This is a genomic window from Shewanella maritima (assembly GCF_043643735.1).
GTDB lineage: Bacteria > Pseudomonadota > Gammaproteobacteria > Enterobacterales > Shewanellaceae > Shewanella > Shewanella maritima_A.
This window is the reverse complement of record NZ_JBHZSM010000004.1, coordinates 1-115,343: the sequence shown is the minus strand read 5'-3', so window position 1 is coordinate 115,343 and position 115,343 is coordinate 1. Positions and strand designations below refer to the sequence as shown.

General features: G+C 39.9%; 97 protein-coding genes (1 of these 97 running past the window's edge). 54 read left to right on the top strand and 43 right to left on the bottom strand.

Translation table 11 applies throughout. From position 1 onward, the window contains the following. From ACHUGF_RS06425 to ACHUGF_RS06405, 5 genes are all read left to right on the top strand, one after another. Positions 1 to 866, top strand: the 3' portion of a protein-coding gene (locus tag ACHUGF_RS06425; RefSeq protein WP_394129965.1) for a beta strand repeat-containing protein. It extends 802 nt beyond the left edge of the window; the window shows 866 of its 1,668 coding nt (coding positions 803-1,668); the start codon falls outside the window, past its left edge; it ends in the stop codon at positions 864 to 866. A gap of 145 nt (positions 867 to 1,011) precedes the next feature. Beyond that, entirely contained in the window at positions 1,012 to 1,644 is a 633-nt protein-coding gene (locus tag ACHUGF_RS06420; protein WP_394129964.1) for a LuxR C-terminal-related transcriptional regulator, read from the top strand. Next, positions 1,641 to 2,159, top strand: a complete 519-nt coding sequence (locus ACHUGF_RS06415; RefSeq protein ID WP_394129963.1) for a curli production assembly/transport protein CsgE — start codon at positions 1,641 to 1,643, stop codon at positions 2,157 to 2,159. Before ACHUGF_RS06420 ends, ACHUGF_RS06415 begins: the two co-directional genes overlap by 4 nt. A 14-nt stretch (positions 2,160 to 2,173) precedes the next feature. Beyond that, positions 2,174 to 2,575, top strand: a complete 402-nt coding sequence (locus ACHUGF_RS06410) for a curli assembly protein CsgF (RefSeq protein WP_394129962.1) — start codon at positions 2,174 to 2,176, stop codon at positions 2,573 to 2,575. 1 nt (position 2,576) lies between these two features. Beyond that, positions 2,577 to 3,434, top strand: coding sequence for a CsgG/HfaB family protein (locus ACHUGF_RS06405; RefSeq protein ID WP_394129961.1), 858 nt, complete (start codon positions 2,577 to 2,579; stop codon positions 3,432 to 3,434). A 119-nt stretch (positions 3,435 to 3,553) separates the two neighbouring features. On the opposite strand, the gene dacB is transcribed toward ACHUGF_RS06405, so the two are convergent. After that, positions 3,554 to 5,284, bottom strand: a complete 1,731-nt coding sequence (gene dacB, locus ACHUGF_RS06400) for a D-alanyl-D-alanine carboxypeptidase/D-alanyl-D-alanine endopeptidase (protein ID WP_394129960.1) — start codon at positions 5,282 to 5,284, stop codon at positions 3,554 to 3,556. 275 nt (positions 5,285 to 5,559) lie between these two features. On the opposite strand from dacB, the gene pssA reads away from it, so the two are divergent. From pssA to ACHUGF_RS06375, 5 genes are all read left to right on the top strand, one after another. Next, complete coding sequence (pssA, locus tag ACHUGF_RS06395) at positions 5,560 to 6,891, top strand: CDP-diacylglycerol--serine O-phosphatidyltransferase (RefSeq protein ID WP_394129959.1); 1,332 nt, start codon at positions 5,560 to 5,562, stop codon at positions 6,889 to 6,891. After that, on the top strand, positions 6,891 to 7,721 hold the full coding sequence (locus ACHUGF_RS06390) for a tRNA-uridine aminocarboxypropyltransferase (protein WP_394129958.1): 831 nt from the start codon (positions 6,891 to 6,893) through the stop codon (positions 7,719 to 7,721). The genes pssA and ACHUGF_RS06390 overlap by 1 nt, the downstream gene beginning before the upstream one ends. A 55-nt stretch (positions 7,722 to 7,776) precedes the next feature. Then, positions 7,777 to 8,094: a hypothetical protein gene (locus ACHUGF_RS06385; protein WP_394129957.1), complete on the top strand. Its 318-nt coding sequence runs from the start codon at positions 7,777 to 7,779 to the stop codon at positions 8,092 to 8,094. 111 nt (positions 8,095 to 8,205) lie between these two features. After that, complete coding sequence (locus ACHUGF_RS06380; protein WP_394129956.1) at positions 8,206 to 10,236, top strand: RecQ family ATP-dependent DNA helicase; 2,031 nt, start codon at positions 8,206 to 8,208, stop codon at positions 10,234 to 10,236. 9 nt (positions 10,237 to 10,245) lie between these two features. Further along, complete coding sequence (locus tag ACHUGF_RS06375) at positions 10,246 to 10,521, top strand: hypothetical protein (protein WP_394129955.1); 276 nt, start codon at positions 10,246 to 10,248, stop codon at positions 10,519 to 10,521. A 136-nt stretch (positions 10,522 to 10,657) separates the two neighbouring features. Here the strand turns inward: ACHUGF_RS06375 and eco are convergent, their stop codons facing one another. Continuing rightward, positions 10,658 to 11,245: a serine protease inhibitor ecotin gene (gene eco / locus ACHUGF_RS06370; RefSeq protein ID WP_394129954.1), complete on the bottom strand. Its 588-nt coding sequence runs from the start codon at positions 11,243 to 11,245 to the stop codon at positions 10,658 to 10,660. Between the two features lie 353 nt (positions 11,246 to 11,598). Between eco and ACHUGF_RS06365 the strand changes: the two genes are divergently transcribed. Next, entirely contained in the window at positions 11,599 to 12,621 is a 1,023-nt protein-coding gene (locus tag ACHUGF_RS06365; protein ID WP_394129953.1) for a GGDEF domain-containing protein, read from the top strand. Between the two features lie 138 nt (positions 12,622 to 12,759). Here ACHUGF_RS06365 and ACHUGF_RS06360 read toward each other — a convergent pair whose 3' ends face one another. Both ACHUGF_RS06360 and ACHUGF_RS06355 read right to left on the bottom strand, forming a co-directional pair. Continuing rightward, positions 12,760 to 15,459: a bifunctional acetate--CoA ligase family protein/GNAT family N-acetyltransferase gene (locus ACHUGF_RS06360; protein ID WP_394129952.1), complete on the bottom strand. Its 2,700-nt coding sequence runs from the start codon at positions 15,457 to 15,459 to the stop codon at positions 12,760 to 12,762. 30 nt (positions 15,460 to 15,489) lie between these two features. Then, on the bottom strand, positions 15,490 to 16,293 hold the full coding sequence (locus ACHUGF_RS06355; protein ID WP_394129951.1) for a LysR family transcriptional regulator: 804 nt from the start codon (positions 16,291 to 16,293) through the stop codon (positions 15,490 to 15,492). Positions 16,294 to 16,486: 193 nt separating this feature from the next. Here ACHUGF_RS06355 and ACHUGF_RS06350 point away from each other — a divergent pair, with 193 nt between their 5' ends. Both ACHUGF_RS06350 and ACHUGF_RS06345 read left to right on the top strand, forming a co-directional pair. Then, a complete protein-coding gene (locus ACHUGF_RS06350; RefSeq protein ID WP_394129950.1) occupies positions 16,487 to 16,969 on the top strand; it encodes a magnesium transporter in 483 nt (160 codons plus the stop codon). Continuing rightward, positions 16,966 to 18,039: an HlyD family secretion protein gene (locus ACHUGF_RS06345; protein WP_394129949.1), complete on the top strand. Its 1,074-nt coding sequence runs from the start codon at positions 16,966 to 16,968 to the stop codon at positions 18,037 to 18,039. Before ACHUGF_RS06350 ends, ACHUGF_RS06345 begins: the two co-directional genes overlap by 4 nt. Positions 18,040 to 18,108: 69 nt before the next feature. Here ACHUGF_RS06345 and ACHUGF_RS06340 read toward each other — a convergent pair whose 3' ends face one another. Together ACHUGF_RS06340 and ACHUGF_RS06335 are read right to left on the bottom strand one after the other, a co-directional pair. After that, positions 18,109 to 21,315 (bottom strand): efflux RND transporter permease subunit, encoded by a 3,207-nt coding sequence (locus tag ACHUGF_RS06340; protein WP_394129948.1) that lies wholly within the window; start codon positions 21,313 to 21,315, stop codon positions 18,109 to 18,111. 2 nt (positions 21,316 to 21,317) lie between these two features. Continuing rightward, positions 21,318 to 22,511 (bottom strand): efflux RND transporter periplasmic adaptor subunit, encoded by a 1,194-nt coding sequence (locus ACHUGF_RS06335; RefSeq protein WP_394129947.1) that lies wholly within the window; start codon positions 22,509 to 22,511, stop codon positions 21,318 to 21,320. A gap of 400 nt (positions 22,512 to 22,911) precedes the next feature. On the opposite strand from ACHUGF_RS06335, the gene ACHUGF_RS06330 reads away from it, so the two are divergent. The 8 genes from ACHUGF_RS06330 to ACHUGF_RS06290 all read left to right on the top strand — a co-directional run bounded on the left by ACHUGF_RS06330 (position 22,912) and on the right by ACHUGF_RS06290 (position 30,023). Then, complete coding sequence (locus tag ACHUGF_RS06330; RefSeq protein ID WP_394129946.1) at positions 22,912 to 24,681, top strand: DUF885 domain-containing protein; 1,770 nt, start codon at positions 22,912 to 22,914, stop codon at positions 24,679 to 24,681. Between the two features lie 188 nt (positions 24,682 to 24,869). After that, positions 24,870 to 25,550, top strand: a complete 681-nt coding sequence (locus ACHUGF_RS06325; RefSeq protein ID WP_394129945.1) for a winged helix-turn-helix transcriptional regulator — start codon at positions 24,870 to 24,872, stop codon at positions 25,548 to 25,550. A gap of 80 nt (positions 25,551 to 25,630) precedes the next feature. Beyond that, the gene (locus ACHUGF_RS06320) at positions 25,631 to 26,755 is read left to right on the top strand and encodes a M14 family metallopeptidase (protein ID WP_463602278.1); all 1,125 of its coding nucleotides are present in this window, start codon (positions 25,631 to 25,633) and stop codon (positions 26,753 to 26,755) included. 9 nt (positions 26,756 to 26,764) lie between these two features. Then, entirely contained in the window at positions 26,765 to 27,082 is a 318-nt protein-coding gene (locus ACHUGF_RS06310; protein ID WP_394129944.1) for a zinc ribbon domain-containing protein, read from the top strand. Then, complete coding sequence (locus ACHUGF_RS06305) at positions 27,079 to 27,360, top strand: YeaC family protein (RefSeq protein WP_394129943.1); 282 nt, start codon at positions 27,079 to 27,081, stop codon at positions 27,358 to 27,360. The genes ACHUGF_RS06310 and ACHUGF_RS06305 overlap by 4 nt, the downstream gene beginning before the upstream one ends. Positions 27,361 to 27,859: 499 nt before the next feature. Further along, positions 27,860 to 28,735, top strand: coding sequence for a prohibitin family protein (locus ACHUGF_RS06300; protein WP_394129942.1), 876 nt, complete (start codon positions 27,860 to 27,862; stop codon positions 28,733 to 28,735). Between the two features lie 175 nt (positions 28,736 to 28,910). After that, positions 28,911 to 29,450 (top strand): DUF924 family protein, encoded by a 540-nt coding sequence (locus tag ACHUGF_RS06295; protein ID WP_394129941.1) that lies wholly within the window; start codon positions 28,911 to 28,913, stop codon positions 29,448 to 29,450. Between the two features lie 237 nt (positions 29,451 to 29,687). Beyond that, on the top strand, positions 29,688 to 30,023 hold the full coding sequence (locus tag ACHUGF_RS06290) for a zinc ribbon domain-containing protein YjdM (protein ID WP_394129940.1): 336 nt from the start codon (positions 29,688 to 29,690) through the stop codon (positions 30,021 to 30,023). Positions 30,024 to 30,116: 93 nt separating this feature from the next. Here the strand turns inward: ACHUGF_RS06290 and ansA are convergent, their stop codons facing one another. Together ansA and sppA are read right to left on the bottom strand one after the other, a co-directional pair. Continuing rightward, positions 30,117 to 31,130, bottom strand: coding sequence for an asparaginase (gene ansA / locus ACHUGF_RS06285; RefSeq protein WP_394129939.1), 1,014 nt, complete (start codon positions 31,128 to 31,130; stop codon positions 30,117 to 30,119). Positions 31,131 to 31,272: 142 nt separating this feature from the next. Continuing rightward, positions 31,273 to 33,117, bottom strand: coding sequence for a signal peptide peptidase SppA (sppA, locus tag ACHUGF_RS06280; protein WP_394129938.1), 1,845 nt, complete (start codon positions 33,115 to 33,117; stop codon positions 31,273 to 31,275). A gap of 163 nt (positions 33,118 to 33,280) precedes the next feature. Between sppA and ACHUGF_RS06275 the strand changes: the two genes are divergently transcribed. Then, complete coding sequence (locus ACHUGF_RS06275) at positions 33,281 to 35,296, top strand: oxidoreductase (RefSeq protein WP_394129937.1); 2,016 nt, start codon at positions 33,281 to 33,283, stop codon at positions 35,294 to 35,296. A 156-nt stretch (positions 35,297 to 35,452) separates the two neighbouring features. On the opposite strand, the gene ACHUGF_RS06270 is transcribed toward ACHUGF_RS06275, so the two are convergent. The 15 genes from ACHUGF_RS06270 to ACHUGF_RS06200 all read right to left on the bottom strand — a co-directional run bounded on the left by ACHUGF_RS06270 (position 35,453) and on the right by ACHUGF_RS06200 (position 51,631). Then, on the bottom strand, positions 35,453 to 36,421 hold the full coding sequence (locus ACHUGF_RS06270) for an AgmX/PglI C-terminal domain-containing protein (RefSeq protein ID WP_394129936.1): 969 nt from the start codon (positions 36,419 to 36,421) through the stop codon (positions 35,453 to 35,455). Between the two features lies 1 nt (position 36,422). Continuing rightward, on the bottom strand, positions 36,423 to 36,962 hold the full coding sequence (locus ACHUGF_RS06265) for an ExbD/TolR family protein (protein ID WP_394129935.1): 540 nt from the start codon (positions 36,960 to 36,962) through the stop codon (positions 36,423 to 36,425). Continuing rightward, positions 36,959 to 37,495, bottom strand: coding sequence for a biopolymer transporter ExbD (locus tag ACHUGF_RS06260; RefSeq protein WP_394129934.1), 537 nt, complete (start codon positions 37,493 to 37,495; stop codon positions 36,959 to 36,961). The genes ACHUGF_RS06265 and ACHUGF_RS06260 overlap by 4 nt, the downstream gene beginning before the upstream one ends. 5 nt (positions 37,496 to 37,500) lie before the next feature. Further along, positions 37,501 to 38,151, bottom strand: a complete 651-nt coding sequence (locus tag ACHUGF_RS06255) for a MotA/TolQ/ExbB proton channel family protein (protein ID WP_394129933.1) — start codon at positions 38,149 to 38,151, stop codon at positions 37,501 to 37,503. Between the two features lie 123 nt (positions 38,152 to 38,274). Next, positions 38,275 to 38,655, bottom strand: a complete 381-nt coding sequence (locus ACHUGF_RS06250; protein ID WP_394129932.1) for a hypothetical protein — start codon at positions 38,653 to 38,655, stop codon at positions 38,275 to 38,277. A gap of 1 nt (position 38,656) precedes the next feature. Continuing rightward, a complete protein-coding gene (locus ACHUGF_RS06245; RefSeq protein WP_394129931.1) occupies positions 38,657 to 39,517 on the bottom strand; it encodes a tetratricopeptide repeat protein in 861 nt (286 codons plus the stop codon). Further along, positions 39,492 to 42,779: a tetratricopeptide repeat protein gene (locus ACHUGF_RS06240; RefSeq protein WP_394129930.1), complete on the bottom strand. Its 3,288-nt coding sequence runs from the start codon at positions 42,777 to 42,779 to the stop codon at positions 39,492 to 39,494. Before ACHUGF_RS06240 ends, ACHUGF_RS06245 begins: the two co-directional genes overlap by 26 nt. Further along, complete coding sequence (locus tag ACHUGF_RS06235; protein ID WP_394129929.1) at positions 42,776 to 44,932, bottom strand: tetratricopeptide repeat protein; 2,157 nt, start codon at positions 44,930 to 44,932, stop codon at positions 42,776 to 42,778. The genes ACHUGF_RS06240 and ACHUGF_RS06235 overlap by 4 nt, the downstream gene beginning before the upstream one ends. A 2-nt stretch (positions 44,933 to 44,934) precedes the next feature. Continuing rightward, positions 44,935 to 45,516: an AraC family transcriptional regulator gene (locus tag ACHUGF_RS06230; RefSeq protein WP_394129928.1), complete on the bottom strand. Its 582-nt coding sequence runs from the start codon at positions 45,514 to 45,516 to the stop codon at positions 44,935 to 44,937. Between the two features lie 29 nt (positions 45,517 to 45,545). Beyond that, entirely contained in the window at positions 45,546 to 46,679 is a 1,134-nt protein-coding gene (locus ACHUGF_RS06225; protein ID WP_394129927.1) for a DUF3570 domain-containing protein, read from the bottom strand. A gap of 13 nt (positions 46,680 to 46,692) precedes the next feature. Beyond that, complete coding sequence (locus ACHUGF_RS06220) at positions 46,693 to 46,944, bottom strand: DUF4266 domain-containing protein (protein WP_394129926.1); 252 nt, start codon at positions 46,942 to 46,944, stop codon at positions 46,693 to 46,695. 16 nt (positions 46,945 to 46,960) lie between these two features. Next, positions 46,961 to 47,461: a TlpA family protein disulfide reductase gene (locus tag ACHUGF_RS06215; protein WP_394129925.1), complete on the bottom strand. Its 501-nt coding sequence runs from the start codon at positions 47,459 to 47,461 to the stop codon at positions 46,961 to 46,963. Positions 47,462 to 47,522: 61 nt separating this feature from the next. After that, positions 47,523 to 48,167 carry an outer membrane beta-barrel domain-containing protein gene (locus ACHUGF_RS06210; RefSeq protein WP_394129924.1) on the bottom strand — a complete coding sequence of 215 codons (645 nt, stop codon included), beginning with the start codon at positions 48,165 to 48,167 and terminating at the stop codon, positions 47,523 to 47,525. Continuing rightward, the gene (locus ACHUGF_RS06205; protein WP_394129923.1) at positions 48,137 to 48,871 is read right to left on the bottom strand and encodes an SH3 domain-containing protein; all 735 of its coding nucleotides are present in this window, start codon (positions 48,869 to 48,871) and stop codon (positions 48,137 to 48,139) included. The genes ACHUGF_RS06210 and ACHUGF_RS06205 overlap by 31 nt, the downstream gene beginning before the upstream one ends. A gap of 57 nt (positions 48,872 to 48,928) precedes the next feature. After that, positions 48,929 to 51,631, bottom strand: coding sequence for an HzsA-related protein (locus tag ACHUGF_RS06200; protein ID WP_394129922.1), 2,703 nt, complete (start codon positions 51,629 to 51,631; stop codon positions 48,929 to 48,931). A gap of 242 nt (positions 51,632 to 51,873) precedes the next feature. On the opposite strand from ACHUGF_RS06200, the gene ACHUGF_RS06195 reads away from it, so the two are divergent. From ACHUGF_RS06195 to ACHUGF_RS06185, 3 genes are read left to right on the top strand one after another with little or no spacing between them, the layout of a single operon-like run. Then, positions 51,874 to 53,148 (top strand): hypothetical protein, encoded by a 1,275-nt coding sequence (locus ACHUGF_RS06195; protein WP_394129921.1) that lies wholly within the window; start codon positions 51,874 to 51,876, stop codon positions 53,146 to 53,148. Positions 53,149 to 53,150: 2 nt separating this feature from the next. Continuing rightward, entirely contained in the window at positions 53,151 to 55,589 is a 2,439-nt protein-coding gene (locus ACHUGF_RS06190; protein WP_394129920.1) for a LamG domain-containing protein, read from the top strand. A gap of 51 nt (positions 55,590 to 55,640) precedes the next feature. Next, entirely contained in the window at positions 55,641 to 57,218 is a 1,578-nt protein-coding gene (locus ACHUGF_RS06185; protein ID WP_394129919.1) for a hypothetical protein, read from the top strand. Positions 57,219 to 57,349: 131 nt separating this feature from the next. Here ACHUGF_RS06185 and ACHUGF_RS06180 read toward each other — a convergent pair whose 3' ends face one another. Together ACHUGF_RS06180 and ACHUGF_RS06175 are read right to left on the bottom strand one after the other, a co-directional pair. Next, positions 57,350 to 58,333, bottom strand: coding sequence for an FAD:protein FMN transferase (locus tag ACHUGF_RS06180; RefSeq protein WP_394129918.1), 984 nt, complete (start codon positions 58,331 to 58,333; stop codon positions 57,350 to 57,352). Positions 58,334 to 58,515: 182 nt separating this feature from the next. Then, positions 58,516 to 59,427, bottom strand: coding sequence for a polysaccharide lyase family 7 protein (locus ACHUGF_RS06175; protein ID WP_394129917.1), 912 nt, complete (start codon positions 59,425 to 59,427; stop codon positions 58,516 to 58,518). A 237-nt stretch (positions 59,428 to 59,664) separates the two neighbouring features. On the opposite strand from ACHUGF_RS06175, the gene ACHUGF_RS06170 reads away from it, so the two are divergent. From ACHUGF_RS06170 to ACHUGF_RS06155, 4 genes are all read left to right on the top strand, one after another. Continuing rightward, on the top strand, positions 59,665 to 60,327 hold the full coding sequence (locus ACHUGF_RS06170; RefSeq protein ID WP_394129916.1) for an SDR family oxidoreductase: 663 nt from the start codon (positions 59,665 to 59,667) through the stop codon (positions 60,325 to 60,327). A 224-nt stretch (positions 60,328 to 60,551) separates the two neighbouring features. After that, on the top strand, positions 60,552 to 62,105 hold the full coding sequence (locus ACHUGF_RS06165; RefSeq protein ID WP_394129915.1) for an AbgT family transporter: 1,554 nt from the start codon (positions 60,552 to 60,554) through the stop codon (positions 62,103 to 62,105). Positions 62,106 to 62,310: 205 nt separating this feature from the next. Beyond that, the gene (locus ACHUGF_RS06160) at positions 62,311 to 63,573 is read left to right on the top strand and encodes a sensor domain-containing diguanylate cyclase (protein ID WP_394129914.1); all 1,263 of its coding nucleotides are present in this window, start codon (positions 62,311 to 62,313) and stop codon (positions 63,571 to 63,573) included. Between the two features lie 84 nt (positions 63,574 to 63,657). Then, a complete protein-coding gene (locus tag ACHUGF_RS06155; protein ID WP_394129913.1) occupies positions 63,658 to 64,131 on the top strand; it encodes a YciI family protein in 474 nt (157 codons plus the stop codon). Between the two features lie 17 nt (positions 64,132 to 64,148). Here ACHUGF_RS06155 and ACHUGF_RS06150 read toward each other — a convergent pair whose 3' ends face one another. Next, positions 64,149 to 64,721 (bottom strand): MATE family efflux transporter, encoded by a 573-nt coding sequence (locus ACHUGF_RS06150; RefSeq protein ID WP_394129912.1) that lies wholly within the window; start codon positions 64,719 to 64,721, stop codon positions 64,149 to 64,151. 9 nt (positions 64,722 to 64,730) lie between these two features. Here ACHUGF_RS06150 and ACHUGF_RS06145 point away from each other — a divergent pair, with 9 nt between their 5' ends. Beyond that, entirely contained in the window at positions 64,731 to 65,246 is a 516-nt protein-coding gene (locus ACHUGF_RS06145; protein WP_394130129.1) for a LysR family transcriptional regulator substrate-binding protein, read from the top strand. A gap of 18 nt (positions 65,247 to 65,264) precedes the next feature. Here ACHUGF_RS06145 and yfaE read toward each other — a convergent pair whose 3' ends face one another. The 5 genes from yfaE to ubiG all read right to left on the bottom strand — a co-directional run bounded on the left by yfaE (position 65,265) and on the right by ubiG (position 71,037). Continuing rightward, the gene (yfaE, locus tag ACHUGF_RS06140; protein ID WP_394129911.1) at positions 65,265 to 65,618 is read right to left on the bottom strand and encodes a class I ribonucleotide reductase maintenance protein YfaE; all 354 of its coding nucleotides are present in this window, start codon (positions 65,616 to 65,618) and stop codon (positions 65,265 to 65,267) included. Continuing rightward, positions 65,593 to 66,723 carry a class Ia ribonucleoside-diphosphate reductase subunit beta gene (gene nrdB, locus ACHUGF_RS06135; RefSeq protein WP_394129910.1) on the bottom strand — a complete coding sequence of 377 codons (1,131 nt, stop codon included), beginning with the start codon at positions 66,721 to 66,723 and terminating at the stop codon, positions 65,593 to 65,595. The genes yfaE and nrdB overlap by 26 nt, the downstream gene beginning before the upstream one ends. A 51-nt stretch (positions 66,724 to 66,774) precedes the next feature. Next, positions 66,775 to 69,063 (bottom strand): class 1a ribonucleoside-diphosphate reductase subunit alpha, encoded by a 2,289-nt coding sequence (nrdA, locus tag ACHUGF_RS06130; protein ID WP_394129909.1) that lies wholly within the window; start codon positions 69,061 to 69,063, stop codon positions 66,775 to 66,777. Positions 69,064 to 69,535: 472 nt separating this feature from the next. Beyond that, positions 69,536 to 70,258, bottom strand: coding sequence for an HAD family hydrolase (locus ACHUGF_RS06125; protein WP_394129908.1), 723 nt, complete (start codon positions 70,256 to 70,258; stop codon positions 69,536 to 69,538). Positions 70,259 to 70,314: 56 nt separating this feature from the next. Continuing rightward, the gene (gene ubiG, locus ACHUGF_RS06120) at positions 70,315 to 71,037 is read right to left on the bottom strand and encodes a bifunctional 2-polyprenyl-6-hydroxyphenol methylase/3-demethylubiquinol 3-O-methyltransferase UbiG (protein WP_394129907.1); all 723 of its coding nucleotides are present in this window, start codon (positions 71,035 to 71,037) and stop codon (positions 70,315 to 70,317) included. 431 nt (positions 71,038 to 71,468) lie between these two features. Here ubiG and gyrA point away from each other — a divergent pair, with 431 nt between their 5' ends. Further along, positions 71,469 to 74,147: a DNA gyrase subunit A gene (gyrA, locus tag ACHUGF_RS06115; RefSeq protein ID WP_394129906.1), complete on the top strand. Its 2,679-nt coding sequence runs from the start codon at positions 71,469 to 71,471 to the stop codon at positions 74,145 to 74,147. A 189-nt stretch (positions 74,148 to 74,336) separates the two neighbouring features. After that, positions 74,337 to 75,392 carry a 3-phosphoserine/phosphohydroxythreonine transaminase gene (gene serC, locus ACHUGF_RS06110; protein WP_394130128.1) on the top strand — a complete coding sequence of 352 codons (1,056 nt, stop codon included), beginning with the start codon at positions 74,337 to 74,339 and terminating at the stop codon, positions 75,390 to 75,392. Between the two features lie 106 nt (positions 75,393 to 75,498). On the opposite strand, the gene ACHUGF_RS06105 is transcribed toward serC, so the two are convergent. Further along, entirely contained in the window at positions 75,499 to 76,692 is a 1,194-nt protein-coding gene (locus tag ACHUGF_RS06105; RefSeq protein WP_394129905.1) for an amino acid aminotransferase, read from the bottom strand. 387 nt (positions 76,693 to 77,079) lie between these two features. Here ACHUGF_RS06105 and aroA point away from each other — a divergent pair, with 387 nt between their 5' ends. From aroA to ACHUGF_RS06060, 9 genes are all read left to right on the top strand, one after another. Beyond that, positions 77,080 to 78,360, top strand: a complete 1,281-nt coding sequence (aroA, locus tag ACHUGF_RS06100; RefSeq protein ID WP_394129904.1) for a 3-phosphoshikimate 1-carboxyvinyltransferase — start codon at positions 77,080 to 77,082, stop codon at positions 78,358 to 78,360. 169 nt (positions 78,361 to 78,529) lie between these two features. Continuing rightward, complete coding sequence (gene cmk, locus ACHUGF_RS06095) at positions 78,530 to 79,219, top strand: (d)CMP kinase (RefSeq protein ID WP_394129903.1); 690 nt, start codon at positions 78,530 to 78,532, stop codon at positions 79,217 to 79,219. A 98-nt stretch (positions 79,220 to 79,317) separates the two neighbouring features. Then, positions 79,318 to 80,985 carry a 30S ribosomal protein S1 gene (gene rpsA, locus ACHUGF_RS06090; protein ID WP_394129902.1) on the top strand — a complete coding sequence of 556 codons (1,668 nt, stop codon included), beginning with the start codon at positions 79,318 to 79,320 and terminating at the stop codon, positions 80,983 to 80,985. Between the two features lie 78 nt (positions 80,986 to 81,063). Then, positions 81,064 to 81,351, top strand: a complete 288-nt coding sequence (gene ihfB / locus ACHUGF_RS06085) for an integration host factor subunit beta (RefSeq protein ID WP_394129901.1) — start codon at positions 81,064 to 81,066, stop codon at positions 81,349 to 81,351. A gap of 123 nt (positions 81,352 to 81,474) precedes the next feature. Further along, a complete protein-coding gene (locus ACHUGF_RS06080; protein WP_394129900.1) occupies positions 81,475 to 81,762 on the top strand; it encodes a LapA family protein in 288 nt (95 codons plus the stop codon). 1 nt (position 81,763) lies between these two features. Beyond that, positions 81,764 to 82,924 carry a lipopolysaccharide assembly protein LapB gene (gene lapB / locus ACHUGF_RS06075; protein ID WP_394129899.1) on the top strand — a complete coding sequence of 387 codons (1,161 nt, stop codon included), beginning with the start codon at positions 81,764 to 81,766 and terminating at the stop codon, positions 82,922 to 82,924. A 22-nt stretch (positions 82,925 to 82,946) separates the two neighbouring features. Continuing rightward, positions 82,947 to 83,645 carry an orotidine-5'-phosphate decarboxylase gene (pyrF, locus tag ACHUGF_RS06070; protein WP_394129898.1) on the top strand — a complete coding sequence of 233 codons (699 nt, stop codon included), beginning with the start codon at positions 82,947 to 82,949 and terminating at the stop codon, positions 83,643 to 83,645. 22 nt (positions 83,646 to 83,667) lie between these two features. After that, a complete protein-coding gene (locus ACHUGF_RS06065) occupies positions 83,668 to 84,480 on the top strand; it encodes an SDR family oxidoreductase (protein ID WP_394129897.1) in 813 nt (270 codons plus the stop codon). Between the two features lie 16 nt (positions 84,481 to 84,496). Next, positions 84,497 to 85,048 carry a DUF2058 domain-containing protein gene (locus ACHUGF_RS06060; protein ID WP_394129896.1) on the top strand — a complete coding sequence of 184 codons (552 nt, stop codon included), beginning with the start codon at positions 84,497 to 84,499 and terminating at the stop codon, positions 85,046 to 85,048. Positions 85,049 to 85,137: 89 nt separating this feature from the next. On the opposite strand, the gene ACHUGF_RS06055 is transcribed toward ACHUGF_RS06060, so the two are convergent. Next, a complete protein-coding gene (locus ACHUGF_RS06055) occupies positions 85,138 to 86,535 on the bottom strand; it encodes an endonuclease/exonuclease/phosphatase family protein (RefSeq protein ID WP_394129895.1) in 1,398 nt (465 codons plus the stop codon). A 351-nt stretch (positions 86,536 to 86,886) separates the two neighbouring features. Between ACHUGF_RS06055 and ACHUGF_RS06050 the strand changes: the two genes are divergently transcribed. From ACHUGF_RS06050 to ACHUGF_RS06025, 6 genes are all read left to right on the top strand, one after another. Further along, positions 86,887 to 87,543 carry a GntR family transcriptional regulator gene (locus tag ACHUGF_RS06050; protein WP_394129894.1) on the top strand — a complete coding sequence of 219 codons (657 nt, stop codon included), beginning with the start codon at positions 86,887 to 86,889 and terminating at the stop codon, positions 87,541 to 87,543. Between the two features lie 124 nt (positions 87,544 to 87,667). Beyond that, the gene (gene prpB / locus ACHUGF_RS06045) at positions 87,668 to 88,546 is read left to right on the top strand and encodes a methylisocitrate lyase (protein ID WP_394129893.1); all 879 of its coding nucleotides are present in this window, start codon (positions 87,668 to 87,670) and stop codon (positions 88,544 to 88,546) included. A 60-nt stretch (positions 88,547 to 88,606) separates the two neighbouring features. After that, the gene (prpC, locus tag ACHUGF_RS06040; RefSeq protein WP_394129892.1) at positions 88,607 to 89,731 is read left to right on the top strand and encodes a bifunctional 2-methylcitrate synthase/citrate synthase; all 1,125 of its coding nucleotides are present in this window, start codon (positions 88,607 to 88,609) and stop codon (positions 89,729 to 89,731) included. Positions 89,732 to 89,865: 134 nt separating this feature from the next. Next, complete coding sequence (acnD, locus tag ACHUGF_RS06035; RefSeq protein WP_394129891.1) at positions 89,866 to 92,463, top strand: Fe/S-dependent 2-methylisocitrate dehydratase AcnD; 2,598 nt, start codon at positions 89,866 to 89,868, stop codon at positions 92,461 to 92,463. A 60-nt stretch (positions 92,464 to 92,523) separates the two neighbouring features. Continuing rightward, complete coding sequence (gene prpF / locus ACHUGF_RS06030; protein ID WP_394129890.1) at positions 92,524 to 93,693, top strand: 2-methylaconitate cis-trans isomerase PrpF; 1,170 nt, start codon at positions 92,524 to 92,526, stop codon at positions 93,691 to 93,693. A 418-nt stretch (positions 93,694 to 94,111) separates the two neighbouring features. Next, positions 94,112 to 96,202 carry a cation:proton antiporter domain-containing protein gene (locus ACHUGF_RS06025; protein WP_394129889.1) on the top strand — a complete coding sequence of 697 codons (2,091 nt, stop codon included), beginning with the start codon at positions 94,112 to 94,114 and terminating at the stop codon, positions 96,200 to 96,202. A gap of 61 nt (positions 96,203 to 96,263) precedes the next feature. Here the strand turns inward: ACHUGF_RS06025 and bcp are convergent, their stop codons facing one another. Together bcp and ACHUGF_RS06015 are read right to left on the bottom strand one after the other, a co-directional pair. Continuing rightward, positions 96,264 to 96,731: a thioredoxin-dependent thiol peroxidase gene (bcp, locus tag ACHUGF_RS06020; RefSeq protein WP_394129888.1), complete on the bottom strand. Its 468-nt coding sequence runs from the start codon at positions 96,729 to 96,731 to the stop codon at positions 96,264 to 96,266. A 28-nt stretch (positions 96,732 to 96,759) separates the two neighbouring features. Beyond that, a complete protein-coding gene (locus ACHUGF_RS06015) occupies positions 96,760 to 97,296 on the bottom strand; it encodes a glycine cleavage system transcriptional repressor (RefSeq protein ID WP_394129887.1) in 537 nt (178 codons plus the stop codon). 317 nt (positions 97,297 to 97,613) lie between these two features. Between ACHUGF_RS06015 and dapA the strand changes: the two genes are divergently transcribed. From dapA to ACHUGF_RS05995, 4 genes are all read left to right on the top strand, one after another. Beyond that, complete coding sequence (gene dapA / locus ACHUGF_RS06010; protein WP_394129886.1) at positions 97,614 to 98,498, top strand: 4-hydroxy-tetrahydrodipicolinate synthase; 885 nt, start codon at positions 97,614 to 97,616, stop codon at positions 98,496 to 98,498. Between the two features lie 3 nt (positions 98,499 to 98,501). Continuing rightward, positions 98,502 to 99,602 (top strand): outer membrane protein assembly factor BamC, encoded by a 1,101-nt coding sequence (gene bamC, locus ACHUGF_RS06005; RefSeq protein ID WP_394129885.1) that lies wholly within the window; start codon positions 98,502 to 98,504, stop codon positions 99,600 to 99,602. Positions 99,603 to 99,847: 245 nt separating this feature from the next. Next, the gene (locus tag ACHUGF_RS06000; RefSeq protein WP_394129884.1) at positions 99,848 to 100,933 is read left to right on the top strand and encodes an efflux RND transporter periplasmic adaptor subunit; all 1,086 of its coding nucleotides are present in this window, start codon (positions 99,848 to 99,850) and stop codon (positions 100,931 to 100,933) included. Continuing rightward, positions 100,930 to 104,022, top strand: a complete 3,093-nt coding sequence (locus ACHUGF_RS05995; RefSeq protein ID WP_394129883.1) for an efflux RND transporter permease subunit — start codon at positions 100,930 to 100,932, stop codon at positions 104,020 to 104,022. The genes ACHUGF_RS06000 and ACHUGF_RS05995 overlap by 4 nt, the downstream gene beginning before the upstream one ends. A gap of 104 nt (positions 104,023 to 104,126) precedes the next feature. Here the strand turns inward: ACHUGF_RS05995 and ACHUGF_RS05990 are convergent, their stop codons facing one another. Next, entirely contained in the window at positions 104,127 to 104,558 is a 432-nt protein-coding gene (locus ACHUGF_RS05990) for a PaaI family thioesterase (RefSeq protein WP_394129882.1), read from the bottom strand. A 65-nt stretch (positions 104,559 to 104,623) separates the two neighbouring features. Further along, positions 104,624 to 107,071 carry an acyl-CoA dehydrogenase FadE gene (fadE, locus tag ACHUGF_RS05985; RefSeq protein WP_394129881.1) on the bottom strand — a complete coding sequence of 816 codons (2,448 nt, stop codon included), beginning with the start codon at positions 107,069 to 107,071 and terminating at the stop codon, positions 104,624 to 104,626. Between the two features lie 232 nt (positions 107,072 to 107,303). Here fadE and ACHUGF_RS05980 point away from each other — a divergent pair, with 232 nt between their 5' ends. Continuing rightward, positions 107,304 to 108,083: a class II glutamine amidotransferase gene (locus tag ACHUGF_RS05980; protein WP_394129880.1), complete on the top strand. Its 780-nt coding sequence runs from the start codon at positions 107,304 to 107,306 to the stop codon at positions 108,081 to 108,083. Here the strand turns inward: ACHUGF_RS05980 and ACHUGF_RS05975 are convergent. The 3 genes from ACHUGF_RS05975 to trhA all read right to left on the bottom strand — a co-directional run bounded on the left by ACHUGF_RS05975 (position 108,066) and on the right by trhA (position 110,225). Then, positions 108,066 to 108,983, bottom strand: coding sequence for a DUF3108 domain-containing protein (locus ACHUGF_RS05975; protein ID WP_394129879.1), 918 nt, complete (start codon positions 108,981 to 108,983; stop codon positions 108,066 to 108,068). The two genes, ACHUGF_RS05980 and ACHUGF_RS05975, sit on opposite strands and share 18 nt — an antisense overlap. Before the next feature lie 140 nt (positions 108,984 to 109,123). Continuing rightward, positions 109,124 to 109,459, bottom strand: coding sequence for an MGMT family protein (locus ACHUGF_RS05970; protein ID WP_394129878.1), 336 nt, complete (start codon positions 109,457 to 109,459; stop codon positions 109,124 to 109,126). A gap of 91 nt (positions 109,460 to 109,550) precedes the next feature. After that, positions 109,551 to 110,225, bottom strand: a complete 675-nt coding sequence (gene trhA, locus ACHUGF_RS05965; RefSeq protein ID WP_394129877.1) for a PAQR family membrane homeostasis protein TrhA — start codon at positions 110,223 to 110,225, stop codon at positions 109,551 to 109,553. 219 nt (positions 110,226 to 110,444) lie between these two features. Here trhA and ACHUGF_RS05960 point away from each other — a divergent pair, with 219 nt between their 5' ends. Continuing rightward, positions 110,445 to 111,590 (top strand): hypothetical protein, encoded by a 1,146-nt coding sequence (locus tag ACHUGF_RS05960; RefSeq protein ID WP_394129876.1) that lies wholly within the window; start codon positions 110,445 to 110,447, stop codon positions 111,588 to 111,590. Positions 111,591 to 111,598: 8 nt separating this feature from the next. Here ACHUGF_RS05960 and rrtA read toward each other — a convergent pair whose 3' ends face one another. Beyond that, complete coding sequence (gene rrtA, locus ACHUGF_RS05955; RefSeq protein ID WP_394129875.1) at positions 111,599 to 112,222, bottom strand: rhombosortase; 624 nt, start codon at positions 112,220 to 112,222, stop codon at positions 111,599 to 111,601. Positions 112,223 to 112,287: 65 nt separating this feature from the next. Continuing rightward, positions 112,288 to 112,974 (bottom strand): 7-cyano-7-deazaguanine synthase QueC, encoded by a 687-nt coding sequence (queC, locus tag ACHUGF_RS05950; RefSeq protein WP_394129874.1) that lies wholly within the window; start codon positions 112,972 to 112,974, stop codon positions 112,288 to 112,290. A 176-nt stretch (positions 112,975 to 113,150) separates the two neighbouring features. Between queC and queE the strand changes: the two genes are divergently transcribed. Then, entirely contained in the window at positions 113,151 to 113,819 is a 669-nt protein-coding gene (queE, locus tag ACHUGF_RS05945; RefSeq protein WP_394129873.1) for a 7-carboxy-7-deazaguanine synthase QueE, read from the top strand. Between the two features lie 68 nt (positions 113,820 to 113,887). Here queE and ACHUGF_RS05940 read toward each other — a convergent pair whose 3' ends face one another. Then, positions 113,888 to 114,952 carry a PLP-dependent cysteine synthase family protein gene (locus tag ACHUGF_RS05940; protein WP_394129872.1) on the bottom strand — a complete coding sequence of 355 codons (1,065 nt, stop codon included), beginning with the start codon at positions 114,950 to 114,952 and terminating at the stop codon, positions 113,888 to 113,890. Positions 114,953 to 115,343: the final 391 nt, after the last annotated feature.

Sequence of the window (115,343 nt, the reverse complement as noted above, 5' to 3'; positions counted from 1 at the left end):
CTGATGTGGATCAAGATGGCAGTAGTAACATTGTTAGTGTGACTCAAAATGGCACATTAGGTATGGCAGCTGTGACTCAAACGCTAAGCTCAGGCTCATCTGCAACTGTTTTACAAGAAGGTGACTCAAACGAAACTGATGTTGATCAAACTGGTACTGGTCAAACAGCAAGTGTCACTCAGTACGACTTCGATAACATGGCTACGGTTAATCAATCAAACATTGGTAATACTGCAACAGTTATGCAAAGCGGTTCAACTGCATTAGCTATGGGTAACGCAGCGACAATTAACCAAGCTGGTGACAGTGATACAGCTTCTGTTACTCAATCAGGTGACTTAAACGTTGCACTTGTAGAGCAAAATTCAGGTAGTTTTGGTAATGAAATTACTGTTAATCAATTAGGTAATGAAAACTATGCTGGCGCAGCTTCGCAACTTGGCGATATGAGCTCAATTGTTATTAATCAAGATGGTGACCGTAACACAGTTGGTGGTGGTGCCGCATTCGCAAGTGGTCAAGGCTGGTATGGTGCAGGCATTGGTGCCGGTACTTATGGTTCTGAAAACCTATTAACTGTTGACCAAACGGGTAATGATAACAGTGCTTATGCAGATTCAGCTGACGTATCTTCGGTTGTTGATATTGACCAAACGGGTGATATGAACGTTGCTGCAGCCGAGTCTTGGTTGGGTACTGATAATGAAATCATGGTATCACAAAATGGTACAGGCCACTTTGCAGATGTATATGTTGAAGGTGGATCATTGAATATGGTTTCTGTTACACAAACTGATATGAACAATACAGCTAATGTAACGTCACTAGGTTCAAACAACTCAGTGACAATCATTCAAGGTATGTAGTAGTACTTTAGTCTATAAAAGGGTGCGTAAGCACCCTTTTGACTAATTGTAGTCGGTCAATTCAGTTGTTAATCTTTCATTAGCTACTCGTACTAACTATGTACTCAAAGTACTTTTTTCTATCGGATCACATGGAGTGTTAGAGATGTTTAAAGTCGTAAATTGGATGATAGTGTCCCGTTCACAAATGCTAATTGACTTATTGGACTGTCGTTGGCCACAAGAGTTTCTTGTTAATTTATCAAAAGCAACCCCAGGCGAAATGGGGCAGAAGTTATCTCAAACCCCAGTCGCTATGGTAATTTTTGATTTATCGACAATTGATTTACAGCAAGCCTATCAATTACAACGCTTGTTAGAACGTGAGTATGGCAATATCCATACCGTGTTTATTAACTTTCCAAAACAAGTGGATGCAAAATTTTTAATTCACCCAAGCACAACCTTAGGTGCTTTTTATGCAGACACAAGCCTGTTAGAGATCAGTGCAGGTTTTAATGAACTGCTCAAAGGTCGAAGTGTATTTCCGCAAGAGTTACAGCAATCTATTACCAGTAATGATATTGAAGATGACAGTGAGCAATTGACAATAAGAGAACGTGAAGTCTTACAAGCACTGTTATCTGGCAGCACAAATTTAGATATCGCTAATCAACTGTTTGTTAGTGAATCGACAATTAAAACCCATTTATATCGCGCTTTTAGAAAGATTGGTGTTTCAAGTCGTGGTCAGGCCATTGCATGGGCCCAAACGCATATGCACGAGGTGAGGGTATGAAACCCTCAGTGAAAATACTCATTCTATTAAGCCTAATAAGTGCTAATACATGGGCTGGACCAATTAACCTGGAACAGCCAAAAGAACCTGAAGAAACAGGCCAGGCAGATGACAAACATTTGCCGCAAAATAAAGCGCCTTCGTTCAGCATTGATGATAAACCTCCAAGAAAAGAAACTGACCTTATTGATGGTCTGATACTCAATCGTGCAATGACACGTTTTGGTCATCTGTTCTACCGAGAGTTTGTAAGTGCTTATCGAGATATTAATGGTTACAGCAAGCACAATGGCTTATCTGTACATGAACAAGCAACAGCAAGAAGTGGCAGTAAAATTACGGTACTCCACAACCGTAAACCGGTGTTCGTCACCTTTGTTTCACCCGCTTCACGTAATGTTGATAAGCAAGCACTAGCAGCTGCGCAAAGAATTAATACTGTCTTACAGCAGCAACAGCAACAAACGTTATTTGGTGCGTTTTCAGATCCCGATCTAGCGCCCGACGAAATATAAGCAGGGAAAGCATTATGAACAAATTAATCTTCGCGATGAGCATCATGACACTCTCAAGCTCTGTCGCAGCAACTCAATTAGTGTATGAGCCTGTCAATCCAGCATTTGGTGGGCACTATCTCAATGGTTCATATCTACTCGCCAATGCACAAGCGCAGAACGATCATAGCGGTGGTTCAGGATATACACCGCCTACAGCACTAGAAAGGTTGGCGAGCTCATTACAGTCACGTTTAATGAGTCAGTTATTTAACGATGCTGCAAATGGCGGCGAAGGTTATTTAAAAACTGACGACTTCGAAATCAATGTGGTTAATGAAGATGGTTCACTCATTGTCCATATCACTGACTTATTAACTGGTGAAACCACTATCATCGAAGTCGGTGGTATTGTTGGTGAAGCAACAGGGGGATAACATGAAAAAGTTAATTACCATGTCTCTGTTGATTGCATTAATGGGTTGCTCTTCAGTTGACAGCGAGTTTGAAGGAATTGAAGCTTCAAGTAGTTTAATGCCGAAAGGGGAAACCTATTATGACTTGACCAGTTTACCCATGCCACAAGGGGTAATGGTTGCTGCGGTTTATGATTTTCGCGATCAAACAGGGCAATATAAGGCGATACCTTCAAGTAACTTCTCTACAGCAGTTCCACAAAGTGGCACAGCATTTTTAGCACAGGCATTAAATGACTCATCATGGTTTTTACCTGTTGAGCGTGAAGGCCTTCAAAATTTGCTAACAGAACGAAAAATTGTACGTGCTGGTTTAAAAGGCAAAGCAAATGGATTGCCGCAATTAAATAGTGCTCAAATATTAATGGAAGGTGGCATAGTCGCTTATGATACTAATGTTAGAACTGGCGGTGCTGGGGCAAGATATCTTGGCATAGGTGCTTCTGGGCAATATCGTGTTGATACAGTGACAATCAATCTTAGAGCTGTAGATATACGCAGCGGACGTTTGCTTAGTAGCGTGACAACTACAAAATCGGTGTTATCAAAAGAAATAACGGCGGGCGTATTTAAGTTCCTTGATGCGCAAGATTTATTAGAAGCTGAAGCAGGCTTTACGGCAAATGAACCTGTTAGTTTATGTGTCGCAGCAGCGATAGAAAGCGCTGTCGTACATTTGATTGCCGATGGTATCTGGAAAGGGGCTTGGAGTTTATTGGATGAAAAGTCCGGTTTACAAAATTCAACACTACAAAAGTACTGGTTAGAAGCACATTCAGAGGCAAAAGTGAGCCAGAGAATACGCCAAACAAATACCTGATAAGTTGTTAATTCTCTAAATAAGCCGAGATGTTGCTCGGCTTTTTTGTATCAGGCATTAAAGAGATAAATAGTTAAACTGGGTAAAAATCATCACTATTTTATACCTTTACCAAAACTTTAATCTGTCAATTTTGGTGAAGTGACTAGAAGCTCAAGCATGATCGTAGGTAAATCCATAGCCTCAGTTGTATTGTTTTGAAAATGAGGGGATAGGCCATTTTCAAAAATGACAAATAATAATTCGCCATTATGCTGTGTAGTGACTTTTCCAGCCAAATTACTGACCCCAAGCATACTTCCCGTTTTAGCTTGAACCATTCCTTTCAAAGGAGGCCGTTGCATTGTCGCTTTATATCGCAATGTACCTGATACACCAGAAACCGGCATTTGAGAGATAATGTTGCTTAAATCTGTCTGTTGTTGGATATATTTCAAAACAGCCAATACATAGTTTGGGCTGAGAAGGTTATAACGTGAAAGGCCTGAACCGTCTTCAACATGCATCAGCTCGTCCTGCAAGTCTAATTGAGATAAAGACGTCTTTAAAAAGTCTGATGCATGGTTAAAGCGACTTTCGGAATCGGAACTTACCATGCTAGTGTTTGTTGCTGTCTTTAAAAGACTATCAGCTATCAAATTATCTGAATCTAACAATAGCTCATCAAGTAATTTTTTAATCTCAACGGAATCATGCCTATGTAAAGTGTGTATGAGTGACTTTGAGTTGCGCATGCTGGTGTGTGGTATTGTTATATTTTGATAGCTGACACCCATCAAGCTCAGGATGCTATCAATATAATTCAAGGCAAGTTTGTCAGGTTGTTGGATAGCAAACGATAGAGGTAAAGACAATCGATTTGGGTAGCACCCCGATAATTTATAATGGTTATTATCATTAGTGTGTAGCGATAACCGACAGTGTTTAGCATGACGTTTACTCGATTTTTCGAAGTGCACATCAGTATCTAGTTTGAGAAGATTGCTAAAACTCTGGCTTAACTGCTCCTCATTATATTGCGAAGTCTGTTTTAGCCAAGACTCTAATGGACCAGATGATTGGTTATATATTGCAGGCTGTCCATATTGCTTTGCACTGACCCTGCCTTTGATACAGTTTTTATCTATCGCGAAACCAGTAGATGGTGCGCCATAACAAATACCAAGGTCATCCCATACCCAACCAGGTGGATAAGCATCACTAGGTATAGTGGTTTCTACGTATATATTTCCAAGTATTTTTTGGATGCCAGCTTGTTGTATCGGTAAAAGCAGTTGATATAAATCTTTACTTGTGAGACTTGGATCGCCGCTAAATTGAACGAGTAAATCACCATCATAGATGCCATTTTTAACTGTTAAGTGATTGTCATCGACTAAAGGTTTACTACCCAGTAACGAAGTGGTGTAACGAAAATCTTTCCCAAGTGTTTCTTGTGTCACTAATGCGGTAAGGATTTTTTGTACACTTGCGGGTTGAAAAAACTGATGACTTTGATGTTGGTATATGATGGTTTGAAGGTCGAGAGACCAGATTGCAACACCAACGTTAGAACGGTTGTGTTGCTTTACGCGGCTGACTATATGTTCGAGCTTCGAGGTGAGTTCATTTTGTGAAAACTTAGGGGGTAAAGTTTGTTTATCGGTGTGTTGGTGTGCTTGTTTTACACCCGCTTGTAAAACAATAGCCTTTGTAGCGGCGTATGTTTGGTTTATACCGATACTGAATAGAGAAAAGAGGCCAAGCGTTTGAAATATGATTGCATAGACATAATCACGATTAAGCAACAAAAGTGTGTTTTTCATTATTCCCCTGTACAAAGAAGCACCTGCATAATGCGAACAAAACAAAAATATAGCATGGTTAAGTACAACTTATATTGCTATGTCAAAATAGTGTTTTAATTAATACTAAAACCGTTAAATTCTGGATAAAAAGTCACCATTCCACGTGTTTTTAAGCTTATCCTTTCGAAAAAACTTGTTGTCGCCTTGCTATGTGAGTAGTTTGTAACACAAAATTAGATAATTACATGGTTTGACATTGCAGCACACTGACATTCAACGTTAGTTGTATTGCATTTACAGAGATATGCCTCACTCCAAAATGGATTGAAGCCTCTGTTATGTTTAAGGAGGATTCCTTGCTGGACAAGCTTGGTGGCATTGCAGTTAATTCCGGCGCGATAAGCTGGCTATTAACCCCTAAAAATTTTAAAGCAACGTTGCTTGAAAAAATTAACTCGGCGACTTCGTCAATTTATATCTCAGCATTGTATGTTGAAGATGACGAAGCGGGTAGAGAAATCTTGCACGCTTTAATCGCGGCAAAACAAAAGAACCCACAACTTGATATTAATGTGCTCGTTGATTTTCATCGTGCAAGACGTGGACTTATTGGCCATAAAGGCGACAGTGGTAATTACATTCTTTATCGAAAATTAAATGCCGCTGTTGAACACCCGATTAATATTGTTGGGATCCCCGTCAAATCCCGTGAATTTATGGGGGTTTTACACCTTAAAGGATTTGTGGTTGATGATTGCGTAATTTTTAGTGGTGCAAGCTTAAACAACATTTATTTACACGAGCAAGATAAATATCGTTTTGACCGTTACCATGTGATTGAGTCGCCAGAATTAGCGCACTCAATGATCCAAATGATCAAAGATTACATACTTAATGACAAAGCATGCAGCTCGCTGACTCAACAAGCAAATAGTGAAGTATTGCCTGAAAAACAAGATATCCGCACTTTCAAAAATCGTTTAAGTAAAGCGAGATATCAGTTCAATGGCACACGCATCGGAAATCGCATCACCCCGATTGTTGGCTTAGGGCGCAAGAAGAACAAATTAAATGATGTTGTTATTAGCTTAGTTAACGAATCTAAGGATCATTTGTTCATCTGTACGCCTTATTTTAACCCGCCAAGAGCCCTTAACCGTGCATTGTCTAAGTATTTACGTGATGGCAAGAAAATAGATATTGTTGTGGGTGACAAAACGGCTAATGATTTTTACATTCCACCAGAAAAACCTTTTTCAACCATTGGTGCATTACCTTATTTGTATGAGCAAACTTTAAGAAAGTTTGCTAAGCGTCAGCAATGGGCCATTGAAAATGGTCAACTGAGCATTCATTTATGGAAACACGATATTAATAGTTTCCATTTAAAAGGGATCAGTGCAGATAACAATAAACATTTGATAACTGGCTCTAATTTAAACCCAAGAGCATGGGCGTTAGATTTAGAAAATGGCTTGCTTGTCCATGATGAATCAGGTTGTTGGGCGTCATCATTTGAAGAAGAACAAGCACATATCTTGTCGCATACAGAGCGTTTATTTCATTATAGCCAGATAGACACATTACAGAGTTATCCAGCACCTGTGAAAAAGGTGATGAATCGTATTCGCCGAATCAAGGCTGATTTTCTTTTGCGTCGAATTTTATAATGCGTCGTCAACCAGAGCTAACTCAACTACAAGAGTGTGAGTACTTAGAAGGCCAATCACCTGTGCATGCTGTGCACAGGTTATATGCCTATAGGAAAAGCCTTTCTACCAAAGCTTTTGCTGCTAGAGGCAAAAAATTGATCCGCTGTCCGCTATGTTTATTAGGTGTTCAGTTTTGTACATGTGAGCACCGTAAACAGCTGCAGACTGATATTAGTTTTATGCTAATTATGTATGATGATGAAGTACTTAAGCCAACTAATAGTGGAAGGTTAATTGCCGATCTTATACCGGATACCTCAGCTTATCTTTGGTCAAGAACTGAACCTAATCAACAAATGCTTGAGCAACTCGCTGACCCTCAATATCAGCCTTTCTTGATATTTCCAGAACAATATAAACAACCTGACCAGCAGGTTGTGAGTCAAATTGCAAAATCGGGCTTAATACAGGACAGAAAGCCTTTATTTGTAGTGCTTGATGGCAGTTGGCGTCAAGCGATTAAGATGTTTCGTAAAAGTGATTATCTTCATCAGTTACCTGTGCTATCCATATCACCCGATGCATTAGCAACATACGCATTGAGACAAGGTAGCCATGATTTTCAATTGGGTACGGCAGAAGTTGCAGCCTTATGTTTAGCTGCCATTGAAGAGCCTGAAAATGGCATTGCACTGCAGCGATGGTTTGAACTCTTTATTGAGTCATCACTGCTTGGACGTAACCGTCGATTGAAATCAAGTATTAAACCTATTGATCATTATATTGAAAACTTTAATACTGCTTATCAAGCAGCATTATCGATGTCTAAACCAACGGTTGAGCGATAGTATTTTCTTCGCCTTGGTTTAATGCATCATTTATACAATTAAGGATGATCCGCTGATGGAAAAGCGCTTAACAATTATTTATCGTCTTGAACCAGGTTGTTTAGGCCCTGATGGTGTGGATCATATTTTACCTTTTTGTCAGCTTATCAATACCGCACTGCGTAAAAAAGAGCACCCCTACGTGTGTTGGCAGGTTGTTGCTCGTCACGACAAATCACTACCGGAAACACAGTACTTCGTTGCTGGCAAACTATTATCACAGCCACAAGCACAGGTTTATCTTGCTAAAGCTGAACAATCGCTTGGTGATACCGTAGAGCAATTTGAAGAAATGTTGACTCAATTTATTAATCACTACATTGCACGCAAGTAATCATTGCACAAAATTAATATCATCAGCAAAACGCCACCAGCATAACCACGATAACGACTAGCTATTAAAACAATAAGCATTTAGATAATAAGCCAATCAAGGTAATTAACCATGGCAGAACCGTATCACGAACCGATAAATCAGCCTTTTCAAGCTAAATTAAAGCAATGGTTTGGTTTTGATTCTTTTAACACTGGGCAACAACAAGTTATTGAGCATGTGACTTCAGGTCACAGTGCCATGGCTATATTCCCAACAGGCTCTGGTAAATCACTGTGTTATCAATTTAGCGCTTTGTCTTTGCCTAATGTCACCTTAGTGGTGTCGCCATTATTGGCGCTTATTCAAGACCAATTAGATTTTCTTCACAGTAAAGGCATTGCCGCAGCCAGTATTACCTCAAGCCAAACACCGCAACAAATAGCCCAAGTGATGCAAGGTGTTAAACATAATGAAATAAAAATTTTGATGGTATCGGTGGAGCGTTTCAAAAATGAACGTTTTAGGCAGTTTTTAAATGATATTGATATTTCACTGTTAGTGGTTGATGAAGCTCACTGTATATCTGAATGGGGGCATAACTTCCGACCAGATTATCTGAAGATCCCACAATACCGACAGGACTTTGACATACCTCAAGTCCTATTGTTAACCGCTACTGCAACTTTGCCAGTAAAACGTGACATGGCTACTCGGTTTGATATTGATGTTAGCTGTATTGTACAAACCGGATTTGAGCGCAAAAATTTAAGCATTCACATATTGCCAGTGGATCAGAAAAATAAACAATCAGCATTAATCGAACAGGTTGGTTTATTAAGTAATAGTGAAATAGACACTAATAATACCAATGCGCCAGATACTACGACTGGATATCAACAAGCAATAAATAATCCTTGTGGGATTGTGTACGTGACACTACAACAAACCAGTGAGCAACTTGCGCAGTTACTGACTCGTCAAGGCTTTAATGTAAAGGCATATCATGCCGGGCTTGGCAGTGAACAACGCCAACAAATACAACAAGACTTTATGAATGGCAGTGTCGATATTGTTGTTGCGACAATTGCATTTGGTATGGGAATAGATAAAGCCAATATCCGCTTTGTACTGCACTATGACTTACCCAAATCTATTGAAAACTTCAGTCAAGAAATCGGTAGAGCAGGGCGGGACGGTGTAGCAGCTACCTGCGTGACGCTCGCCAACCTTGATAATATCAATACCGTAGAAAATTTCGTGTACGGTGATACACCACAGCGTAGTGATATAGCATCGCTTTTAAACTTGATTGTTGAACAACATGAAAGTGGCCGTTGGGAGATGCAAGAAACATCAGTCAGCACCCATACTAATATTCGTTTATTACCCTTAAAAACTTTATTAGTGCAACTGGAGTTGGCAGGTGCTGTACAACCGACCTATGTGTATTTTGCTGACTTTAAATACAAGTTTATTGAAGATAAACAAGCTATATTGATGCGCTTTAACAAAGATAGACAAACTTTTTTAAACCAAGTGTTTACACATACCCAATTTAAAAAAATTTGGGGACAGTTAAACTTTGATTCACTGCATCAAGCTTATGGTCATCAACGTCAACGAGTTGTCGCAGCGCTTGACTATTTAGCACAGCAAGACTTGATTGAATTAGAAACTAAAAAGATGACACAGGTTTTCCAAGTTGATATCAATACACTGCAAACATCGGCATTACTAGACAATATGGTGGCTTATTTTGAACAAAATGAATGTAAAGAAATAAAGCGCATTCAAAAGCTGGTTGACTTATTTCAAACTCAAACATGCATCAGTTACGGGCTGGCATGTTATTTTGATGATAAAGATGCAACTCAGCAATGTGGTCAATGTAGCGTTTGCCTAGGGGAACCTGCAATACTGACTTCAACACCATTAGCTGTAATTGATTCTGAACAACTACAACCCTTATTGACTGAGTTTAAGCTGTTCTGTGTTGATAAAGGCTTACCTAAACCTAGTGAGATTATGCAGACAAAATTTTTAAGCGGCATGGCCATGCCGATATTTAGTCGAAGTAAAATAAAACAATTACAAGGGTTTGGCTATTATCAACATTACAAATTTACTGATATACAACAAGCAATCATGCAAGTTAGTTAATGGTGCTTTATGAAACAACAACCAGAAGAATTACTTAAGAAACATCAACAATTAACCCACACCGAAGGTTTAACCGTTGAGTCGCATACTCAGCGTGAGCAAGGTGATTGGTTTATACATACATTAATGATGCAAGGCCATTCAGTGCCTTTTAAATACAAACGTCCAAAGAAATATAAAAGTCTGATAGGGCAGAAAGTCAGTGTGGTGTATTATCCCGCAAGTGAGTCTGTCGCTGGCTTTGAAGTAGAAATCATGCAGGTAGTGCGGATCAGGCGTTATTGATTATAAGCTGTGTAATGAGGAGTAATATCAGTTTGCCAACCATTAAATGGTGTTGCTTCGTTATCATATTTAAACGCAGTACTGTGACTTAGTGGTACTGCGTTTGCTATTTTTGAAACTATTAACACTTAATTGATTATTTAGTAGTACTGAATGCCTCAGGGGCTTGCCAAACACGGAACTGCAATTCAACATCTTCAGGTAAGTAAATTACCTTTGGTAAACGACTGTTGTAACGTATTTGGGTCGGCTCTCCAATTGGTATGAAACGCTCAGTACTTGGCTCATTACACATCATCATGGTTGTTGGACCTTGCATGTAACGGGTCATTTCAAAATATTGATAACCCCAACCCTGTAAACTTTCTGCTTTTAGTTTACCACTCATCATTCTTACATTGCAGTCAGCATTCATCGTGATACCGGGCTGAAGCTCAATCATAAAGTTTGTTTCATTAGCTTGCTCAGGCATAACAATAATGTGTTGGCGCATATTGTTAGCTGGAGCAGGAAACATTTTGACACTTTCAATTGGCTGGTGGTTATTTGGCTGATAAACGTGGGTAATAAGTGATGTATTAACTGTCATGTTTTTAGTTTGAGTGTTGTTGTCAGCATCTGTCATTGCACAACCTGTCATCGCTCCCGTAATTGCAATGGTCGCGATAATAGCGGAAAGAGTCTTAGACATTTTAGCGAAAGGCTTTGTTGAAAATTGAGTCATAAATATTACCTTATAAACGTTAACAAGCTGAACGGGTTAGTGTTTTAGTGTAGACCAACAAGATTAGTTGAACCTTGAAATCTACGATTGTTATAAGGTTAAACGTAGCGTTTCACGAAAAGGGTTTATTTTTTTAAATATATTTTGAGTAGTTTGAAAACCCAGTTTAAACATCTGAATATTGGTAGCTTATGAACATTCGTTAATTTGATTTATATCTTGAATTAATCTTGTGAACATGTGGTTATTGACTCACATCAAAGCTAATATTGTATTTGTTATTTCATGCGTAATATGACATAACTAAGTTTATATACGGCACAAAAATGCCAATGAATTCTGGTGAAAGCTAAATGAGCCCACAAAACAATTTAGAGCAAACTGCTCAGATTTTACGCCTTGCAGTCCCGCAAATGTCTTCTTTGCAAATTCCAGTGACGCCAGAGAATTACGCTGTTTGGTATGAATACTTCGCTGAAACCAATCTGAATCTAAAACGCGCAATTGATGGTCTTATTGCAAATAATGTTGTGTTTACACCAGAGGTTAACCAAGGGCTATATAACCGTTTTATTGAAGAGCGCTCACCAGAAGTCATAGAAAATGTACAAATTGAGACGCAAATCCTGATTAATAGTTTGTTCAGTAAAATTGAGCAACTATCAGAAGGAACAGAGGTTTTCTCTGATACATTGGTTAATTTTGGTGATGAATTACAGCAAAACCCTTCACCTGACTCACTAAATCAAATGATCATTGGCTTAGCTGCAGATGTGGAGAAAGTGATTGCTAATAACCAAGAAATGAAACAAAGCATTCATTCTCTTGGTCAAGAACTGACGACGCTTAAAAGTGAAATGGATAACTTAAGTAAGGTTGCCATGACTGACGAGCTAACGTCGTTAAATAATCGCCGCTCCTATGAGATGTTTGCCCAAGAACAAGTGGTTCTTTTTAATGAGAAGCATGTGACTTGTTGCTTGCTGGTAATTGATATTGATCATTTTAAACAGTTCAATGATACCTATGGCCATTTAGTGGGTGATAAGGTATTGGCCTATGTAGCGCTAGCATTAAAGCAGGCTGTAAAAGGGGAGGACTTTGTTGCCCGTTATGGCGGCGAAGAGTTTGTGATTATTTTGCCTGATACACGTTTAGAAGATGCAGTTAATCTAGCCGAGAAAATCCGCCTTAGAATTGCTCAGAAACAATTGACTATTGGTAAAGAAAACAAACAACAATTGGGTAATATTACCGTTTCAATCGGTGTGACAAGTATTCAAACTGGCGATGATGAAGATACGCTATTAGCAAGAGCCGATGAACAGTTATATAACGCAAAAGGTTCGGGTAGAAACTGCGTAAAATATCAATAAATTGAGTTTTTGAGAATATTGCTCGCTGATTACACATTAGTTCCAGTACGCCGAGATAACCTGTCACTTTACTCTTGCTACCTTGTTAAGGTTGAATAAAGTGACAGTTTAGTGACACTCCCTTATATATTTCCTTAGTTAGTCTGCCTTTTTTAATGGCATTTCCATTTTAATCAATTGCTCTTCCATATCAAATGACACAGTGAATCCCAGAGATTTAGCTAAGTTTGCCATACTGCGGTTTTCAAACATGGTAAAGCCTGTTAATACCTCGGTGTCATTATTTTTATAATAACGAATAAGTTTTTCCAGCAGCACACGACCTAAACCGACGCCTTGATAGTTACTGCGAACAGCCATTGCAAATTCGGCTTCTGTGTTATCTGGGTCGATAGACGCTCTAACAGCTCCTAAGGTCACTTCCTGGCCATCTTCAGACTCCATAGTGGCAATGAATGCCATTTCGCGAGAGTAATCAATCTGAGTTAGTACAGCCATTTCTTCATGGGTCATTTTCGCTCTAACACCAAAATAGCGTTTATATCTGTCTTCATCAGACAATGAATTATCGAAGTCAATGTGCTTAGGTTCATCTTCAGGCAGAATAGGCCTAAGCATCACTTGTAAACCATTTTTCAGTGTTACTTGTTGCTCCAGTTCTTTAGGATAAGGTTGAATAGCAAGTCGGTTATTATCGGTAATACCAGCAGGGTTTAAGCGCATATTGACATCTAACAGCGTGATGGTTTTGCCGGCGGCTAATACGGGATTAATATCAATTTCGGCAATTTCAGGACAGTCAATGATCAGGTGTGAAATTTGCGTCAGCATGACACATAACGCATGCATATCTAGCCCAAGTGGTAATTGTCTGTCTCGCAATTTATGGCTTTTTAATGCTTGAATAACCATATAACGTGCCAAAGCCATATTTAACGGAGGTAAAGCAACTGCTGCATCTCGTGTGGGATCCCAATCTGATCCGCCTTCACCTAAGCAAATCGCTAAACCAAATACGGGATCATTAATCACGGAGACTCGTAACTCTTGTGCGCCAGCTGTCAGTGCCATTTTCTGTACAATTAACCCATCCACAGCGGCATTGGGATTATTGGTTTGCACACGGTCAATGATAGACTCCGCTGCTGTTCTCACTTCATCTGCTGAGTTTAAGTTTAATACTACACCATGAACATCAGACTTGTACATCAGATCGGCTGATTGTACTTTCAGGGCAACAGGAAAACCAATTTCAGTGGCTATGCAAGCTGCTTGTTCTGGATCATCAGTAAATTTAGTTTGAATGGTAGTTAAACCATAGCAGGCTAAAATGGGCGCGGCACTGTGGGTTTCTACCACTAATTTGTTTTGCTGTTGAGCCTGTTGCAATAGTTTTGCTGCTGTCTCACTATCAGTTGGAATATTTTCTGGTATTGATTGCGGGATCTCTTGCAGTAATTTTTGATTACGGCGATATTCCACCATATGCATGAAAGCTCTTACTGCACCTTCTGGTGTTCGATAAGTTGGGACACTAGCATGATTAAACTGTTTTCTCGCGGCATAAGCTGAGTCTTCACCGCTCCAGTTGGTCAGAATATTTAACTTGTTACGTTTAGGGTGGTGTTTAATGACATCGATGAGTTTGTCTGCTATCTCGTCACTTTCACCCAGAATAGAAGGAGAATGAAGTATTAAAATGGCATCGGTTTGATCATCATTCATCAAAATATCAAGCGCTTTCTTATATCGCTGGCTGTCGGCATCACCAATGAGGTCCACAGGGTTTTGTTTAGACCAAGTTGAAGGTAAAACTTCATTAAGCTGTTGTATGGTTGAGTCACTTAATTTTGCTAACTTTCCACCTTTTAAAATTAATTCATCAGCAGCAAGCACCGCAGGGCCGCCACCATTACTAATAATGGTTAATCGCTCGCCCTTAAGTGGGGTAGAGTGGGCTAAGCTTTCGACAGCTGCAAACATATCAATTAAATCATGAACTCGTAGCATCCCCGCTCGACGAAAAGCAGCTTCATATACAGCATCATTGCCGCCTATACCGCCAGTATGTAGCATCGCAGCTTGAACACCTTCGTGGCTTCTTCCGGACTTAATCACAAAAATTGGCTTATTATGGGCTGCAGCTCGGGCAGCAGATAAAAAGTGGCGTCTTTCATTAATTGAATCGATATACAACATGATCGCAGAAGTTTGGCTGTCTCTGCCGAGATAATCGAGTAGTTCATCAAAATCGATATCACTTGCGTCACCCAACGAGATAAATGACGAAAACCCTATGCCTTTGTTATTGGCCCAATCTAACACTGTGGTACAAATTGCAGCAGACTGTGAAACAAATGCAATTTTCCCACGTGCAGCACTTGTGTGTGCAAGACTCGCATTAAGACCAATAGGCGGTAATATCATGCCAAGACTATTTGGTCCTAAGATACGCATACCTGATTGTTTACTGCGTTGATTGACTAAAGACAATAAAGAGTCGCCTTGCTCATCAAATTCATCAGCCATGCCTGATGCCATAATGATTGCGACTTTACAGCCAAAGTTTGCTAAATCATCAATAATGGCAGGTATCTTTGAAGCTCTGGTACATATTACGGCTAAATCTGGGACGATGGGGAGCGCTGCGATATTGGGATAGGCCAATACCCCTAGTACAGCCTCGTATTTGGGCGTTACCGGCATGATAGGGCCTGAAAAACCACTACTTAACAGGTTTCGCATTAAGCCTTTACCAGCGCGCTTAGGGGAGTTAGATGCACCTATAACCGCTACTGATTTTGGTTTAAATAGATGATGAATACTGCGCTGACTCATGGCTATTCCTTATCAATCTACTGCCAATACTTACTCGTTATTTGATACCTGATCAAACACTGTTTTACACAAACTATTTAACCAAACTTGTTTGGCATCATGACGCTTTGAAGCATCGCAAATGGTGCCAATATTTAAATTAGTATCAATGCAATTGTTGTCAGGTTTTAATTGTACTCTGAATGTATAATTGTCTTTAATGAGCTCGTTCAACAAGGCATAGTTATCAATAATGATTGTTGGGTCCTCAAGATCGAGACCATAATTTTTATATAGATGAATATGTTCATTAAAGTCATCAACAATTAGCTTAAAAAATTCACCTTCCGGATTGCCTGTCTGTTTAACGTATAAATGACCCACTTTGCTTTGGTAAAATTGTTGTGGCCGGTCTTTTATAATATGAATGCCTACATCAACACTGCCATCTATTAGCATGTTACGGCTTTCTCTACCCCAACGACGAATATCAATAATGGCGCTGGTTTCAGCACGTATTGCATTAATCAGCTGCTTACCTAATGTAACCAGTAAAGGCTCTGCGATATGTATCGATATTTTTTGTAGCCTATCTGGGTCAAAAATTTCAGGTTCCAGTGCAATCGATAATTGCTCAATGGTGTTTTGAATTTTAGGCGCTATACGGTTTGCATAGCTTGTTGGATGTAATCCAGAACTGGTTCTGACAAACAAGGGATCATCTAAATCTTCCCGTAAATTTGCTAATACTTTTGACACATAGGACTGAGAACGTCCTAATTTCAACGCCGCTTTTTGGGTAGAACTGGTTTGGTATAGAACTACAAACACCTGAAGTGCATTTAAGTCGATCATTATACTCCATCGCTTTTGAGGTAATGATGATTACAAGATGTAAAACAACGCATTGATATAAAGATAACACAGCCTAGCGCCAATACAATCCGTGCGCATTGATGCTTGTCAAAGATTGGAATAAGCGTTATTCCAAAAAAAAATCTTAGTTTCATTAGGATATACGTAATTACCTAACGGAGACTGTAATTTGATGAAACAAGAATCAACAGAAATGGTGACCACCAACTCACCACCAAAATGGCGACTAATCGTCAATAAACTGATCAAAATTAGTGTCAATATGTCGCTAGTGATTGGAGCCATCTATTTATTTGGCATGATGAGTACCATCCACGGTAAAGAGTTACCTGAAGAATACTTTATAAACGGTTACCCAAGCATTATAGGCCTAGTAGATTCAGAAATTTTCATGGGTGTCATTTTTGTTATTACACTATCGATTTTCGTATATGCACTCTATTTATTTTGGCAATTACACGAAGTCGCGGTACATAAATCTCAACAAATGAGTAGTGCACATACGCAGATAGTGTTTGCTCTGTCTCTATGTGGTTTGTTCATTGATAAAACTTGGTGGGTATTAGCCATTATCATTGCCTTCGCTCGTTGGGATGTAATAGGCAATGCGATTTCTTCAATCATTAACAATGGCGTTAGAGGTAACAAGCAATGAAAGAGATAATGCTTCCTTATGTATTGATTTGTTGGTTATTGATTAAACTTGGTGTTATTCAGTGGAATCTAAAAAACGCTGTGCGCATGGTAGGTTTAGGTTTCTTCATCGCATTTTTGTTATTTACCAGCCACCGCTTTTGGTCACCAGCTGACTTAACAGACAGTACAACTGTAAAAGCACCACACGCTGTATTAAGTCCATTATTTGGCCAAGAAATTGATCAAATTTACGTGACACACAACCAGAAGGTGAAGCAGGGGGATTTGATCTATACCTTGGTGTCTGTTGACAGTACTGAACAGATCAATGGTCTTAAAGCGCAACAAAAGGCCTTAGTTGCTCAGCAAGCGGCTGAGTCAGAAAAAATGCGTGCGTTACAGGTCAGTATTGAAAATGATCGCCGCAATCTAGAGAGGCTAGAAACATTAGATGACTTCGCCAGTCAACAAGAACGTGATGATTTAAGTGCGCAAATCGAAGCTAATGTTGCACAAATCTCGGCTTATGAAGCCATGATTAAATCTCAGACTGCACAGATCACCAGTATGCAGGCTGAAATAGATACTGCTAAATGGCAGGATAGTCGACGTGAGATCCGTGCGCAATATGATGGTCAATTAGCCATCACCAATGTGACTGAAGGCTCACGTTTAGGTAGCATGCACTTATACGACACAAATCGTAAATTTGTTGAAATGCGTATAGCTGATCAGTCCTATCGCTACATTAAACCAGGGCAATTTGCTGAGTTTTATGTGAATGCTTATCCTGGCGAGATTTTCAGAGGCCGCGTACACAGTTTAACGTCTGGTACAGGTGAATCTATGGTATCGCCATTAGCAACACCACAAAGTGTTCGTCAACATGTGGGTAATAACCAATCAAACCATGGCCGTACAGTTGTTATCGAGTTTGAAGAGCCTGAAGGATACGATATCCCGATTGGCGCGACAGGTTCAGCTTGGATTTCAGCAGAAAAGCCACATAAAGGTTTAGGCTTTATGGATATCATTGGTGCAGCAACAATCAGATTGAAAGCATTGAAAGCTTATTTCTATGCAATTTAGTCAATGTCTCCGGTAATTAAAAAGGTCACGCATTTGCGTGACCTTTTGCTTTTTAAAATTTTTGTTATATTACCGTATTGCAGCTTGTTCTGGGCTAGCAGATTGTGAGCCATCAGTTTGCGATTTTTGCGGTATATATATCGCAACCAACTTGCCCATTAAGGTTTTCATGTCTTCTATTGCCATGTACAAACATGGGATAAGACATAAAGTCACCACTGTCGCAAATAACACACCGAAAGCCAATGAAACTGCCATTGGAATAACCATCTGTGCCTGCATACTGGTTTCCGTCATAATCGGCACTAGACCAATAAATGTCGTCAGTGAGGTTAATAAAATAGCCCTAAAACGTCGACAACCAGCATCTAGCACTGCTTGACGCATTTCTATTCCACGCTCTCTAGATTTATTGATGTAATCAACCATCACCAATGAGTCGTTAATCACAACACCTGAAGCAGCAATAATACCAAACACAGACAAGGCACTAAGGTCGATGCCAAGGATAATGTGCCCTAACATAGAACCAATTACACCAAATGGGATCACTGACATAATCATGAATGGTTGTACATAAGAACGAAGAGGGATAGCCAATAAGCTATAAATCACCAACATTGAAATGACAAAGTCACGTAACTGAGTATCAGCACTCTCCAATTGCTCCTGAATGCTACCTGATACTTCACTCTTAACAGTCGGGAACTTAGCTAACAACTCAGGGATAAAGTTATCACGGATATCTTTCGCTAACTTAAATGGCTCCGCTTGTTCGGCATCAACGGATGCCCAAACATTGATAGTACGGTTACCGTTTTCACGGCGAATACTATTCACACCTGGCACAACGGCAATCTCAGCAACTTCAGATAGTGGCAATTCTGCACCTTGCGATGTTTTAATCAGTACTTCCTGTACTAATGCAATAGAGTTACGTTGCTCTTCAGGGTAGCGAAGCATCACTTTAACTTCTTCACCATTTCTGATGATCCGCTGTGCTTCTAGGCCATAAAAGCTATTACCTACTTGGCCAGCAATATTGGCTAAGGTTAAGCCTAAAGAATGTGCTAGCGGTTTGAGCTGAAACTGTACTTCTTTGGCACTAGACTGACGACTATCATTGACATCACTCACACCCTTAAGACTGTTCAATTTCGTTTTTAACGCCAATGCTGCAGCAACTAACTGCGTTTCATTTTTTCCTTCCAAACGGAAGCTAATATCGCCATCGTCACGGCCACCACCGAATAAACTATCTTGAATTTTGAAAGATTTCACTCCAGGAATTTGTGGCATTGCTTGACGCCATAATTCGGCTACTTCAAAGGTATTTAACGGGCGAATTTCTGGATCAACCAACTTTGCCATTACTTCAGCGCGTGTACGACCACGAAGGTCAACTTGCATTTGCGCTATCATGCCTTGACCATATTGCTCAACCAAATCTTTATCAACTTGGTATAACGCGGCTTCAATTGCCAGAGCTGCGTCTAATGTTGCTTTTTCAGACGCATCGACATTCATCTCAACAGTGACACGAGGAAAATCATGTGGGATCTTTGGCTGGCCAATAAAACGAACTAATCCGCCGACATACAGCGCAGCACAAATAAGAATGAAGCTCACAAATAACATGATGATGGAGTAACGGTATTTTACTGCAACAGTGAGGCTAGGGCGGTACACATTGGCAATAAACCATTTAAGACCAGCATCAATACGACTCTGAATGAAATTAACGACGTTACGTAACCAATCAAGCGGATTTTTAGAACCCGGCTGAACCACTTTAGGTTTATTCATGTGAGCCAAATGAGACGGCAAAATCAATTTTGATTCGACCAATGAAAATAACAGACATAAGATCACTACAAAACCAATCGCTTGACCAAATGCTGAGGATGGACCGTCATCTAAAGTAATAGGTAAAAATGCTGCGATGGTAGTCAGAACCCCAAAGGTTGCTGGCATGGCTACACGTTTTACACCACGAATGACACTGTCTATGTTCTGGCCATTTTCTTGACATTCAGTATGGGCACTTTCACCCATCACAATTGCATCATCAACCACGATACCCAGAACCAAAATAAAGGCGAACAAGCTAATAACGTTAACCGTTACATCTATAAATGCCATTGGCATGAATAAAAGCGTACCTAAGAAACAGACTGGTAACCCCATCATTACCCAGAAAGCTAAACGAACCCTTAAAAATAGGGCTAGCATAAGAAACACTAAAACGGCACCAGACTTCATACTGTCTAGCATTAATTCCAAACGGCCATCGAGGTAGTAGGTCATGTCTACCCAAGGTTCTAATTTGACACCTTCTGGTAGAGATTGCTGCTTATTTTCAACATAGCGGCGCATGACTTCGGCAACATCGGTAATACTTTGATTGCGCGATGCACCAATAAAAAAGGTGACTGAATTCATTCCATTGAATTTGGAATATTGAATACCTTCTTCAAAGCCGTCATTCACTTGTGCAACATCACCTAAAAGTAAAGTGGTACCGTCATCAAGTGTGAGTAAGGGTAAATCTTCAAATTCATAACCAACATATGCTTGGTTCTGCACACGTAAATTAATGTAACCGTTTTCAGCCTTAATTTGACCTGCAGACATGTTTCTTGAATAGCCACGAACTGCATTCGCCACGTCGTTAAATGTTAAGCCAAATTCGCGTAACCTATCTTTACTAACCTCAACACTGATTTCATAGCCTAAGCCACTGTAATATTCAGAGATATTAACACTAGGCAGTTGCATGATTTCATTATGGATGGTTTCACCCAAATCTTTCAGTTGGCGCTCGGTTAAATCCCCATACAAACTCAAATACATCACTTCCTGACGTATCTTAATGCGCTCGACTTTAGGGCTTTCCATACCAGCAGGAAAGCTGGATATAGAATCAATTTCTGATTTAACTTCATCTAATACCACTTGAGGATCGTAAGAATCCTCAATTTGGAAATAGCCATTAGCACGGTTACGGTTAGAGTAGGTGATCACACGTTTCAAACCTTGAACACTTTCTAAGGCTTGTTCAATTTTAATGGTGATCCCTTCTTCTACTTCTTGCGGTGCAGTTCCAGGATACTGCGCGCTGAATTCAATCCAGTTAATTTCTACTGCTGGAAAGAACTGTTTCCTGATGGTATTAGCCGTTAATAAGCCTCCTAACAGAATGATAATCATTAGTAAGTTGGCTGCCACACTGTTGCGAGCAAACCAAGCAATCAGACCCTTATGTGTATCTTCCATGATTACTCCTTAGTGCCCATGGCTAGGTCAGTTTTTACAGGCACTTGCTCTGCATCTTGTTGCAATATTTTATCTTCAGGTAATGCGACGGCCATGCCTTCAATTGGGTAATCCAATGCTGATGTAATAACTTGCATGCCATTTTCTAAACCAGACATGACCACAACGTTTGAACCTTCTTGACGAATAATATTGACTGGTTTGTAACGCAGCTTCTTGTCGTTATCCATAATCGCCACTTGACCATTAACTACTAAATAGCGAGGAATAATGGCAACTTCACCGGCATGAGCACCTTCAATTTCGGCAGTCACATACGTGCCATAACGTAATTCACGCTTATCAGAACTTAATCCGTATGGGTCTTTAATTTGAGCAACTAAATAAGTCATGCGGCTTTTGCTATCCACCACACCCTCACTACGAACAATCTTACCTTGCCATTCATGCTTATTGCCTGCAAAGTTACCAATCAAGCTAACCTCAGCATTGACGCCTTTGCTTTCAAGATATTGAATTTCTTTATCAGCAAGCGGTAATCGAACTTCAGCGACTTCAGTCCCCAGCATTAAACCAATTGAGTTGCCACGGCTAACATAGGCGCCTAAACCTATATCACGAGTGGCAATCAGTGAATCATAAGGGGCTTTTATTAATGTACGTTCTAAGTCTCGTTCAGCTCGGTGTAAACTTGCTTCAGCACTTTTCAATTTGGCAATAGCTTGTGCTAATTGTGGTTTACGTAAACTTAAGTCAGTTGGTTTGCCTTCTGTAATACGCGACCATTCTTTTTCAGCGACAACTGCATTTGCTTCTTCTTGTACTAATGTTGCTTTGGCTGTGGCGATTTGAGCCTGTGCATCTAATAAATTTGACTCATAGTCACTCGGGTCAATCTTGGCAAGGACTTCTCCTTTTTTAACAAACCCACCTTTGACGAATTTATCAGACACATAAACGATTTCACCGTTAACTTGTGAGATAAGTTGAGTTTCATACTTCGCATTGACAACGCCATAGGAACTGACTGAAAAAGTCATTGGCTGGAATTCAACATTTTGCACCGACACCAGTGGTGTATTGTCAACTGGTGGTTTTTCTTCTGGTGGTTTTTTAAGTGATGCAATGCCAATAAAAGCTGCCACGCCCATACTGATCACGACAAAAGGTAATATGATTTGTTTTTTGGTAGCCACGCGACTCATCCTCATTCTAGTAGCTTAGTCATGACACTGGTATACGGCATAAAAGACTACGGGTGTCATTTTGAAAATTCCTGAACATATAGTAAATGAAATGTAGCTGGTTTGTGTTTCGAATGTGTAAATGACTGTTTCAGAAATAGAAAAATACAGAAATCTGTTAAGTAACTGTTTTTGATTATTTAAAATTCATATATTAATGTGCGTACTGTATAAATAGTGACTTTTTGTCTGATATTTACACAAGGCTGACGGCGAACTTGTGTCAAAAGATGTCTAAGTGGGTTTGTTTGATGCAAAATGTGACGCATCGTGATTTACTAAATATCAATGAATGACGACTTATTCATAGCAAATATAAATGAAAACAATAAAAAATATGAAGGGAGATATCATGAAAAAGGCCTTATTACCTTTGGCTATTTCACTGTGTTTAGCATCAGTCGCAGGTTGTCAACAAACGGCACCAACTGAACAAACCGCTGTAGTAGCTGATAAACAAGTAGATGCAGCATTTGATCAATATGCATTAATGTTTATTGACGATTTATGGCAATTGTCGCCTACTTGGGCACTCTACAATGGCAAACACGTCAATGATGGATATTTAGAAGTGCCAGATCAGGGCAGTAGACAAAAGACTTTGGTTTTCATTGATAAGCACTTACAAGGCTTAAGCCAATTTAAAACATCGAGTCTGTCGGCTAATCAAATGATCGACCATGCATTAATTGAAAATCTATTGAAGAAGATGCAATGGGAAATCAAAGTATTTAAGTCATGGCAATGGCAGCCTTCAAAATACAATGTTGCTGGTGGATTTGCTCAAATCATAAATGAAGACTTTGCCCCATTAGATCAGCGTCTTGCATCAGTTATAGAGCGTTTGCAAAATGTTCCAGCTTATTATCAGGCTGCACGAACCAATATTGAGAATCCAACGCTTGAACACACGCAGCTTGCTATTATGCAAAACAAAGGTGCATTTTCAGTATTATCTGAAGATTTAAAGCAGCAAGTGTCACAATCTGGTTTATCAGATGAGCTAAAGAAAACCTTTAACAGCAGATTTGATTTAGCCATTAAAGCCATTGAGCAGCATATTGTATGGCTAACTAACCTTGAAGAGTCACTACAAGAAAATGGTGCAAAAAGCTTTCGTATAGGTGAAGAGTTTTACGAACAAAAATTCGCTTTTGACATTCAAGCAGGTATGTCAGGTAAGGCGTTATATGACAAAGCCATTGCTGATAAAAACCAAATACAATTAGAGATGGCAAAAATCACGCGCGATATTTGGTCTAAATACATAGATACGCCTATCCCAAATGACGACAAAGTGGCCATCAAGCAATTAATTGATGTACTGAGTGCTAAGCATGTTAAACGCGAAAACTTTGTAGAAGAGGTCAGAGCACAAATTCCTGAGCTAGTGAAATTTGTCAATGACAAGGACCTAATCACTCTCGATCCAAATAAGCCATTAATTGTACGTGAAACACCAGAATATATGCGCGGCTTTGCTGGTGCATCTATCAGCGCACCCGGCCCTTATGATAAAGGCGGCAATACATACTATAACGTGTCCCCCCTTGATGGTATGTCTGATGAATCAGCAGAAAGTTATTTACGCGAATATAACCACTGGATTTTACAGATCCTCAATATTCATGAAGCGATCCCAGGTCACTATACACAGCTAGTTTACTCCAATGAATCACCAAGCCTAGTGAAAAGCTTATTTGGTAATGGTGCGATGGTTGAAGGCTGGGCAGTGTATACCGAACGTATGATGCTAGAGCAGGGCTATGGTAATTTTGAACCTGAAATGTGGTTGATGTACTACAAGTGGAATCTCCGCGTTATCTGTAACACTATTCTTGATTACAGTATTCAGGTTAAAGGCATGCAAGAGCAACAAGCACTTGATTTAATGATGAATGAAGCTTTTCAGCAACAAGCTGAAGCTCAAGGTAAATGGAGAAGAGCGACACTCAGTCAGGTTCAGTTAACCAGTTATTATTCTGGCTACCGAGAAATATATGATTTGCGAGAAGAATTAAAACAAGCACAAGGTGATGATTTTGACTTGAAATTATTTCATGAGAATTTTTTGAGCTATGGTAGTGCACCTGTGAAATATATTAAGCAGCTTATGCAGTAATTAATTCACTAAGGTTAAAATTATTCATACCTGATCTAGTACTACAAAATAGACGTAAACTTTAAAACCTGTGCTTGCCGTACGCTTGCACAGGTTTTTGTTATCTGTGTCTCACTTTAATCATAAACAATTTCACCAATACAAAATCCTATGCTAATGTAAATAAAAACCGTTATCATTATCATTATATGAAAGCCATACTGTACATCGCTAAGCACTCGTTTGCACATACCAATTTTAGCCAGGAATTAGCATCATCTGAATATGATGTTACTCTGGTTAATAATATTTTTGATGGTTTATTGAAGTTATCATGTCATCAGTATCAGGTTATTTTATTCGATTATTCATTATCATGTCGTGATTTACAGCTATTGGTCATGGGCTGTAAAAGAGCACAAACCATCGTCGCAATAGCACATGAAAATACAGAGTTAGAGCATCTTGCTGCAATTGAAGCAGGGGCTGATCAATATCTTAAAGCACCTTTTCAGATATCAAACCTACGTCAAATGTGTTTAGGTGAAATGCAAAGTAAGCCACTGAAAGAACTGATTTATGAACGTGTATTAGAATTCGACGAAAGCCTATTCACAATTCACTTTGATGGTAGAGAACTAAAGCTCACCCGCACAGAATTTCGTATTTTACATTACTTGTATTTACACCGAGGTAAGGTCGTTTCTAAAGACGAATTACAACTGCAAATCTTGCATAAAAAGCATGGCCAATTTGATCGAAATTTAGATATGCATGTAAGTAATACAAGGCGTAAAATCAGTCAGTTGAACTTACCAAGGGAACTCATTAATACCGTAAGGGGAAGAGGTTATTGCTTCAGTTTTCCCCAAGCTGATATGTCATTCTAAGATATGATTTGATAAGCTTGGCGTCATCATTTCACAGCGTAGGCTGTGAACCAAGCGACTATAATTATAAAGGATGACTTATGCGTATTAGCGCGAATTTTGATGGCGGCAACATTAAGGTTATCAATCTAGATAAACAAGATGACATTCAATTAGAAATTGTCCCTGATGTAGGTAATGAATTCTATCAATGGTTTAACTTTCGCCTAGAAGGTGAAGTCGGTGGTCAGTACTCGTTAAACATTCTTAATGCAGGTAGTGCATCATACCCGAAAGGTTGGGAAGATTATCAAGCAGTAGCCAGTTATGACAGACAGCACTGGTTCCGCCTACCAACAAGCTATGTTGATGGTAAACTAACCATCAATGTCGACCTTGACTGCGAAGCCATTCAAATTGCTTACTTTGCGCCTTACAGCTATGAACGTCACCTAGATTTAATCAGCGAAGCTCAATTACACCCTTCGGTTAGCCTAGAGCATTTAGGGTTAACGCTAGATGGCCGCGATATGACCTTGCTAAAGGTTGGCGACGGAGACGAAGCTAAGAAAAATATTTGGATCACTGCCCGTCAGCACCCCGGCGAAACCATGGCTGAGTGGTTGATTGAAGGCTTATTAAATCAATTACTTGATAGTGATAACCCAACTGCTAAATCTTTACTTGATAAAGCTAACTTCTATATCGTGCCAAACATGAATCCTGATGGTAGTGCACGTGGTCATTTACGTACAAATGCCGTGGGTACCAACCTTAATCGTGAATGGCAGTCACCAAGTTTAGATAAAAGCCCAGAAGTGTTTTATGTTGTGAATAAAATGCATGAAACAGGCGTTGATTTATTTTACGACGTACACGGTGATGAAGGCTTACCTTATGTTTTCTTGGCTGGTTGTGAAGGCGTACCAGTATATAATGACAAAATGGCCGCATTGCAAACCAAATTTGTTGATGCATTATTATTGGCGAGCGCTGATTTCCAAACAGAGTTTGGTTATGACAAAGATGAACCTGGAAAAGCTAACTTAACAGTGGGTTCAAATTGGGTCGCAAACACTTTCCAATGCCTTTCAAATACTTTAGAGATGCCATTTAAGGACAATGCTAACCTGATTGATCCTATGTCTGGTTGGTCTCCTGAGCGTTGTGTATATCTTGGTGAAGCATCATTAATTGCAATGCTTGCTGTAGTGGATGATTTATAAGGATAAATTATGGCACTTATCGACTGTCCAAGCTGTCAAAAGCGAATTTCTAGCCAAGCTAAACAATGTAGTCATTGTAAAGCCAACTTGGATGGAAATTCTGAATCATTAGTAAAAATCAGTCATATCCAGAAATCGAATAGCTTAATGACCCACAGCATTGTGTTTTTGACTTTACTGATTGCTGGCGCTGCAATGTGGATTTGGAAAGGGGAAGTGGCACAAGGCTGGCAAGCTATCATGGCGATTGTCAGTTTTTCAGTAGGCGTGATTGGCTATATGATCACTCGTATTCGCATTGTGATACATAAACGGAAGTCTGTATGAAGGATCTCAATAAAGTCATTGATGAAATGCCAGAAGATGTTTATCAAAAGCTGCTTAGTGCAACTGAGCTGGGGAAGTGGGAAGATGGTAGTGTGTTAAGCGAAGAGCAACGTGAGCATACTATGCAAGTGGTTATGCTCTATCAAGCTCGACGTTTACAACAAACGGATCATTTCACTATCGCCCATGGTGGTGGCATCAATGAGCTGTCTAAGTCAGAGCTCAAAAAGCAATTTAAAGGCGAGTCTATTGCCGAATTTAAAGAGCAAGATATCTAATACTAATTATTTTATACCTACTGACTATTAGATATAAGATAACGTCTGCTCAAACGAGTAAACTAGAATAAAAGAGTAATGGTTTTCCATTGCTCTTTTTTTATTTTCAGCCCTAAACCACCAACTTCAGTAGGTGGTTATCATCAATTAGGGTTTGCCTGTATCTTTGTTTGTATGGCATGCCAGCTTGAGGTTGATTCAGCTATGCAATGATATTTAAAGCACGCAGCAAGCACATCCCTGTGGGCTCGACGAAAACATCCATGTTTTCAACGGCTTTAAATATCATTACTCATAGATGCTACTGAGGCTACAAAATAACTGAAACGCCCCCTTTTAGGGGGCTGAATGAAAGCCACCTTCTTCAGAAGGTGGATTCTTTACCAGCGTTTAATTTTTAGACAAAAAACTCAATCGAATGATACATTTGGTAACTTTTGCTTGAATCATGTTTTTCATTTGCTAGTGTGTGTGCTTTATTTTAAAGCATGGAGCTGTAATGATCATCAAGGAAAAGCTAAAAGGGCTTAATTTTCTCAAGTCTATACCTTTTATCGTAGCAATTTTTGCTGTAATCAATTCATATTTTATCGTGGTTGAAGGGCATGTTGGGGTCGTGAAACGCTTTGGTGAAGCGAAAGCACAAGAAAACCCAGGGTTACACTTTAAAATTCCATTTATTGAAACTGTGGAAATGATTGAAGTCAGAACTCGCAAAAATGCTGAGAAAATGGCTTCAAGTACCAAAGAACAAATGCCAGTAACAGTTGAAGTATCAGTTAACTGGACAGTGAATAAAGAAGCCGCGCTTGATTTATTTAAAAAATATGGTGGTTTAACCCAGTTCGAGCAACGCATTCTTGATCCTCGTTTCCGCTCTGCTACTAAAGACACGATTCCTCAGTTTGAAGCTGAACAATTAATCCAAGATCGTGCCAGTGCTATTCAAGGAATCGAACATCGTTTGGCAGAAGAGATGGAAGGTTTTCCTGTCATCGTTGACAATATCCAAATTGAAAACATTATTTTGCCTCAGAAGTACATCAATTCCATTGAAATAAAACAAACGGAAAAAAACCTGGCTGCAGCAGAAGAGCATAAACTAGAACGTCAACGTCTAGAGGCGCTTAGAGCTGTTAATACTGCAGATGCCAAAGCAAAAGGTATTCTAAAAGTTGCAGAAGCTGAAGCGCAATCAATTTTATTGAAAGGTAAAGCAGAAGCGCAAGCTATTGAAGCAAAGGCCAAGGCGTTAAAAGATAACCCTTTAATTGTGAAATTAACCGAGGCTCAAGCTTGGGACGGTAAATTACCCACGACCATGATGGGAGAGGGGGCATTGCCAATAATGGATTTACGTGAACCAAAGCAATAAACACGCTTAGGTAATCCATTTTCACTAATAACAGTTTAAATCCGGCTTTGTGGCCGGATTTTTCTATCTTGCTTCAAACACGATTAGCATGTGAGGTGATGTGTTGAATGTCAGAATCATTCATGACAGCATGAGCTGTTGATTCATTTTAATGTTTTATGAAAAAGGATTTGTCATGACTGCAGAAGATGTACTTAATTTTTGGTTCAAAGAGTTACAACCCCAACAGTGGTGGGTCAAGGATCAACAACTCGATGAGACAATCAAAAGTCGTTTTAGTGTACTTCACCAACAAGCATGTGCTGGAGAGCTGTATACATGGCGTGAGTCAGCGAAAGCTAGCCTAGCTGAAATTATTATCCTCGATCAATTTTCAAGAAACATCTATAGGGATACTCCTGCATCATTTACCAGTGACCCACTGGCTTTATCGTTAGCACAAACGGCCATTGCAAAAGGATTTGATAAAACACTGCCGCTAACAGAACGTGGCTTTATGTACTTGCCATTTATGCACAGTGAATCGCAACATATTCATGAGGTGGCGGTTGAATTATTCACATCCCTTGGTAAGCCAGAACAGCTAGATTTTGAATATCAGCATAAACGTATTATTGACCGATTTGGTCGTTACCCACATCGTAATAGTATTTTGGGTCGTGCATCAAGTGCACAAGAGTTAGATTTTTTAACACAAGAAAATTCAAGCTTTTAGTCTTACTATTCACCCCTTTTGTAAGTTTTTTATTAGCGATTAGCCATTAACGATTTTGTTTTGGCTCAACTAGGTATTATTACTTGGTTGGTCTTCTGTTATTGGGAGTATAGGGGATGACGCATTAGCTTTTTATCCATTTATACCTATATATATCGCATAAATAACAATGATTATGTATGATCTTAGCTTTCAATCATATCTCATTTTCATTTCTTAAAAAATATACGTTAAATTATGAAGTTACCGCCTTGTCCTGTTTGTCAGTCAGAATTTGTTTATCAAGATCAGCGCCAACTTATTTGCCCTGAATGTGCTCATGAATGGGATCCCGTTGAGCAAGCACAGCTTGAAATGGTATGCGTTAAAGATGCCAATGGCACCTTGCTCAGCGAAGGTGACAAAGTGACCATTGCTAAAGATTTAAGAGTAAAGGGTAGCTCGCAAGGTATAAAAATAGGCACAAAGGCAGTAGTAAGAAGAATATTTGATAGCAAAGATCATCAACTCGATTGTAAAGTGGATGGTGCAGGGGAAATGATGATCACTGCTAAGTTCGTTAAGAAAGCCTAACGCGGCTTAACTACAAATGATTAAGATGTAGCAATAAAAAACCAACCGCGCGGTTGGTTTTCAGAATAAAGCATTGAGTATTTCACTAGAGTCTTAATCAGTAGTGAGTTCACCAAACATATTTTGCTGCATCTGTGCTTTGATTTGTTCAGGCGTTAAGCTTATCGATAATAAAAAGTGTAACTTAGCCAAGGCTGCCTCAACAGTCATATCGCCGCCTGATATCACACCTGCTTGTGCCAGAGCATTACCCGTAGCATAGCCACCCATATTCACTTTTCCTTGAAAACATTGGGTTAAATTAACTATCACAATACCTTGTTCATCGGCTTGTTGTAAGGTATCTAACAAGGCTTTATTTTGCGGCGCATTTCCCACACCATAAGTTTGTAAAATAAGTGCTTTTACTGGCTGTTGTAGAATGTTCTTAAAGATATCAACAGCCATGCCTGGATATAGGGTCACAACACCGATTGGCTGCTGAGTGATAGTGACGACATCTAAGGTTTGCTCAGTTGGTTGGCTAATCGTGCCAGCCTTTAATCGTATTTTGATCCCAGCTTCTAACAAAATAGGGAAATTTGGCGACGCAAATGCATCAAAACCGTCGGCATGAGCTTTAGTTGAGCGGTTACCACGAAATAACTTGTTATTGAAAAACAAACAGACTTCAGCAACAGGGTAATTAGCCGCAATATACAAAGAATTGAGCAAATTTGTTTGTCCGTCAGAACGTAATTGTGCCAACGGTATTTGTGAACCTGTCACGATAACGGGTTTAGATAAGCCATGAAGCATGAATGATAACGCTGATGCGGTATAAGCCATGGTGTCAGTGCCATGCAAAATCACAAAGCCGTCATATTTGTTGTAATTTGCCTTAATGTCATTGGCAATAAGCTGCCAATCAGTCGGCGCCATGTTAGATGAATCAATCAAGGGAGAGTATTCATGTATAACAAATTCTGGCATTTCCTCATGATAAAACTCTGGCATAGATTGCACACAATCCGTGAGAAAACCAGCTGCTGGGGCAAAGCCATTTGCTGTTTTTTGCATACCGATTGTACCGCCAGTATAGGCGACATAGATTGATTTTTTACTCATTGGCATTACTGATGTATTTACATGTATTAAGTGCGATTAGATGCGGCACAGTATACGGCTATTTTAGACAAGACCCAATAAAAAAGCCTGCATGGCAGGCTTTTATGTTTTATAGATAAAAGGTGATGATAATTAAAACACCTTAAAAATTACATTGCTCACAGTATAGATATACATTATTTGGATCATCAAACTTTGCAAATTGCTCTAGCGCTGTACCAAAGTAATTAAGAAGTTGATGTGCAAAGTTTGTTTCACTGAAACGAGGTGGAATATACGACGCAGAAGCATTGAGTAACTGCTGCATGAATATTTGTTCAGTAGTGAGTGGCTCTTCGACTAATTTCGTATCAAATACGTCCATCTCAGCAAGAGCAGCAGCCTTTGCGATAGCTTGGTCAATATCACCAACACCGTCAACTAAGCCTAATTCAAGTGCGCGTTTACCTGTCCATACACGACCTTGAGCAATACTATCAACATCTGATACCGACATACCGCGTTCTTTAGCTACAAGTGAAATGAAATTCAGGTATCCCTTTTCAATATGACGTTGGATGACCGCTTTAACTGGTTCTTCCAACGGACGTGCTGTTGAAAAACCTGCCCATTGAGAAGTAGCCACACCATCTGAGCTAATACCTAAATGATCAAGCGCTTCTTCAAATGTTGGCACCATACCGAAAATACCAATAGAGCCCGTAAGGGTGGTTTCAGTTGCATAAATATAATCTGCACTAGCAGATATCCAGTACCCACCGGATGCTGCATAAGTCCCCATGCTCACCACAACAGGTTTACCAGCGTCTTTAAGCGCAATGACTTCTTGGCGAATTTGTTCCGAAGCAAAGGCACTGCCACCAGGACTATCAACACGTAATACAACGGCTTTAACCTTTTCATCAAAGCGTGCTTGGCGTAATAGTGCAGAAGTACTGTCACCGCCAATTTGTCCAGCAGGTTGTGTGCCATTGAGTATGTTACCCTTGGCAACGACAATTCCTACTGAGTCAGTTTCAACCAATGGTGGTATCGGCGCGGTTAACTTAAGGTAATCATTAAAACTGACTTGGTTGTAGGTTTTTCCACTTGTAGAAACACCGGCTCGCTCTACCATGGCTAATCTAAATGATTCCGCAGTTGATAATTCATCCACCCAATTAAGATTCAACGCTAACTGGGCATTTTCGCCATCAGCTTCATCTAACGCGACTAGGTATGCGTCAGGCTCTAAGACAAGATCGTCGGCGTTAACGCCTCTATTGTTGGCGACAATTGAGCTATAGCTTTGCCATAAATCCCCAAGCAATTGCTTACTAGCAGCTTTATCTTCTTCAGACATATCATCTCTGATAAAAGGCTCGACAGCAGACTTATAGGTACCCACCCTGAATACATGCATATTGATCTTAAGCTTTTCTAAGGCTGACTTATAATACAGGCGGTAGCGGCTTAACCCTTCAAGTGAAACAGCACCCTGAGAGTTTAGGTAAATCGTGTCAGCGTAACTTGCTAAAAAGTACTGCTGCTGGTTATATGTATTACCAGTTGCAACCACTTCTTTTCCTACTTCTTTAAAAGTATTTAATGCCTCACCAATTGCGGTCATTTTGCTGATCCCTGCAGAACGAAGCTGAGAGAGATCTAAAACAATAGAATTAATACGTGCGTCATGTGTGGCATTGTTTATCACATATAGGATGTCAGACAATAAAATCTCGCCATCAGGGTTATTTTTATTGCTTTGACTAAAGATAGCTTCAAACGGGTCTACATAACGTTTTTGATCAACGATGTGACCTGAAAGATCTAACACTAATGCACTGTTATTCTGAAGTTGTACTTCATCTTCACCCATCATTAATGCCACAGCAATAATGCCAAGAAGGGTGAAAAAGATAATATTTAAAACCAACTTACGAAAGCCATTGATCACTTTCCAAATGGTTTTAAACACACGCGTTAAAAATGAGGGTTTGGTGGACATTTACCACTCCTTTATCAGACTTATGCCCTAATGCTAACTGAATTTACATTAAATTGGGGAATTGAATTGTAAAGGATTTTAACAAACAAAGCTGTGAGGGATTGAGCTTAGACCAGTGAAAAGGTATGCTGGTTTTAATCACTTGTTTAAAAAGGATGTTTGAATGTCGTTTCCACACTTATTAGAACCTTTAGATCTAGGCTTCACACAACTTAAAAATCGTGTACTGATGGGCTCTATGCACACAGGTCTAGAAGAAGAAAAAGGCGGATTTGAGAAACTTGCAGCATTTTATAAGGAACGTGCAGTGGGTGGCGTGGGGTTAATTGTCACTGGTGGTATATCCCCTAACTTCCGAGGTCGTCTCGCGCCACACGCTTGCCAACTGAGCTTCCCTTGGCAGGTTAACAAGCACAAGATTGTTACCGATGCTGTACATGAAGGCGGTGGTAAAATTTGTATGCAGATTTTGCATGCTGGGCGCTACGGCTATCATCCTTTTAGCCAATCAGCCAGTAAAATTAAATCACCAATCACTCCATTTAAGCCTTCTGCAATGTCAGCAAGACAGGTTAAAGGCACAATTAAAGACTATGCCACCAGCGCATCGCTAGCTAAAAAAGCGGGTTACGATGGTGTTGAAGTCATGGGCTCAGAAGGCTACCTAATTAACCAGTTTATTTGTTCACGCACCAATAAACGTAAAGACCAATGGGGAGGCAGTTTTGAAAATCGTGCTCAATTCCCATTAGAAATTGTTAAAGCAATACGCAACAAGGTTGGCAAAGATTTCATTATTGTTTTTCGTTTATCTATGTTGGATCTGGTTGATAATGGTTCAACCTGGGATGAAGTTGTCGCATTAGGTAAGTGGCTTGAGCAAGCAGGTGTATCTATTATCAATACAGGCATTGGTTGGCATGAAGCGCGTGTTCCAACAATTGCAACGAGTGTCCCTCGAGGAGCCTTTGCTTGGGTAACCGAGCGTTTGAAATCTGAAGTGAGTGTACCGCTTATTGCAACAAACCGTATTAATACGCCAGAGATTGGTGAGCAGATTATCGCGTCAGGCCAAGCTGATATGGTGTCAATGGCACGACCGTTTTTAGCAGATGCAGAGTTTGTGAATAAGGCGGCAGCTGATCAAAGTGAGTTGATAAATACCTGTATTGGCTGTAATCAGGCGTGTTTAGATCATACCTTTTCAATGAAGCGTGCTACTTGCCTTGTAAATCCAAGAGCGTGCTATGAAACTGAAATTAACTTTACCCCAACAACCAATAAGAAACGTATAGCTGTCATGGGCGCTGGTCCAGCAGGGATGGCATTTTCTGTTTATGCTGCAACTCGTGGTCATGACGTGGTGCTGTTTGAAGCCAAATCTGAGGTAGGTGGACAATTTAATTTAGCCCGTATGATCCCAGGGAAAGAAGAGTTTAATGAAACTATCCGTTACTTCTTAAACCAAATTAACTTACATAAAGTCGATTTACGTCTAAACACAAAATTAGATGCCAGTGTGCTTGAAACTGAGCAGTTTGATGAAATTGTAGTTTCATCTGGTGTTGTACCACGAGCATTGAATCTGCCTGGTTTCGATGACCCTAGAGTCGTAAATTATCAGCAAGTGCTGAATGGTGAAGTTGAAATTGGACAAAAGGTCGCATTGATAGGCGCCGGCGGAATTGGGTTTGATATGGCACATTTCCTTTGTGAAGATGAGTCATCAACCTTGCAATTAGATAAATGGTTAAAGCAATGGGGCATTGATCAAAACTATACTGATGCAGGTGGTCTAACCGATGCTGTTGAACATAAACCGAGCCGTGAAGTTCATTTATTGCAGCGTAAGACTAGCAAAATGGGTAAGGGTTTAGGAAAAACAACCGGTTGGATCCATCGTAGCGTGTTAAAACAGCATCAAGTTAATATGCTAACGGGTGTGAGTTATGACAAATTTGATGATCAGGGCTTGCACATCAAAGTGGGCGAAGATGCGCAAGTATTGGCTGTAGACAACGTAGTATTGTGTGCGGGTCAAGAATCAAATCGCACTATGGTTGATCAAATGCGTGCCACAGGCTTACCGGTACACTTAATTGGTGGTGTGGATGTAGCAGCTGAACTCGATGCAAAACGTGCTATCCGTCAGGGGGCGGAACTTGCTATGAGCATTTAGTTGTTATAACAGTTTCTGGTTTGTATAGCTGATAAATTGTAAAGCTTAACGAGTTGAGAAATACGCTGATATACCAATAAAAAAAACCAGCTCTTAGCTGGGCTTTTTTATGACTGGATACTTTAGTTAACTGATAACAGTCCATTGAATGAACAGTTAACTCGGTAGGAAGTCAATTGACCATATTGTGGTAATCGCTGCTACATCTTCAGCGCTAAATTCAATCGATCTTAATACCACGGTAAGTTGTCGTTCCAATTTACTGTTATTAAGTTCACTTGATTTAATATTGACTCGACTTATTTTACCACTAGGTTGAATATCAATTTCAAACATCACTTTACCTTTCAAGAAAGGATCTTTGCGTAACGCACGGTTATATAGCGCATAGAGACGAGATTTATTCGCCTCAAGCGTTCGCCGTATTGCAGCCTCTGAACGTTGATTAGCTTTTGACGCTAAACTTTGTTCTTCTGCAATCGCGCCTGCGCTTGCTAGTACCTCTTCTTCAGCTAAGCGAATTTGTTGAGTATTTTTAGTACTTAACTCACCTGAACTCACGGTTTGTGTCACAGATGATTTAGCCAAAACTTGGCTTTGCGCATCCGCTTGAGCTGCAAGCATTTTACGCTCAACCTTAACCGCTTCAGCTTCACTGGCTTGCATTGTTGTTGTCGGCTCAATGACCACAGCATCACGCATAGTAAACAATTCATCCTTCATTGCAGCAAGACCTGCATTTTGCGCTTTTTCTTTGGCTACCTCTCGGGTCGACTTTACCGGTATAACTGGCTCATCAATAACCTTCGGTTTCTCCTCAGGCTTAACATCCTCCGGTTCTGGCTCTGGTTCAGGCTTGGGTTGCTCCTTTGGCTTTTCTGGTGGTGGCAGTTGCTTTTCTTGTAGCATTATCTTGGCAAGTTGCGGTGGTACTTGCTCTTTGACTTCACGTGGTATTTCAACCTGTTCAAGCATTGGGATCACAATAGCGAAGATAAGATAAACTACCAGTGCAATTATCAGGATTTGTTTAAAGCGTTTATCTTGTTGACTGGGCTTAAATAAATCACCTAAATCAGTAAATTGATTACCTTGACCCGTTTGCGATAGAGATAAAGTGCTCATATTATCCCTCCGCAACCGTTTTTGCTTGTTGCTCGACAGCTAGTGACATATTTCTATAGCCCGTTTGCGCACATGCAGCCATAATCTGTTTAAGCAACACATAAGGGATGCTGGCGTCACCAATAATGGTTACAGCACGTCCTTTTTGCTGCTCAATTTCGGTTAATTCAGGTCTCCGACTGGCCTGGTATTCAAGCTCAGTAGTGATCGCCGTCACCATGTCTGGATTTTCTTGTAATAAAGAAGGATCAAAGCCTGCTTTAACCTCTGACTCAACTACCCAGACAGCGCGTTCTTGTACCAATATTGTGTTATCAATGACAGCAATCATTAGATTTTCAACAGGTAACTCTTCTGCAACAGAAACGGGTAACTTCACTTTCTCAATACTTTGTAATACCCGTACTTCAGATTGGTTTACAATCAAGAAAAATACCAAAATGGTAAAAATATCCATTAAGGCAACCAGATTCAGCTTATTACCGCCTTTTAATCGTCGATGATGCTTTGCCAAACGCTTAGCCTTTAATGATTGCTTCATAATTGTGACACCTCCGCACTTGGTTGAGTGATAGTAGTATCCACTGGTGCATCACCTAATGAGATCATTGGAAATAACTCTGCATCCACTAAATTAGCAGCAACAACGGCTTTATAAGATTTAACCGTGTCCATTGCTGTGACAATTGTTTGATATTCGATGTCAGGCTCTAATAGCAACACAATGTCATTCTTCTCAATGCCTTGCTGTTGAAAGGTTAACTTTAAATCTTGTAAGTAAGTAGACAAGAGCGAAAAGTCGTAACCTTTATCAGTTGAAGCAAATTGTTTTAATAAAATTCCAGCAGGGTAATTTAAAGTTAATTGGCCCTCTGCAATCACTAATTCAAGTACCTTGGGTTCTTCTTGTTGCGGATCGGATTCTGCTAACACTGGCAATTGCAGGTTTAAAATCCGAACTTGTGAGAACACCAAGCTAAGAAGCAATACGGGGACTAACACAATCATCAAATTCATAAATGAAGTGATATCGAGTTCCGCGTCTTCTTTCTTTAAACGACGGTGGCGTCTCATAACAGTTAGCCTCGGTTTTGATCCTGTTGTGTAAATGACAATGAATTAAGCAATTTGATGCCAGCCATTTCAATGGAATCTACTATCGTTGCTGTTTTAGTTTGTAAGCTTGAGTGGAACAAAATTAATGGGATTGCTGTAATCAAACCGAATGCAGTCGTGTTCATCGCAACTGAGATACTCGATGACAATAAGTTCGCTTTCTCTGCAGGATCAGCACTTGCGACAGCAGAGAATGCAGCGATAAGACCCATAATTGTACCCAATAGACCTAATAAGGTGGCAATATTGGCAAGCGTGGCAATGAAAGGGGTACGCTTTTCAAGACGCAGCATGTACTCCATCACCGTCTCTTCCATTGCATATTCAATATCTTCTCGACGAGAAGCTTGGGGCAGGCGGGCAATACCCGATTTTAATACATCAAATACTGGTGCTTTGTTGGTTTGTGCATGTTTTGAAATGGTCTCAACATCGCCTGTTTTTAATGCGTTTGCAATTAACGAGAATGCTTTTTGATTTGTTCTGTGTGCTGAACTTAAATAGATCCAACGCTCAATGGTGATTGCCAGACCGACAATCAGTACTAATGCGATAGGGTAAATAAATGGTCCGCCATTTTGTAAAAATGCAATGATATGGTCGGTAAAACTCATGATAGCTTCCTTTTTATTGAGTTATGTGAGTACTTTGCTCACAGTTTGTTTAAGTTAAATCTATTTATGTTTGTCTGTTTAAATCATTTTCTGAGAAACACGATACCTATAGGTATAGGCTCGTTACTTACTCTTATTCGTTTGATGAAACTGTTCTACTTGCTGTTTAAATTGTTTTGGGTTGATGGGTTGGTAAGCAGGTAATTTAATGTCAAATTGCCCAGCATTAACATCTACAGCTTGATTAATTCCTTGCCATGGCATGACATAAATGACTTTAGGTTGTTCAGTCGACCCCGTTACGCGGCTATTGATAGTCACGGACTGGCTTGGCGTAGCATTAGTCTTTGTCTTAGCTGCACTAATATTTTGCTGTGCTTGGCTTTTGTTGGTTTGTTGTTCAGACTGCTTTTGCTTTTTTATTGGATCTTTTGCCAGAACGGGATGACTAATAGAGCAAACAATAACGGCGGTGAAAAGCAAAGTAGTGATTGAAAGTCGCATATCAGCTTCCCTCCTGTTGAGCACTGGTATCTGCCGGCTTATCTTCTATTTCTGTTTGCATATCATGGGGCTGCACGTTAGACGAGTCGATAGATGTTTCAGGGATCGTTAGGCCTGCTCGCTGAATTTTTATCTCTACTGCCGCTAGATAACGTTGGACTTGTTGATCTTGTTTATCAAGGTTTAAATAAGCTAAGTAATATTCTCTTGCTTGTAGCAGTTCTCCTTGATACATCTCAAGTAAAATAGCTAAATTCACAAGAGCTTGAGGGTAATCAGGCCATATATTTAACGCACGTAAATATTGCTGTTTAGCCTGCTTAAACTCGCCTTTTTCAGTTAATAATAATGCGAATACTTGCCTGGCATACGGGTTGTTAGGAGCAAGTTGTAATGCCTTCTCAATATGCTGGAGTGCAATATCAGGTTGACCGAGTTCGATAGCAATTAAAGACAGGTTCACCCACGGGCCAGAAAGAGTAGGGTTCTGACTAATGACTGCATCAAATTGTTGTTGTGCAACAGTCCACTGCTGTTGTTTCATGGCTTCAATGCCTTGCTGAAATTGCTGCTGAGTGTCATTTGATATTGAATTAATATTATTGGTATTTAAGTATGAATTATCACGATTTGTACGATGTAAAATAGCAACATTAGAGCTAACTTCTGTGTTGCTGATGCCTTCCGTTTGATTTGATGTTGTATTTTGTTGGATATTCACCATACCGACCAGCGCCACATCAGATTGTGTTGACTCGGTATCAGGCGATGTACTGCAACCTTGAATGGCAATGGTGCAAGTCATTAAGCTGACTATAAAACCTAGGCGTGATTGCTTAATATATGGTTTCAACAGCATCATGCGTTTGCTCCTGCTTTAAATAGAGTGCCGGTGACATTTCAGCTAATGCAGTGAAACTGTTGGCTATCCATTGATCAAAGTTGTTTTGCCATGCACGTTGACTATTACTGATATGAATTTCAATGGCTTTTTCTTCAAGTGGATAAGCTAACTCTTCGAGTAAAATCTCATATTCTTCGAGCGCTAATTCATCAAGGTCAGTTGGCCGCTGTGATTCCATAATATCTGTCGCTAGGATGCGATACATTTGCGCTAATTGGTAAGTAGCATTTGGTACATATTCAGCAATATTCAAATCTAATACTTGTTGAAAATAGCCAATAGCCAGTTTCATTTCAGATTGTTTACGCTTTAAGTTCTTCTGTAGTGGCAATGTCAATTTAATAGCTGTAAAGCTTGCTTGGTGTGCTTTACCTAAATTAAATGCAGCGGTTGAAGCAAGGAAAAGGCCACGAGCATTAACGTTGGCCACTTTCATTTGTTGTTGGTGTGCGCTTAATATTTTACGGTACCAAAAATATTCCTTATTGGGCTCATTAGACTCTTGGTAGAACTTGCTCATTTGTAATCGCACTTCTTGTGCTACATCAAATGGTTGAGGGTAAGTATGAACATAGGTTCTAAAGCTAGACAAAGCTTTATCGCGCTTGCCAGCCTTCAGGAAATATTCAGCTGCCGTATAAAGTGCTTCACGCTTTAAGCTGATATTTGCATCACGACTATCATCTGTTGCAGCAATAATAACCATTAACTGATCGCCAGCTAATTCCCATTGTTCCAGAGCTTCATAAGCCTGAGCGAGTTTAGCTGGTATTGTTTGGCTAAAATGATGTTTTGGGTACTGTTTAGTGAAAGTTAGCAATACATCAATCGCAGCTTGATACTCTTGGTTAGCCAATAATATATTTGCAGCTTCATACTCAGCATTGATTCTATGACTAGACTCAGGCACTACCTTTGCGATCCTTAAAAGCTGCTCAACAGCGGCAAGCGGTTGATGCTGTTTCATGCTTTGCGCTTGAAAGTAAATGCTTGATGCTAACAAGCCTCGCATGTCTGTAGTGACTGTTTGTTCTGATGTGACAAATTTAAGTGCTAAATTGTAGGCTTGTTCAGCTGCTTGATAGTGCTCTTGTTGATAAACCGTATTCGCGTAATGCTGTGTAATGATCTGTACTTGCTGTTTTGCTGTTGAAGATAAATTAGCATAATTTTCAATGCCAGTTTCATGTAACGGAGTCAGTTTAAATTCAGCACAAAACGGTTTAAGTTGTGTCGCAGCAAGTGGTGCTTGGTTGTTACTAGTTTCTACGGTCGTTATTGGTTTTACATCAACCTGATTGCTATCAATATTCTCAGACGAAATGTAATTATTTTTATTTGGTGATAGGGCTGTTACTGGGTCGACTGCCAAAATTTGATGGCTAGCCAGTACAAATAAACTGTATCTAAGCTGTGATTCAAATAACTGTTTATCTTTGAATTGCTCGACACCATATGTTGCGAGTTCTAGTGCGCGATCTGTTACGGGGTAATGCCAAATATATTGCTCATCAATGCCAGTCTGTACTGACTGCCACTGTAGTGGTTGTTTATCAGACAGCATAATTTCACGTACAGCTACGGTTGTTGCTAAGGCTGCTTGTTGTTTTAACTCCGCTGTTTCAGTTGCAATATCAGCTAGGTGGGTATGATTTAATTCTGCCCGTGAGGCTATTTGCTCAACTGCATAGTAATGTGCGTGATGAAAATCATGCTGAGTAATCGCTGTATTGCTTGGTGCATATGCAATATGGTGGTAGCTATTTAGGGCATCATTGAATTGTTTCGCTTCAAATTGTGCCTCTGCTAACAGATATTGGTCATGCATAATCTTTTTATCTGCTAATGCTTCAGTAATATCTTGATTTGAAACATAAACCGAATGCTTAGCTTCAAATGCAAGTGCTAAGTTTTGTTGGATTGCCTGTGCAGCTTTATTGAATGCAATCTCACGTGTTTTACCTTGTGGTTGAATTTGCGCATCTGCATATAATTGACGACTTTGTTGCTCGCTAAAATGAAGAAGATGAGGTAAAAGCTCTGCTTTGTATTCATCAGTTGCGCTATGCCAAAAACGACTTTGTAAGCCAAATTGCTGTAAATAGCTCAATTTGACTGCATTAATCGAAGCAAATTTAGCTTGTGATTGGTATAGCTTTAATAGATCGATTGAAAACCGAGCCGCCCAAATCGAACTGGGGGACATATCTATATACGCTTGGTAGGTAAGTTCTGCATCGTGTTTTAGCTCTTTATCTAACAGAAATTGGGCTAAATTTTGAAATAGCACATGTTGATAGTTAGCTAATAACCCGCTGTGCTGGTTATCGTTAACTAAGCTAACTAGCGAGGCTGATTGCCCCTGTTGGCTAAGTGAAATACTCAACACTCGTTGGGTATCTATGGCTAAACTTTGATATTGGCTTGGTAATGTATCAAAGTGGAAGTCTGAATTGATATTGCCTGCTTTGTTAGCAAGTTGCTCGAGCACCTGAATAAAGCGTTGATCGGCTAAAACAAAGTGATTCAACTTAAAGAGAGACCAACCAGACATGTACAAACTATTGAGTCGATACTTTTGGTCATGACTATCAATGACCTGTTTGTAAGCGTTAATGGCAGCTTGGTATTGCTGTAAATTGTAATAAATCTCACCACGTCTGAAGTTAACTTCTGCAAAATAATGGGTATTAGGGTAGTCGGCTAGTAGATGTTCTATTTCACGTAAACTTGCCTGTTGTTTGCCCTGTAAATCGTATGCTTTGGCTAGTTGATAGCGTATATGTTCATTTTCCGCTTTATTTGGGTATTGAATCAGCAACAGCTGATAGTTATCTATTAATGCTTGTAACTCATGACTACTGTTACTCAGCGCTTGTTCAGATAGCTCATCAACATGCTCTAGTTGTTCAAAAAAGTTAGTCTCATACATTTCTGTATTAATTTGAGCCAAGCGATATTGCATGGCCGTTCTCACTTGCTGATTCGGCTCTAAATCCAATAGTTGTTGATAAATTCGAGATAATTTCTTCTGACGCTGTTTTTCAGTCAACTCTGGGCCATCTATTTCTAAAGCAGATTGGTTGTTTGCAAGTTGCCCTAATGTACTTCGTGTTGGCTGATTATCACTTGGGCTGTGACTACAAGCAGTTAATCCAAGACTTATTGCTAATGCCAGAATTGAACGTGGGGCAGACAAACGCACATTTATGCTATTCATAGCGCCTCCTGCTGAACTGAAATAACTGACTGAGCTTCAAGAATTTGAGCCATATGATGACGCGTTGAAAGTAAATGTTGTTGTAAAACATCGCGTTTTTCACCAATAAAGGTAGTGACTAAAGCACGTACACTGGCAGTGAGTTGTTTATCAAGTTTTAACAGACGATCAACTTGTTGTTGATGGGCTTGGCGGCTGAGTACTAGCTGTTGAGAATAGACGGATAAATTGCCACCTTGTTGTGCCTGCTCAGCGAATTGTTGCTGCTGTGCTTTTAGCTGTTCTAAGGCAAGTGTTAATTGCTTATGCTGCTTTTTATGTTGCCACAAACGTTGAGGGTAAGACTGACTTAACTCCCAAGACATGACACCTTTAACACGTTCAAGCCTCGCTTTAAGTTGAGTAGTATTGCGATGAGAAGCAATTGATTCAATCAGCGATTCGCTTCGTTTGATCCGCATAAGCCATTGCATTTGTTGTTCATCAGCAAATACCTGTGCACTTTGGTGATGCTCTGCATCATTTAGTGCCTTGCCAAGGCGATCAATTTCTACCGCTAATTCCTCAATTAATTGAGAGTAGGGTGTTTGCTGCTGTTTAACTAATACATCTTGCTGACGAACGTTATTTAATTCGATTGCATGCTCTATCCAATCAACCTGCTGTAATTGAACCGCAATGGCTTGTGATAATTGCTGTACTTGCTGCAACTGAGCATATTGAGCTTTTAATTTCGGTTCTGTTAATGCTATTTGCAACCAAGGAGATTGGCTTTGATACGGTGCTAAACGCTGCAAATCTATTGGATGTTGGCTTAAAAAATGTTGATTGTGTTTTGAAGTCTGGTTGTCAATTGAAATAGCGTTATTGTGAGCCTCAGGCATAAAATCTAGCAGAGTTTGAGATTGTTGATACTGGTTTTCAAAAAGAGATAGTTCGGTGAGTTTCTGTTGATAAAAGGTTTCAGCCACCTCGAGGCGAGTGAAAGCTTGAGACAATTTATTTTGCTGAACCAATTGACTGGCAAGCAAGTTATTTGATTGCCATGCCAATTCAGAGTAGGGATAGCCTTGTTGAATTAATGCATAAAGATTTGCAGCCTGTGCATGGTTGCCAATTTTTTGATTTGCGTAGGCAAATAGAAATAGCGCTGATTCTGTATAAGGACTGTGCTCAGGAAAGTTCGATAAAATGTCGAACGCATCAGTATAGGCGTTTTTTTCTATATAAAGTTGTGCCAATAGTAATTGGGCATAATCCACAATAGCTTGCAGTTGATCGTTCATTGGTGTGGCAGTATTGCTTGACTCAGATGTTGCTTCGAATAAGTTCTGCCAAAATGAGGGGGGCTGTTGTAACCATTGCTGTTGGTTTATCGATATCAAAATTGGTTCGGCATCACTAAATTGCTGGTTAGCCATGAACGCCAGAGCTTGGTTTATTTTAATGTAAGCAACATCGAGCGTCATCGTATGCTGACTATCATCTACATTGTGTTGTTCAACCGATGCATTTGCTGCCAGCATAGGAGACGGCCTGCTTGGCCAATGTGATAATTGCTGAAGGATCTGATACTGATGAGAGTACTGATTAGGTAAATTACTAATTTTTGATAATGTTTGTTGCGCTAAATGTGTATTACCTTGGTTTATCTGGTGTTCAGATAATTGTAATAGTGCAACGACCATTAATTCTCTTGGTGAGGTAGCACTTCTTTCATCTTGGTGTTCAGTTGAAGAGTGAGTTTGTCCTTCAGTATTAACAAGTTGAGTTAATGTCTCACTCGCTTGATTATGTAGCCCTAAATTGACTTGTAAACCTGCTTCAAATAATTGGCTTTTTTGAGGGTAACTCTGCTTTTGCTGTTTATTAAGGGCAATTTGTCTTAAAGCAGACGCATTATCCCCAGCAAAATAATAAAATAATGCTTGGCGGTAGTGTTTATCATCAAGGTGATTGTTAGCAATGGCAGTTGTTTCAATGGTTGTGTTTTGGGGGATCTGATGAGTATCTTCTGCATTGACATCAAGTGACAGCAGTAAACCGCAAAAACTAATATGGATCAAAGAGAAGTTTTTGACAGTAACATGGCTATTCAAAGCGTGTTTGTGTGCTTTTTGTAGAAAGTGATCGAATAAATTAATCCATTTCACGATCACAATTCCCACTGCTCAACAACAATATCTGCGCGCATTGATGATTCAGTGTCAGTGAGTTGTAGCTCCAACATCACAGCTTCATCATCCTTATCAAACATGTGGGTTACCGCACGTTGAACATCGCGCCCTTCATAATCCCTGCCTGTAAAAATGGCGGTGAGTTGATGCTGACCCGTTTTTAAATTACCTAAATATACTCGTTGAATGCCACCGCGTTCTAGTGCGATTCGTTGACGTTCTGTATATAAAAAACCTGCTACATTCTCATCATTGAGTTTAAGCTCGACGCTATCGAGTTTAAAAAACTTACCGATATCGACAGAAACAAACACACCCACTTGTGTACTAGCAGGGAACAGTAAATCTTCCTCAAGGATAAACAAATCTCGGTTGAGTTTGAGAACCTGCGCTTTAATGTCTTCTAATTCATTTGCTAACGTTTGTGCTTTTTCATCATTAGCATAAGCCGGTGATCCGAATATCATGCTCAACATTGCTGTCATGATGGCAAAACGTTTAAAAGGTGCCATAGGTATATTCATACGAATTGCCTGTAAAGAGTGATAAATGCGATGCATGGTTAATCCTTTAAATGCATGAAATAAGATTAAAAATAAACACTATAAAAAGCGCGAACAACATTGGCTGAGAATTGATAAAAAGGCTCATTACCGACACCTCCTTCAGCAGTAGGATCGCGAAAGTTATTATATTTAAAATCAATATAATCCCATTGTAATGAAGCTTCTGAAGGCCAATCGCTAATAGATAAATAACTCGGTAGTGTGTAAGTAATACCTATGCCATAGGTCATATCATTAAAGTCACTGAGTTCTTTATCACGGGCTAGGTAATTTTGTGCATCTTTGTAAGGAAACAAGTCACTGTAAAATTCTGCTTGTGTTTGCTGGTAATATCTAACCTTAAATTCCAACTCAAGTGACTCACCAATTGGATGGCGATAGCCGAGCTCTATGTCGCTTGCATCAATTTCCCAACTATCTGTGAAGTAACGATAGTGTAGAAACAATGCCGCACGATAGGGCAAGAAGTAACTGGTTGAAAGCTTAGTTGCGAATGAGTTGCGGGTTTCTGGGTAGACTTCCGGTTGATAGCCAACTCCAGATGGAAGATTATTATCAATATAACGCACAGTTCTGTATGGATTATTCAAATATCCTTTATCAGAAATTGCTTCAAAATTTAATGCTGCGGTCATATTGCGGGTAATGATTTGGCTTACACCTGCGCGTATACGATATTGCTCACTGGTTTCTAGAAAATTGTCATCACCATTTCGTTTAATTTCATTATCACCGTAAGAAAAACCTAAGCTTAAATTGGTGAGGTCGCCAAAAGTATCTTGTGAAACCCCGACACTAAATGATTTAGCAAGGTAATCATCTTCGCTACTTTGACGCAGATTAAGTGTCATCATTGTCTTGTTGTGTAAGTATTCAAGACCAAGCTGTCCTTCATGGCGTGTCTCAGTGTAAGGACTTGCAGTACTTATTACATCTACAGATGCTGATGAGATAGAATCTAAATAGTAATAACCCGTTACAGCAACAGATTCTGAGGTTTTTTTTCTGACTAAAACGGATGGGCCATCAATGGTCATTCCACCACCTTGATAGCTATGGTAAAGCACATCAGCACGATCTGGATCTAACACTGCGCTAATAGCGGGTAAATGGCATAACACTGTTGCCATTGCTATGAGGTTAATTGATTTGTGCATGTACTTTTTTAGCTTAGTTACAACCACAACCACCTCCGCCAGTGCCTTCTGCACCTCTTGCTGATTCTCGACCTTCTAACACGTGAGCAATATGCATATTAGCGATAGGGTGACGACCCATTTTCATAATAGGGTCAGCTAAGTTTTGTCTTTCATAAGGCTTCACCCAAGGTTCTAACGATAAACTTGAGCAACCAGAGAGTAAAAAGCAGCTGACAAGAGCAGAGAATAATAGGGCTGATTTGGTACGCTTATATTTGTTCATAATAGAAGCTCTCATGTCATTCTCGGATAAGTTGTTTAATGGCTTTGGCATACTTTTTCTCATATCCATCTTGGTAGCCATAGTAAACATGACGGACATTGCCATCGCGATCGACAATCACGGTCGTTGGCATCGCTTTAACATCATAGGTTTCTGACAGGGTGTTGCTTGCATCAAATAGGATAGGGAAACTTAAATCTAATCCTTTTAAGAAATTACGCCCAGCTTCATTATCTTGCTCAACATTGATACCCCATACTTGAACGCCAAGATCTTGATATTTATCTTGCAGCTTTTGCAACACGGGCATTTCTTTACGACATGGTCCACACCATGAAGCCCAAAAATTAATAATGATAATCTCGCCGCGTTGCTCAGCAAGGTTAAGGTTTTGCCCTTGCATGCTTTTTAATGTGAAATCGGGTGCAACTTGACCAGGAGACAATGCAAACGAAAAAGAACTGACCAATAATGATGCTGCACTCATTGCAATTGCGATAGTTTTTGACTGAAACATAAACATCCTTTTAAACGAAAATATCATTACTAGTTTGTCTTAGAAGTAAAATTTGTTTGTCTTAGAAATAAAAAGCAACACCCGTTGCAAAAGTAAGGTTATGTGTGGTTTTTGAAGAACCAGTGACCTCTGTATTAAACAAATAATCACTCATGCTGATGTCCCACGCTATCCAATCTGTAAAGAACACTCGGTAGTTGGCTGTGATATCGACAGTAAATTGATCATCACCAGCAAAATCAGTGCTACCTCCACCTAATTCAATTGAAAATACACTGTTATAAACGGTGTTCTTGCTGAAAAAGATCTCACCAGGGAAAAAGTTATAACCAAGGTTAAGACCGTAATAACTCAGTTCACGCTCTTTATCTGTGAGTAGTGGCGCTGTATTGGTCAATTTTTCAAAACTTGTCTCGCCAGCTTTTGCTTGAGCATACCTTGCTTTCACATAAAAACTGTCGGTGATGTGATAACCCAAATGTGCGCTTACCCATAAACTAGATTCGAAGTCTTCAATGGACATCAAACCTGCTTTAATGCCTACTTCCCAATTTTCAGTATCTAATACATCATCAAATACTTGACGTCGTTCAACATCTGCTTTGACATTGACATCATCATTTGCAAATGAAGCAAAACTGCTCCCTGCTAATAAAATAGGGGCACATATAGCGCTTAAAAGAATACGCTGAAACCGATTTTCCATGTTTCTATCTCTTCGTTTTCGTCTCTGTCAGTCAGGGCGAGTGATAATTGATATTCGGCACGGACAATAAAGTTACGTGCCAGATGGTATTTCAAACCTGCAGCAGCGCTCATCAGTGTATGTTGTCGTGATTGTGAGTCAGCGATAACACTATGAGGGTTAATTTTAATCATGCCGCCACCAACGCCGATATAAGGAATAACAGTCCAATCTGGTCTTGGTTGGGCATAGAACATGCCTTGATATACATCGCTATCTGAAATTTTCCCGAACGCTTTTGCCGTAGAAATTTCTACGCTAAAGACATCGGTGAAAGCATAATCACCATAAAGACTGTAATAATTAGCGCCTTCAAGATCGCCATAAAAAACACCGAATTCATAGTCTCGTTCGGGGTAGTGGTATTTATTGGTTTGTTCATCAACAACGGTTTCACCAGCAAGCGAAAAGCCTGTTAACTTATCTTCATGAAACCAGCCTTCAACACCGCGTTTATCTCTTACTTTTAACCATGATGTACGCTTGAGTAAAACAGTTACTTGTTCATTCTTTTCAATGACATGTACAATAGGGTAGCCAGCACTTGGGCCGGAATGCAATTCAATGTAAGGTGCACTAATCGTGATATCGATTGTTTCAGCGCATGCCGTTTGACTACATATCATCAAAAAGCTGATGAATATGATTCGTTTAATGGCTGTCATGTTGTCCTGTTATTATTAGTTAGTCCGTTAATAGGCTAATTTGCAAAATTAGCCTTGTTACTCTTCAACATAAAATGGTGTGTTGTAATACTGCGCACCAATATCAAGCCACTCAGAGATTAAGCGCTGTTCATGGTTGTTCAAAATACCCAAGTGAGTGTCGTTTTGCATGACATTGAAAAATGCACTGCTTGCACGCGCGCCATTAACTCGAAGAATTGAATTGACTGGTACTGTGACCATTACTGGAATAGGTTGACCGTTTTCGTCCAGAATTAACTCGCCATCGCTATCAACTTGATAAACGATATTGCCATCGGCATCGAGCAACACGATTAATCGATCAACTAATATGCCTTCAACTTCTTCTAACTCAATATCGTTAAAAAACAATTCTCGATAACTTGTATAGTGTGCAGGCTCATCTGTTGAAGGTGTTGCCACTAACTCCAATTGTCCAGCTGGCACTTGTGCAACACCATCAGCATCTGCGCGACTATGACAAGTGGAGCAAGTGTTATCGACTAATAACTCACCCGTTATTTCATCAAAAGTTTGCCGCTGAACATCCCAGATAGGTTGGATGTGTTCTTGATAATTAATTTGAATACGACAATAGGCATTCCATTGCGTATAACAGTCACTGCCGTTGGGGGCTGCAGATAATAGCGCTGAATAACGATGTGCTAAATCAGGATTAAGCGTGGAAGACGCAGGTGTCCATTTATCTGTATAAACTAAATCACTGGATAACTCTGCAATGCCTTCTAAAGAAGCAAGCGCTTGTGCCATAGTCTGACCAATATCTGGCACAATAATATCGCGCGTGTTTGGAAATGGTGCTGCTGAAGTTGCGCCGATATTGATTGGTTCGGCCTGTGCATCAACTCTGCCGTGAGGAAGGGTACTATTGGCTGTGTGACAACCAATACACTGCAGCGTTTCCCCCGGCCTGACTGAAAACCATTGTTGATGTCGGCCTCCAATACGATGGCCATTGATATCTAATATACTGATGGCGACAGGGACATTAGCCGGAATTTTAACTTGCACTGAACCATCTGGTTGAATCGGTGTATAACCGACAATTTCGCGCATCAACTGATTATTACTACGACCAAAATCCGTATTGGGTATATCGCGGACGTCATCATCTGGCATAGGTACGCCACGAATAACCCGTAAGAAGCGAGCGGGTCGTTCTTGTGCGCGGGTTTGTAATGGGTCCATTAATTGTTGGAACCCACCTGGATTATCTGCAGAAATTGAAGCATCTTGGCCGTCAAAATCATAAACGCTGCGTATATGAATTGCTCCAGCAAGTTGATCGACCATTTGCGCATCCAAGCCATCCCCGACGACTTTATCGGCGATAAAAGCTTTAGGATATAAAGTTGGCTGCATAACGATGGATTCAGTTAAAACATTATTTTCTTCAGGGGTTGTCACTAATTGCTGAGTATTTTCTTGGTCATCATACAGCCATAATTCGAAATTAGCCTGGGCCTGAATAAGATTCTCGTCAGCTAATTGCTCAGCAGATAATTGACCACAACTGCGGACTTGTTCCTCTACTATGACTTTACATAAATCCCAGCTAAGTAAATAGCGTTGGCTATTATCTGGCAGTGGAAATAAATGGGTAATCCGGCCTTGTGAAGATAACTCAGGAGAAAAGTTAAAATCATAACTTTCAAACGCTATATCGTTTATTGCATTACCATCTACATTACTTTGTAAACTCGGTTGTTCATTATCAATAAAGTCAGTGATGTTGATGGTGACAGGGCGTTTTTGATAAGCAGTATCATCATCGCCAGTTAATAGCATGAATACATCACCATTAGGAAGTTGCTGAGTGCCAACATAATCTAGCGCCGAAGTTTGACCATCAAATGCAACTTGATGTGAATGCCAGCCAAACACTAATTGGCTATTAGTACCATCAGGATTCATGATGTATAAATTAATGCCATGATCGCCACCCATTGCATCGAGACGGCTATAAAGGATTTTGCCGTTTTGAAGAACCAGCGGAGAAAAATCATGACTGAGATTGAAACTGAGTTGTTCGATGTTTGAACCGTCTTCATCCATTACATGAATATTGAAGGTATATTGGTCCCGTTGTTCATCAAGGGCGGTATATTGCGGTTTACCTTCATCAAGTAAAATAGCACGAGATAGCTTTTGTCTGGTCGATGCAAATAGAATTCGACCATCAGGTAAAAAGCTAGCCATCAAATCTTGCCCTTGTGCAGCGACATTATCTGATGTGATCACTCTGTTTAATTGATCAGTGGCAAGATCGTACCGCCATATATTCCAAGTAGGCTGTTCTGATTCTTCAGCATCTTCTATTTCGGGTGCGCGAATCGACACTAAAAATGACATGCCATCATCCGATACACTGAGATCGCGGATATCTATTGCAGGCTCAGCGGTTTCTTCATCTGAAACTTGAACTTCAGAAAATAGGCCGGTTGTTAGGTTACGTTCTATGGCATCGGCAAATGCATTCTGTTTTATATGTAAACTTGCACCGGGATTAAATCTGGCGGGATTACGCAGCTCAAACTGAGGTGGGATTAATTCTGACATTGATTGGTCAGTATTTAAGCTACGTTGAATGTAAACGACTGGGTACTCAACTAAAACGGGATCGGGTTGTTGATCTCGGATCGCTGTTTCAGTATCGCAAGCTGAAAGTAAAGCAATATTTAACAATAACAGTGCTTTATCCGCTTTAGACCGCGTCATTAATCATCCTTAATTCGTTATTATAATTGTTAATATGACATGTCTGAAATGTAATATTTCTTGACATTATTGCCATGTAGACGCAGTGTTTCAATACTTTTTTTATAAAAATGTTTCTTCGTAAGTCAAACGAAGGAGCAGATAATTACAATAAGAACTCGTCAACACCTTGAGTGAATTATTATGCTAAATAACAGATTCAATCAGGTTGTGTATTAGAGATGAGATGACAAGGAGACAGTATGAAGCGCGTTCTTTATACGGTGCAAAGTCTGACAATGAATCCAAACAGAAAGGTTTTTAAATCTCGCGCTAATAAGATCGCGTCATATATCTTATTAGCCAGTTCATTCGCTGCATTAAGTTTTCAAGTAAATGCAGGCTATCTAGAGCAAGCTAAGCAGTTACACGATAGGTTAGCGGGTGTTCCAGCAAGTGAACAGATATTGCAAGACATGTCTGTATTACTCCAGCAAAATAAACCAATAGAAGCTGCTTACATAGCAATGGAGTCGCCAGCGTTTTACTCAACAACCTTAAAGTTATTTGCCAGCCCTTGGACAAATATCGATCAAGATGTGTTTGAACCGTTGAATGATTATTCAGCAACTGTTATTGGCATGGTTCGAGATGATGTCGATTTTCGCCAAATTCTGCAATCTGATACCGTTTACGTTGGTAATGCATCACTAAACCTGCCCGCATACAACAGAAATAACAATGATCACTACCAAGCACTGGAAGACAGATTTGTTGATTTAAAAGCTCACCTTGAACCTACCAGTCAATCCAGTGTTTCGGGATTGCCCGCAGATGCTACTGCAGGCGTTTTAACCAGTCGCGCTGCTGCAAAAGCTTTCTTTTACCTTGGCACAAATAGAGCCATGCTACGGTTCACGTTAATGAATCATTTGTGTACCGATTTAGAACCGTTAAAAGATACCAGTTTGCCCTCAGATAGAATTAGGCAAGACGTGAGTCGAAGCCCTGGTGGAGATAGTCGTTTGTTTTTAAATAACTGTATCGGTTGCCATACCGGTATGGACCCATTGGCTCAAGCATTTGCATATTATGAATACCAATTTGACCGCGATGCCGATCCTCAAGGTGATTCTGGAGCAATCAGCTATAACCAAAGTGGCCAGATAGATCCTGTTACCGGCACACGTGTACAAGCTAAGTATCATTTGAATGCAACCACTTTTCCCTATGGTTATGTCACTAAAGACGATAATTGGAGCAATTACTGGCGTGAAGGTGATAACCAGCGTCTTGGGTGGGATCAATCATTAGCAGGTGAAGGCCAAGGGGCTAAGTCACTTGGTCAAGAGTTGGCAAATAGCGACGCCTTTGCACAATGTCAGGTGAAGAAAGTGTTTAAGAGTATTTGTTTCAGAGATGCAGAATCCAATGAAGATCTGGGACAAATAGCACAATCAACTGCGCAATTTAAACAAAGTGGTTATCAACTGAAACGTGTATTTGCTGAAGTCGGCAACTACTGTATGGGAGAATAATCATGAAAACATATTCTTCAAAAATTTGGTTGTTAAGTATACTCATTACTGGTTTGACAGCTTGTGGCGGTGGTGATGTAGAACAAAACCCGCCGCCACCGATAGATCCTGGTACAAATGAATACACCGGGCCTGCACCTACCACCGAAGATATCCAAAAATACAAAGTGTCGCTTTGGGATAATATGTCCACCCAAGATAAATGTGGCGCCTGCCACACTGAAGGGGTTCAAGCACCTTATTTTGCTAGTCGAAATGACGTAAATGATGCTTATGCGGCGACCATGCCATTGGTTGATTTGTCAGATCCAAGTGCATCACGTTTAGTAGAGAAGGTTGCTGGTGGGCATAATTGTTGGCTTGCTAGTGACATTGCATGTGGCGAAACCATGGCGCAGTGGATCAAGCTTTGGGCTGATGATCGTGTTAGTACAGCCAATACGATTGAGTTAGTCGCGCCAGTGATACGTGAACCGGGTGCTAGTAAGAACTTCCCATCTGATAGTAGTTTATTTAGCCAACACGTATACCCTATAGTGAGCCAATATTGTTCTCAATGTCATAGTGAAAGTGCTGATTTTGCACAGTCCCCTTTCTTTGCTAGTGCTGATATTACCCAAGCTTATGAATCAGCTAAAAAAGTGATAAATCTCGATGAACCTGCACAGTCAAGGCTGGTCGTTCGTTTAGGCAGTGAATTCCATAACTGTTGGAGTAATTGTCAGCAAAATAGCCAAGAAATGCTAGCGGGTGTAAATGCTTTAAGTGATGGCATTGAACTGGATGAGATATCACCAGAAATGGTGGTTTCCCGCTCTCTAAGACTGACTGATGGTATAACTGCGTCTAGTGGTGGGCGTTTTGAAACGGATATGATTGCTTTGTATCAATTTAAGGCTGGCACAGGTAGTACAGCCTATGATACTTCAGGAATATCTCCTGCGGCTAACTTGGCTTTAACAGGAGATTATGAATGGCTGGGTAGTTGGGGGTTAACCTTTAACAATGCTAAAGCACAGGCGAGTACAGCCAGCAGCAAAAAGCTTTATGATCTTATTACTGCAACAAATGAATTTAGTGTTGAAGCTTGGGTTACACCCAATAACGTTGTGCAAGAAGGGCCTGCAAGAATAGTGACATATTCAGCTGGAGATACTGAGCGTAACTTTACCTTGGGTCAAACCTTATATAACTATGATTTTATGTTACGTACTAGTACGTCCTCCAATAATGGTGATCCAGCATTAAGCTCGCCTGATGCAGATGAAGTGCTTCAGGCAACGCTGCAGCATGTAGTGCTGACCTATAATGCGCAAACTGGTCGGAAAATGTATGTTAATGGTCAACTTATCGATGTTGTTGATGAAGATGTCGCACCATTAACAAATTGGGACGATACCTTTGCACTTATTTTAGGTAGGGAAGCGTCCAATCAAAATGTGTGGCAGGGTGACGTACGATTATTAGCTATATTTAATCGTGAGTTAGCGCCAGAACAAATCCAACAAAATTATGATGTGGGTGTTGGAGAAAAGTTCTTCCTATTATTCTCTATCAGCCATTTAATTGACTTACCTGAAACATATGTGATGTTCGAAGTCAGCCAGTTTGATAACTATAGCTATCTATTCAGTGGCGCTTCGTTAGTCAACATCAATGGTAGTGCTGTGGCTGAAAACTTTATTATGCAAGGCCTAAGGCTTGGCATGAATGGTAAAGAAAGTGTTCAAGGCCAATCTTATGCCAATGTTGATATGACGGTTATGTCAGGTCAGGCATTACAGCAACCATATTTATTTTCTGATTTAGGTACCATCATTGGTTTAGAAAAAGGTGCCAATCAAGATGAATTTTTCTTAACGTTTGAGCAATTAGGGCAACACACTAATGTGCGTATTCCTGGTGAGGTTGTGACACCTGCTCCAGTAGCGGCATCAACTGAAACATCGCATATCGGTATACGTAATTTTGCTGAAATAAACCACAGTATGAGTGTATTGACCGGTGTTAATCAGCAAACAACAAAAGTATTTGATACTTATCAATTGGTAAAGCGACAATTGCCGAGCATTGAAAATATTGACACTTTCATCTCTGCACATCAAATGGGGGTGACGCAATTAGCCATCGCTTATTGTGATAGTGCAATTGAAGATAACGTTATTCGTACTACTTGGTTACCAGATGTTGATTTTAGTCAAACACCTGCGGTGGCACTTTCAACTACAGAACGTGGAAATTTACTCAATCCATTAATCGATCAAATGATGCCGCTTGATTTGGTTACGCAACCTGTGAAGTCTGAGGTATATAGCGAGTTAGATAGTTTAGTTGGTAAGTTATCTCAATGCGGTACAAATTGCGATGCTGAGCGAACTGCAACAATCGCTAAATCAAGCTGTGCAGCCGTATTAGCCAGTGCAGTCATGATGGTGCAGTAATGATGAACTTGAAAACGATTAAAAATATAAAATGTATGCAAGGAAGCCACTATGACTAAGCGTAAATCACTACATCTAGATGCGCCTTTGTTATTTTCTGATCACAGAAAACCGTTAACTCGACGTGAATTTATCGCCAGTGGATTATGTAAGGGCGGGCAGGTCGTAGCAGGTGCTTCATTATTCAGTTTGTTTGCTAATCCAACTGATGCGCAAGCTTCATTATCACCAGACTTAGAAGCACTACGGGATAGCTGTGGCATTAATGTACAAGGTGCAGGCAAAATTCCATTTATCAGTTTTGATTTAGCCGGCGGTGCTAACATTGCGGGGTCAAATGTATTGGTCGGTGGTGCAGGTGGTCAGCAAGACTTTCTATCCACGGCAGGATATAACAAACTTGGTTTGCCTGGTGATATGGCACCATCAATTGCCAATCCTACCGTGGGCATGTCAGACTTTATTAATACCGATCTCGGTTTAGCCTTTCATTCTGACTCTCAGTTTTTAAGAGGGATACTTGAAAAAGTTTCCCCTGAAACAGCAACACGCATTAATGGTGCAGTGATCCCTTCACGTTCAGACAATGATACTGGTAATAATCCACACAATCCTATGTATGCTATTGCAGCTACGGGTGCTGATGGATCTTTAATGCCATTGATTGGATCGCGCAATACAGATTCCGGTGGTAACTCAATGGCTGCCAGCAATTTTATGGACTTATCTAAAAGACCAACCAAAATTGATAGACCATCAGACGTCACTGGTTTAGTCGATGTAGGTGACTTATTTAGCCTATTATCTCAATCTGATGCAGTGACTGTAATGGAAAGTATTCAGCGCATTAGTGCGCAGAAAATGGCTGCAGTTAATACACAAGTAACCCGTGATGATGTCATTAAAGATTTAGTTAATTGTGGTTACGTTAAAAGTGCAGATTTAGCAGATAGATTTGGCGATCCATCGACACTGAACCCGCTACTTGACCCTGACATTGTCGGTCCTGGTGGCATTTTCACCATAAACGAGTTTGATAGTGAGTCAGAGTTTCAGAAAACGGCCTCTATTATGAAACTCGTCGTTAATGGCTATGCTGGTGCGGGCACTGTGACAATGGGCGGGTTTGATTATCACACTGGTGAGCGCGGTACAGGTGAGTTACGTGATTTGAGAGCTGGTCGTTGCATGGGTGCGTGTTTAGAGTACGCAGCTAGACGCAATATGCCTCTAATGATGTATGTTTTCAGTGATGGTTCTGTGGCCAGTAATGGCCGTATTGATGATTCAGAAGATGGTCGTGGCAAAGGTGAATGGACTGGTGATAATTCATCAACAGGTGCGTCATTCTTCTTAGTGTACAACCCAAGTGGCCGTCCACAATTAATGGGTGCGGACGCTGAGCAAATGGCTCGACACCAGCAAATTGGCTTTATGCGCAGTGATGCTTCAGTGGATACTGCTTCTGCGCCATCGGCGAATAATGTGAATTTATTAGTTGATACGGTATTGCTTAATTATATGGCTTTACATGGTGAGCAAGGTCAGTTTGCTAGCGTTGCCCCTAGGCAAGGCCTAGGCAGCGGTGCAATGTTAGATACCTTAACGGCATTCCAACCGATTGTTTAGCATTTAAACACTAATTAAAACACGCCAAATTCATAAACGCCAAAGTGATACTGTTCATGAGTTTCACCTTGGCGTTTCTATTTCTAGTAATTAAGCGTGGGTACAGTTAGGAAATTGAGGGGGGCAAAACACTAATTCTGTTGTAACCCTGTCGACATATGCATGGTTCGTGCATTATCAATAATAATGGCTTCATAATCAGCAAGATTATTGATTAGGGACATACCTTCATTTAACCCTTTAATAAATACAGCTGTTGAGAGTGCATCCACATAAGTGGCATTTTTGCCCATAATACTGACACTAATGACTTCCCTTGCTGAGTCTCCGGTTTTCGGGTTAATAATATGATGGTAACGAATGCCGTCTTCAATAAAATATCGTTCATAATCTCCTGAAGTCGAAATAGATTCATTTTCAAGGGGAATTGTCACAGCGGTTTTATCGGGTGATCTTGGGTGCTTCACACCGACATACCAAGGTCTACCTCTTCTATCACCAAGCATACTGGTATCGCCACCGGCGCTTACTAATGCATGTTCAATACCTTGTTGCTTCAACAGCGCAATGGCTTGTTTAACAGCATGCCCTTTAGCGATACCCCCTAAATCAATTTTTATATCAGGATGCGTAAAGTGAATACTATGATCAGCACCTTTCAGTAAGATTGATTGGTAATTTATTGCTTCAAGACTTTTAGCTATAGCTTGTGCATTGGGTTTGATGCTCTCACGATAGTTATATTGATAACCAACAGATGCATAGGTGATGTCAAACGCGCCGTGGGTTAACTGAGCAATATGCTGTGCATCTTTAATTAATAAATATAGCTCCAGTTTTATTGGAACAGGCTGTTGTGCTGCCAGCAAGTTAACTTGTGATAATTGGCTAGTTTCAATATATGGGCTCATTAATTGATTAATACGATCCATTTCAGCAACCACAATTGCCACTAATGCTTGAGCCTCATCAGATTGAAGTGCACTAGGGTGCCAGAATTCAACATGTGCTTGTGTGCCCATGACAGTAAATGTGTGTTGATGCCAATTGGCATTAGCATTTTTACATACGCATGATAATAGGAATAAGCAGATAATTTTGTAAGTGTTAGACATGCTCAGACTCAGATTGGTATTGCAATAAAGATACGGTATTAAGCGAGTGCTGCTCTATACAGCATATGACTCATACAAGCTCAAGCTAAAATATCATTGTTATCAGCGCGATAAAAGAATAAACCACCGATAAGGTGGCTTATTCTGGTTATGAGGCTAACCGTATATATTATCTCGTACTTTTACTTAGCTGGTGCAACAAGATATGGCGATTGTGCAGTTTCTTTTGCGTATTCAAGGCTGTAAAAGTGCGCTTCACTGGTACCATTTTCAAATTGGTTATAAACACCAGCTTTGAAATAGCTCAAAAAGTCTTGCCAGTAGTCAATGTTATGGTCCACTCGAGTGACACCATCTACTTTAACAATCAGACGTTTATCACCGACTAAGATATCGAAGCGAGTAGGGTGATCAGGATCGTATTTGCCGAGATTGACTCTAATATATGCATTTTTACAGTCGGCCGTGTCTCTGTTACCGCTTTTGGTACTACAGTTGATGTTGTTGTTTTTGATGACGGCCCAGTAATGGTCTGAAAAATCACGTCGCTCAGCTTCATATACAATGCGCATCAATGGGTGCGGTATATAACCTACGCCATGCTTACCGTCATCAAATGTGCCTTTGTTGTGTACTTGTAAGATGGTAAAGGCATCATTCTTACTTGGGCTATCTTTCATTGATTCACGCGGGTTAATTGGCATAACATCAGCTGACAGTCGATAGAAGGCATTGGCATCATCTGTTTTAAAATTATTTTGAACACGAAATTCATTTCGTAATTTATAGCCAGTCATTTTCATAACCAAGGCTTCAGCATTTGTGTCCACATAAAAATATTCGTTGAGCACATCACTAAAATCACCATCTTTAGCTAATTCATATTTACTGCCTGGCTTAGCATTTGGTTCAGAAATTTGTAGCTTTGATACCTTTGCAATTGAGTCGAACTTACTATATTGGGTAACGGCAACTTTTTCGCCTGTTAGCGGCTTTGCTTGATACGCAGAAGGGATTGTAGGTTCAGTGCTTGCACAGCCAAATAATAAAGCTGAACATAACAATGCTAATGACAGTTTAGATGTTTTATTCATGTGTACTTCCTGTTTCTTAGAGTTAGCAGATTTTACATATAATAATACAATTGATTCTGTGTAGCAGATCTCATTTCAGATTATTTTAAGCATGGCTTTTTTCATCTTTTATATTATGGATAAATGTTGAATTATGACTGGAGTTTCTGAATTGGTATCTTATGCTAGTCAATTAGTTATATTCTTGTTAGCAATGTATGCAATCAATAAATTTCATGAGAAAAGAGAACCAAAATTATGAAAAATATCGTTATTACAGGAGCTAATAGAGGTATAGGCTTAGCGCTTGTAAAACAGTTTATAGATAAAAATTATCGAGTGTTTGCTGTTTGTCGTCAGTCTTCATTGGCACTAGCACAATTAGATGTTGAAGTCATAGATGGCATTGATGTGGTTAATGAAGATGATCTTATTCGTCTACAACAGCGATTAATGGATGTGGATATTGATTCATTAATCTGTAATGCAGGAATTTTACGTGATGAGCAACTTGGCAATCTAAACCTAGCCACAATCCGTGAACAATTTGAAGTCAATGCAATTGCGCCATTAAGAATTGTAGAGTTACTGGAAACCCACTTGGTCAACAACGCAAAAATTGCCATGATTACCTCCAGAATGGGCTCGATTGCTGATAACTCGTCTGGTGGACGTTACGGTTATCGTATGTCTAAAGCAGCACTTAATGCCGCTTCTATGTCGATAAGCCATGATTTAGCTTATAAAGGTGTTGCTATTGGCATTTATCACCCTGGCTATGTCCAAACTGACATGGTTGGTAATCGCGGTGATATTTCAGCTGAAGAAGCAGCTAAAAGATTAACAGGTCTGATTGAAAATTTGTCTTTAGCAAATTCTGGTGTGTTTATGCACTCAAATGGACAAGTGTTACCCTGGTAAAGTTTCTGTATAAATCATTAGTAGTTTTTGTCAGCTTGTTTATTGTTTTCGCTTTCAATGAAAATATCACTGAATTTGTTCACATAATGATGGTTTTTTATTTTACTCAGTTAATTTCAAGCTTATTTTAAGGTTTGCTACATAAATGGTGTTTATGCTGGCAATTGTATAATTATCATAAAAAGATTCGGTGTCATCATCGAGCTAGGATTTAAGGAATAGTCATGAGTGCAAGTACACAGTCTGACGAACCACAGAAGGTTGGTCGTCTTACTAGGGTGTTGGATGGGATTGAAAAGGTAGGTAATAAACTACCTGATCCTGCGATGTTATTTTTAATTTTACTGTTTGCTGTTTGGGGTGTATCAGCTCTACTCTCAGGGGTAAGCTTTGAAGCGATCGATCCAAGAACAGATGCACCTATTGTGGTCAATAATCTGATGAGTGCAGCAGCACTGACCGATTTTTTAACTTCAATGGTCACCACATTTACTGCATTTGCGCCATTAGGTGTTGTATTGGTGGCTATGTTGGGTGTGGGTGTTGCAGAACAGTCGGGTTATATTAATACTGCACTAAAGCAGATGCTTAAAGTGACTCCAGCCAAATTGTTAACGCCAGCAGTTGTGGTTGTCGGCATTATTTCACATACCGCTACTGATGCTGGTTACGTGGTGGTTATTCCACTTGCTGGTGTGATCTTCTTTACAGTTGGCCGCCATCCTTTAGCGGGCATTGCAGCAGCATTTGCCGGTGTTTCAGGTGGTTTCTGCGCTAACTTTATTCCATCAGGTATAGACCCACTACTGCAGAGTTTCACACAATCTGCGGCGCAAATTTTAGACCCAGATATTCAAATCAACCCTTTAAATAACTGGTTTTTTGCCGCTTCATCATGTATTCCAATTACACTGGTAATTTGGTATTTAACTGACAAAATTTTAGAGCCAAGATTAAACCGTTCACACAAGGTCAATCGTGAAGAAGTTGATTTACCCGCAATGGATGAAGCAACGGGTGCTGAGATGAAAGCATTTAAAGTAGCTTCACTCGCTATGTTTGGTGCAATGGCCGCATTTTTCTTCTTAGCATTACCAGAAACGTCTACCTTACGTGATGAAAATGGTTCGTTAACCAGTTTCAGTGCGCCATTAATGCAATCCATTGTGCCACTTATTTTTATCTTTTTCGTATTACCGGGCTTAGTATATGGCTATATGACTAAAACATTCCAAAGTTCTTCTGATGTTGTACAAGCCATGTCGAAGTCTATGAGTGGTATGGCACATTATATTGTTATGGCCTTTTTCTGTGCTCAGTTTGTTGCTGCATTTTCAGCATCAAACTTAGGTGCATTAATCGCAATTGAGGGCGCAAGTGGTCTTAAAGCAATGGCTTTACCACCTGAAGTGACCGTGGTTGGTATGATCCTGTTGGTCGGTTTTGTTAACCTATTTGTCGGCTCTTCTTCTGCTAAGTGGGCCTTGATTGGTCCTGTTTTAGTACCTATGTTGATGCAACTTAATATCAGCCCTGATTTATCACAAGCTGCTTATCGTGTCGGTGATTCAAGCTCAAATATCATTACGCCACTTATGCCTTACTTCCCGTTAGTCGTTGTGTACTGTCAACGTTATGTTAAAGGCATTGGTATCGGCACACTAATTTCGATGATGTTGCCATTTAGCTTGGCGCTATTATCTATATGGAGTGTGTGGCTACTAATATATTGGTCCATAGGTCTGCCGTTAGGCTTAGGTGCTAGTTACGTTTATTAATGAATAAGATAATGGAAAAGCAGCGTTTATCGCTGCTTTTTTTTTGAGTGATAATCGGGCGTAGGTTTCACCATCTATCAAAATTATTATTAGAGTTACTAACATATTGTTGGAAGTTATATGTCGTAGATGGGTTTATCTATAGTTTGAACTACAATTAGTGTGTTTATATTTGATGATAAAATAATAAATTGGATTACCCCATATGTCTGAATTAAGCATTGACTCCACTTACGGAGTGATTGTTATCCAGGATTTAAAAGTACTTCATGTAGATGACAATTATGCAAAAATATATGGGTATGCTGATGGCAATGATTTACTCATTCATATCGATTCCTTTCTTGATTTAATCCCTGAGCGATTCCACTCCAAAGCTTGTGAGAACTACCACGATACTATTGCAGGTAAAATTTACCCACGTGGCCACACATACGTAAATATCGACCGCAGTGGCCGTGAGTTCACCGTCTTTTCTGTAGATCATGTTATCGATTGGAATGATAAACCTGCTTTGCAGGTCACAGTAATTGATTTATCTGTAGTCGTTGAAGCTAACAGGCGGATTCGGGAAAAAGATCGTATGTTTACTAAGCTAATCATGCAATCTGGGCAAGGGATTATGGTTCACCGTGGCTTTAAACCTTTGATGGTTAATCAAGCATGGGTAAATGCGATACATGCTGAGTCGGTTGAGCAAGTACTTTCAATGGATAGTATTTTGTCCATTATCCCTCTAGAACATCAAGAAGATGCAAAACAGCAGTACCAGCAGATAATATCTGGTGAGGTGGTTGGTAAGAGTGTTGTATCAGAAAATATTTGCTTCGATGGTGTCAGGCGTTATTTCAATATTTATAACAACGTTATTGATTGGGATTATGCGCCAGCAATACAGGTAGTATTGGAAGATATAACTGACAAAGTGAAATACGAGAAAGCTTTAGCACATCGGGCAACACATGACAGTTTAACCGATTTACTCAATCGCAATGCCATTTATGATTGGATTGACGAAAAGATGCAAAACAATATCACTTTAACATGCATCCTAGCTGATATTGATAATTTCAAAATGATTAATGATAACCATGGTCATGCAGCAGGTGATCAAGTCATTTTGACATTAGCCAGAATTTTTTCGAAAAATATAGCAAAAATAAATGGCATTGTTGGGCGTTGGGGCGGAGAAGAGTTTATTGTATTTGTCTCGTCTGCGGATAATGAAACGGTTTACCACTTAATTGAATCTGTGCGTACTCAATTTGCAGCCTATATTTTTGAAACAGACTCATGCCAATTTTCAGCGACGGTTAGCATTGGAATTGGCTTTAACTGCATATGTGATGAAAACACCGTTATCGACGATTTAATTAAAACGGCCGATAAACGATTATATATGGCTAAAGCGAATGGCAAAAATCAAGTAAGCGCCACTGATTGTGTTTGCTGTAATGAAAATAACTAAACAACAATTGCTATCTTTTTAAAAGGTCTACACTGAAAGGGCGGAGTAATCCTTGTTGCTCTGCTTCACTTCAATGGGGCAAATATGAAACATACTCTTCATCAGTGCTTATATATATTAAGTACTATATTAATCACCCTCAGCGCTAACCAAGCAATAGCGTCTAACAATCCAGATTATGATCCTAAATATGCTGCAAAGCTTGGTGCTGATCAATATGGCATGAAGCGTTATGTTATGGCGTTTTTACGAAAAGGGCCTAATCGTGATCAGCCACAAAAGCAAGCAGATGAATTACAGGCAGCGCATTTAGATAATATTAATCGATTAGCTAATGCTGGTAAGTTGGTATTAGCTGGACCATTCCTTGATGATGGCGATTTGCGCGGGATCTATATCTTTGATGTAGCATCTGTTGCTGAAGCAAAAGCACTGACTGCAACCGACCCTGCTATCAAAGCTGGTAGCTTAACCATGGAGTTAATTCCTTGGTACGGCAGTGCAGCATTAATGCAAATAACCGAGTTACATTACAAAGCTGCAAAGACAGTTTTTTAAAATTTTTGGGTATCAGCCTAAACATTCTGATTCTGTTGCCCAGATTGTTGCTTAAAACTGTTCAACTCTTTGATGAACAGTGGGAGCAGCAACACCGTTAATACAATATTCGATATTGGAACAGAAAGCCAAACACCTGTTATGCCGAATAAAGGAGGTAAACAAAAGATAAAGGGAAGTTGAATAGCCATATTTGCAATAGATATTTTTAGTGATGTTTCTGCTTGATTCATAGCAATAAAATACATAGTTGCAATAAATATTATCCCGTCAAATGCTAGTGCAAATAGATGTAGTCTTACCCCTTTTAATGCTTCAATCATTAGTTGCGGATTGTCATCTATAAAAATACCAATTATGGCTTCGGGAAAGAGATTTAAACTGACGACCATACCTATTGCTAACAAGATCACTACCTTTACAGCAAGTAAGACAGTTTGTGAAATTTTATCAAACAGTTTTGCACCATAATAATAACTTATAGGTGGTTGCATCCCCCCCGCGATACCTTCAGCAATTAAATAGAATATTGTGGCTATATATCCAATAACAGCAAAGGCGGCAACATGTACAGCAGTGCCGTATTCCATGAATAATTTATTATTAATGGCTCTCAAAATGATATTTGGATTTGGGTCGATGAACAAAAAGCGGATGTCGGTATTGTATTTGACGGTGAAGGTTTACCGAAAGATTTGGAATACTTCTCTGTTGATAGCTTTTACTTAACCTTGGTAGTGGGTAAGCAGCACCCATTAGCTAGTATTCCCGTACCTACGCTAACTGAGTTAAATCAATATAAGCAATTAGTTATTTGTGATTTGCAAGGGAAGGTGAGTCAGCCAATTTCATCTAATTACTGGTTGTTAGATAGCTTTTATTACATTACTGGGCTGGTCAGTCATGGTGTTGGCTGGGCGTTAGTGCCAGAGCATATTGCCAAAGCAGAGTGGATCCAACAAACAGGCGTGGTTGAATTGGATAGTTACCATATCCCTGAATCTTTATTAGTTGAAGTGGGTCTAGTTAAACGGCGTAATAAAGGCTCTGGGTTGGTTATGGAATGGCTACTAAAAGAGCTTGAGGTGTTATTTCAAAAAAGTAGAACCAGATAACTTGGTTAAGTAAATGTATTAAACGGGCTCTTTCACTTTATCAATAGCATCAAACAAATTTAGCGTTGGAGATGGGGTGTGGCTCATATCTAAATCGATATTTGTTTCTGGCACACAACAACATGGTAGGCATTCATTGTCGGCAAGTTCAACCAAAGGTTCAGTTACATATGTCACTTCACCGCTGTTTATTTTGGTTTTACAGGCACCACAAAAACCATTTCGGCATTCAGAAAACACTTCAAGTTTTTTAAATTCTAGCGCTTCAAGCAAGGTTGACTGCTTGTTATTAAAGAGCAGCACAGGCTGCCCTTTAATACTAACGATAGGGGCTTTTTTGTAAGGATTATAAGTCAAAATCAGCAAACTCATCGCTATCGACAGCTGAGTCAATTTGACCGACTAAGTATGAAGACACTTCAACTTCTTGTGGGGCAACTTGAACGGCATCACTTTCAAGCCAGTTCTTCATCCATGGCAGTGGGTTAGACGTTTGCTCATAAGGCTGAATAAGGTTAACTGACTTCATACGTTGATTGGTAATGTATTCAACATACTGACATAAAATTTGCTCATTCAAGCCAATCATTGAGCCATCTTTAAATAGGTACTTAGCCCATTCTTTTTCTTGTTCAGCAGCTTCTAAAAACAAGTTGTAAGCTTCAGCTTCACATTCTTGTGCAACTTCAGCCATTTCAGGATCGTCTTTGCCACCTTGCATAAGGTTCAGTATGTGCTGTGTGCCATTTAAGTGGAGCGCTTCATCACGGGCAATCAGACGAATAATTTTAGCATTACCTTCCATCAACTTCCGTTCAGCAAATGCAAATGAACAAGCAAAGCTGACATAAAAGCGAATAGCTTCGAGTGCATTGACTGACATCATGCAAAGGTACAGTGCTTTTTTAAGTACACGCGAGTTAACTGTGATGGTTTCACCATTAAACTCATGAGTACCGTCACCATGTAATTCATGTACTTGCGTAAGCTTTATTAGCTTGTCGTAATAATGTGAAATATCACCCGCACGCTTTAAAATCTCTTCATTTTCGACAATATCATCAAATACCACTGATGGGTCATTGACAATATTTCGAATAATATGTGTGTATGAACGCGAGTGAATGGTTTCTGAAAAAGACCAAGTTTCAATCCAAGTTTCTAGCTCAGGCAGAGACACTAACGGAAGAAATGCCACGTTTGGTGAACGACCCTGAATAGAATCAAGCAAGGTTTGATACTTAAGATTAGAAATAAAGATATGCTTCTCATGAGCCGGTAAATCTGCGTAATCAATCTTATCCCGACTGACATCAACTTCTTCTGGTCGCCAAAAGAAAGACAATTGCTTTTCGATCAATTTCTCGAATACTTCGTATTTTTGTTGGTCAAAACGCGCAACGTTAACTGGCTGACCAAAGAACATGGGTTCTTTAGTGGCATCATTTGGGGTTTGACAAAAAGTTGAGTAGGCCATTTTATTATTCCTAAAATAGCGGGTAATTACCCGCTAGTATCCATTCTGTATTTAAATTTTACACGCGCCGCCAGCACAGCTGTCATCTTCTTTTTCTACTGCGGTGATGTCATCATGTTGATCTGAAGCCCCATCACGTGTGTTGTGATAGTAAAGTGTTTTCACACCTAATTTGTAGGCATTCAACAAATCTTTAAGTAATGTTTGCATCGGCACTTTCTTGCCATCAAAGCGAGTAGGGTCATAGTTGGTATTAGCTGAGATCGCCTGATCTACGAACTTTTGCATAATGCCAACTAACTCTAAATAACCTTGGTTATTAGGCATGTTCCAAAGTAATTCATAATCATCTTTTAACTGCTCAAAATCAGGTACAACTTGCTTAAGTTGTCCGTCTTTACTTGCCTTAACACTAATAAGACCTCGTGGTGGCTCAATACCATTAGTCGCATTTGAGATTTGTGAAGATGTCTCTGAAGGCATCAATGCTGATAACGTTGAGTTACGTAGACCATACTGCAAAATATCTTGGCGTAATTGTTCCCAATCCATGTGCAATGGCTCATCACAGAATTGATCAAGCGCGCGCTTATATGTATCAATCGGCAATAAACCTTGTGAGTATGTGGTTTCATTGAAAGCAGGGCAAGCACCTTGCTCTTTAGCCAAATTCATAGAAGCTTTTAATAGATAATATTGAATTGCTTCAAAAGTTTTATGAGTGAGATTATTTGCCGAGCCATCGGAATAGCGCTTACCGTTTTTAGCAAGGTAATTGGCGAAGTTGATCACACCAATACCGAGTGTACGACGATTCATTGAACCCAACTGCGCTGAAATAATTGGGTAATCTTGGTAATCAAGTAAGTTATCTAATGCACGCACTGCAAGATCTGCTAACTTCTCTAGTTCCTCTAGGCTTTCAATAGCACCAAGGTTTAATGCTGATAATGTACAAAGGGCAATTTCACCATTTGGATCATCAACATTATTTAGGGGTTTAGTCGGCAGCGCAATTTCAAGGCAAAGGTTAGATTGTTTAATTGGCGCAACTTTAGGGTCAAATGGGCTGTGGGTATTACAGTGATCCACATTTTGTATATAGATACGACCAGTTGAAGCACGCTCTTGCATCATTAATGAGAAGAGTTCTACCGCTTTAATTGTTTTACGACGAATGCTGCTGTCATTTTCGTATTGAACATATAAACGTTCAAATTCCAATTGATCGGCAAAGAATGCATCGTACAAGCCTGGAACATCTGACGGGCTGAATAAGCTGATGTCCTGATCTTTAATCAGGCGTTGATACATTAACTTATTGAGCTGTACACCGTAATCAAGATGACGTACACGGTTATCATCAACGCCGCGGTTGTTTTTAAGTACTAACAGAGACTCAACTTCCAAATGCCACAATGGGTAGAATAAAGTGGCTGCACCACCACGAACGCCACCTTGTGAACATGATTTAACGGCTGTTTGGAAATACTTATAAAAAGGTAAGCAACCAGTATGGAATGCTTCACCACCGCGAATTGGGCTACCTAACGCACGAATACGTCCAGCATTGATACCAATACCCGCACGTTGGCTGACATACTTAACTATCGAAGATGCTGTCGCATTAATTGAATCTAAGCTGTCGTCACACTCAATCAGTACACATGAGCTGAACTGACGCGTTGGTGTACGCACACCCGCCATAATTGGGGTCGGTAAAGAAATTTTGAATGTAGAGGCTGCATCGTAGAAATCTTTGATGTAAGTCAGGCGAGTTTCTTTTGGGTACTTAGCAAATAGGCATGCTGCCACTAATATATAAAGGAACTGTGCACTTTCATAAACTTCATGTGTTACACGGTTTTGAACGAGGTATTTACCTTCAAGCTGTTTAACCGCTGCGTAGGAAAAGTTCATATCACGCCAGTGATCTAAATAGCCATCCAAAATTTCAATTTCTTCACGAGTATAATCAGCAAGAATATGGGTATCATATTTACCTAATTCGACTAACTTAGTGACATGATCATAAAGTTTTGGCGGCTCAAACTGACCAAATGCTTTTTTGCGAAGATGGAAAATAGCTAATCTTGCTGCAAGAAATTGATAATCTGGCGATTCAGGTGAAATCAAATCAGCAGCAGCTTTAATGATCGTTTCATGAATGGCCTCGGTTGGAATGCCATCAAAAAATTGTAAATGAGATCTAAGTTCAACCTCAGATACAGAAACGTTGTTTAATCCTTTTGCCGCCCATGTAATGACTCGGTGAATTTTCTCTAAGTCAATTATTTCACGTTCGCCACAACGTTTAGTGACCATCATATTGCTGTTCATTGAAGATTTGCCTTGGTGTAGTTATTCACCCTAGTGTCAGTGTTAAACACATTGGTTGTAGACTAAACATCGGTTAACCATCCATGGGATGCAATCTTTATGCATTAATAACATTTTGTTATCAATTCGCTATCAGTTTTAAGATCCTGTTTGGATCACGATACTTTACGAATTGCAAGAGATTATTTGTGTCTACTTAACACTTAAATACACTATATATGGTGTTGTTTAAAATCTAAGGTACAAGATAGTGAGGTTTGATTGCTTTTGCAACCCTGAATTATTAGAACATCTTGTGGATAAGTTGAGGACAGTTTTAACTGTTAGTAAAGGCTAACCCCACAGGGCAAACTTTTCAATCATTTACAAAATGCAACATATCTTTAACCTTCCTCTGTTAAAGTTTTGATCGCTAAAATAATCAGCGATTAGATTAAAAACTGAATCGGTTTATTGTGCATTATTTTGAACGTTATATTTCAAAATTTGTCGCTACCAACCACTTTGCTACTGAGTCTGGCGTGTCAAATGTTACTGTTGCAGGCCAGCTTTCTGGTTCATCAGTCTTTGCTATATAGCCCCACAAAGCAGTCCCTCCAATCATGGAGGCATTTTGTGCTGCAATAAGATCCCGCTCGGCATCACCCAAATACAAGATATTTTGCGGATCGACACTGATCTGCTGCGCTGCTAGTAACATAGGAGCAGGGTGTGGTTTGGGATGTTTGGTACTGTCACCAGATACAGTGGCTTTGCAATGTGTATCAAGAGACAAAGCTTTCATCAGTGGACGCGCAAATTTTGCTTGTTTATTGGTGACTACACCAAAAGGGATGTTATGTTTATTCAATAGATTTAATAAGCCTGTCATGCCATCAAATAAGCGTGCATGCTCACCATTTAATTTATGGTAATGTGCTAATAATTTTTGTTGAATAGAAATGTGAGTTGCTTCGCTTTCATTTGGTAGGGCGCATCTGACTAAATGTAAACTACCGTGGGAAGCAGCATGGCGCAGACTATCAACATTATGAGTTGCAAAGTTTTCTTCAAGTAGACTGGCATTGAGTGCCGCGACCAGATCTGGCGCTGTATCCACCAAAGTACCATCAACATCAAATAACACACCTTTAACTTGTACCTCTGTCTTTTGGAGCAGAGTAGCTTGAGTCTCTTTATTATCTGTATATGGCATGTATATCTCGTATTTTTTTCAGGCACAAAAAAGCCCTAATGAAAGGGCTCAAACAGTTAATCTACTTTTCGTGTGGCAATCATATAGTTTACATCGACATTATCTGTGTACTTGAACACACCTGATACCGGGTTATAAGTTATCCCGAGGGCGTCTTTACAGATTAAGTCTGTGTTATCAACCAATGAGATAAGCTCTGATGGTTTAATAAACTTGCTATGCTCGTGAGTACCAACCGGTAACATCTTTAATAAGTATTCAGCACCAACAATGGTTTGTATGAATGACATGATATTGCGATTAATGGTTGAGAAAAAAACATACCCATCCGGTTTGACCATATCGCAGCAAGCTTGAATAACAGATTGCGGATCAGGCACATGCTCTAACATTTCCATGCAAGTTACCACATCATAATATTCTGAGTGGCTATCTCGGTGTTCTTCAGCTGTAGTTCTAACATATTCCACAGTGACACCAGTCTCTAAGGCATGTAGTTTGGCGACTTCTAATGGTTCTTCACCCATATCAAGGCCAGTGACCTTAGCCCCTATTTTCGCCATGCTTTCAGATAAAATCCCCCCACCACAGCCCACGTCTAGGACTTGTTTTTCGAAAATACCGCCGGCAGTTCTATCGATATAATTAAGTCTTAACGGGTTGAGTTGATGCAGTGGTTTAAAATCGCCATTTGGATCCCACCAACTTTCGGCCATTGCTTCAAATTTAGCAATTTCTTGAGGGTCAACATTTTGAGCTTGATTAGATTCTTGTGACATTACAGCACCTAGGTCAAACAGGATAATTTATGTCATTATAACGATATCCATTTGAATAAAAATAGCGTTTTTGAATTGCCGTGTCAGTTTGCTATTTTTTAATCAATCTTGGACGGGGAAATGGTTTCAACCTTTAAGAAGGCGATAGTAATAATTTTTTATAGCTGGCGGTGATAAATTGAACAATGATTTTGCATCTGATGATTATTTGCTAACCATATTATGTTTCCCTTATTAAATATTGATAGCGAGCAAGCTTCATAAAAATAAAAATTTCCAATAAATCTAATAAATTGGCAGTTAAATTTGAATTGCATAGGGTTTACTCTAGCGACAAAAATTATCTGTGTTAGAATGCCAAATCACGTTTAAAAGCTCAGCTGTAATATGGACTATTTGCAGCAGGCTAATTTTAGAGGAACGAGCAGTTTATGACTGATCTGGCATCATCTATTTCGCCAATTAACATCGAAGACGAACTCAAAAATTCGTACCTTGATTACGCAATGAGTGTAATCGTTGGTCGTGCATTACCAGATGTTCGTGACGGCCTTAAGCCAGTTCACCGTCGTGTGTTATTTGCGATGAATGAACTTAAAAACGATTGGAACAAACCATATAAAAAATCCGCTCGTGTTGTTGGTGACGTAATCGGTAAATATCACCCACATGGTGACTCAGCTGTTTATGACACGATCGTACGTATGGCGCAGCCTTTCTCTTTACGCTACACACTTGTCGACGGCCAGGGTAACTTTGGTTCTGTAGATGGTGATTCAGCGGCAGCAATGCGTTATACCGAAATCCGTATGGAGAAGTTAGCGCACTCACTATTAGCTGATTTAGAAAAAGAAACCGTTGACTATGTACCTAACTATGATGGTACAGAACACATTCCTGCCGTGTTACCGACACGTATTCCAAATTTATTAGTCAATGGTGCATCTGGTATCGCGGTAGGTATGGCGACGAACATTCCGCCACATAACCTAACTGAAGTTGTTAATGGCTGTTTAGCGCTTATTGAAGAGCCTAGCTTATCCATTGAACAACTAATGGAGTACATCCCAGGGCCAGACTTCCCAACTGCTGCAACCATTAATGGTCGTAAAGGTATTATTGATGCTTACAACACGGGTCGTGGCCGTGCGGTAATGCGTGCCAAAGCAGATGTAGAAGAAGAAAATGGCCGCGAGAGAATTATTGTTACTGAGATCCCATATCAGGTTAACAAAGCTCGTTTAATTGAAAAAATTGCTGAGCTAGTTAAAGACAAGCGCATTGAAGGTATTAGTGGCTTACGCGATGAGTCTGATAAAGACGGAATGCGTATCGTTATTGAAATCAAACGTGGTGAAGTAGGTGAAGTTGTACTGAACAACTTATACGCACAAACGCAATTGCAGTGTTCATTTGGTATCAACATGGTTGCGCTGACTAACGGTCAACCTAAGTTGTTTAACCTGAAAGAAATGCTTGAGTGTTTCATTTTACACCGCCGTGAAGTTGTAACACGACGTACCGTTTTTGAATTACGCAAAGCTCGTGAACGTGCGCATATTCTTGAAGCGTTAGCGATTGCATTAGCCAATATTGATCCTGTGATTGCTTTGATCAAAGCATCACCAACCCCTGCTGAAGCGAAAGAGAAACTAGTCGCTCAAGGTTGGGCACTCGGTAATGTGCAAGGCATGCTTGAAAAAGCCGGTGATGATGCCGCTCGTCCAGAATGGTTAGAGCCTGAATATGGTATCCGTGACGGTCAGTATTATCTTACTGAGCAACAAGCTCAGGCGATCCTAGAGCTTCGCTTACATCGTTTAACCGGCCTTGAGCACGAGAAGATCTTAGCTGAATATGAAGAGCTACTTGAGTTCATTGCGGGTCTACTGTTCATTCTTCGTAGCCCTGAACGTTTAATGGAAGTCATTAAAGAAGAGTTAAAAGAAATTCTTGAACAATATGGTGATGAGCGCCGCACGGTGATCAACCAAAATGAAGTTGATATGAGTCTTGAAGATCTTATTAACGAAGAAGATGTGGTTGTGACCTTGTCTCATATGGGTTATGCCAAGTACCAGCCTTTGACTGACTACCAAGCTCAACGACGTGGTGGTAAAGGTAAAGCCGCAACGAAAGTAAAAGATGAAGATTTTGTCGAAAAACTATTAGTTGCCAATACCCATGACACTATCTTGTGCTTCTCTGATTTCGGTAAGATGTACTGGTTAAAAGTCTATCAATTACCATTAGCCAGCCGTACCGCGCGTGGTCGTCCAATCATTAATTTATTACCATTGTCTGATGGCGAGCGAATTACCGCTATTCTGCCTGTACGTGAGTATGCAGATGATAAATACATTGTGATGGCAACATCTCACGGTACAGTGAAGAAAACAGCACTAACGGCTTACAGTAACCCTCGTGCAAACGGCATTATTGCAGTTAATTTGAAAGACGATGACCAACTAATTGGTGTCGATATTACCGATGGTAGTAATGACATCATGTTGTTCTCTAACGAAGGTAAAGTCGTTCGTTTCAACGAGAAAGTGCGTGATTCAGAAACCGGTGAAATTAAGAAAGATCCTGAAACTGGCGAAGAGCTCATTGCTATTCGTGCAATGGGTCGTACAGCCACTGGTGTTCGCGGTATCAAGCTTGAAGATGGTCAAAAAGTCGTTTCGATGATCATTCCGAAAGAAGAAGGTGCAATCCTAACGGTAACAGAAAATGGTTACGGTAAGCGTACTGAACTTTCTGAGTACCCAGCGAAGAGCCGTGGTACTAAAGGTGTTGTTTCGATTAAGGTAAGTGACCGTAATGGTTCAGTTGTTGGCGCTGTACAAGTTGGCGGGAATGACGAAATCATGTTGATCAGTGATAAAGGTACCTTAGTAAGAACGCCAGCTGATGGTGTTTCTAAAATTGGTCGTAATACACAAGGTGTGACCATTATTAGAACCGCTGATGATGAGAAAGTAGTTGGCTTGCAACGTATTGAAGAAATTCAAGCTGATGAAACTCTAGAAGCAGAATTAGATGCTGCAGAAGAGCAAACTCAAGCTGAATCAGCTTCTACTGAGAATACTGAGTCAGATCCAGAATAAACCTCAGTTGTGATGAAATGAAGAGTGCCAATTGGCACTCTTTTTTTTTGTTCAAAATTATTCATGTTGGAAAGCGTAAAAGGCTATTAAAGTTACTTTGAAATACTTAGTATGTAGCTTGGTCAATGCAATCAATATGTAAAGGAGTCATTTGTGGTGGAGAAGTTTAATTTCTGTGCGGGGCCAGCAATGTTACCTGCAGCTGTTATGCAAAAAGCGCAACAGGAATTAGTTGATTGGAATGGCCTTGGTGTTTCTGTGATGGAAATAAGCCATCGTAGCAAAGCATTTATTTATTTAGCCAAGCAAGCTGAGCTCGACTTACGTGAGTTAATGCAGATCCCTGAAAATTACCAAGTGTTATTTATGCATGGTGGTGGTCGCGCTCAATTCACCAATATTGTCACTAATTTTTTAGGTGATAATGGTCGTGCTTTATATCTGACTTCTGGCCAATGGTCTAGTAGTGCAGTAAAAGAGGCACGAAAGTTAGTCGGTGAGTCTGCAATTGATGAGTTATTGATTACACAACGCAATGGTGAGTCTGTAGACGTTAACATACCTGAGTTAACAGGCGAGAAATCACAATACCGTTATGTGCATTACTGTCCAAACGAGACGGTTGATGGCATCGAGATATTCGATAGCATCACTAGCCCATGGCCTGTAATAGCGGATATGTCTTCAACCATCATGTCCCGTCAAATTGATGTGAGTAAATTCGCTGTAATTTATGCCGGCGCACAGAAAAATATCGGTCCATCAGGTTTATCAATTGTCATTGTACGTGATGACATGCTCACCTTACCGAAATTACCTCAATCTTCTGTCATGGATTATGCAATAGCAGCTGAAAATGACTCTATGTTTAATACACCGCCAACGTTTGCTTGGTATTTGGCAGCAGAAGTCTTTAAATGGCTAAAAGCATTAGGTGGCGTTGAGCATGTTGCGAAAGTAAATCAACAAAAGGCTGAATTACTCTATCAATGTATTGATAGTAACCCTTTCTATACAAACAGTGTTAAGAAGTCATTTCGCTCCAATATGAACGTCACTTTTAAGCTTGTGGATGATAAATTAGATAAGCAATTTTTAGCACAAGCTGAACAAGCAGGTTTGTTAGCATTAAAAGGGCACAGAGTAGTCGGTGGTATGCGCGCCAGTATTTATAATGCGATGCCGCTGGCAGGGGTACAACGTTTAGTTGATTTCATGCAAGCATTTGCAGACGAACATCAATAAAAGCCCGCCATGTACAAAAAGAGCGCAAATGCGCTCTTTTTAATATTCAAACTCTTCAGATTATTCAATTCAGCGCTAAAGAAAGCGTGTCGGTAGAAATAACCGTTTATTTGATAACCTTTGCGATGCAATGAGCAAGATACTCAACATTCGCACTGCTGATCCCAGCGATACTGATCCTGCTTGAATCGACCATGTAAATACTGTGATCATGCTTAAGTGTCATGACTTGTTCAGATGAGACACCGAGGAAAGAAAACATTCCTTTTTGCTGCGCAATAAAGCTGAAATCTCTATCTACACCTAACTTATGTAGCTCATTAACTAGCATAGTACGATTGCCGTTAATTCTGTCTCGCATAACAGCAAGCTCTTGTTGCCATTGCTGATTTAACGTGTCATCAGCCAAAATGGTTTCAACAATTGCAGCGCCATGTGCTGGCGGCATAGAGTAAATACAACGCACAACATACAGTAATACTGAAAATGCTGTATTAGCTTGAGCTGAATCTGAACCTAAGATAGTGCAAGCGCCAATTCTTTCGCGGTATAAACCAAAGTTTTTAGAACACGAACTACAAAGGATCATGTTTTCAACTGCTTTGGCCATCTCCCTTACACCGTAGGCATCTTCATCTAATCCATCACCAAACCCTTGATAAGCCATGTCGATCAACGGAGTAAAGCCTTGCTTAACCGTGACTTCAATAACTTCATCCCACTGGGCTGGTGTTAAATCCATACCACTTGGGTTATGACAACAAGCATGTAATAACACAACATCATCTTTATTAACTTGCTGAAGCTGCTGCATCATTTGATCAAATTTTAATGACTTATTATCGTAGTCATAATAAGGGTAGGTTTTAACCGTGATACCGGCGGCTTCAAACAAACCGGTATGATTTGCCCAAGTAGGGTCGCTCACCCACAATACGGCATCAGGATGGCATCGCTTAATGAAATCAGCTGCAACACGTAATGCGCCAGTACCACCAGGTGTCGATACCGTTCTCACTCGATCTGCTAGTAATGCAGGATGTGTTTTACCAAATGCAAGTACTGACATTAATTGGTTAAATTGTGCAGAACCCGTTGGCCCTATATAGACCTTGGTATCTTCAGTTTCAAATCGACGCTGCTCTGCTATTTTTACGCAGTCAAGAATCGGAGTATGGCCGGCAGGATCTTTATAGACGCCAACACCCAAGTCGATTTTTTGTGGGTGTGTATCCTCTCTATATTGAGTCAAAAGACCTAAAATAGGATCTGCGGGTAGGGCAGTGAGTGAATTGAACATTCCTTATTACCTTTTTTAGCGTTTATCACATGTTATGTTGATATGGAGAATAACGTGGAATAGCATGCTAATAAACGTTTTATTGAGTTGTTGTTTCATTAACTGTCATGTTAGGTAAAACAATTTTGGCAAATAAACCTGACACAATTTAATTTCTGATTTTTTCAAGGTCTCAATTTTCACCAGAGATTATCAAATTTCTTTCATTAAACGCTTTAAAGGGCTTATTTTAGCTAATTAACAGTTGCAACCTCGCGTACAATCAGTAATGTAATAGGCAACCATTACACCTTTAAAGTTGTCAACCAATCTTGCCAAGCATGTTTGGTTAAATTTCTGCAAACACAGGTATTTAAAATACCTTATGCCGTATATAGAAGATCTTAAATGAAACAATTAAAACTTGCTCACGTCAGCACCATGAATGGTGAAATTAATATCCCAGGCTCAAAAAGTATTTCTAATCGGGCGCTGTTACTGGCCTCGCTTGCTCAAGGCAAAACAACACTGACTAATCTTCTAGATTCAGATGATATTCGATATATGCTGAAATCATTAGCGCAGTTGGGCGTTGAATATCAATTGGAGCAAGACAACACGGTATGTCATGTAACTGGTTTAAATGGCTCAATCAATAGTGAAATAGCCCAAACCCTATTTTTAGGTAATGCTGGTACCGCGATGCGTCCATTATGTGCGGCATTAACGCTCGGCAGCGGTGAATTCACGCTAACGGGTGAGCCAAGAATGGAAGAGCGTCCAATTGGCGATCTCGTTGATGCGCTGCGTCAGTTAGGTGCTGATATCACCTATTTAAAAAATGATGGATTTCCACCGTTAACCATTAATGCAACAGGCCTAAATGGCGGTGAAGTTGATATAGCTGGTGATTTATCAAGTCAATTTCTAACAGCTTTATTGATGGTTGCCCCCCTAACTAAAGATGATGTGAACATTAATATCACAGGTGAGTTAGTCTCTAAACCTTATATCGATATCACCATTGCCTTAATGGCCAAATTCGGTGTTGAAGTGATCAACCATAATTATGTACGTTTTGAAATTAAGTCAGGTCAGCGTTATGTGTCACCAGGGAGGCTATTGGTTGAAGGGGACGCATCATCAGCTTCTTACTTCCTTGCTGCCGGCGCGATTCAAGGCGGAGAAGTAAAGGTCACTGGTGTTGGTAAAAAGAGTATTCAGGGCGATGTGAAATTTGCTGATGCCTTAGCTGCGATGGGGGCAGATATAGAATGGGGCGATGACTACATCATTGCGCGTAAATCTAAATTACAGGCCATTGATATGGACATGAATCATATCCCAGATGCGGCAATGACAATTGCAACAGCAGCCTTATTTGCCCAAGGCACTACTCGCATGACTAATATATACAATTGGCGCATAAAAGAGACGGATAGATTAGCAGCAATGGCAACTGAATTACGTAAAGTGGGCGCAACGGTTGATGAAGGTCATGACTATATTACAATTACACCGCCAGAGACGATTAATACTGCAGATATAGATACTTATAACGATCATCGTATGGCAATGTGCTTCTCAATGGTGGCATTTGCTGATTGTGGTATTACGATAAATGACCCCGATTGTACTTCTAAAACTTTCCCTGATTATTTCAATCAATTTGCACGTTTATCTGCATAAGTTGTCTGCCCAAGGTTGAGTAACATCAAACTTGGGCTAGTTAACTGTCCGACCAGACTAACTTAATAAAAAAACGCAGTATTTAACATTGATTTGTTATACAATGCGGCCGCTTATTTTTGGTTAACCCTTTTGTTTTTCATGGAAGATGGTTTTTTCGGAGGAAATTATGTCTGTTCGAGCTCCTATTATCACCGTTGATGGTCCAAGCGGTGCAGGCAAAGGGACGATCAGCCAGTTATTAGCGCAGAAGTTAGGCTGGCATTTATTAGACAGCGGCGCTATTTATCGGGTACTGGCACTCGCTGCGATTCATCATGATGTTGAATTAGAAAATGAAGAAGCAATTACACTGCTTGCAGCTCACTTAGACGTAAAGTTTATCTCAAACGCAGATTTAGATGGAATTAAAGTTGTGCTTGAAGGTGAAGACGTTACTACGGCTATCCGTTCTCAAGATGTTTCTAATGCAGCTTCTAAAGTTGCTTCGTTACCTCGAGTACGTGAAGCGTTATTGCGTAGGCAACGCGCGTTTAGCGCGGAACCCGGTCTAGTGGCAGATGGCCGCGACATGGGAACAGTGGTTTTTCCTGACGCACCAGTCAAACTTTTCTTGACTGCCTCAGCTGAAGAAAGAGCGCAACGACGCTATAATCAGTTGCAGGACAAGGGCTTCGATGTTAAAATCGACCGCCTTTTAGCTGAAATTATTGAGCGTGATGACCGCGATATGAATCGTGCAGCCGCACCTTTAAAACCAGCTGAAGATGCCTTAGTGATTGACACTACCGGTATTGGAATTGAAGGCGTGCTTGAGTTAGTACTTGAGCATGTAAACAAATTAATTACTGTCAAATAACCTTTGGCAGTAGGTATTTAGGTTAAGGACAATCTAAATTATATTACTCGACTCCACATCTAGGATGGATAGTGGTTTATTACATAAGTAACTTAAAAATGACTGAATCTTTTGCTGATCTGTTTGAACAATCTTTAAATGAACTTGAGTTCCGTCCTGGTTCTATCGTACGTGGTGTTGTTGTAGCCATTGAAAACGGTATGGTACTAGTTGACGCTGGTCTTAAGTCTGAAAGCCCAATTTCTGCTGACGAATTCAAAAATGCACAAGGCGTTTTAGAAATTCAAGTTGGCGACGAAGTTGACGTAGCACTTGACTCTGTTGAAGATGGTTTTGGTGAAACTCAACTATCTCGCGAGAAAGCTAAGCGCCACGAAGCTTGGATTGTTCTAGAAAAAGCTTACGAAGATGCTGAAACTGTAATCGGTGTCATCAATGGTAAAGTTAAAGGTGGTTTCACTGTTGAATTAAACGGTATCCGCGCTTTCTTACCAGGTTCTCTAGTAGACGTTCGCCCAGTTCGCGATACTGCTCACCTAGAGTACAAAGAATTAGAATTCAAAGTAATCAAACTTGACCAGAAGCGTAACAACGTTGTTGTTTCTCGTCGTGCTGTTATCGAATCAGAAAGCAGTGCAGAACGTGATGCTCTTCTTGAAAACCTTCAAGAAGGTCAAGCAGTTAAAGGTATCGTTAAGAACCTTACTGACTACGGTGCATTCGTAGACTTAGGTGGCGTTGACGGTCTTCTACATATCACTGATATGGCTTGGAAGCGCGTTAAGCACCCATCTGAAATCGTAAATGTTGGTGACGAAATCAACGTTAAAGTTCTTAAGTACGATCGTGAGCGTACTCGCGTATCACTAGGTCTTAAGCAACTTGGCGAAGATCCATGGTTAGAAATCAGCAAGCGCTACCCAGAAAGCACACGTTTAACTGGTCGCGTAACTAACCTAACTGACTACGGTTGTTTCGTTGAAATTGAAGAAGGCGTTGAAGGTCTTGTTCACGTTTCTGAAATGGATTGGACTAACAAGAACATCCACCCATCTAAAGTTGTTAACTTAGGTGACGAAGTTGAAGTTCTAGTTCTTGACATTGATGAAGAGCGTCGTCGTATCTCTCTTGGTCTTAAGCAATGTAAGACTAACCCATGGGATGATTTCGCATCTAAATTCAACAAAGGCGACAAAGTATCAGGTAAGATCAAGTCTATCACTGACTTTGGTATCTTCATTGGTCTTGACGGTGGCATCGATGGTCTTGTTCACCTATCTGACATTTCTTGGAATGGTACTGGCGAAGATGCAGTATCTGAGTACAAGAAAGGTGATGAAATCCACGCAGTAGTTCTTTCTGTTGACCCAGAGCGCGAGCGTATCAGCTTAGGCGTTAAGCAAACAGAAGACGATCCTTTCAATGCATACTTGGCAGATAAGAAGAAAGGTACTATTGTAACTGGTACAGTATCAGCAGTTGACGCTAAAGGTGTTACTGTTGAACTAGCAGAAACAGTTGAAGGTTACATTCGTGTAGCTGACATCTCTGCAGAACGCATTGAAGATGCTTCTACTGTGTTCTCTGTGGGTGAAGCTGTTGAAGCTAAGTTCATGGGTGTTGATCGCAAGAACCGTTCTATCAGCCTATCTATCCGTGCGAAAGATGAAGCTGAGCAGAAAGAAGCGATGGCATCATTGAACAAGCAAGAAGATGCTGTAATCAGCAACGCAATGGCTGAAGCGTTTAAAGCGGCTCGTAAATAATCACGATCGTCTGATGTATAGGGAGTTTTACTCCCTATTAGGCGACTGTAATTGGCTTGATAATAGGGGATAGCTAGGATGACAAAATCTGAACTTATCGAAAAACTCGCCACTGGGCAGTCGCAGCTGTCGGCGAAAGAAGTGGAAAGCGCAATCAAAGAAATGTTAGAGCAAATGGCGACAACATTAGAAAGCGGAGATCGTATTGAAATCCGTGGTTTTGGTAGTTTCTCACTTCATTATCGTGCACCACGTGTTGGCCGTAATCCTAAAACTGGTACTTCAGTTGAACTGGATGGCAAATATGTACCGCACTTTAAGCCGGGCAAAGAACTGCGTGAACGTGTCGATGCTGTTAATCACTAAATAGCATTTGCGTAAAAAGCCTCCTAATGGAGGCTTTTTTGTATCTAAACGAAAGCAATGCTGGTCAGTCGATAAAAATTCTTGGATAATCAATTATATTGTGAAGTGCAATGGGAGATAAATGTGAGATCATTTTTTGCCATCATTATTGTAGGTTTATGCTTTGTGTTGGCTCTAATTTTTGGTGCTAGAAATGAGCAGGTCGTTACAATTAGCTATTTTATTGCTGAAGGTGAATTTAGATTACCTATCGTACTCGCTGTGGTATTTCTTTCAGGTTTTGTCATCAGTTGGTTATTCGCGTCTTTTTATATTTTACGCATGAAAATGAAATTGAGAAAAGCTGAGAAACAGTTAGACAAGATACAAGATAATCAGCAACAAATCGCTATCGAGGAAAAAACAGCTTAATATGCTTGAGTTGTTATTTTTACTCTTACCCGTCGCCGCCGCATATGGTTGGTATATGGGACGACGTAGTATACGTTTGAGTCAGAATCATAAATCCAAAAAACTCAGTCGCGATTATTTTACTGGGTTAAATTTCTTGTTGTCTAATGAATCAGATAAAGCAGTTGATCTTTTTATCAGTATGTTAGATGTCGATGACGAAACTATTGATACTCACCTTTCATTAGGCTCACTGTTTAGAAAACGTGGAGAAGTGGACCGCTCCATTAAAATCCATCAAAATCTGATAGCGAGACCCTCCCTTACTACTGAACAACGCGACCTCGCAATGATGGAGCTGGGTAAAGATTATATGGCCGCTGGCTTTTATGACCGTGCCGAAGAAATATTTACCAACCTAGTTAATCAAGATGAACACAGTGACGAAGCTGAAACTCAATTAATCAATATTTATCAAATAACTAAAGAGTGGCAAAACGCCATTGATATTACTCTACGACTTCCTAAAAAACGTCAGCAACTTCTTAAATCAACTACTGCCCATTTCTTCTGTCAGTTAGCAGATGAAGCTGATGTTGAAACTAAGCAGATTAAATTATTACAGCAAGCCATCAAGCAAGATAAAAACTGCGGAAGAGCGTGGTTAACTTTAGCTAAGATTTATGTGGATCAACATCAGTTTGCCGATTGCAAAAAAAGCTTATCATCATTGTTGGCTGCTGATATTGACTTATTTGCTGATGGTCTCAGTTATGCTAAACAAGCATTTGAAGAAACTAACGATATCGATGGTTATGAGACAATGCTGCAAAAAGCAATTGAAGCAGGGGCGGGCGTCAGTGTTGTTGTTGCACTGGCTGAGTCAAAAATCTCCCATGAAAATGACAGTGTCGCTGAAAAGCTTATGTTGGATAGTTTATACCGTCATCCAACCATGAAAGGCTTCCGTCATTTAATGAATTTACATATCACCCAAGCAGAAGATGGTCAGGCTAAACAAAGTATGGCTATGCTAGGTAAACTAGTTGAACAACAAATTAAATTTCGTCCGAGCTTTAGGTGCACAGCTTGTGGCTTTCCATCACATGGCCTTTATTGGCATTGCCCTTCTTGTAAAGAGTGGGGCAGTATCAAGCGAGTAAAGGGATTAGATGGTGAATAAATATTTTACAGAGGAAAAAATTATGTCGCATAAGTCGATTTTGGTTGCTTTAGATTATGATAATCAAACTGAAGCTTTGTCTTTAATCGATAAGTTAGATCCTGAAATGTGTCGTTTGAAGGTAGGCAAGGAAATGTTTACCTTATTTGGCCCGGATTTAGTAAAACAAATACATCAACGCGGCTTTGATTTATTTCTAGATTTAAAATTTCACGATATACCAAATACTGTTGCTAAAGCTGTAGCCGCGACAGCGGAGCTTGGTGTATGGATGACAAATGTCCATGCAAGCGGTGGCTTAGCTATGATGCAAGCAGCAAAAAAAGCATTAGTACCTTATGGAAATGATGCGCCTCTATTAATCGCTGTAACAGTTTTGACATCAATGTCTGATAAAGACCTAGCGCTATTGGGAATTAATGTAGAGGCTAAAGAACATGTACTTCGTCTAGCGGGATTAACCCAACAAGCAGGGCTTGATGGGGTAGTTTGCTCAGCACAAGAAGCTATTTTGTTGAAAGATAATTTTGGTCAAGATTTTAAATTAATTACGCCTGGTATTCGACCTGTTGGCAGTGAAGCTGGTGATCAACACCGCGTAATGACACCACCACAAGCCATTGCCGCTGGCTCTGATTATCTTGTGATTGGACGTCCTATTACTAAAGCAGCAGATCCTTTGGCTGCACTGACTTCGATAGTCAATTCGTTAAAGGCTTAATCAAAATTGCTAAGGAAAGCTTATGTTTACATATCATAATAAGAACGTTGTTGTAGTAGGTGGAACGTCAGGTATTAACTTACAAATAGCCATCAGCTTTGCAGAAGCTGGTGCTAACGTTGCGGTCGCAAGTCGTAGTGAAGAAAAAGTTAAACATGCTGTTAGTCAATTACAACAGGCAAATTGTGATGGTAAACATTTAGGGCTTACATTTGATGTCAGGGATGAATCAGCAGTTATTGCTGGTTTTGAGCAAGTTGAAGCTGAGTACAAATACATTGATGTTTTAGTTAGTGGTGCAGCAGGTAACTTTCCTGCAAGTGCTGCCAAACTATCTTCAAATGGCTTTAAATCAGTAATGGACATCGATCTTTTAGGCAGTTTTCAGGTGTTAAAAAATGCCTATGGCTTATTGAACAAGCCAAATGCAAATATTATTCAAATCTCAGCGCCTCAGGCTTATATTGCAATGCCGTTGCAAGCTCATGTTTGTGCTGCAAAGGCCGGTGTAGATATGCTCACTCGTACATTGGCCATAGAGTGGGGTATGGAAGGTGTGCGTATCAACTCAATTGTGCCTGGCCCGATTGCAGATACTGAAGGGTTTAATCGTTTAGCACCAAGTGAAGAGCTTCAAGCACAAGTAGCCAGTAGTGTACCTTTACAGCGTAATGGCGCTAAACAAGATATTGCAAATGCTGCTTTGTTTTTAGGTTCTGAAATGGCTTCTTATATAACTGGCGTGGTTTTACCTGTTGACGGTGGTTGGTCACTCGGTGGTGCTAGCACAGCAATGTCACAATTAGGTAAAATGGCTGCCAAGCATGGTTTATAAATAGGTAGGATTTCTAATGGCAAATGCATTACAAGATCAGTTACTTAAAGCTGGTCTAGCAAGTAAGCAAAAAGTGCGTGACGTTAAAACACAAAAGCGCCGTAATAAAAAAGCAAAAGTAGACGATGGTAGTGCCGCATTAAAAGCGCAAATTGCTCAACAAAAAGCGCATCAAGTTGAGAAAGACAGAGCATTGAATGAACAGCGTTTCGCACAAGCAATGGAGAAAGGACAAGTAAGAGGTTTAATTACCGAGTTTACCCGTTGTGCGATTAGTATCGAAAAAGATGCTGACATTAAATTTAATTATACTTTAGCGAACAAAATCCACTCGGTTTACTTGACTGAAGATTTACAAAAGCAACTTTTAAATGGCAGTCTGGGTATTGTTCGTCATGAAGACAAAAGCTATTTAGTCCCTCATAAATTAGCTGAGCGAGTGAATTTACTCGTACCAGATTGGTGTGGTTATCTGTGGGATGCTTCAACTGCTGAATCTAACGAACAAGTGAGTGATGAAGATGATCCTTACGCAGGTTATGAAATTCCTGACGATTTAATGTGGTAATTGCACCTAGTATAAAAAAGCCATCGATTATGATGGCTTTTTACTTTATGTAGCATCACTAAGTCATTTTAATAGGGCTAATGACATGACTATAGTGCAACTTCAACCCAAAGTAGACGGTGATCTGAAGACAGATCTTTACTGGTACCGCCACCAACACGCTCATCATTGATAAATAAACGGCCATCTTCAAAACTTGCAGGCCAATATACACCTGAATCAATAACTTTTAAGTCGACAGATGGAATAACATGGTCAAGACGTAAGCCGGATACAGATGTGATCATATCAGGATATGGTGTAGACCAATTAGATTCACGGCATTCACCATTAGATAGACACTCTGGTCCACCGATACTCTTAGGCGCATGAATACCGAAGGTTGCATCATAGTTAACATGCTGACTGTTCATTAAGTCTTTGATGGTATCTAAGAAGCCATCACCACTTACTGGATCAGCGTTTAAGTCACCCATGATTACAAAAGAGGCATTGTTTACAATACCGCCTTTACCACCATTGTCGTCATAAATATAGCCGCCATTTCCAGAAATATAATCATTCCAGAATTTGATTTCTGCCCGGTTTAGCATTTTGTTATTTTCGGTAAGGGTATCGAAAATAGGGGGAGTAGGGTGTGACATCAATAGGTGTACAGTCTTGTTACCTTCTTCAGTAGGAATAATTACTGGCACATCAACATGGTTTTTTGAAGACATTGGTTTTTCAGCCCATGCTTCTGCGGTATACCACTCATCGCCACATGCCATTCCTTCAGGAATGTCATCCCTGTCACAATTGACAATTGTAGGATTAGTTTCACCAGGCATGTCTTTCCATTTGAAGTTTTGGAAAGTACGGATGTTGTCTTTATCAATTGGGTACTGGGAAAGTAAGCCGAAAGCGTATTGACCATGATAGAAGCCAAACCCCCATGCATCCCCAGGAAGCGCAATTTCGCCATTACGGTCTAAGTCAAAATCACTTAGCAAACCAGTGTTAGTCGCAAAGTTTTCAAAGTAACTGAAGTTAATTGGCTCAAGCATGATGTCGCCATCGGACGTGGCACCATTTGCTTTCTGTGGAACTGATAAATAGTTCAGGCGGAAACCTTGAATGGCTTCAAAATCCTCACCTAAGCCTTCATTATTAAACTCACCCATTTGTAATACAGCAGGACGCTCAGTTTGGATAATACCGGCAACATTACGGATTTGAATGATTTTTTTGGCAACGGCTAGCTCTTCTTCGGTTAACGTACCGTCAAACCATTTGTCCATATATACTTGTTGTTCAGCTGGCTTAATCCGCATTTCAGCAACAAGATCTTCATAGTTATTTCTATCAAAAGATAAGTTAAATGCTGCGAATCTTACATTGGTCGGTGTTGGTTCGACTTCAGGCGGATAAACATTTGTCTCATCATTACACCCCGTAAGTAGAGCCACACCGATTGCTGTGGCTGCGATAGTTTTTACTAATTTCATTTATTGACCCTCTTTATTATTTTTGTGCCTCCTATTTTGGAAGCGAGAAGATTTTAGTGGGATTTTTACACAAAATCATGAGCACACATCACAAATAGAGTATTAACTCAGATAGTTGCGTGAAATGTCGACAAGACTTACAAAATGATACAGACATTCAGGTTGGTTAATCCTCAACCATTCAATTGCAATACATATATCGAATGAGCATATGGTGTAAAAAGCGAGTTCATTAATTTGAAAGGGTTTTAAAGTGAACACAGATATTTTGTCGACAATAAGTGCCAAATTAGTTTTTCATTTGTTAAATTAGTGCTATATTGTCGACAACTATTAAGAAAAGACTCCTTAATGATGAATGCTAACTCAAAACCGATAACCGCGGCTGATAAGACTTTTATTGCCATTAGAGATCATATTGTTGAAGGTGATATTCCAGCTGGAAGCAAGTTGAGTGAAACGGAATTGTCGACAAATTATCAGGTAAGTCGTGCTGTTATCCGTGAAGCAATCAACCGCTTAGAATCATGCCACCTCGTTGAGCGTAAAGCCAATGTCGGTGCGAGAGTTGTGTCGCTGACTCATGAAGGTTTAATTGATTTATACCTTGTACGTGAGTCACTCGAGGGAATGGCGGCTCGTTTAGCGGCAACTAACATGAGCGAACCTGAGATAGCTGATCTCAACAAATTATTAGATTGTCACTTTGATGAAGTAAAACAAGGCCAGTCTTATTACCAAGAAGCAGGTGATGTGGACTTTCATTATCGCATTATTCTTGGCAGCAAAAATCAGCACCTTATTTCACTTCTTGTAGATGGCATCTACCACCTGATCAGAATGTATCGCGTACAGCAGGGAATGGCAGGTCCAAGAGTCTCAACTGCATTTGATGAACATAAACACATAGTACAAGCGATAACCAATCGCGATCCCGAACTTGCTGAAATGTTGATGCGACGACACATCATGTACTCAAGAAACAATATTGAACAAAAATTAGCCTAAACATTGTGCTTGATCAAAGCGTGTATACATTGAATCGCTTTTACTCAATGAACAATAGTGCAATCGGCCTTTTAAAAAATGACACTGTAATATCGATATAAATATTTCAAAACAAGGACATATTATGAGCGCAGGAAAGAAATTTCGCCAAGCATTAAAAGAAAACAAACCATTGCAAATTGTTGGCACCATCAATGCGTATTCAGCAATGATGGCTAAACAAATTGGTCACCAAGCCATTTATTTATCAGGTGGTGGTGTTGCAAATGCTTCATACGGTTTACCTGACCTTGGTATGACATCGCTTAATGATGTGATAGTTGATGTTCAACGAATTACAGCAGCGTGTGATTTACCGTTAATGGTAGATATTGATACAGGTTGGGGCGGTGCTTTTAATATTGCCAAAACAATTCGTGATATGGAAAAAGCAGGCGCTGCAGCTGTGCACATGGAAGATCAAGTAGCGCAAAAGCGTTGTGGTCATCGTCCAAATAAAGAAATCGTATCGACTGAAGAGATGGTTGATCGTATTAAAGCGGCAGTTGATGCACGCACTGACCCAGATTTTTTCATCATGGCGCGTACAGATTCCTTTGCGCAAGAAGGATTAGCAGCCGCAATTGAACGTGCTAAAGCATATGTTGCCGCAGGTGCTGACGGTATTTTTGCTGAAGCGGTTAAAACAGAAGAGCACTACCGTGCATTTGCTGAAGCGTTAGATGTGCCAATTTTGGCGAATATCACTGAATTTGGTCAAACTGAATTGTGGAATAAAGAGCAGCTTGGTGAGTGGGGCGCCGATATGGTGCTGTATCCATTAAGCGCATTTAGAGCAATGAATAAAGCGGCTGAATTAGTGTATAGCTCGATTTTGACAAATGGTGATCAAAAAGCCGTTATCGATACCATGCAAACCCGTATGGAATTATACGATTACCTTGGTTATCACGATTATGAACAGAAATTAGATCAGTTATTTGCTGACGGTAAAAACAAGTAAATCACTCAATCGCCCAAGGGAACTTGGGCCTGACAACACTTTAAAAATAGGAACGCAATCATGGTAGATAAAAAATTAGGTGGTGCAGGTTTACGTGGTCAAAGTGCTGGTGAGACAGCCCTTTGTACAGTGGGTAAGTCAGGTTCAGGCTTAACGTATTGTGGTTATGATGTCTCTGACTTAGCCGACAATGCAACGTTTGAAGAAGTCGCATATTTACTATTCAATGGTGAGCTACCAAACAGTGCACAACTCGATGCTTATAAAACACAGCTTCATACTATGCGCGATTTACCGCAAGCATTGAAAGAAGTCCTGCAACGCATTCCTGCTGATGCACATCCAATGGATGTGATGCGTACGGGTTGTTCTTTTTTAGGTAATTTGGAACCAGAAATTGATTTTACTGAGCAAAATAAAGCAGCTAATCGTTTATTAGCTGCGTTTCCTGCGATCATGGTTTATTGGTATAAATATTCTCATGAAGGTGTAGAGATCGATTGTGTGACTGATGAAGATTCAATTGGTGGGCACTTCTTAAAATTACTACGCGGTGAAACGCCATCTGATCAACATCGCAAAGTCATGGATGTGTCATTAATCCTGTATGCAGAGCATGAGTTTAATGCTTCTACCTTTACCGCACGTGTTTGTGCCTCAACGTTATCAGACATGTTCTCATGTATCACTGGTGCCATTGGTTCACTTCGCGGCCCATTGCATGGCGGTGCAAACGAAGCAGCAATGGATATGATCCAGAAATTTACTTCTCCTGTAGATGCAAAAGAGCAAATGGCTGGTATGTTAGCGCGTAAAGAAAAAATCATGGGCTTTGGCCATGCTATTTACCGTGAATCAGATCCCCGCAATGTGATTATTAAAGCTTGGTCAGAAAAATTGGCACAAGAGTTTGGTGATACTTCTCTTTATGACATTTCTGTTGCGTGTGAAGAGTTCATGTGGGATAGCAAGAAGCTTTTCTGTAATGCAGATTTCTTCCATGCATCGGCATATCACTTCATGGGCATTCCAACGAAATTATTCACTCCTATCTTTGTATGTTCGCGATTAACAGGTTGGGCAGCTCATGTTATGGAGCAGCGTGCCAATAATCGTATTATTCGTCCAAGTGCTGATTACACGGGTAGTGAACCACGCAAAGTCACGCCTATTGCACAGCGTTAATTGTTACATCTCATGATGTAATAAACAGTGAGCTTAGCAGTATGACCATTTGCTGCTAAGCACTTTGTATTTTTCGTGTAGGGTGCAGAGTGTTGCTCAGCTACCTTGTGCACTTAGATGTAAGAGATACCGTTATGAATAGCCAATACCGTAAGAGTTTGCTCGGTACTAATCTTGATTATTTTGATGTCCGTGAAGCTGTAGAAGCCATAGCACCTGGAAGTTACAAAACCTTACCCTATACCTCCAGAGTGCTTGCTGAAAACCTCGTTAGACGTTGCTCTGCTGATACATTGACTGACAGCCTAAAACAATTAATTGAACGCAAGCGAGACCTAGATTTTCCTTGGTATCCAGCACGTGTTGTTTGTCATGATATTTTAGGCCAAACAGCTTTAGTTGATCTTGCTGGTCTGCGTGATGCGATTGCGGAAAAGGGCGGTGACCCTTCAAAAGTTAATCCTGTAGTACCAACTCAATTGATTGTGGATCACTCATTAGCTGTCGAACACGCAGGTTTTGAAAAAGATGCGTTTGAAAAAAACCGCGCGATTGAAGATAGACGTAATGAAGACAGATTCCATTTTATCAATTGGACTAAAACGGCATTTAAAAATATTGATGTAATTCAGCCCGGCAACGGCATTATGCATCAGATTAATTTGGAAAAAATGTCACCCGTTATCCAAGCTCGCGATGGTGTCGCTTTTCCTGACACTTTAGTCGGTACAGACAGCCATACCCCACATGTTGATGCACTTGGTGTTATTGCCATCGGTGTCGGTGGTTTAGAAGCAGAAAGTGTCATGCTTGGCCGTCCTTCTTACATGCGTTTACCTGATATCGTGGGTGTAGAACTTGTCGGTAAGCGCCCAAGCGGCATAACCGCGACGGATATTGTTTTAGCCATTACTGAATTCCTACGTAAAGAGCGTGTCGTATCAACTTACCTTGAATTCTTTGGTGAAGGCGCAGCTGACTTAACCTTAGGTGATCGAGCAACCATCTCAAATATGACACCAGAGTTCGGTGCAACTGCGGCTATGTTCTATATCGATGACAAAACAATCGATTATTTACGCATTACAGGCCGCGATGATAAACAAGTTAAATTAGTTGAACAATATGCTAAAACGACGGGCTTATGGGCGGATGACTTATCTGAAGTCGAGTATGAGCGTGTATTAAAGTTCGACTTATCAACCGTTGTACGAAATATTGCAGGTCCATCTAATCCACACCGACGTGTTGCAACATCTGATTTAGCACAGCAAGGCATTTCAACAAGTAATAAACCTGCAGCGAAAGATGGCGAAATGCCTGATGGTGCTTGTATTATTGCTGCGATTACCAGTTGTACTAATACTTCAAACCCTCGCAATGTGATTGCTGCAGGCCTACTTGCACGAAATGCTAATCGTAAAGGATTAACACGTAAGCCTTGGGTGAAAACGTCATTAGCCCCAGGCTCAAAAGCGGTTCAACTTTATCTCGAAGATGCTAATTTACTGCCCGATCTAGAGGCTCTAGGCTTTGGTATCGTTGCATTCGCTTGTACAACATGTAATGGCATGAGCGGCGCTTTAGATCCTAAAATTCAGCAAGAGGTTATTGATCGTGACTTGTATGCCACGGCAGTACTATCAGGTAATCGAAATTTTGATGGTCGTATTCATCCTTATGCTAAGCAAGCATTTTTAGCATCACCACCTCTAGTCGTGGCTTATGCTATTGCCGGCACTATTCGTTTTGATATCGAGAAAGACAGCTTAGGCAAAGATCAACAAGGTAATGATGTGTTACTCAAAGATCTATGGCCATCAGATGAAGAGATTGATGCTGTTATTGCTCAAAGCGTTAAACCAGAACAGTTTAGGAAAGTGTATGAGCCGATGTTTGATATTAAAGTTGAATACGGTAAAGACAACAACCCGTTATATGAATGGCGACCACAAAGTACCTATATTCGACGTCCTCCATACTGGGAAGGCGCATTAGCTGGTGAACGTTCAATGAAAGGTATGCGTCCCTTGGCTGTGTTAGGCGACAATATCACAACCGATCACTTATCGCCTTCAAATGCCATCTTGCTAGATAGTGCAGCCGGTGCATATTTAGACAAAATGGGGCTGCCAGAGGAAGATTTCAATTCATATGCGACTCACCGAGGCGATCATTTGACTGCCCAACGAGCCACATTTGCCAATCCAAAACTGTTTAATGAAATGGTTAAAGAAAATGGCGAAGTTAAGCAAGGCTCTCTGGCGCGTATTGAACCAGAAGGTCAGGTCACGCGCATGTGGGAAGCGATTGAAACCTATATGGAGCGTAAGCAACCACTGATTATTATAGCCGGTGCAGATTATGGACAAGGTTCATCCCGTGATTGGGCTGCTAAAGGTGTCCGTTTAGCCGGGGTTGAAGTGATTGTTGCAGAAGGATTTGAGCGTATTCACCGAACAAACCTTGTTGGTATGGGGGTATTGCCACTTGAATTCCTCAATGGTGAAAACCGTCATACTTATGGGATTGATGGCACAGAATCATTTGATGTGGTTGGTGAACGTAAGCCGGGTGCTGAATTAACATTAATCATCAATAAAACCAGCGGTGATACTATCCAAGTGCCGGTTAAATGCCGACTGGATACGGCAGAAGAAGTCTCTATTTATGAAGCTGGCGGAATTTTGCAACGCTTTGCGCAAGACTTCCTTGCTTCATCAAACAATTAATCATCACTCGTAGTCGGTCATTGGTAACGTATGTTGTTGCCAATGACGATAAGGATATATATGAGTTTTAAACCGCAAAAAAAAATCGCAGCAACTTATATGCGTGGTGGCACCAGCAAAGGGGTGTTTTTTAATCTTAAAGATTTGCCTTTAGATGCACAGGTTCGGGGTGAAGCTCGCGATAACACGCTTTTAAGGGTGATTGGTAGTCCTGACCCTTATGGCAAGCATACAGACGGCATGGGCGGAGCTACATCAAGTACAAGTAAAACCGTCATTCTTGATAAGAGTGACAAAGCTGATCATGATGTTGATTATCTATTTGGCCAAGTTGCTATTGATAAGCCATTTATTGATTGGAGTGGTAATTGCGGTAATTTAACAGCTGCTGTAGGTGCGTTTGCGATTGAAAATGGCTTAATTGATGCAGATAAGATCCCACATAATGGCATAGCTGTTGTGAAAATTTGGCAGGTGAATATCAGTAAAACCATTATTGCCCATGTGCCGATAACTGATGGACAAGTGCAAGAAACAGGTGACTTTGTCCTTGATGGTGTCACATTTCCTGCTGCAGAAGTTAAAGTCGACTTTGTTGATCCTGCTGATGGTGATGGCGCCTTATTCCCTACAGGCAATTTAGTGGATGACTTATATGTGCCAGGAATAGGGACATTCAAGGCAACCATGATAAACGCGGGTATTCCTACTATTTTCGTTAATGCTGACGACATTGGCTATCAAGGTACTGAGCTGCAAGATGCTATAAATAACGATCAAGAAGCATTAGCACGATTTGAAACTATCCGTGCCTATGGCGCTATACAAATGGGGCTAATCACAGATATTGAGCAAGCAAAGGCCAGACAACATACCCCAAAAATTGCGTTTGTCTCACCTGCTTCTGAATATCTCACTTCAAGTGGTAAATCAATTGCAGCTACTGAAATAGATTTATCCGTTAGGGCCTTATCTATGGGGAAATTGCATCATGCCATGATGGGCACTGCTGCTGTAGCGATTGGTACCGCTGCTGTTATTCCAGGTACGCTGGTGAATATTGCTGCTGGCAGTAACGTAAAAGGTGAGGTGGTATTTGGCCATCCATCCGGCACGTTAAAAGTGGGGGCAAGTGCATCAAATTCAGCTGGAGATTGGCAGGTTAACAAAGTTAGTATGAGCCGAAGTGCACGTATATTGATGGAAGGTAGCGTTAGAATCCCCTCGTAAGGTGGTTAAGTCACCCGATTCTTAAAGCAGTACTTTGTGCTGCTTTTTACTCACATATATAAGTGAATATAATTCACGCTAAAATATATTCTACTCTACACCGTAAGTATATGTGCCTATGGATACGTTATTTAGGGGCAAAAAAATTCATGATGTATTTTGTTCAACAACACATTTTGTAAAATAAAAAATGCATTATTTAATTTAAAACCTAATCAAAAAATCTCCCTTTATTTGTGTCCGATTTAGTTAATTGTTACTCATATACCATTTCATTGACTAATATAAATTTTCAAGCGAGTTAATTTTGCAATAACAGTTATTTAACCTATTATCCGAATGAGAGAAAGAACTATACGTCATATGGATGTCTTATTTTAGTGTGACGATAAATTACGGATAATAGTTAGGAAAGTTTATGGTCGAACACATTACTGGCATGCTTGCATTGATAGGTGTGTTATCTCTTTTATGCCAATGGGTTGGTTGGAAACTTAAATTACCCGCCATTTTACCTTTATTATTATGTGGTTTATTGCTCGGCCCTGGGTTAGATATTCTGGATCCTGACGCAGTATTTGGAGATTTACTGTTTCCTATCATTTCGTTAGGCGTAGCAGTAATCCTGTTTGAAGGGGCATTGACTCTCAATTTTAAAGAAATCAACGAACATGGTCGTATGGTGACACATCTGGTGTCAATCGGTGCATTTATTACCTGGCTGTGTATCGCACCCGCAGCACATTATCTGTTAGGTTTTGATTGGCCATTAGCTTGCTTGTTTGGCGCACTTGTTGTGGTAACAGGTCCAACAGTGATTGTTCCCATGCTTCGTACAGTTCAACCCAGCGCAAAGCTCGCCAGCATTTTACGCTGGGAGGGGATTGTCATTGATCCTATAGGCGCGTTATTGGCTGTACTTGTATATGAGTATATTGCGGTAACGGCAGATCCTACTACACATGTTTTATATGCGCTTGGCCTGACACTCGCCATAGGTTTAGGTGGAGGTGCGCTTGCAGGCTATCTCGTAGGCGTATGCTTGAGACGGAATGTATTCCCACACTATTTAAAAAATACTGCTGTTTTAACTATTATGCTCGGAGTGTTTGTTGGCTCAAATATTCTACAAGAAGAAGCAGGTTTACTTACCGTTACCGTGATGGGGATTTGGCTGGCAAATATGCGTGGAGTTGATATTGCCGATATTCTTGAGTTTAAAGAGACGTTGACGGTGTTACTCATTTCTGCATTGTTTATTCTTTTGGCTGCAAGACTTGATTCTTCTGCCATGCTTGATCTTGGCTGGGGTGGGATACTTGTTCTTATCGTTGTAATGTTTATCGCACGTCCATTGAGTATTTGGATCTCGGGGATTGGTACCAGCTTAACCTCGGCTGATAAATGGTTCCTCAGTTGGGTCGCTCCACGTGGTATTGTTGCTGCTGCAATTTCATCATTATTTGCTATCAAACTTGAAGCGCTGGGTTTTAATGGTGCAAGTTCAATTGTGCCTTTAGTGTTTATGATTATTATTGGTACGGTAGTGATCCAAAGTTTAACTGCTGGTACTTGGGCAAACATATTGGGTGTTAAACAAGGTAGTGCTCAAGGGCTATTGATTTTTGGTGCCTCCAAATTTTCACGAGAATTGGCTAAGCAATTACAAGATAAAAATATACCTGTGATCCTAGCTGATAATAACTGGGATAGCATCCGTCAGGCTCGTATGGAGAACATACAAGTGTATTTTGGTAATCCTGCTTCCGATCATGCAGATACTTATATGGATTTAACATGTATTGGCAGAGTGCTGATTATGTCACCATATAGGCAACTCAACCCATTGGTGAGTTTTCATTACCAAGATTTACTTGGAAGCGAAAAGGTATACGGGTTGAATAATGCGGAGTCTTCCAGTGCTAGGCACCAATTGTCAGAATCATATTTGCAACGATTGAATCTATTTGGCACGAATGTGTCCTATGCAAAAATTGCTAGCATAATGGCGAAGGGTGGCACATTAAAAGTCAATAACATAACAGAGAGCTTTAATTACCAATCCTTTATTGAACGCTATGGTGAAACCGCAATTCCGCTCATTTACATCACTAAAGATAAGCAGGTGAGGGTTATTACTTCACGGGTAATACTTGAAGAGTTGCCAGTTGGAATTGAATTAATCAGCTTGTTGCCACAAGAAGCGCAACAACAAGCTGAAGTTCAAAGACAAAAAGATGAACAACGTTTACAGCAACAAAAATTGGATGCAGAAAAGCAAGCTGAATTTATTACAAAAGAGCGTGAGTTTAAACATGCACTAGATGCGCAACAACGTGCTATTGATAAAGCCTATAGAAAACAACAAGAGCTGGCTGCTTTTGAAGAGCAGCAGTTACAAGAAGTATTGGATGAGGAACGTAATGCGCTAATTCATAAAGAAAGACATGAAAAGAATGTTGAAATTACGCAGGTGTTACACAATAAAAAGCCCAGAAAGGAAGAGTGAAAATTTAGCAGGGTCACAAAAAAGCCCTTATGAAAATATAAGGGCTTTCGCTAATGTCATGCTATGGCTTTATAGTGTCCAATAATACGGTGTGATGTTCTTTGGTTTTAAACTTATTAATAAAGTGACTGACTTTACCATCAGTACCAATCACAAAACTCAATCTATGAATGCCATCATAAATCTTACCCATAAACTTCTTTTCTCCCCAAACACCAAAGGCATCGGCTATGGCGTGGTCTTCATCACTGAGAAGATCAAAGTTTAATTCTTGCTTATCATAAAACTTCAGCAATTTTGCGACAGGATCAGGACTAATACCTAAAACAGTCATATTGATTGATTTTAATTCTTGCTCAATATCACGTAACCCTTGTGCTTGAACGGTACAACCTGGTGTAGACGCCTTAGGGTAAAAATAAACTAAAACAGGGCCTTTAGCTAAGCAGTCCTTTAAAGAGATAGCTTGGTCATGTTGGTTTTGTAACGTGAATAGTGGGGCAGTATCACCCACGTTGAGTGTATTCATTATTAATCCTTTAAAAAATCTGTATTAATTAGGGGGCAGCAATACCTTGCATACGTTTCACGTGACACTCTAGATTTAATTGCTCTGCTAATTGGTGAATACTGGTTTCAAGTTTCAGTAGATCAACTTTATCTGGAATGTTGATAGACAATAAGATGGATTGTGTTTTCAATTCGTCATTGACTTCGGCATGAGAGCGGACAGCTGCAAGATCTAAAGAGCGGTCAGCAAGAAATTGAGTAATGGTATTCATGGTGCCACGTTGGTCTTCACCATTGAAACTCACTTCAATACGTGAAACATAGTTTTGGGCAGTATGAGGTGAAGTTCGTTTCATCACAGTCATCAACTCTAATTCTACGCTAAGAATGGGTAACTGAGTTTCGATTCTAGTTATGGAAGACCACGAACCTGAAATCATTAAGATGAGGGTGAACTCATTTCCGAATAACGCCATACGACTGTCTACAATGTCGCATTCACATTCACTTACTAAGCGAGATAGTCGGCCTACTAGACCTGGGCGATCTGTTCCCATAGCGGTCACGACTAGGTGATTGCTCATAAAAATTCCTCATTCATACTATTTGGCGTATACGTTGCTGCCGATTCAGGCTAAGCGAATAAAGTTTACCATATATAATAGTAATTCAATGTATCAATAGTGTATTTACTGAATAACTGTATATTTTTTATGCGTCACATCTTTCTTAGGATTTATTAGATAACATCCTGATTTTATGAGATGTAGCATATTTTAATAGCGTAAAATAACACCAATCAAACCTTAATTCCCCAAAATTAGAATTCAGCACTGCTAATGCTTGTCATTAGTTGATAGCATCAGTAACATAGCGAGTCCTGAAACCTTGGGGAATATAGATGATAAACGGAAGCATTGTTGCCTTAATCACACCAATGAATAGTGATGGCACAGTAGATTATAAGAGTCTAGAACAGTTAGTAGAGTTTCATATTCAACAAGGCACTGATGCCATTGTTGCAGTTGGCACAACCGGTGAGTCAGCCACTTTGCCTCCGAAAGAGCATATTGACGTTGTTGCTCAAACCATCAAATTTGCCAATGGCCGTATTCCTGTAATTGGTGGAAACGGTGCAAATGCAACAGCTGAAGCGATTGAACTTACCCAAGCAATGCAAGATATTGGTGTTGCCGCAATGTTAGGTGTGACTCCTTATTACAATAAGCCGACACCAAAGGGGCTTATTGCACATTATACCGCCATTGCTAATAGTACTGATGTTCCTCAGATTCTATACAATGTACCAGGCCGTACATCTGTTGATATGTTACCAGAAACTGTCGCTGAGCTTGCACCGATCAGTAACATTATCGGTGTGAAAGAAGCCACAGGCGATTTGACCCGTGTAAAACAATTACGCGAGTTATGTGGCGATGATTTCTTACTGTTTAGTGGCGACGATGCAACAGCTCGTGAATTTATCACTTTAGGTGGTAATGGGGTTATTTCAGTTGCCAATAATATCGTAGCAAAATCATTTAAAAACATGTGTGATGCGGCATTATCTGGCGATACTCAATTAGCGACCCAAATAGATTCAACTATGTCAGCACTCTATGATTCCTTATTCTGCGAAGCTAATCCTATTCCAGTAAAATGGGCAGCACACCGTATGGGGTTAATTGAAAAAGGACATATTCGTTTACCTTTAACTGAACTTTCTCCACAGTTTCATGGTCAGGTAATAGAGGCTATGCAAAAAGCGCAAATTGAGGTGCAGTAAACCATGTTAAAAAAAGTCAGCCCACTATTGGTTATTCTGGCTGTATCAGCTTGTTCAACGCCAACTGAACGCCGTCAGGTTAATGGCAGTGAAGAATATGTTAATACAACAACAACAGAGCTATTAGCTATTCCAGAAGGTTTAAACGAACCAAGATACAGTCGTGAATATGAGGTTCCAGAAGTCGGTGCAGAAACTGACAAGACATACGTAGGTAAAAAACTGGATATTCGCCCACCATTACAAGTGTTACCAATGGCTGAGGGAACCCGTGTTGAAGAAGGCTCTGATAACATTAAAATTGTGGTAGAGTCTATTGATAACAACACAAATTTAAAGCAAGAGATCTCAGACAGTGTTGTTAGATTCTTAAACAGGCAAAACTACCCAATTCGCTTACAAGATTTCGATGCTGGTATCATTGAAACTGATGTAATTGAATCAACCGAAGTGATTGAGAAAAGCTTTTGGGGCAGTGACAAAACCTACGTATTACAACAACGTTATAAGTTTACCATTGATGTGCAACCTCACGGACGCACAGGTAACTTGATGATCGATTTAATCGAGCATGAAGAGATTTTCGATGATGAAAATCAAGACATCATGCTGTCAGATAATGATAAGCGTCGTTACACCATTGATATGCTTAACAATGCTATTGCTTATGTCAGTGTAAGCCGTGAGAAAGCATTACGCGAAGCTCGAATTCAACGCAGTCTAGGTATTAAGCTATCACTCGTGCATGCAACAGATGATGAAGGTACACATTGGGTTGCAGAAGCTCCATTTGATAATGCATGGGATCGTTTACGTCTAGTATTACCTGAAATGGGTCTAGATATTATTGATATGGATAAGAATAAAGGTCTTTACTATGTCAACCTAGATAACTCAGGAGGTTTCTGGAGCTCATTATGGGATGATAAATCACTTAACCTTAAAGAAGGCAGTTACCGTGTGATTCTAGAAGATACTGCGGATAAGCAACACACCAATATTTACTTCCGCAATGTTGACGATGAGGCCATTGACGATCAAGTCATTGCAGATGTATATGACCGTATTAGTGAGTTAATGGAAACGGATCGCAAAGTTAAATAAACACTTTGGTAAGCTATTCATAAATTAAAGAGACGCAATAGCGTCTCTTTTTTTGTGCTTTTTTAATAATAACTGATTATAAAATGTGTCATTTTTCTGTAATTTGTAAACAAAAGTTAAGCAAGATTAAAACAGCTTGATTGAGTTGTACTGAAAAGTAGAATAGTAGGGCATAAAAAATAATACATATAAAGCTTTCGTTTTTACCCTATAAGGATGGCGTTGTTACGTCTTAGCAATCAATCATGAAAAAATTACTCGTAGTCACAATTGCTATTGTTATCGGCTATTTTGCCTATACACAAATAGCACCAAAATCTGCACAACAGATAAAGCGAGAGAAACCCATCCCTAATGTTGTTGTTGCACAAGTTGCACTAATGCCTATTCGAGATGAAGTTGAGGCATTAGGTACTGGCAAAGCATTTGAGTCAATCACCATTACATCTAAAATTTCTGAGGTTATCACCAGTATTAATTTCGCTGACGGTGAGTTTGTTGAAAAAGGTCAGTTATTAGTTCAATTACAAGATTCTGAACAACAAGCAAAAGTTAGGGCTGCTTATGTTCGTTTAAATGAACATAAGCGTGAATTGGAACGGATTAGCTCGTTAGTTACCAGTCGCACAATTGCTGCAAATGAACGTGATAGATTACAAAGTTTAATTGATGGTTCACACGCTCTACTCGATCAAGAGGTTGCAGCGTTGAGCGATTATAAAGTGAATGCCGCTTTCAGTGGACGTCTAGGTCTTAGACAAGTCAGCCGTGGTGGACTGGTCAGTCCTGGGCAAGAGATCACTACTTTGGATGATGTCAGCAAAATTAAACTAGATTTTTCAGTACCAGAGCGCTTTATTCAAGATCTACAAGTCGGCAAAACCATCGAAGCCACTACAGTCGCTTATCCTGATATTATTTATAACGGTGTAGTCTCGTCTATTGATAGTCGTGTTAACCCTGCGACTCGTGCAGTGACCGTGCGTGCAATTGTGCCAAATGATAATAATCAACTTATTCCAGGTATGTTGATGAAGGTAAAACTGATTAAGCAAAGTCGTGAGAGTCTACTACTACCTGAATCTGCAATTATTCCCATACAAAACCGTCATTATGTCTATCTTCTTGATAAAGAAAATAAAGTTCAACGAGTACAAGTCAAAATAGGACTTCGAACGCGTGGTTGGGTAGAAATTGCTGATGGATTAAGCATTGGGGATTCGGTGATTATTCGCGGTATTCTTAAAGTAAGACCGGGTGACGTCGTAATGCCTGAACAAGCCGAACGCTTTAATTTTGCTGTAAACATACAAGCGGAGACTGTGGCATGATTTTAACCGATTTATCTGTTAAAAGGCCTGTTTTTGCTTCAGTAATTAGCATCTTACTGATCATTCTCGGATTAGTCTCATTCGAAAAACTGCCGTTAAGAGAGTACCCAAACATTGATCCACCAATTGTGTCTATTGATACAAGGTATCGGGGAGCAAGTGCATCTGTAGTTGAAAGTCGTATTACTCAACTCGTTGAAGATAGAATTAGTGGTATCGAAGGGATAAAACACGTCAGTTCTCAAAGTCGCGATGGTCGCTCTACTGTGACACTAGAATTCGATGTAGGACGCGACATTGAGGCTGCAACCAATGATGTTCGTGACAGAGTATCAAGCTTATTAGATAACTTACCTGAAGGTTCAGAGCCGCCTGAAGTCAGAAAAGCAAACGGTGGTGACGAAGTTATTATGTGGCTAAATTTGGTTTCAGACCAAATGACCACTATTCAATTAACTGACTATGCACGCCGATATTTAGAAGATAGATTCTCTGTTTTAGATGGTGTAGCTAATATACGTTTAGGTGGGGGGAAAGTTTATGCAATGCGAGTGTGGATAGACAGGCAAGCATTAGCATCACGTAACCTAACCGTAAGCGATATTGAAACAGCATTACGTTCTGAAAATGTAGAGTTACCAGCAGGTTCAGTAGAATCAAAAGAACGACATTTCACAGTTCGCGTCGATAGAAGCTTTCTAACCAAAGATGATTTCGCCAACCTTGTGATAACACAGGGTGAAGATGGTTACCTAGTTAAACTTGGTGACGTAGCAAAAGTTGAAATCGGCAGTGAAGAAGAGCGGATTATGTTTAGAGGTAATACCGAATCCATGATTGGTCTTGGTGTCTCTAAACAATCTACTGCCAATACCTTAGATGTAGCACGTGCAGCAAACAAACTTGTCGATCAAATTAATCCGACTTTGCCTGAAGGGATGGAGATTAAACGCTCTTATGATAGCTCAGTGTTTATTGAGGCCTCGATTGAAGAAGTTTATAACACACTCTTTATCGCTATGTTGTTGGTTATCATCGTCATTTATTTGTTCTTAGGTAGTGTACGCGCCATGTTGATCCCCGCGCTTACTGTACCTGTTTCATTAATGGCGACCTTCATTGTGTTATATGCATTGGGTTACACCATTAACTTATTAACCCTGCTCGCACTTATTTTAGCTATTGGTATGGTTGTCGATGACGCTATTGTCATGCTTGAAAATGTACACAGACGTATAGAAATGGGTGATACACCACTTAAGGCTGCTTTTCTAGGGGGCAGGGAAGTCGCATTTGCAATTGTTGCTACAACACTTGTGCTTATTTCAGTATTCATGCCCATTACGTTTATTGAGGGTGATCTAGGTAAGTTGTTCAAAGAGTTTGCTGTCGCGATGAGTGCAGCAGTGATGTTCTCTAGTATTGTTGCACTGACATTAAGCCCAATGATGTGCTCTAAAATCCTAAAGAGTTCTGGTGAAAGCTCTTGGCTTGTTCAGAAAGTAGATAAAGGCATGGATAAACTGTCTAATATCTATTTAAACAGCCTAAAAGGTGCAATTAAACGTCCCGTTTTAGTGTCATTTATCGTGATCATCGCGCTAACGTTAAGCGGGTATTTAGCCAAAAATATCCCACAAGAATTCGCTCCTCAAGAGGATCGTGGTTCTATGTTTTTAATTGTAAATGGTCCACAAGGTGCGAGCTTTGAGTATATTGAACAATATATGAATGAGATTGAAGGTAGACTGATGCCTTTAGTTGAATCTGGTGAAATTAAGCGACTTCTTATTCGTGCGCCACGCGGTTTTGGAACTGCAGCCAACTTCTCAAATGGTATGGCAATCATCGTACTTGAGGACTGGAGTGAGCGTCGTCCGGCAAATGAAATCATTGGTGATATTCGTGCACGAATTGGCGATTTAGCCGGTGTAAGGGCTTTCCCTGTAATGCGCCAAGCTTTTGGACGCGGTGTGGGTAAACCAGTTCAATTTGTTATTGGCGGTCCAAGTTATGAAGAATTGGCACAATGGCGAGATATCATGCTTGAACAGGCAAAAGGCAATCCGGATATTGTCGGCTTAGATCATGATTATAAAGAAACCAAACCACAATTAAGGGTTGTGATTGATAAAGACCGTGCTGCAGCTCTTGGTGTGTCGATATCACATATTGGCCGTACCCTTGAAACCATGTTGGGTTCAAAACTCGTCACAACCTTTATGCGAGATGGTGAAGAATATGATGTAATTATTGAGGGCCAGCGTGATAACCAAAATACCGCTAGCGATATGGAAAATATTTATGTTCGTTCAGATAGAACAAAAGAGTTAATTCCATTATCAAATCTCGTGACGATTGAGGAGTTTGCAGATGCATCTTCATTAAATCGATATAACCGTATGCGTTCAATAACCTTGGAAGCAAATCTCGCGGACGGTTATAGCTTAGGTGAAGCGCTAGATTATCTAAATAACCTTGCTGAGACATATTTACCTGCCGAGGCAGTGATTAGTTACAAAGGGTTATCGTTAGATTATCAAGATTCTGGTAATTCTATGGCCTTTGTATTTGTATTGGCATTATGTGTCGTATTTTTGGTACTAGCTGCGCAGTTTGAATCCTATATTCACCCAGCAGTCATTATGCTTACAGTCCCATTAGCCACCTTAGGCGCGCTAATCGGTTTGTGGTTTACTGACCAAAGTATCAATATTTACAGTCAAATCGGCATCATAATGTTAGTTGGTCTTGCTGCTAAGAACGGTATCTTAATTGTAGAATTTACCAATCAATTACGTGATAAAGGTATTGAGTTTCAGCAAGCTATTTTGCAAGCCTCACAACAACGTTTAAGACCTATTTTAATGACTGGTATCACCACCGCAGCTGGTGCTATACCTTTGGTTCTTTCATCTGGTGCCGGTGCCGAAACGCGCTTTGTTATTGGAGTTGTTGTGTTATCTGGTATCTTGTTGGCTACTTTCTTTACCTTACTGGTTATTCCAGTGGCTTATAGTATTTTTGCTAAAAATAGCAGTTCACCTGAAGCCATCAGTAAACAGTTAGAAGAAGAACTCGCAAACTAATTTGTTGCATACCAAAAAGCCAAGGCACTGCCTTGGCTTTTTTATTGCTATATTTGGCAAACAATATTGTAAAACAAATGTTGTTTAGTCATTAAGTACACAAACTAAGAAGGTAAGCTGAGCAAGCAACTCGCCGTTGCTGTTGCCAATAGTTTGCCTTCCTTTGAATGTAATTTAGCTTCAGCAATCGCCAATGATTTTGATTTATTGATAAGGTTGCCAATTGCAAAGACAGGCTGGCCAACCGGTATCGGTCTTACCATCTTTACTTGTAATTCAATCGTAGAATAGCTCTGTCCTATATCTAGTGCACTGTGAACTGCGCAACCAGTAACAGAATCTAAAACAGTGGCTGCAAATCCGCCATGTACACCTCCCATAGGATTAAGATGCCTTTCGTTTGCAATAGCTTCAAATTCAATACTGCCATAAGCAACTTTAATAGCTCGCATAGGGATTGTTTTAGCCATTGAGGGAGCTGGGAACTCACCATTGACCATAGCTTGCATTACTTCAAGTCCATTTACATGTTTCATTATCCAACCTTTAGTCAAAAAAAAGGGTAAAGCAAAAGCTTTACCCTTGTTGTGAGCAACCGTTTTTAAGCGGCTTGTTCTTGTGCTGTTGTTGCAACTTCATTGGCTTTAAGCGCATCTGAATCAAAGTCATCAACATTCACAGACTTCATTCGGCCGATTTCGGCTTTTTCAAGCAGAGCAATCTCAGCTTCACTTAATACACCTAAGTCTTTACCTGTCTGCGCAACTTTGTCTAACCACATAAATGGCAAACGTTTGCCTGCAGCTTTACAGACTTTGTCGTAAATTGGCTCAGCAGCAAGAATGTCAGCTAATGTTTGCTCCTGAATACCAACTGCATTGTGCTCTGTTGCTGACCAGTATTGACCTTGACCAAGACGGTCACGGCTAGCACAAGGTGTTTGCAGAATCTTGGCAATTATATGGTCTAGTACATCACTTGGACGAGAAATAGGGCGACCAAATGGCATCATCACTACACGTAAAATTTTACCTAATCCCATTGGGAAGTTATTCAATAGGTCATCAAGAGAGTCTTGAAGTTTATATAGTCCGTCTTCACAAGCCCACTGAACTAGCGGTAAATCCTCTTGTAAACGTCCTTCATCTTCATAACGTTTTAGTGTTGCTGAAACCAGGTATAGTTGACTTAGCAAATCACCTAAGCGCGCAGATATACGTTCTTTACGCTTTAGATTACCACCCAAAGTAGCCATCGCTAAGTCAGATAATAATGCTAGATTGGCACTGAAACGGTTCATTTGTTGGTAATAACGTTTAGTTTTATCTGAGTAAGGCGAATTTGAGAAATGACTACCCGTTAAACCCATCCACAAACTTCTGATAAAGTTAGACGTTGCAAAACCAATGTGACCAAAGATTGCTGCATCAAAGTTACTCAAACCACGCTTTGTATCAGTATCAAATGCTGATTCTATTTCTGCTAATACATATGGATGACAACGGATTGCACCTTGACCATAGATGATCATTGAACGAGTTAGAATGTTGGCACCTTCAACAGTAATGGCAATGGGTGCTGCTTGATAACCACGTCCAAGATAGTTATTAGGGCCTAAACAAACACCTTTACCACCATGAATATCCATCGCATCAATAATACATTTCTGCATTCTGTCTGTGAGATGATACTTAACAATGGCTGAAATAACAGAAGGTTTTTCACCTAAATCAATACCTGTTGTGGTTAGAGTAGTTACTGCATCCATCAAGTATGCATTACCACCTAAGCGTGCCATTGGCTCTTCAATTCCTTCAAGTTTACCGATTGGCATTTTAAATTGTCGACGAATACGTGCATAAGCGCCAGTCGCTAAAGAAGCTGTTTTCACGCCACCTGCAGAGTTAGAAGGCAAAGTGATACCACGCCCAACAGATAGACATTCAACAAGCATACGCCAGCCTTGTCCAGCCATCTCTGGTCCGCCAATAATGAAATCAAGTGGAACAAAAACTTCATTACCGCGTGTTGGACCATTTTGGAACATACAGTTCAACGGGAAGTGACGACGGCCAGTTTCAACACCTGGAATATCCGTTGGGATAAGAGCACAAGTAATGCCTAAATCTTCTTCTTTACCCAGTAATCCATCTGGATCACGCAGTTTAAAAGCCAGACCTAATACAGTCGCGACAGGCGCTAGAGTAATGTATCGCTTATTCCATGTTAGTTTCATACCTAACACTTCTTCACCGTTAAACTCACCTTTACACACAATTCCAAAATCAGGAATTGCACCAGCATCACTACCTGCTTCAGGGCTGGTTAATGCGAAACAAGGTACTTCTAACCCTTTTGCTAAACGAGGTAGATAATGATCTTGCTGTGCTTTAGTACCATAATGCTGAAGTAACTCACCAGGACCTAAAGAATTTGGTACACCTACTGTAGAAGCAAGCTCGCTGCTGACACCTGCTAGTTTTTGTAGCACACGAGACTGAGCATAAGCTGAATATTCTAAGCCACCATATTGCTTCTTAATGATCATCGCAAAGAAACCATGATCTTTTAAGTATTGCCAAACCTCTTGTGGCAAGTCCGCAAGCTCATGCGAGACATTATGCTGTTCAACCATGCCACATACAGTTTCAACAGGGCCATCTAAGAACGCTTGCTCTTCAGCAGTTAAACGAGCTTTAGGATAATTATGTAGCTTGTTCCAATTTGGTTTACCAGCAAATAAATCTGCTTCCCACCAAGTAGTACCCGCTTCAATGGCTTCTTTTTCAGTAGAAGACATTTCTGGCATGATGCCACGGTACACCTTAAGTAATGGCTTACTGATGATATTTTGTCTGAATGCTTTTATGTTAAGTGGGAGTGCGATAACAAGGAAAGCTACCCATGTAGCATTGTGAATGATATCTAAAGCACTACCTGCAGCCATAACGACTGCAGCGGCTATTGTGGTGGTTAATAACGATACCCTGAGGTATGCCATTGCACCGAGTACGATGATCATCGCGATGATCCAGAGTAGGGTGGTCACTTTAATTCTCCTTAAAGCCGGTAAAATTCGACTGACTTTTATTATTGATCCTTGTCACAACCAAATCTCGTGGTCTGACCTCTCTCATAAAAGTAAACGCAAGTGTGATCGAATACAAGTTTTTTTCAAACAATTGTTTAAATTTTTATGTGTTCAGATCATTTAACGGAATACCAGATCGAGCTACAATAGGCTAATACACTGAGCTGTAATGAATAATCAAGGTTTTATAATGTGTGAACTTTTGGCCATGAGCGCTAACGTACCAACAGATATTGTGTTTAGTTTTACTGGTCTTGCTGAGCGAGGTGGTGTCACTGGACCACACGTAGATGGATGGGGCATTACTTTTTATGAAGGTAAAGGCAGCCGTACATTTAAAGATTCGAAACCCAGTAGTGACTCACATGTTGCTCATTTAATTAAATCCTATCCAATTAAAAGTGAAATAGTGGTTAGCCATATCCGCCAAGCAAATCGCGGCGAGGTATGCCTTGAAAACACGCACCCATTCACTAGAGAGTTATGGGGTCGTTACTGGACTTATGCACATAATGGCCAGCTTTCTGATTATGAAACCCTTTTTAATACCAAACACTTTCAAGCTGTAGGTGATACAGATAGTGAAATGGCTTTTTGTTGGATTATGGACCGTGTGGTTGAACAATTTGGCCTTCAACAACCACAAGATATGAAACCCGTGTTTACTTTTATTGCATCATTGGCAGATAAAATTAAGCAGTTGGGTGTATTCAATATGCTGTTGACCGACGGGGTAGATTTAATGATTTATTGTTCAAATAATCTATGCCATATCACTAGACGGGCGCCTTTTGGCAAAGCAAAATTAATTGATACTGATGTCGTTATCGATTTTCAAAAAGAAACCACGCCTGATGACGTGGTGACTGTTATTGCAACACGACCACTGACCAATAATGAACAGTGGCATGTGTTAGCACCTGGAGATTGGAAGATCTTCAGAAAAGGGGAGTTAATTCTCAGTCGCTAATCGTCTAAATTCATCGATTTCATCACTCGAAATCTCGTCACTTTGCAGTTGTTGCATTAGTTCTTTAGCTTTCTGTGCCTGTTCGGGATCTAATTCATCTAATGTAACAGCCGGCATTTGCGGAAGGGATTGATCAAATTGATAGCTATGCAATTGGATGTCTAGCTGTTTACTACCTTTTGAAAAATGGCTTAACCTAACTGGCAAATAGGCTAACTCTTTTGCCATCCAAAAATAGGTTTGTCGTTTACTACTATCACGTATGACTTCAATTTTAACTGTGTCATAAGTACCACTTTGTATCGTCATTTTTTCTTCTGCGACAATTCGGAACTGGTAATCATCAAGTTCTTTTTCTTTCACCATACTGAAGTTTAATGGCTTTTTATTTGCGGCAAGATCCATCCTGAACTGTAACTGCACCATCAATGGGTCAAAGACATCTTCTTCATATGGTAGTTTTAGTGCGTCAAGTTTGTAGATCGTATGAATGAAGTTTTGTGCTTTGGTAAATGCTGTTTGTTCTTCATAATCACTGCCAGTACCACTACGCTTATGTAGATATCTGAAAGGTATTAACTTATTATTTTCTAATAAAAATTCGCTACGAATGTTGCGCTTATCTGACAACATTAATAAGCCCACTTCACTATTAAAGTGGTAAGTATAATAATTTGAATCTGTTGCAGGTAACTCATAATGGGCTTTGCCAAGTTCGAAACTGCCATAAAAAACATTATAAGTAGCAGTATGTGGTGTGAGCGGCGCAAGCAACACTTCAGATGATAATTTTGGCTCAGAAGGTACTATTTCATTTTCTTTTAGTTCATCAGCAATAACAGGAGAAAATGAGAGTAATAAATAAGCTGTTAAACTGAGTGAAAATAATTTTAAATGCAAAAGAAAACCCTTATTTATCTGGTTGTTAGAGTAATTTATTAAGTTTTTGGTCAAGCTTGGTTAAACCAAACGCTTCATAAATACGTTTAGATTGCTCATTGTTTAACGGTTTAATCCAAAATTAACTTTAGTGCTATATCTTAAAATGGTAATGACATCACTAAGGTCGCGATATCTGGCTGCCATTGAAATTTTGATATTGAGATCTTACCAGTATTAACTATGACACCGTCAAGTCTTAATAATTCAACCTGCTCTCTATACTGGTTACTATTTGTGTCAAAAGATATTTTGCCCTGACTATTGATTACTCTATGCCAAGGAATTTGCTGGGAAGGTGGAGACAACCTGAGTGCTCTTGAAACATATCTAGCACGACCAGGTAAGCCTGCTAAATCGGCGACTTTACCATATGGCAAGACTTTACCTTTAGGTATGAGACATACAACATAGCATATGCGTTCAGACGGGGACATGGATGTCATATAGGAAAAAAAATCAACGAATTATAATAAGTAATCGTGATTATATCTTAGTTCGTCAATCGTCTTCATTCCAAAATCCTTACTACAAGGTTAAATAAATACAAAAAAAGTGAGTTAAAGCCGCTGCTAGCACGAATAAATGCCAAATGGCATGATTAAAGGGAATGCGTTTGTTTACATAGAAAATGACACCAATGCTGTATAGCAAACCACCGCCAAGCAACAATCCAAACTGAACAGTCGTTAACATGGCATAAAGCTCTGGCATCACAGTTACACATAACCAGCCCATTGCTAAATATAAACAAACACTAAAAGCTTTAAACCTGCCAATAAACAGGGTTTTAAAAATAATCCCACCAATAGCTAAAGCCCAAATAGCACTTAAAACTATATTTGCTTTATCGCTCTGAATACTGATCAACATTAATGGTGTGTAAGTGCCTGCAATTAAGAGATAAATAGCGCAATGATCTGCCATCTTAAAAATTTTCTGCCATTTAGCAGTAGTGCTTGAATGATACAGGGTAGAAGCAGCAAACAGGGTTATGATCGAAATACCGTACACAGTAATGCCAAGTGTTTGCAATCCAGAAAAATCTTGGCTTTGAGATAACATTGCAAATAATGCCCATATTCCGAGTACCACACCTAGTCCATGAGACCAAGCGTTAGCACGCTCCTCGCTTAAACTATATTGAGAGGCAGATGCGCTCATTGGGTCTAATACAGCATTAGTTGTGATTTTGGAGTTCATAGTCAATCCGACATTATGTATTCAGTCCGAGTTTAACAGTAGCTTTTGATTTAATCCACAAATAGCTTACACGTGTTAGCTGAAATTAGGTTAATAAAATGTGAACTTATACATCGTGTCACGCTCTAATATCTGGCAAAGAAAGTCAGGGAGGTTTTCTACGGTTTAATTACAAAATACATTGAGTCTTTGAAAACAAAAAGGAAGTTTCAGGAATACATGTCAGTTAGTAATAATTCAGTATATTTCAATGGTAAAACGAATACAGAATGTGATGACATTGTATTCAGTATTGATAAACAATGCTTTGAAATCATAACTGAATTTCTCGATACAGATGTATACGATGAGAATGAAATTGATAGTCTATACACAAGAGCTATCCAATCGATCGATACAGAAGAAAATCAATCCAATTTCAAGCCTATACTCTTTCCTGATATCAAACGAGATATCATGCAACATCATTCAATTCCTAGTTTTAAAGTGGGAATTATCAACTACATAGCACCATTTAGCTCAGTAGTTATTCACTTATTATTATTGGCAATTTTGGGGAAAACCTTACAAGCAAATATCACAAGTAAGACAGTCCATTTTAAAAAATTAGAGCAAGATAATTTATCTAAAATACAGCTGACAAGCGTTCACTTAGTTTATTCTCAGGCGGCCCCCAATATTAATTCAGTACCAAAGCCAGTTCCAAAACTTCAAGTTATAGATGAAGTCATTAACAGTTCCAACTCAAATAAGCCTGAATCACAAATGACGAATGTAAGACAAGAGAACATCGTTGAATATGCTGAAAAAGAATTAAGTGCAAGTGCTTCACCACTTTCTGAACCTGACTTAGAGATGGCTATTGAACAGAAACGTAATCAACAAGGTGGCAAAGTAGATAAAGTGCAACCCAATAGTGATTTCGAGTTTGTTGAACAGCAAAACATGACACGATTGCAGCTTGCAACTAAAAGCAAACAAAACGGTTTACAAAATCAACTCAACTTCTCGTCTTCTACCAGTAAATATACTGATGTATATAATCGCAATAGGTTAAATAGGCTAATACAAGTCCAACAAGCTGAGCGTAATGTCGCAAAAGGAAGTTTAAGTGAGATGGATCCACAGGTGACATATTTAGATAAATTCAAAGATACCACGCCAGCAATAGAACAAGGGCATACATACAACCACAAACTAGATCCAAGCCGAATAGTGAAACAAGGAGACTATTGTTATAGAGAGGTTAATTTGGCGACACAGATTAATCCACACGCGACAGGCTTGGGATATAAAAAGTTTTGTGGTGAAGATAAAATCAAGCAACAATTACGTGATGCAATAGATAAAAGAACCATCAAATAGTAAAAGGACTATTTTTTAACCGGCTTATATTTAAATCTATTAGCTTGAGTTAGCCAAAAAAGGCCAATAATGACACCGCTAAATAAACCAATAAAATGAGATTCGATTGATACGCGAGCGCCGATCAATGTTGACATATCTTCTGGTGCACCAAAGTATTGCTCATACATTACTTTGACAATGACACCAATGAGTAGCATGTATCCTGAACGAAAGCCTTTCCTAACGTCCATGATTGCACCAAAAGCGAATAACCCATGTAACATGCCGCTTAAACCGACAAAACCTTTAGTCTCTGGAAACAAATAATACAATCCAACACCTTGAATCAAGGACAGTACACTTATCAATAATATCAACTTTCCTGGGTGGTGTTTGTAATGCATTTCATGCAAAAAGATAATTACCCAGAGGCCACCCAAATTCATCAGTAAGTGCCAGAAATTAGTATGCAAAAAGTTACCGCTAAAAAGACGCCATAGCTCATACTGACTGACACCGTCATAACGGTAAGCTAATACATTGCCAGCATCAAAACCTATCCCACTAATCTCAATAGCAAATAGCACTAAACAAACCACACTAATAAATAGTGGTATGTAGTAGGGGCTGGTTTTCGTCATCAGTGCCATTACGCGTCCTTATCTGATAATAACTGACTGTTAAATTTATATTTTAGCTAAAAACTAAAAATATACTAAGACTGAGCTTCGAGTTGCTGCATCACTTCATTCTTGTTAGATAAATAATCATCTAAACCACGCTGGCGTAAATGACATGCAGGGCAATCACCACACCCATGCCCAATTATTCCGTTATAACAAGTTAAAGTATGGTTTTGCACTAAGGCTAATTGTTGATATTTATCTGCTAGTGCCCATGTTTGTGCTTTATTAAGCCACATCAAGGGGGTAGAAATCGTGAGTGGTTTATCCATGCCAAGCGCTAACGATTGCTGCATAGATGCAATGAATTCATTTCGGCAGTCAGGGTAACCTGAAAAATCAGTTTCACACACACCCGTTATAATGACATTACATCCTAATTGATAGGCGTAAATACCAGCTAAAGTAAGAAATAGAATATTCCTGCCAGGAACAAATGTATTGGGTAAACCATTATTCATTACATCATGAGACACTGGTATTGAATCTCTTGTCAACGAAGAGGCTGCTAGCTCATTTAATAAACCTACATCCATGATTTTATGTGAGGCAACGCCCAATTGTTTAGCTAACTGTTTTGCAACTTCAATTTCCTGACGATGGCGTTGTCCATAATCAAAGGTAATTGCATGCACTGAGTCATAATGTGCTAAAGCTTGTACAAGACAAGTCGTTGAATCTTGGCCGCCACTGAATACGACTAGAGCTGAGGTAGACATAATGCAATCCTAACAGGAATAAAAACACGAAAGACAAATTTTAACTTACTCTTCAACACAGTGGCAAAGCATTATTAAGCTATTTTTCACTAGTAAAAACGAGTTAAATATTGATGTAGCTTGCATGCACTGGCTTTTTAACTTATAAATGCCGCCCAGATTCTATGAGGTAGTTAATGCAATATCCAATTAATGAAGTGTTTGAAACCATACAAGGTGAGGGGTTCTTTACCGGTGTGCCAGCAATTTTTGTACGTTTGCAAGGATGCCCTGTAGGTTGTTCATGGTGCGATACCAAGCAAACTTGGGAGCAACTTGACGCGAATAAAGTGATGCCTGAACAGGTTATCCAAGTCGATGGCACAATTGGTCGTTGGGCTCAACACGATGCCAATTCATTAATAGAAGCTTTTGAATCAAAAAAATTCAATGCTAAACACATTGTAATTACAGGCGGAGAGCCTTGTATTTTCGATTTAACTGCCTTAACTCATGAATTAATTGCTAAAGGTTTTACAGTGCAAATAGAAACCAGTGGTACATTTGATGTGTTAGTACACCCTGATACTTGGGTAACGGTATCACCTAAAATTAATATGAAGGGTGGCTATCCGGTTAAACCGTCTGCGTTAATTCGTGCAAATGAAATTAAGCACCCCATTGCGACGCAATCCCAATTGGATGAGCTAGATACACTATTAACTGATATTGATGTGTCAGAAAAGGTGATGTGTTTGCAACCCATCAGTCAAAAAGCACGTGCCACTGAGTTTGCAATGAGCGTTTGTATTGAAAGAAACTGGCGCTTGTCGATTCAAACACATAAATATTTGAATATTGATTAAATAACATTCAATAGGGAATGGCACATTCTAGCGCCCATTCCCAATCTTTCACTGTTTCAAATTTTTGCTTATTGTACTAACACGCCTGTCTCACTGAATTCTTCAAGCATTTTTTTATAGTGGTCAAAACAACCTATATGCTGTTTAATCCATTCTGGATTATAGTAGGTGTCAAGGTAACGCTCACCAGAATCACAGATCAATGTCACAATCGAACCTGTTTCACCAGCTTGTTGCATCTTTGATGCAAGTAACAAAGCACCAAATAGATTAGTTCCTGTTGACGCCCCCGTTTTTCTACCTATTAGTTGCTGTAACCATTTTATTGTTGCAATAGAAGCTGCATCAGGTACTTGCATCATGTCATCGACCACACCTGCAATGAATGAAGGTTCAACACGTGGTCTACCAATCCCTTCAATTTTACCACCAACATCAAGTGTCAGTTGCTTATTGCCCGTTTTGTAGTAGTCATAAAATACCGAGTTTTCAGGGTCTACAACACATAATTGCGTAGTTAACTGTTGGAAACGGATATATCGGCCAATGGTTGCAGATGTACCACCAGTTCCTGGGCTCATAACAATCCAATTAGGAATAGGGTGCGGTTCACATTCCATTTGGTTAAATATCGAATCTGCAATGTTGTTATTACCACGCCAATCTGTTGCGCGCTCAGCATAAGTGAATTGATCCATATAATGACCATTAAGCTCTTTTGCTAAACGCTCTGATTCAGCATAAATCTGATCGCTGGCATCAACAAAATGACATTTGCCACCATAGAATTCAATTTGCTGAATTTTTGTTTTTGCGGTGCTCTTTGGCATAACGGCAATAAAAGGCAATCCTAAAAGCCGTGAAAAATAGGCTTCAGAAACGGCAGTGCTACCAGAAGATGATTCAATAATCGTTGTGTCTTGGTTTATCCAGCCATTGCACAAACCATATAAAAAAAGTGAACGCGCTAAACGATGTTTTAAACTGCCGGTTGGGTGCGTACTCTCGTCCTTAAGATAAATATCAATCCCTGAAAGTTGTGGTAAATCTAATTTAATCAGATGGGTATCTGCTGATCGTTGATAATCAGCTTCAATCTTTGCGATGGCAACATTTATCCATTTACTGCACATAAGGGAATTCTCTCAAATATCATTGAAAAGGCGCTGTTAGCATAATCAAAAACTACACCGTTATAAAGATAAAAAGCATAAGATATATCAATAAGTAATAAGGTAGGTTGCATTCAATTCAGTAGTCATAAACAGAACAAATTAAAATTGTAGCTTACGGCTTGAATTTTATGATTGTTAATAAAGGCTTAACTAATAAGTAGTTTATTTACTAGGCACTGTGAGAGTGATTTTTGAGTATTGCAGTCAACTAATAATGCTTGAACAATAGCAGATATGATGATCGATTATAGAGTTAATCAAAGAGAGCAAAGTGGTGGAGGGAGAAGGATTCGAACCTTCGAAGGCTGAGCCGTCAGATTTACAGTCTGATCCCTTTGGCCACTCGGGA

What these genes read in the sequence shown, in the direction of transcription:
- queC (WP_394129874.1), bottom strand. Translation starts at nt 112,974, where the DNA reads ATGTCTACCTCAGCTCTAGTCGTATTCAGTGGCGGCCAAGATTCAACG.
- aroA (WP_394129904.1), top strand. Translation starts at nt 77,080, where the DNA reads ATGAAACAATTAAAACTTGCTCACGTCAGCACCATGAATGGTGAAATT.
- ACHUGF_RS06320 (WP_463602278.1), top strand. Translation starts at nt 25,631, where the DNA reads ATGCGTATTAGCGCGAATTTTGATGGCGGCAACATTAAGGTTATCAAT.
- ACHUGF_RS06260 (WP_394129934.1), bottom strand. Translation starts at nt 37,495, where the DNA reads ATGAGACGCCACCGTCGTTTAAAGAAAGAAGACGCGGAACTCGATATC.
- ACHUGF_RS06195 (WP_394129921.1), top strand. Translation starts at nt 51,874, where the DNA reads ATGAAGCGCGTTCTTTATACGGTGCAAAGTCTGACAATGAATCCAAAC.
- ACHUGF_RS06125 (WP_394129908.1), bottom strand. Translation starts at nt 70,258, where the DNA reads ATGCCATATACAGATAATAAAGAGACTCAAGCTACTCTGCTCCAAAAG.
- ACHUGF_RS06015 (WP_394129887.1), bottom strand. Translation starts at nt 97,296, where the DNA reads ATGAGCAATCACCTAGTCGTGACCGCTATGGGAACAGATCGCCCAGGT.
- ACHUGF_RS06175 (WP_394129917.1), bottom strand. Translation starts at nt 59,427, where the DNA reads ATGAATAAAACATCTAAACTGTCATTAGCATTGTTATGTTCAGCTTTA.
- ACHUGF_RS06225 (WP_394129927.1), bottom strand. Translation starts at nt 46,679, where the DNA reads ATGCACAAATCAATTAACCTCATAGCAATGGCAACAGTGTTATGCCAT.
- ACHUGF_RS06360 (WP_394129952.1), bottom strand. Translation starts at nt 15,459, where the DNA reads ATGAGTCAGCGCAGTATTCATCATCTATTTAAACCAAAATCAGTAGCG.
- ACHUGF_RS06270 (WP_394129936.1), bottom strand. Translation starts at nt 36,421, where the DNA reads ATGAGCACTTTATCTCTATCGCAAACGGGTCAAGGTAATCAATTTACT.
- ACHUGF_RS06345 (WP_394129949.1), top strand. Translation starts at nt 16,966, where the DNA reads ATGAAAGAGATAATGCTTCCTTATGTATTGATTTGTTGGTTATTGATT.
- ACHUGF_RS05990 (WP_394129882.1), bottom strand. Translation starts at nt 104,558, where the DNA reads ATGAAACATGTAAATGGACTTGAAGTAATGCAAGCTATGGTCAATGGT.
- pssA (WP_394129959.1), top strand. Translation starts at nt 5,560, where the DNA reads ATGTTTAAGGAGGATTCCTTGCTGGACAAGCTTGGTGGCATTGCAGTT.
- ACHUGF_RS06295 (WP_394129941.1), top strand. Translation starts at nt 28,911, where the DNA reads ATGACTGCAGAAGATGTACTTAATTTTTGGTTCAAAGAGTTACAACCC.
- ACHUGF_RS06215 (WP_394129925.1), bottom strand. Translation starts at nt 47,461, where the DNA reads ATGTTTCAGTCAAAAACTATCGCAATTGCAATGAGTGCAGCATCATTA.
- ACHUGF_RS05980 (WP_394129880.1), top strand. Translation starts at nt 107,304, where the DNA reads ATGTGTGAACTTTTGGCCATGAGCGCTAACGTACCAACAGATATTGTG.
- queE (WP_394129873.1), top strand. Translation starts at nt 113,151, where the DNA reads ATGCAATATCCAATTAATGAAGTGTTTGAAACCATACAAGGTGAGGGG.
- ACHUGF_RS06240 (WP_394129930.1), bottom strand. Translation starts at nt 42,779, where the DNA reads ATGAATAGCATAAATGTGCGTTTGTCTGCCCCACGTTCAATTCTGGCA.
- ACHUGF_RS06355 (WP_394129951.1), bottom strand. Translation starts at nt 16,293, where the DNA reads ATGATCGACTTAAATGCACTTCAGGTGTTTGTAGTTCTATACCAAACC.
- ACHUGF_RS06000 (WP_394129884.1), top strand. Translation starts at nt 99,848, where the DNA reads ATGAAAAAATTACTCGTAGTCACAATTGCTATTGTTATCGGCTATTTT.
- prpC (WP_394129892.1), top strand. Translation starts at nt 88,607, where the DNA reads ATGGTAGATAAAAAATTAGGTGGTGCAGGTTTACGTGGTCAAAGTGCT.
- ACHUGF_RS06200 (WP_394129922.1), bottom strand. Translation starts at nt 51,631, where the DNA reads ATGACGCGGTCTAAAGCGGATAAAGCACTGTTATTGTTAAATATTGCT.
- trhA (WP_394129877.1), bottom strand. Translation starts at nt 110,225, where the DNA reads ATGAACTCCAAAATCACAACTAATGCTGTATTAGACCCAATGAGCGCA.
- ACHUGF_RS06050 (WP_394129894.1), top strand. Translation starts at nt 86,887, where the DNA reads ATGATGAATGCTAACTCAAAACCGATAACCGCGGCTGATAAGACTTTT.
- ACHUGF_RS06170 (WP_394129916.1), top strand. Translation starts at nt 59,665, where the DNA reads ATGAAAAATATCGTTATTACAGGAGCTAATAGAGGTATAGGCTTAGCG.
- ACHUGF_RS06340 (WP_394129948.1), bottom strand. Translation starts at nt 21,315, where the DNA reads ATGGAAGATACACATAAGGGTCTGATTGCTTGGTTTGCTCGCAACAGT.
- ubiG (WP_394129907.1), bottom strand. Translation starts at nt 71,037, where the DNA reads ATGTCACAAGAATCTAATCAAGCTCAAAATGTTGACCCTCAAGAAATT.
- ACHUGF_RS06325 (WP_394129945.1), top strand. Translation starts at nt 24,870, where the DNA reads ATGAAAGCCATACTGTACATCGCTAAGCACTCGTTTGCACATACCAAT.
- bcp (WP_394129888.1), bottom strand. Translation starts at nt 96,731, where the DNA reads ATGAATACACTCAACGTGGGTGATACTGCCCCACTATTCACGTTACAA.
- nrdB (WP_394129910.1), bottom strand. Translation starts at nt 66,723, where the DNA reads ATGGCCTACTCAACTTTTTGTCAAACCCCAAATGATGCCACTAAAGAA.
- ACHUGF_RS06365 (WP_394129953.1), top strand. Translation starts at nt 11,599, where the DNA reads ATGAGCCCACAAAACAATTTAGAGCAAACTGCTCAGATTTTACGCCTT.
- ACHUGF_RS06190 (WP_394129920.1), top strand. Translation starts at nt 53,151, where the DNA reads ATGAAAACATATTCTTCAAAAATTTGGTTGTTAAGTATACTCATTACT.
- rrtA (WP_394129875.1), bottom strand. Translation starts at nt 112,222, where the DNA reads ATGGCACTGATGACGAAAACCAGCCCCTACTACATACCACTATTTATT.
- ACHUGF_RS06155 (WP_394129913.1), top strand. Translation starts at nt 63,658, where the DNA reads ATGAAACATACTCTTCATCAGTGCTTATATATATTAAGTACTATATTA.
- pyrF (WP_394129898.1), top strand. Translation starts at nt 82,947, where the DNA reads ATGTCGCATAAGTCGATTTTGGTTGCTTTAGATTATGATAATCAAACT.
- ACHUGF_RS06410 (WP_394129962.1), top strand. Translation starts at nt 2,174, where the DNA reads ATGAACAAATTAATCTTCGCGATGAGCATCATGACACTCTCAAGCTCT.
- ACHUGF_RS06305 (WP_394129943.1), top strand. Translation starts at nt 27,079, where the DNA reads ATGAAGGATCTCAATAAAGTCATTGATGAAATGCCAGAAGATGTTTAT.
- ACHUGF_RS06065 (WP_394129897.1), top strand. Translation starts at nt 83,668, where the DNA reads ATGTTTACATATCATAATAAGAACGTTGTTGTAGTAGGTGGAACGTCA.
- ACHUGF_RS06025 (WP_394129889.1), top strand. Translation starts at nt 94,112, where the DNA reads ATGGTCGAACACATTACTGGCATGCTTGCATTGATAGGTGTGTTATCT.
- acnD (WP_394129891.1), top strand. Translation starts at nt 89,866, where the DNA reads ATGAATAGCCAATACCGTAAGAGTTTGCTCGGTACTAATCTTGATTAT.
- nrdA (WP_394129909.1), bottom strand. Translation starts at nt 69,063, where the DNA reads ATGAACAGCAATATGATGGTCACTAAACGTTGTGGCGAACGTGAAATA.
- ACHUGF_RS05995 (WP_394129883.1), top strand. Translation starts at nt 100,930, where the DNA reads ATGATTTTAACCGATTTATCTGTTAAAAGGCCTGTTTTTGCTTCAGTA.
- serC (WP_394130128.1), top strand. Translation starts at nt 74,337, where the DNA reads ATGTTACCTGCAGCTGTTATGCAAAAAGCGCAACAGGAATTAGTTGAT.
- ACHUGF_RS06210 (WP_394129924.1), bottom strand. Translation starts at nt 48,167, where the DNA reads ATGGAAAATCGGTTTCAGCGTATTCTTTTAAGCGCTATATGTGCCCCT.
- ACHUGF_RS06185 (WP_394129919.1), top strand. Translation starts at nt 55,641, where the DNA reads ATGACTAAGCGTAAATCACTACATCTAGATGCGCCTTTGTTATTTTCT.
- ACHUGF_RS06300 (WP_394129942.1), top strand. Translation starts at nt 27,860, where the DNA reads ATGATCATCAAGGAAAAGCTAAAAGGGCTTAATTTTCTCAAGTCTATA.
- ACHUGF_RS06330 (WP_394129946.1), top strand. Translation starts at nt 22,912, where the DNA reads ATGAAAAAGGCCTTATTACCTTTGGCTATTTCACTGTGTTTAGCATCA.
- ACHUGF_RS06220 (WP_394129926.1), bottom strand. Translation starts at nt 46,944, where the DNA reads ATGAACAAATATAAGCGTACCAAATCAGCCCTATTATTCTCTGCTCTT.
- ACHUGF_RS06415 (WP_394129963.1), top strand. Translation starts at nt 1,641, where the DNA reads ATGAAACCCTCAGTGAAAATACTCATTCTATTAAGCCTAATAAGTGCT.
- ACHUGF_RS06390 (WP_394129958.1), top strand. Translation starts at nt 6,891, where the DNA reads ATGCGTCGTCAACCAGAGCTAACTCAACTACAAGAGTGTGAGTACTTA.
- ACHUGF_RS06290 (WP_394129940.1), top strand. Translation starts at nt 29,688, where the DNA reads ATGAAGTTACCGCCTTGTCCTGTTTGTCAGTCAGAATTTGTTTATCAA.
- ACHUGF_RS06055 (WP_394129895.1), bottom strand. Translation starts at nt 86,535, where the DNA reads ATGAAATTAGTAAAAACTATCGCAGCCACAGCAATCGGTGTGGCTCTA.
- prpB (WP_394129893.1), top strand. Translation starts at nt 87,668, where the DNA reads ATGAGCGCAGGAAAGAAATTTCGCCAAGCATTAAAAGAAAACAAACCA.
- gyrA (WP_394129906.1), top strand. Translation starts at nt 71,469, where the DNA reads ATGACTGATCTGGCATCATCTATTTCGCCAATTAACATCGAAGACGAA.
- ACHUGF_RS06405 (WP_394129961.1), top strand. Translation starts at nt 2,577, where the DNA reads ATGAAAAAGTTAATTACCATGTCTCTGTTGATTGCATTAATGGGTTGC.
- prpF (WP_394129890.1), top strand. Translation starts at nt 92,524, where the DNA reads ATGAGTTTTAAACCGCAAAAAAAAATCGCAGCAACTTATATGCGTGGT.
- ACHUGF_RS06165 (WP_394129915.1), top strand. Translation starts at nt 60,552, where the DNA reads ATGAGTGCAAGTACACAGTCTGACGAACCACAGAAGGTTGGTCGTCTT.
- ACHUGF_RS05970 (WP_394129878.1), bottom strand. Translation starts at nt 109,459, where the DNA reads ATGTCCCCGTCTGAACGCATATGCTATGTTGTATGTCTCATACCTAAA.
- ACHUGF_RS06180 (WP_394129918.1), bottom strand. Translation starts at nt 58,333, where the DNA reads ATGTCTAACACTTACAAAATTATCTGCTTATTCCTATTATCATGCGTA.
- lapB (WP_394129899.1), top strand. Translation starts at nt 81,764, where the DNA reads ATGCTTGAGTTGTTATTTTTACTCTTACCCGTCGCCGCCGCATATGGT.
- dapA (WP_394129886.1), top strand. Translation starts at nt 97,614, where the DNA reads ATGATAAACGGAAGCATTGTTGCCTTAATCACACCAATGAATAGTGAT.
- eco (WP_394129954.1), bottom strand. Translation starts at nt 11,245, where the DNA reads ATGACTCAATTTTCAACAAAGCCTTTCGCTAAAATGTCTAAGACTCTT.
- ACHUGF_RS06275 (WP_394129937.1), top strand. Translation starts at nt 33,281, where the DNA reads ATGTCGTTTCCACACTTATTAGAACCTTTAGATCTAGGCTTCACACAA.
- cmk (WP_394129903.1), top strand. Translation starts at nt 78,530, where the DNA reads ATGTCTGTTCGAGCTCCTATTATCACCGTTGATGGTCCAAGCGGTGCA.
- ACHUGF_RS06160 (WP_394129914.1), top strand. Translation starts at nt 62,311, where the DNA reads ATGTCTGAATTAAGCATTGACTCCACTTACGGAGTGATTGTTATCCAG.
- ACHUGF_RS06265 (WP_394129935.1), bottom strand. Translation starts at nt 36,962, where the DNA reads ATGAAGCAATCATTAAAGGCTAAGCGTTTGGCAAAGCATCATCGACGA.
- ACHUGF_RS06385 (WP_394129957.1), top strand. Translation starts at nt 7,777, where the DNA reads ATGGAAAAGCGCTTAACAATTATTTATCGTCTTGAACCAGGTTGTTTA.
- ACHUGF_RS06380 (WP_394129956.1), top strand. Translation starts at nt 8,206, where the DNA reads ATGGCAGAACCGTATCACGAACCGATAAATCAGCCTTTTCAAGCTAAA.
- ACHUGF_RS06250 (WP_394129932.1), bottom strand. Translation starts at nt 38,655, where the DNA reads ATGCGACTTTCAATCACTACTTTGCTTTTCACCGCCGTTATTGTTTGC.
- ACHUGF_RS06310 (WP_394129944.1), top strand. Translation starts at nt 26,765, where the DNA reads ATGGCACTTATCGACTGTCCAAGCTGTCAAAAGCGAATTTCTAGCCAA.
- ACHUGF_RS06420 (WP_394129964.1), top strand. Translation starts at nt 1,012, where the DNA reads ATGTTTAAAGTCGTAAATTGGATGATAGTGTCCCGTTCACAAATGCTA.
- ACHUGF_RS05940 (WP_394129872.1), bottom strand. Translation starts at nt 114,952, where the DNA reads ATGTGCAGTAAATGGATAAATGTTGCCATCGCAAAGATTGAAGCTGAT.
- yfaE (WP_394129911.1), bottom strand. Translation starts at nt 65,618, where the DNA reads ATGAGTTTGCTGATTTTGACTTATAATCCTTACAAAAAAGCCCCTATC.
- bamC (WP_394129885.1), top strand. Translation starts at nt 98,502, where the DNA reads ATGTTAAAAAAAGTCAGCCCACTATTGGTTATTCTGGCTGTATCAGCT.
- ACHUGF_RS06350 (WP_394129950.1), top strand. Translation starts at nt 16,487, where the DNA reads ATGAAACAAGAATCAACAGAAATGGTGACCACCAACTCACCACCAAAA.
- ACHUGF_RS06205 (WP_394129923.1), bottom strand. Translation starts at nt 48,871, where the DNA reads ATGACAGCCATTAAACGAATCATATTCATCAGCTTTTTGATGATATGT.
- ACHUGF_RS05960 (WP_394129876.1), top strand. Translation starts at nt 110,445, where the DNA reads ATGTCAGTTAGTAATAATTCAGTATATTTCAATGGTAAAACGAATACA.
- ACHUGF_RS06105 (WP_394129905.1), bottom strand. Translation starts at nt 76,692, where the DNA reads ATGTTCAATTCACTCACTGCCCTACCCGCAGATCCTATTTTAGGTCTT.
- rpsA (WP_394129902.1), top strand. Translation starts at nt 79,318, where the DNA reads ATGACTGAATCTTTTGCTGATCTGTTTGAACAATCTTTAAATGAACTT.
- ACHUGF_RS06060 (WP_394129896.1), top strand. Translation starts at nt 84,497, where the DNA reads ATGGCAAATGCATTACAAGATCAGTTACTTAAAGCTGGTCTAGCAAGT.
- ACHUGF_RS06245 (WP_394129931.1), bottom strand. Translation starts at nt 39,517, where the DNA reads ATGATGCTGTTGAAACCATATATTAAGCAATCACGCCTAGGTTTTATA.
- sppA (WP_394129938.1), bottom strand. Translation starts at nt 33,117, where the DNA reads ATGTCCACCAAACCCTCATTTTTAACGCGTGTGTTTAAAACCATTTGG.
- ACHUGF_RS06230 (WP_394129928.1), bottom strand. Translation starts at nt 45,516, where the DNA reads ATGCATCGCATTTATCACTCTTTACAGGCAATTCGTATGAATATACCT.
- ihfB (WP_394129901.1), top strand. Translation starts at nt 81,064, where the DNA reads ATGACAAAATCTGAACTTATCGAAAAACTCGCCACTGGGCAGTCGCAG.
- ACHUGF_RS06255 (WP_394129933.1), bottom strand. Translation starts at nt 38,151, where the DNA reads ATGAGTTTTACCGACCATATCATTGCATTTTTACAAAATGGCGGACCA.
- ansA (WP_394129939.1), bottom strand. Translation starts at nt 31,130, where the DNA reads ATGAGTAAAAAATCAATCTATGTCGCCTATACTGGCGGTACAATCGGT.
- ACHUGF_RS06150 (WP_394129912.1), bottom strand. Translation starts at nt 64,721, where the DNA reads ATGGAATACGGCACTGCTGTACATGTTGCCGCCTTTGCTGTTATTGGA.
- ACHUGF_RS06375 (WP_394129955.1), top strand. Translation starts at nt 10,246, where the DNA reads ATGAAACAACAACCAGAAGAATTACTTAAGAAACATCAACAATTAACC.